We start from the raw sequence: 115,343 nt of genomic DNA, 5'->3' as shown, positions 1-115,343 counted from the left end.
TATCAGCAGTCTTTTGGCCAACCAGCTTCTAAGCCCGCCTTGCTCAGCAAACCCACCAAAACCGCTCAAAATAACCCCGGGGTGAATAGCATAGCTCTTGAGAGCCGGATAGCGTATCGCGAGCTCCCGCATCTGCCACAAATTGCCCAGTTTGCTCCCGCCATAAACCCGGTTGCTTGAGTAGTTCAACGGATTCACATCACAGGTTTGAGCCATGACATAGGCATCTCCCGATGTCATCACAATGCGTGCATCCTCCGCAAATTTGCCTTGCTCTATCAAGAGTCGATACAACAGATGATGGCCTAAAACATTGACAGCAAAGGTCATTTCAACCTCGTCAGAAGCCATTTCATGGTCGTGCAGCAAAACACCTGAGTTACAGATCAATATATCAATTTTCTGATCACCCACTTTGCCAACCGCATCCGCCACAGACTGCAAGCAAGATAGATCGCATTTAACTTGCCGGAGATCAGCAATCCCTCCCTTACCCTGAGAAATGCCGCGGGACAGAGACACAACCTTGGCCCCCCGCGCAATCAATCCTCGGGAAACATACTCGCCCACACCCGCTGATCCGCCTGTTATCAGAACAGTTTTTCCGTCAAGTCGTGGTCCGGGAGGACAAATACGGGTTCTCGCCCCCTGACGAAACATACACCGTAAAAGGCGCAAAATACTGGATTTTGGAGGTTTAGATGGGGTGAGGCCTATGGACACTTTTTTATCCTTGTTTACAGTCGGTCAAGATCGATCGACCATAATACTTGACTAGATTACTAATCCAGTCAAGTATTGTTTGTAACACCTCGGATATGTGATGACTCAGTTTAATTTCGCCCCAGAGTCCCAAAAGGCAACCATTCAGACAGCGCATCTGCTGTTACTGCAAGCCGCTCGCCTTAGGCAGAAGCTACAAGCGGCAGTGACAGAGGCATGTGATCTGACCTTGTCAGAAAAAGAGCTTCTTGGACGCGTCCAGCAGTCAGGAGGTGAAGTGCGAATGAGTGATATTTCCAGTGCCCTGATGTTCACCGAAGGTGGCGCAACGAAGATCATTGGCCGACTGGAGAAACAGGGCCTCGTCACGCGTCATAGATCAGAAACGGATAAACGGGTTATCCTGATCAACATTACGCAGGAAGGTGAAAGCAAGCTCACGACCGCTCTTAACGCCATGGCAAATGTCGCCTATCCGCTTCTGACCAAAGTGTATTCTGAGGACGAATGCGCCGAGATGACACGTTTACTCAAGAAACTTGATGAGCATATTGACGAGGCTTGAACTCATTGAATGCACCACCACCCAAATACACAAATGCCGCAGACTCCTATGCACAGTCTGCGGAACCAAAGCATTTTCAGGCTCTAAAAGTCCATCACGATCCGGCCTTCAATCTTGCCATTGCGCATACGGTCAAAGATGTCATTCACATTATCGAGCGGCTCTGTGGTGTAATGCGCAGCGACCTGGCCTTCACCAGCAAACTCCAAGGACTCTCGCAGATCATTTCGCGTGCCCACAATGGAACCGCGTAAGGTTTTGCGGTTGAGCACCATATCAAAGATGTTGAGTGGGAAATCCTCAGGAGGCAAACCAACAAGGCTCATAGTGCCGCCGCGTGCCAACATACCAACACCTTGCTGGAAGCTCTTGCCAGCCACTGCCGTGACCAACACGCCCTCAGCACCGCCGCCAGCTTGCACTTCAGCCACTGGATCGCACTTGAATGCATTGAGCGTCATATCCGCGCCAAGTGATTTTGCAAGCTCCAGTTTGTCCTCTGCAATATCAACCGCAATCACATGTAAGCCCATGGCCTTGGCGTATTGAACAGCCAGATGCCCCAAACCGCCAATACCGGAAATCACAACCGTTTGCCCCGGTTTTGTCTCAGTTTCCTTCAGTCCCTTATATACAGTCACGCCCGCGCACAGGATTGGTGCTGCTGGTGCAAATTCAAGTTCTTTCGGCAAATGAGCGACAAAATTCGGGTCTGCCAAAGCGTATTCTGCAAAGCTGCCATTGACGCTGTAACCAGTGTTTTGCTGGCTTTCACATAAAGTTTCCCAGCCATCAACACAGTGACGACAGCAGCGGCAAGCGGTGTGAAGCCAGGGAATTCCAACACGATCCCCCTCTTTCACCGAAGTGACATTCCGGCCTTTCTCAACCACAATTCCCACGCCTTCATGGCCCGGAATAAAGGCTGGCGTCGGCTTGACTGGCCAGTCACCTTCAACAGCGTGAAGGTCAGTGTGACACACGCCAGTGGCCTCAATTTTCACCAGAACACTGTCATCATTTACTGTAGGCTTTTCAACTTCACACACGTCCAACGGTGCACCAAACTCGCGCACAACGGCCGCTCTCATCATAGACATGACGGGCTCCTTGACCTGTTCGGGCCGTAGTGGCCCAGATGCATACAGGGAAAGCTAAATTTTGCAAATGCAGGTATGCAGCACCAGCATTCAACCCGAGCCTAACAAACCTCCTGCTAAGTATAAAAGAGATGATATTTCAAGGATGCCAGCGCGGTTAACAGCGTTACTCACCAGTCATTCAAAGTTAAAAAGGCTTGTTCTTTAATACAAAACCCGAAGACTAAAATCAGGTGTATTCAAGGACATACATTTCCGCAAAGTGAAACATATTCATCAACTTAGGCTTACTACGTAGCATTTCAGCACATTCACCTGAGATCATTTCACTCTCGTGAGTCTAGCGAAGACCTGCCACTCCCCCCTACTCCTTACACTGCACAGAATGATTGATCTCACACAGTAATAACAAGTAAAAATCAAACTTATGCATAAGGTAGATTATGGAATTACTTATCATTATCACATTATAGCATAAACCATATAAGTATTCAATTATATAAATACTTACGGATGATCATCACCATCACTCAGACCAAGCAAACGTCTCGCGCGTAGGATCACAGGAGCATCGACCATCTTGCCATCAACAACAAAAGCGCCTTGTCCTGCCGTATCCTTTTGCTTTTCAAGCACATTCAAGGCCCACTGAACTTCCTCATCACTGGGTTCAAAGCACGAATTGACAACGCTGACTTGAGAAGGATGAATGGCAAACTTGCCGTTATATCCCATATCTCGCGCATTGCGGGCTTCATCCTCAAGTCCTTCAGGATCATTGAAATCCAGAAACACACCATCAATGGCCCAAAGATGGTTCTGCACGGCTGCATTCAGCAGCTGTCCACGTGGCCATACAAGACTGTTCCAGCCCATAGTACCGCCCGTCTCTGCCGTATAGTCCGCATACCCAAAAGCCAGTGCATGAAGCGGTGCATGGGTTGAGGCAATCGCTTCAGCATTGGACAGTCCGGCTGGCGTTTCCAACAATGCGCAAATCCGTACCATCTCTTTGCCAGGATGTGCGCGAAGGAGATGATCCAGTTGCTCCAGGTCTCGCGGGCTCTCACATTTGGGTAGAAAAATCCAGTCTGGCAAATGCGCCAGTTCCAACAGACACAGCACATCCTCCAACCCGCTTGGCGTGCTCAAAGATGAGATGCGAACACCAATTTCACAAGTCTCATGTTCACGCAACTCATCTTGCAGACCACGCAACAAATCACGCGCTGCAGACTTTTGCTTTTCACAAACACCGTCTTCAAGATCAAGCACCACACACCCTGCTCCCGATGCCGTCGCCTTCGGGAAAAGATGTGCTTTATCTGCAGGTAAGAATAACAGGCTCTTCACACCGGAACTCCAACTTAATCCATTGATGCCGCTCAGGCAGAATGTAGATCAGTAACAATTAATTTCCTGAAAATGGATAGGGTCAACCTTACCCCTTTGTCGATGAACTCCGGAAATCGCATGCCTGCAGAAAACTACGATCAGCTGTATAAGCAGAAACTAACGAGCGCTGATGAGGCCATCAAAACGCTTGCAAGAGATACAAAGCTGATCACCTTCGGGTGTTATTGCGGAACCCCTCCTCGCCTTACGCGTGCCTTCTGCGAAGCCGCTGCTGCCGGATACTTCCGTGACACACCAGATGTTTACCTGCTCCGCTCACGTAAAGAGATTGTCGATCAGTTTTCAAATGTCGATGTGCTCAAGCAAATCAAACTGCTCTGCCCTTTCTTAGGCGGAAGTTTTCGTCATCTTGCGGATCGCGCTAAGGAGTTGAGGCAGAGCCATCCGGATCTGATCATTCCGCACTATTTGCCAGAGCATTTTAGTCTGTATGCAAGAGGTGTTTTCGCCCGCCATGGCAAGCCCAATGTACACCTGTTTCAGGTCTCTCCCATGGACGAGCACGGCTATTTCAGCTTTGGCGTGGATGGCAGCATGTCTATCCCCCTCGCATTTGAAGCCGGTCAGATCATCATTGAAGCCAATCAACATATGCCGCGCACTTTTGGGTCTGGGCTGGTACACATCTCTCAGGTCTCAGCCCTCATTGAGCACAACAGTGACCTTATGGTCTTGCCGAAAAAAGTGCCAAGTCCTGAAGATCATAAGATCGCAGAGTTTGTGGCTGAGCTGGTGCCAGACCACGCCTGCATTCAACTGGGCATTGGCGGCGTCCCAAATGAAGTTGGCAAGCGTCTGAAAACAAAGTCTGACCTTGGCATTCACACTGAAATGCTGGGAGATACGCTGTTCGAGTTGATACAGGCCGGTAACGTATCCAACCGGTATAAACAGCTCAATGTCGGGCACACAGTTTTTAACATCGCGCTGTTCTCCAATCACGACTACTACGCATTTCTCGACAACAACCCCACCATGGCGTGCCATCCAGCCCACTACGTCAACAACCCACACATCATCGCCCAAAATGATCGCATGGTCTCTGTGAACTCCTTCGTGGAGATTGATCTCTTCGGACAAGTGGCCTCAGAATCCATCAACTGGCGCCAGATTTCCGGCAGCGGTGGGCAGCTGGACTTCGTCCGCGGCGCGTTCCGCTCCAAAGAAGGCATTGCCGTGCTGGCAGCCCATTCCACCGCGAAGAATGGCAGCATTTCCAAGATAGTCCCACGCCTGCAAAACATCGTCACAACCCCGCGCAATGACGTCAGCTATGTGGCCACAGAGTACGGCTGCGCCAATCTGTTTGGCATGTCCACCTCAGAACGCGCCCACGCCCTCATTGAACTCGCCGCCCCACAATTTCGAGATGAGCTGCGCGAAGAAGCAAAGAAACTGACCATCTACTAGGCTGAGAGGAGCCCACCATGTATTCAGCCTACGCCCAAATCTCGGAAAATCGGTTTTTGGAGATCTATGGCCTTAACTTTGAAGAATTTTCCGTTGGCCAAGTCTTCCACCATCGTCCCGGCATGACGGTTTCTCAGCAGGAAAATGCAGAGGAAGCGTTGGACACCTTCAATGCGGCAATGCTGCATTACGACGCTCACTATGCAGCCCAGACAGAATTCAAAAAACCTCTGATGGTTTCCACACTGACGCTGCAAAAGATCTTCGGCATGAGCTGGAAGACCTTTGCCAGAAAAGACCGTATCACAGCGTTCGAAAACATCTCCATGACTGCGCCCATCTTCGGCGGCGACACGCTCTACTGCAGCAGTCAGATCATCGCAGTAGAAGAAACTGAAGACAAAACCGGCCACGTCACCGTAAAAGCCTGCTGCACCAATCAGGAAGGCGTTGAAGTTGCCAACCTCACATACACACTCAGCATCTTCAAAAAAGGCAAACACCCGGTCTGGGGCGATCTCCCCAATACCTGTAGTAATCCTTGGTTTCTGGCCTATCATCAACGTGAGAATGGGTCCCTGCAGGAAGAAACAGGCATCTACTTTGAAGGCTTCGGCAAAGGTCAGATCTTCGAGCACAGTCCGGACATCACACTCCACTCCTCCTCCATGCTCCGCCACGCCGTCCAGAGCATGCAATGGCACCCACTCTACCGTGATCATGAGTTTGCCCGCGAAGTCTACGGCAGAGACCGTCTGCCAGCATCAGAACTGCACGTGCTCTCACTGGTCACCGCCGCCACCACAACCACCTTTGGCCGTGTGGTTGCCAATCTGGGGTGGACCGATACAAAATTGTCTCGTCATTTCTATGCGGATGATCGCTTCAAAGTGCAAAGCGAAGTCCTGTCAAAGCGAGAAAGCCGTTCCAGACCAGACCAAGGCATTTTGACCGTAAAAACCGTCGCGCACGATCAAACCGGCGCCGAAGCCCTCTCTTACACCCGCACCCTCCTCGTCTATCGTCAGGGCGGCGGTCCATATGCAGCCGCTGGCTATTGATTGGAGAGCAAAAGAAAAACCCCGCTCATACGAAGCGGGATTCATCACTATTCTTATTGAAGGCTCTAGAGGAACCTTCAATAGCAACCAATTCACTTAGACAAACGTGAAGTCGTCCTGATGCAAATCAGTGACATTTACGCCCCTCAAGGTGATCGAAGTATCTTCGTCAATCGTGATGACTACGTTGGAACCGCTGTCTTCAACAGAAGCCATAACAGCATCAAAATCAGCAAAGACTGAGCTTTCAAACTCGATCACATCAAAAGACCCTGCTCCTGCCTCAAAGTCGGTGATCACATCATGCCCACTTTCACCTGTAGCGAACTTGAAGGTGTCATTTCCTGCTCCACCTGAGAGTTGATCGTCACCAGATCCACCAGAAATAACATCATCCCCGTCATGCCCATTGATGGTATCCGCATCCACCCCACCTTTCAGCACCTCAGCATTCTCACTGCCGTTGATTGTAAGTGGAGTACTATCAAAGATCTCGATCACTGGTGCTGTATCGGATGGCTCATAAACGGTGCCATCAGGTCCGACATAGTTACCGTCTTCATTAGGTACGAAGACGTAGACGGAACCAGAGTCTTGTCCTTTGTCATCGTCGTGACTTGCACTTACTGTAACAACACCGTCTTCATTGATAGAAATGTCGTTTCCGAATGCGTCAAAAGGATCCCCAGCACCGCTGTCATTTGCACGTAATATAATTTGCAAATAGTTTCCAAAGCCGTCTGGAACATACACAACTGCAGCATCCTCAGAGTAGTTGGACGCGATAACCCCGCTACTATTGGTCGCTACTTGTGTGCTGTTACGATCCGAGTTCAGTTTTGTTACAGTGTAATTTCCCTGACCATTTGGTTCATAAATCCACACAGCTCGCAGCCCTGTGGTAACAATCGCGCCATCATCTCTAACTACACCACGATATCCAAAAAGATTGTCCGTTTCTGGAGGCGTAAGTTGCATTTCCGTATATCCTCCAGATCCATCTGGAGTGAATACGCGTGCTAAATCATTTGGCCATCCAGTAAACACCACACCATCGTCATTAAACGACATCTCTGCACCAAAGCCATCTGGTGAGGTTAACTTTGCTTCAACGTAGCCTCCAGATCCATCTGGCGTGAATATGTAAATAACATCTGTGTGTCCATAGTAGTTAGCTGCTGCGATCACTCCGTTATCGTTAATATGGAGGCCATGAACTCCCAATATACCTTTTTGAGAAATTGAAATTTTGCTTTCTGTATATCCACCATCTTCATCAGGGGTGTACACATAGACCAAGCCTGAGCCATGAACGTTGGAACCAGGTACTGCGGCGCCGACAGCAATGACACCAGAGTTGTTTATCGCCACATTTTCACCAAATGCCCCAGTTCGCCCACCGTCAGACGCCATCAATTTGGTTTCGACAAAAGTACCGTCTTCATTTGGCCTATAGACATACACTGATCCAGAATTACGACCATTGTCATCGTCTCCATGTGAACCGACAACAATTACACCTTGATCATTCACTTGCGCATGTCGACCAAAATTGTCCTCTGCTGCCCCATCCGAAGCTAAGAGTTTTGCTGGACTAACCGCAAAGTCACTCTCTCCATTCACAGTTACCGTTACCGTCTCAGTCGAACTCCCACCTAAACTGTCAGTCACCGTATAACTGAATGTATCAGTAGCAACTTCTCCATTGTTTAGGTTGTTGAACTGCCCATTCGGATCATACGTGAACGTGCCATCATCGTTGATGGTGACTGTTCCTGACGTGCTGCTGGTATCAACGGTGAAACTATGAGTGTCATTGGTATCTGGATCAACGAACACAGGAGATACAACAACAGAATTGCTTTCTGTGGTACTGACGTTTACCGCAGAAGCAACGGGCGCATCATTCTCACCGATGATTGTCAATGTCACGGTTGAAGTATGACTACCGCCATGATTATCAGTTACGGTGTAAGTGAACGTATCAGTACCAGTTTCTCCGTTAGACAGGTAATCAAATACAGGGTTTGGAGTATACTCGAAGACGCCGTCACCGGTTTTCGACAGCATACCGTCCAGTTCATTTGTATTTACAGAGTAAGTGTGTGTGTCTCCAAGATCGGGATCTTGGAAGATAATACGAAAAACAATCCGGCCATCTTCATGGGAAGTCAATTCAACCGGGTATGTTATAGGCGGAGTATTCTGACCTTGGCCCTTACCATGCACCGTTATCGTGACTGTTTCGGTTGAACTCTCACCTGCTGCATCAGTCACCATATAAGTAAATGTATCGGTCGCTGTTTCACCAACATCAAGATTATCGAACTTCCCATTAGGGTCATAAGAGAAAGTCCCATCCTCGTTGATTGTAACAGCACCTAACGTACCAGATGTATCAACCGAGTAGGTGTGGTTATCCGTACTATCTGAATCTGAAAATTCGGGAGCAATTTCTATTGCTGTGGTTTCATCTGTCTGCTTCGCAATTGCGATAGCCACCGGCCCGTCATTTTGTCCAGTAAGTGTAATCGAGACAGTCGATGTAGAGCTCTCTCCCGCCGCATCCGTAATTGCATAGGAAAATGTATCTGTAGCTGTTTCGCCCGCGGCAAGATAATCGAACTCTGTTCCAGGATCATAGTGGAATGTATCTTCACTAACAACTGTTCCAGTACCGATCATTTCATCGGTTTTAAGAACAAGGCTATGAGTGTCTGAAAGATCTAAATCCTGAAAAAATACGCGAACCGCAATAACACCGTTCTCGGATGACGTAATCTGAACGGGATAAGAAAATGGTGCAGTGTTAGGCATTGAACTCACTCCAATATATTACACATGCACATTACGAGTATTTTCCTTGCGTGAAACTTATAATTGCATAGCAATACTCGACACACCTACTATTTGTGAATGCTACGCTCTATTTTCAACGCCCAGCCTACTGATCCCACACCCCATTCTCCTATGATGCAAACTCGTACAGGAGATCAGTAACACGTGGGCCTAACTCTCATCGACAAGACCACTTGGCAATTAGAAGCAGCCAATAACAATGCGAACCTTTATCGGCATATGCTTGAGGCCCATGGCATTCCTTATGAGTGCTCCGATGAGCTGTTTCACACCACTGTGCTGCCCCTTCCGTTTTACTCCAGCATCGTGACGCGCCTTCCGGCAACAAAACCTGAGCTGATCAATGACCTCACACGCACTGCAACCTTTGATCTTTATGTCAAAGACAGCTTTGCAGATTTGTCTCTGAAACAATTTGGCTTCAATAAGCTATTCGATGCCTGCTGGTTTCACCTCACTGAAACGGTCATAGAAGACACGTCAGGCTGGGAGCAGGTAAAAACGGCTCAACAATTGGAGCATTGGGAGACAGCATGGAAGGCAAGCGGCAACCTGACAGACCGGCAAATGTTTCCACCTGCTCTTCTCACCAATCCGAACATGACCTTCTGGGGCTTTAGGAAGGCGGGACAGTACACCAAGGGCTTCATCGGAAACAGTTCTGACAACTCAACTGGCCTCTCCAACACCTTTGCAGGTGCACTGTCCCCTCAAGAGTTCAGACAAATGGCGGGCCTGTTGCAAGCATGGCAACCATCAAAATCCATAGTCGGGTATGCACGCGATGAAACGCTCCACTGTGCCACGCAGGCAGGCTTTGAAAGCTCCGGAAACCTGACAGTCTGGGTCAAACCATTCTCATCAAGTTGAGCTCTCGTGCGAGCAACAACACCCAATCGCTCAAACTTTCATCGAACACCATTGCCTCTTGCAATAAAATGTGAGGCGTAAACAATTGTTTCCATTGTCGTATTTCATCATCACACCCGCAGAAATTTGGTCACAATTCGCGTCTACTTCTCCTGTGCAACATATCGTTTCAGGAGAAAAGCCATGGCCATCGAGGTTTGGCTGACTTACGTCCTCGCCTGCACCATCTTACTCATCATTCCCGGACCAACGGTCCTTATGGTCTCCAGTTATGGCATCAGCCAGGGCCTGAGGGCCGTTGTCGCCTCAGCTCTTGGTGTGAGTTTGGGAAGTATCTTGCTGATCTCGGTCGCATTGGCCGGGCTCGGCGCAGTCATATCAACCTCCGCACTGCTCTATGACATTCTGCAATATGCGGGAGCGACATACCTCATTTATCTGGGCGTCAGCATGTGGCGCAGGAAATCTGTCCTCAAAGACCAGATGGAGATTGTGGCAACGACCCGCCTGCAAATTTTCAGAGATACGTTTCTGGTCTCAGCCTTCAACCCCAAAGACATGCTGTTCTTCGTCGCCTTTCTCCCGCAATTTGTAGAGGACACGATTCCAGTCATTCCGCAGTTTATATTGCTGGGAACAACCTTCGTGGTCCTCGGTGGCATCAACACCATGTTCTGGACCTCCATGGCAGGCAGTTGCAGTGCCATGCTCACCGGAGGCAAATGCGCAAAACGTCTCAACAGGATCGGAGGCACCGGTCTGCTGAGTGCCGGGCTATTCATCGCACTGTCAGGAAAGTTTCCATAAAACTCATAGACAGGGGCAAGAACTCAAAGTCTCACCAGTATTTCTCAAAGGCCGACCTCTACCCAAACAGCATCTACATGGGTAAGCTTCTCATTTGCTGCACACTTTGAGATATCAGCTCAAAGCCTTTCAACTCATCACCTGTTCATGATCGATCAGGCCTTTCCGGAGAACACCATGGCATTTGAAACATGGATCGCGTTTGCCGCGGCAAGTATCCTACTGTTGATCATACCTGGCCCAACCGTCCTGATGGTCGTCAGTTACAGCCTTAGTCAGGGCAAACGCGCTGCAGTTGCCTCCGTTACTGGGGTGATGTTGGGGGACCTGTTTGCAATTACAGCAGCTCTTGCAGGTCTTGGTGCTGTTTTGGCGGCCTCCGCCATGCTCTTCCAGATCATGAAATACATTGGTGCAGCTTATCTGATCTATATCGGCATTAAGATGTGGCGCAGCAATTCCGGCCCATCTACACAAGTTGATATGCCACAGGTTCCGGCTTTCCAGATCTTTAGAGACACCCTGCTGGTCACCACCTTCAACCCAAAGGGCATGCTGTTCTTCGTGGCGTTCCTGCCTCAGTTTGTTGACCAAACCCAGCCTGTGTTGACCCAGTTTTTCATTCTCGGCCTCACCTTCGTAACGCTTGGCGGTGTGAACACAGTGTTCTGGGTGACCATGGCAGGCGGATTGCGCAAAGTTGTCAACGGACCAAACACACTCAAACGCCTCAATAAGGTTGGCGGAACAGGCCTTCTGGGTGCAGGCATTTTCACAGCCCTATCTGGTCGGGTGGGCTAATAAAAAAGCCCGGAAATTCCGGACTTTTCTCACATTATCGAAGAAGTGTTTTCAAGGCGTCTGCGACAATAATCGTAGCCGCCTTTAAGTCCGACAGCTGCAAATGCTCATCCGCCCCATGAGCATTGGCTTCCAGAATGGAACGCGGTCCTGCACCATAAAGCACTGTTGGAATACCAGCCTCAGCATAATGGCGGGCATCAGTGTAAAGCGGAGCACCTGTGCTTTTCAGCTCAATGCCCAAAACCTCTTTGGCAGGCCATTTCAACGCTTCCACCAGTTTTTTGGCTCCTGGCAATTCGCGCAGCGGCTCAGCAATCATAATGCGTCGACACTCAACCTCAACACCGCAATCATCCGGCACCAAAGCTTCAATCAACGCAATCAACTGCTCTTCTACCTGTTCGCCGTTCTCTTCAGGGATCAAACGCCGGTCAACGCGAAGCGAGACACGCTCTGGCACCACATTGGTATTGATACCACCAGATATGAGCCCCACGGTGATCTGAGGCGATCCGATACCGTCCTGATCACTCTGAATAGACTTGAGGCGATCACGTTCCTCATAAAGCGCAGCGAGAACAGGCGTTGCTGCTTGCAAGGCATCTGCACCACTCTCTGGCATCGCAGCATGCGCCTGACGTCCACGGAAGATCACTTCCATGTGCAAACAGCCGTTGTGAGCCGTTGTCGCAGCATAGGAAAACCCTGCTGAGATCGCATAATCCGGCTTGGTCAGCTCCTGCTCCAACAGCCACTTCGGCCCAACAAACCCACCAGCTTCTTCGTCATAGGTCAGGTGCAGCTCAACGGAACCTTCCAGCTCATCCGCATACTCACGAAGAGCCAGCAACGCAAAAGCGTAGGTGGCAAAATCTCCTTTGGAAACCGCAGCCCCGCGCCCGTAAAGAGCACCATCATCAATCTCGGCGCCATAAGGGTCTTTGGACCAACCTTCCCCCGGAGGCACCACATCACCGTGAGCATTAAGAGCAATCACCGGACCAAACCCATCGCCAAACGTTTCACGAATGATCAGGTTGGTCACGGAAACCATGCCGTTCTGGCGCACAAATGGTTCTGGAACAGGGTGTTTTTCAACGGTAAAGCCAAGGCCTTCAAGCAGCTCAGCAGTCCGCAACGCATGGTGCTCCGTATCCCCTGGCGGGTTGTCGCTTGGCACCTTGACCAATTCGCGCAGGAACTCGACCTGCTCCGCAAACCGGTTTTCAATCGCGGCCTTCATGAATGCTCCCCTTGAATTTTACAGTAGCAGTAATCCAATAGATAACGGTGATGGTTGCAAGCATCTTATAGCGCAGCCCCCCATGTTCCAGTGGATTATTGCCCATTACGTAACTGTAGCAAGCACTTTCCGGCAAGGGTCAGGGACTGCAAGCACTCTGTTCATCTGCCACCAGATCCTCCAGCCGAAAGCTGAAGATCCGGCAGATCTGACGCAAAGCCTCCGCAAACTCATCCTTTGCAGAATTCTGCAAACGAAGCTGGAAAGCCTCCAGAATCTGATGCTTGGTCGCACCCTTCACCGCAAAGATGAAAGGGAAGCCATAATTGGATTTGTAGGTGCCGTTAAGCTGGGTGAACTGCTCATATTCCGCATCACTCAGTTGATCCAATCCAGCACCCGACTGCTCATTCGCCGAAGCATCGGCCATTTTACCCGCCCGCGCTGCTTTGCCAGCAAGGTCAGGATGCGCGCGGATTAACGCCAGCTGCGCCTCTTCATCCGCATCATGAAGCGCCTTCGTGAAAGCGTCGATCAAAGCCTTACGAGTAGCGAACGGCGCTTCTCGCTGGGCAACCGCTGCAACCCAGGGAGTATGCTCTGCAACACCGCCAAACACCTCGACAAAGGTGTCCAGCGATAACCGGTTCACCTCATCCAGAGAATAAGTCACCATCGCTTCAGTGCCCCTGCAACCAGGCGCCAAGGATCTCGCGCTCTTCTTTGGTCATCCCTGTCTCATTGCCAAGTGGCATGGCAGAGGACCGCACCGCCTGCGCCATGATCAGGCTGTCATAGCGCTGCAGATCAGCAATGCTGTCCAGCTCAATGTTTTTAGGCGCTTCTGTAAATGCCTCATTGGTTGGCGTTGCACTATGGCAGGCCGCACAATGGGTCTGCGCAATTTCCAGCACGTCACTGTCTGGGATCGGACCGTGTCCACCACCAATCTTGGCTGGCTGTGTCACAATGAGAGCCACAAACAGACTGACAGCTGCCGTAGGCAAGGCCCACCAGAAATTGGCAAAGTTGTCATGTGCATCATGACGATTGATGAAATGGCGCACCATGCCGCCCATCACGAGGATCAGCGCAACAACCAGCACAGGCTGGCTATGCCCCGTCAGCAACGGATAATGGTTGGACACCATCATCAAAAGAACCGGCAATGTCAGGTAGTTGTTATGAACCGAGCGCTGCTTGCCAATCAGGCCAAGCGCTGCATCAGGTTTACGTCCTGCCAGCAAATCTGCGGTAATTTTCTTCTGGTTCGGAATAATCACCATAAACACATTGAAGGCCATGAACGTGCCGATCAATGCACCAACGTGAATGAGAACCCCACGGCCTGAAAAGACCTGAGAATAACCATAGGTCGCACCCAGAATGATCACCAGAAGGCACACGGCCAGCAAAGGTGTATTCTTGCCAATCGCCGAACGGCACAGGCGATCATAAATGATCCAGCCAAGCCCAAGAGAGGCGATGGAAATTGCGACAGCCTCAACAGGCAAAAGCTTCATGACCTCAGGGTCAATGAGATAAACTGTTGCGTTGAAGTAGTACTGAACGCTCAAAAGAGCAAAACCTGAAACCCAGGTGAGATAAGCATCCCACTTGTACCACATCAGGTCTTTCGGCAGCTCTTTCGGTGCCACCATGAACTTCTCAACATGGTAGAAACCGCCGCCATGGACTTCCCAGGCGCTGCCAAAAATGCCCTCTGCCTGCCCTTCCCGTTTGCGCAAGGAAAGGTCAAGAGCGATGAAATAAAAAGAGGTCCCAATCCAGCCCACGCCCACAATCAAGTGAAACCAGCGGAAAAGCAGATTGAGCCATTCACTAAGGAAGGTGGCTGTCATTGTCTTGTTCTTTTAAGTTCAATTGAAATAAGTGGACAGCGGGAGAAAGCCCCCACTGCAGAAATCGGCGGAGAGCACCCTGAAAAAATGTGGCGCTCTCCGAAAATAAGCGAAAAGCTTATTTAGGCAGCTGGTCGTCGATGCCTTTTACGTAGAAGTTCATGGAAAGCAGAGCTCCATCATCAGCGCTCTCACCAGCTTTCAGGAACTCAGAGCCATCCTGCTTGGTGATTGGGCCGGTAAATGGCTTCAGCTCACCAGATTTGATCGCAGCAAGTGTTTTTGCAGCTTCATCTGCAACATCCTGCGGGATGTTGGTGAACGGCGCCATGTGAACCATGTCAACGTCCAGACCACCCCAGGTATCCTGGCCCTTCCAGTTGCCGTCCATCACAGCCTGCACGCGGGCAATGTAGTAAGCGGACCAATCATCGATGATCGCAGTTGCCTGTGCCTTAGGCGCAAACTTGATCATGTCAGATGCCTGACCAAAGCCCATGATGCCACGCTCTTCAGCAACCTGCAGAGGCGCTGGGGAGTCAGTGTGCTGAACCATGATGTCAACGCCCTGATCGATCAGCGCTTTTGCAGCATCAGCTTCACGGCCCGGATCGTACCAGGAATTCACCCAGATGGTTTTGATCTTGAAGTCCGGGTTCACAGACTGCGCACCCAGCATGAAGGAGTTGATGCCACGCACAACTTCAGGAATCGGGAAAGAACCGATGTAACCAGCGGTGCCGGACTTGGAGATCTTAGCAGCGATCTGACCAAGAACATAACGACCTTCATAGAAGCGAGCGCCGTAAGAAGAAACGTTCTTCGCCTGCTTGTAGCCAGTTGCATGCTCAAACTTCACTTTCGGAAACTTGCGCGCAACCTTCAAGGTTGGGTTCATGTAACCAAAGGAGGTTGTGAAGATCAGCTCGTGACCGGAGCGGGCCAGACGCTCAATCGCGCGCTCGGCATCCGCACCTTCTGGCACGCTTTCAATGTAAGTGGTTTCAACTTTGTCGCCAAAGTGCTTTTCAATCGCCTGACGGCCCTGATCGTGCTGGTAAGACCAGCCATGGTCAGAAACCGGACCAACATAGATGAAACCCACTTTCAGTGGATCAGCAGCATTTGAAGCCCCTGCGGAAAGACCAAGTGCAACTGCAGCAGTTGCTGCCAGCTTGAAGATAGTGCGCATTGTGCGCTCCCCTTTATAGGTTAGAGCGTATCCCCGAAAAATGGTTCCGGTTTTCGGATAAGGACACGCATAAGCCTAAGCCTGCACTCCAGCCGCGCAACACCCTAACAAGCGCAGCGGAGTACACCAATGAGAACCAGATGAACGAAAGCTCCAAACAAATGCGATAGGAACAGCCCCGAAAGATCTGTTCTGCGCATCTGTGCGCTCTCAAGTTGTTTCCTGCTTTGTTGTATCTCGCATGTATATGCGATCTTTTATTCGCGTGCGGGCAGGTTTCCGCGATCTGTGCAACGGTGAACCGTGTTATTTGCACTCAGAGATCAAGGTCTCTGTTATCTTCGTTCTCTCGCCTCCATGTATACGAAGGTCGAAATATTGGCAATTTGACCAATGTCTACTATGAGCGCATTGGCCAAATCAGGTTCTTCTTAGCGATCAGGCACAAAAGGCTTACCAAGACACGCAGGTGTATTCACCTTGGCAAGCGTCTTATTGCGCGAGATCATGATCAGCACAATGATGGTTGCCAGATATGGCAGCGCAGACATCAACTGCGTCGGCAAACCAATGCCTGCGGCCTGCGCGTGGAACTGCAAAATCGAAACAGCGCCAAACAGATAAGCCCCAATCAGCACACGTGCTGGACGCCAACTTGCAAACACCACCAGAGCCAGCGCAATCCAGCCGCGGCCCGCTGTCATGCCCTCAACCCACTGCGGGGTGTAAATAAGCGACAGGTAAGCACCAGCGAGACCAGAACACGCTCCGCCAAACATCACAGCCAGATAACGCACCTGAATAACGGAGTATCCAAGCGAATGTGCTGAGCCGTGGTTGTCACCAACAGCACGGATGATGAGGCCGGTACGGGATCTGAACAGCACAAAGTAAACCGCAATCACAAGACCATAAGAAGCATAGACCAGAATGTCCTGATTGAAGAGCAGCGGACCAACAAAAGGAATGGCGGACAACACTGGAAGAGCAATAGGTTTCAGGCTGATGCCCGGCTGCCCGATGAACGCTTCTCCAATCATTCCGGAAAGCCCAAGCCCCAGAATAGTCAGCGCAAGACCTGTCGCCACCTGATTGGCCATCAGATTAAGCGTAAGGAAGCCGAACAGCAGGCTCATGGCAACGCCGGAGATCATGGCCGCCACAATCCCTATGTAAGGAGAACCGGTCGCCTGTGTCGCAGCAAAACCCATCACGGCGCCAACAATCATCATGCCCTCAACACCAAGGTTGAGCACACCGGACCGCTCCACCACAAGCTCACCGATCGCGGCAAGCAACAGTGGCGTAGACGCGGTGATGATGGTCAGAAGAACAGCTTCGATCATGGAAAGATCAGACATTGCCAGCCTCCTTCATGCTTTTCGCGCTGGAAGCAAACTTGAACCTGTAAAGAATGAGCGTGTCGCAGGCGAGCACAAAGAACAGCAGCATGCCCTGGAACACACGGGTCACCTTGTCAGTCAAACCAAGGCTGACCTGAGCAGATTCACCACCGATATAAGAAAGCCCAAGCAACAACCCGGCAAACAAAATACCGATCGGGTTCAAGCGACCAAGGAACGCCACGATAATTGCGGTAAACCCATACCCTGGAGAAATAACGGGTGTCAGCTGCTCAATAGAACCGGAAACTTCCGCCATACCTGCCAGACCAGCCAAACCGCCAGAAACGAGGAAACCGAACCAGACAACACCATTGCTGGAAAAACCCGCAAAGCGACCGGCACGTGGGGTCTCACCCATCACCTTGATCTCAAAACCTTTGAGCGTGCGAGACAGCATCCACCAAACCACCAGAACGGCCAGCACAGCGAAGATCATGCCAATATGCAAACGCCCTTCACCGATTTTCGGCAGCACGTGTGCCGCATCAAAAATCCGGCTCTCTGGGAAGTTGAAACCATCCGGATCACGCCATGGGCCACGGACAAGAAAGTCGAGAATGTACTGTGCGATGTAAACCAACATCAGACTGGTCAGGATCTCATTGGTCCCAAACCGCACCTTCAAAAACGCCGGAATAGATGCCCATGCCATACCGCCTAAAATGCCCATCAAGATCATCAAGGGCAGCGCCAGTGGGCTGGTAAAGTCGTAAAACAGGACCGGAATGATGGATCCAGCCAGCGCGCCCATAGTGAACTGACCTTCTGCACCAATATTCCACGAGTTGGAGAGGAAACAGACAGACAGTCCAACCGCGATCAAAACCAGCGGACCAGCTTTCACCAGCAACTCTTCGATGGACCAGCTGGTTGTCAGAGGCTCAATGAAATAGGCATAAAGCGCGTCAATCGGATTGTAGCCCATGCTGACAAACAAAATAGAGCCACACACAAGGGTGAGACCAATCGCAATCAGCGGTGAAACAACGGTCATCAGCTGAGAGTGCTCAGCGCGTTTTTCAAGTTCAATGCGCATGGGTCTCTCCCGCTTTTACTGCAGGGGAAGCAGACTTGCCCTCACCCATACCCGCCATCAGAAGACCAATCTTCTCACGCGTCATTTCAGAAGCCGGTTCGGCTACAGAAAGCTCACCACGAGAGATCACGGCAATCCGGTCAGAAATCTCATAGATCTCATCAAGATCCTGCGAAATCACCAGAACAGCTGAACCGCCTCGGGCCAGATCAATGATCGCCTGACGGATCAAAGCCGCAGCGCCTGCATCAACGCCCCAGGTCGGCTGATTGATCACCAGTACTTTCGGCACACGGTCCAGCTCACGACCAACCACAAACTTCTGCAGGTTACCACCGGAAAGAGAACGAGCCTCAGGATTGTCATGAGACATGCGCACATCGTAAGAAACGGTGATGCGCTTTTCCATTTCAGCTGCAAGCTTCTGGTTCAGCATGCCGTGTTTGATCAGTGAAGGCTCAGTTTTATAGCGCGTCAGTAAAATATTGTCCGAAAGCACAAAGCCCGGCACCGCGCCATGACCTAAACGCTCTTCCGGCACAAAGGCGGAGCCAAGCAAACGCCGGTCATTGATCTTGCGCTTGCCAACCGGCACACCGCAAATCTCAACCGCATAAGCATCTTTGACCTGCGTCTCACCAGAGATCGCATCAAACAACTCGCTCTGGCCGTTCGCAGCAATCCCGGCAACGGCAACAATCTCACCACCGCGCAAGTCCAGATTGACGTCCTTAAGCTCAATGCCAAATGCGCCATCCGATGGAATGGACAGATTACGCAGCTTGAGCATCACATCGCCCGGCTGTGCTTCAGTCGCACCAGCGGAAATATCATGAACATCACCACCCACCATCATACGGGCAAGGCTGGCTGGTGTTTCCTCAGCAGGATCACACCCACCCACCACACGGCCATGACGCATGATCGTGGCGTTGTGGCAGATCTTCTTCACCTCTTCCAAACGATGAGAGATGTAAAGGATCGCACAGCCTTCAGAGGCAAGGCGCTGTAAGGTGACAAAAAGCTGATCCGCTTCTTGCGGGGTCAGTACAGACGTAGGCTCATCCATGATGATGAGACTGGGGTTCTGCAAAAGGCAACGCACGATTTCGATACGCTGACGGATGCCAACCGGCAGATCCGCAACCAGTGCTGCAGGATCCAGAGGCAGGCCATACTTTTGGGAAACCTCAGTAATACGTTTGGAAAGAGCCTCGATTTTCTCGCCTTTAGGTAAGGCCAGCGCGATGTTTTCAACCACACTCAGTGCTTCAAACAAGGAAAAGTGCTGGAACACCATGCCAACGCCCAGTTTGCGGGCAGCCGCAGGATTCGAGATTGAAACCCGTTTCCCCTTCCAGAGGATCTCTCCCGCACCCGGTTCAAGAGCGCCGTAGAGAATTTTCACGAGCGTGGATTTACCCGCTCCGTTTTCGCCCAGCAAAGCATGAATTTCACCTTGCTTAATGACGAGATCGACATTGTCGTTCGCTAGAATGTCACCAAATCTCTTGGTAATACCCTTGGCTTCTATGAGATCTACGCCCTCTGCCACCGGGCCAGACCTCTGTTCGTTTTCCATCGTGTTATCCGTTCCCCCAAGCAAAATTAGATCGAGATGTTCTCCCTGAACCTAAGAAGCAAAACGAAAACCTCCCTGAGCATTGCTCATTTGCTTTTCCTTTACCACTAGAAGTTGAGCAGCAATGGAAATTGCAATATCAGACGGTTTTTTGCTTTTAATCTCAGTAATTCCGACCGGACAAACAAGCTGTTTGCTCTGCGCCTCCGATACCCCGGAGTCTTTGAACCGTTTTAGTGTTCGCGCGCGCTTTGTTGCACTGCCTATCAATCCAATAAATGCCAGATCGGTTCTACGAACAGCGGCATCTACTATAGCATGATCACGCTTGTGATCATGGGTCATTACGATGACATAGTTTCCCGGCTCAAGGTTCTTTACGACGACTTGAGGCTCATTTAGATGAATGCAGCGAATATTGGAAGGTACATATTTAGGAAAAATTTCGCGCCGTTCATCAATCCAGCTGATCTGAAAGCCCAATGGGGCCATTGCAAGCATCAAAGCCTTGCCAACATGCCCTGCACCGAACAGATACAGATGAGGTCTATCCTCCCCGAACCTCTCCGTCAATTTGCCTTGATTTAAAACAATTTCAGCAGAATCAGCCCTGCACATTGCAGGGGGTAATACGTGCCTTTCAAGTAGCCCGGAACTGCAAGTATTTGCAGTCGTTGAAAAAATTCCCACCTCTTCTTGTGTGGAAAAATCTTGTGCACGACCACGATAATTGAGATCAAATTGCTCAAATGCGATTTCAACCCGCCCGCCGCAGCATTGTCCAAGGTCAGGACCAAGCGCGTATGAGCGTGTTTGGAAGGCGGCACCGCCCTCTTTCATCAATGAAACAGCTTCATGCAAAACATCGTATTCCAGACGCCCACCACCGATGGTTCCTTTAAACGACATATCGGGGCGTACGACCATCCGTGTGCCGGTCTCACGAGGAGAGGATCCGGCAACATCCAGTATACTCACCAGCACACAGCGGCCAGCAGCATCCAGAGCAGACAGAACTTCACCCCAAACCCGCATCAGCTCACCTCTCCCGCCTTGATCGCTTTAACAGCTTTCAAGATCGCTTCAGGCGTTGCTGGTGCATCCAGTTTCGGCAAAACACCCTTGTTCAGGCTCGCAACCGCATCGTTGATCGCGCAAAAAACAGAGATTGGCAGCATCAAAGGCGGCTCTCCAACAGCCTTAGAACGATAGATCGTTGGCTCAGGGTTCCCGTCACTCTCATAAAGCGTCACATTAAAAATCTCAGGAACATCCGTGGCCGTCGGTATCTTGTAGGTAGACGGAGCATGTGTCCGCAGTCGGCCAGCATCATCAAACCACAACTCTTCCGTGGTCAACCAGCCCATACCCTGCACAAAGCCACCTTCAATCTGGCCAATATCCAGTGCCGGATTGAGCGATTTGCCAACATCATGAAGCACATCAACCCGTTCAACTTTCATTTCACCGGTCAACGTATCAATCACCACCTCAGAACAGGAGGCACCATAAGAGAAGTACAGGAAAGGCCGTCCCTTCACCCGTTCCCGATCCCAGATAATCTTCGGTGTTTTGTAAAACCCGGAGGAGGAAAGATGTATGCGATGCTCATAAGCAAGTTGAGCCAGTTCTTTGATAGAAAGCCTCAGCGTCCCATCAATCAGCATCTGATCGTCACAAAGCTCAATATCCCCCTCAGAAACCTCAAAATGTTGAGCGCCGAAGGCTTTCAGGCGCCCGACAATCTCACGGCACGCAATCGCGGCAGCCATACCATTCAAGTCAGTACCGGATGAGGCTGCAGTTGGAGATGTGTTTGCAACCTTGGAGGTATTGGTCGCGGTGATCTTCACTTTCCCAAGGCTAACACCCATCTCAGTCGCTGCGATCTGGGCAACTTTTTGATAGAGACCCTGCCCCATCTCTGTGCCGCCATGGTTCAGGTGTACGGACCCGTCCCGGTAAAGATGTACCAGCGCTCCCGCCTGATTGAGATGTGTAAGCGTAAACGAGATGCCAAATTTCACTGGAGTAAGAGCAATCCCTCTCTTCAGGATCGTATTCTCAGCATTAAACACTTCAACGGCTTTTCGGCGTGCACGATAGTCGGAACTTTGCTCCAATTCATCCACCAGCGCGGCCAGCACGTCGTGTTCATCAACCGACTGCCCATAAGGCGTGGTGTTCTCACCCTCGCGATAGAAGTTCGCCTTACGCACATCAAGTGGATCCTGCCCCATCTTGATTGCAATCGCATCCATCAGCCGTTCCGCAGCAAACATCCCTTGAGGCCCACCAAAACCACGGAATGCCGTATTGGAAACTGTATTTGTTTTCAGCCTCTTGGAACGGATGAGAACGTCTGGATAGAAATAGCTGTTATCCGCATGGAACATGGCACGGTCATTGATCCCAAGCGATAAATCCGCAGAGTGACCACAACGCGAGTTCAAATCAATCTGAACCGCTTCAATCTTGCCCGATGCATCACACCCTGCAGCCACATCAACCAGGAAGTCGTGACGCTTTCCAGTCAGGATCATATCGTCATCACGATCCAATCGGCATTTACATGGACGCCCCGTTGCATATGCAGCCAAAGCCGCCAGCGCCGCCCATTGGTTCGCCTGAGATTCCTTACCACCAAACGCACCGCCCATACGGCGCACTTCAACGGTCACTGCCGCCTCATCAACACCTAGCACTTTCGCAATGGTGTGCTGAACCTCCGTTGGATGCTGGGTGGAGGAATGTACAGTCATGTCCCCATCTTCACCGGGAATAGCAAAAGCCATCTGTCCTTCAAGATAGAAGTGCTCCTGTCCGCCAAGCGCAAAACTGCTCGTTACCGTGTGTGCTGAACGTCCCAAAGTGTCTTCAGGTGTCCCCCGGCGAAACTCATAGTCTGGCAGCACGGTCTGCTCAGCTTTGAGAGCATCAGCAACGCTCACCAGAGGCGTTTCTGCTTCAACCTCAATCTGTGCCAGTTTAACAGCCTTGCGCGCCTGTAAACGGCTCTCAGCCACTACAAGAAACACCAGTTGTCCATGAAATGCGATGCGATCCGAAACAAGCACCGGATCATCTCCCATAGCGGGAGAGCAATCATTCACACCTGGAATATCCGCAGCTTCCAACACCGCAACGACACCGGCAGCTGCTCTAACAGCGCTCAGATCGACTGTCACCAGACGGCCACACGCTTCATGTGACGCATACCCCGGCGCCACATGAAGCGTGCCGTACGGCTCGATCATGTCATCAATGTACGTCGCAGTGCCAGCTACGTGTTTTTCTGCACTGTCATGTTTGTAGGATTTTCCAACAACCTGAGAGGCCGAGGTGCGTTCCTCTGTCTTTTCAAGAAGATCAGTTGACATGAGCGCCTCCCTCAACCAGTTCACGTTGCCCAAAGACACGCGTTTTTTGCGAGGATGCAGCAGAGATTTCCAGCAGGGCTTTCTCTAAAAGCCCTCGCACAATATCACACCGATAAGTGCTAGAGGCCCGCATGTCAGTCAAAGGAACGAATTCACCCTCGATAATATCCAACGCACTCTGCCAACTGTCAGGGTCTTCCAAGGATGCCCCAACCAGAGCTGCTTCGGCCTCATTTGCACGTTTTGGGATGCCCGCAACACCACCAAATGCCATGCGAGCACTCTTCACCACACCGTCTTGAACTCTCAGACAGAACGCAGCCATTACCGCAGAGATATCCTGATCAAAACGCTTGGTAATCTTGTAGGCCCGGAACTGCTCATCTGCACTCAAACGCGGCACATTGATCGACGTCAGCACTTCGTTCTCAGCGATGTCCTGCTTGCCATAGTCAATGAAGAAATTCTCCAGCAGCAACGTGCGACGCCCACGATTGCTTTGCAACTCGATCTCGGCCCCCAACGCAATCAGCATCGGTGGCATATCCCCGATGGGCGACCCATTGGCAATGTTTCCGCCAACAGTACCCGATGCCCGAACCTGCTTGGAGCCAATCCGGCTGATCACCACATCCAAATCAGGATCAATGGTTTTCAGGAACTGCTCGGCAACAGCATAAGATGCACTCGCACCAAGCCGAATGCCCTGTTCATCCTGATAACAAGTGCTCAGACCATTCACACGGCCAAGATAAATGACCTTGGGCAGATCACGCAGATGCTTAGTGACCCAAAGCCCAACGTCTGTCGAGCCGGAAACAAGGGTAGCCTCTGGATGTTCTCCATAGGTCTCCAGCAAACGCTGAAAGCTGCTGGGGGCAAAGAAGAACCGTTCACTATCACCCACATGAACATCCTGCGCATCCTGAAGAGCTGCAAGTGTGCTCTCTGTTTCTGCTGCACGGGCCGCAAATGCATCATTCAAACCACCGCGACACGCCTCCAAAGCAGCATCAACAATAGGTCTGTAACCTGTACACCTACACAAGTTCCCAGCAATCCACGTGTTCACATCCTGCCGTGTCAGACCCGGCGTATTGGCGTGATAAAGCGTGAAGAGGCTCATCACAAAACCGGGCGTACAGAACCCACACTGTGAACCGTGCAGGTCAACAAGTGCCTGTTGGACCGGGTGTAATCCGTCAGGTCCTTCCAGATCTTCTACCGTAACAAGCTCACAGCCATCAATCTGGCCAAGCAGTAAGATACAGCTGTTAACGGGCTCATATACGAGTTTGCCATCATGCAAACGCCCAAGCGCAATGGTGCAGGCACCACAATCCCCTTCGCCACATCCTTCTTTGGTGCCCGTTGAGCGCTCACTCAGGCGCAGATAATCAAGCAAAGTTGCCGTTGGTTCAAAATTGTCCAACTCGACGACCTGACCTTTTCGAAGGAAACGGATTGCTGTGCGCATCAACTCAGCTCCCCCTGTAGGTGGTGTAACCAAAGGGAGAAAGCAGCAGTGGTACATGATAGTGGCTGCTTACATCCGCAATACCAAAGCGGATCGGAACAACATCAAGAAACGCAGGCTCTGGGAGAGCAAGACCTTCGCTTCGCAAGTAGTCACCTGCATGAAACTGCAGTTCATAGGTGCCCACAGTCAGGCTATCACCTTCCAGCAACGGCCCATCCACACGCCCATCATTGTTGGTCGAAAATACACCGATTTTGGAAAAGCTGTCCCCATCGATGCGAACCAGCTCAACCAGCAGCCCTGCCGCTGGTTTCCCCTGAGCACTGTCCAAAACGTGGGTGGTCAATCGCCCCATAGTTGCCTCGTCTTTCAAATGGCAACTGCAATAGATGCCAGAATCTAAGTGAAACTACAGAGTGCACGACTATTTATGATAACAAAAGAACAAAAAAGTGTCATGCGTGATGCCATTTAGGCATCAATTTTAGGCAAAATCTTCTCCAATCTTGCCTCTGCTTGCTCAAGAAAAATCGCTGGAGCCAGCGCAAGCCCACGTAATGATGAGGTAATGACGCAAAAATGGCCGCGTGTCAGCTGCTCATCAATAAGCGGCTTGAAAAGCAGCCGCTTGCTCGCCAACTCCTCCTCCAACCCAATGACCGTCTGAAACGCCACCATTTCACCTGAGCGCACCAAGTGCTTCATAAACCGCAGAGAGTTTGCTTCCACACTACTTTGCCCACCAATGGAACTGTGAGAGAGCGCCACGTCCAGTCGCGCACGAATAGAGATCCCTGGCGCAGGCATGGCAACCGGATACTCAAAGCACTGTGCCAGACTAAGTTGTTTTTCACCTGCCAGCGGATGCGTCGGAGCCATGATCGCCCCAATCTCCAACGCCTTCTTGTAGGTGATGTTGAGCGCATCGGTATCTGGTGGTTCAAAGGTGAAACCCACATCCACTTCCGCTTTCTCAACGGCCTGCGCAACTCGCTCAGCCCCCATCACCTGCACATCCACATGAATACCGCTATAGTCCTTGTGAAACTGCGCAATCACCTCAGGCAACAGCGCCTCAGTCACACTTTCAACCGTTGCAATGGAAACCACACCGCGACGAAGACCTTTAAGCGCATCCAGCTCCGCACCGGTCGCCTCCAGATCGGATAGCGTCCGCCGAATATGGGCCAGCAGAATTTCCCCTGCAGAGGATAGACGGATCGTGCGGCCAACTCGCTCAAACAGCTCCATTCCCAACTGCTTTTCCAGTGTGAGAATTTGCCGGTTCACCGCAGAAGACGCCACATTGAGCTTGCGTGCTGCCGCCCGAATGGAGTTCTCTTCCGCAGCCGCTGCAAAATAGCGAAGCGCTGGGCCGTAAAGATACCGCGACCGATCCATCAATCCTCCCAATCCCTCAACCGTGTTTAAGGAATAATTACTGTTGCACCGGTGGTTTTACGCCCCTCCAGATCGCAGTGCGCCTGTGCAATGTCCTTCAGGCTGTAGCGTTGGTTGATCTGAATATTGATTGTTCCGTCAGCCACAGCGGCAAACAGGTCCCCAGCGGTCTCTTCCAGCTCCCAACGCTCCGCAATGTAGTTGAACAGCGTCGGACGCGTCGCAAACAGTGAACCTTTTTGAGAAAGAATGGCCATGTTGAACTCAGGCAGTGGCCCGGATGACTGCCCAAAGGAGCACCAAAGCCCACGCGGTCGGAGACAATCCAGCGACGCTGGAAATGTATCCTTGCCCACACTGTCATAAACCACATCACAGCCACGCCCATCGGTGATCTGGCGCACCCGCGACACCCAGTCCTCGCTCTTGTAATTGATCACATACTCATAACCATTGTCCTGAGCGAGCCGCGCTTTTTCTTCCGAACTAACCGTCCCAATCACCTTCGCCCCAAGCGCAGAGGCCCACTGGCCAACAATCAGCCCGACACCGCCAGCTGCAGCATGGTAAAGCAAGGTCGTATCCGCTCCCACATTGTAGGTCTCCCGCAGCAGATAACGCCCAGTCATCCCCTTTAACATCAAAGCCGCTGCTTGCTCATCACTCACACCTTCAGGGATTTTTACAAGCACACTTGCGGGAATATTACGCTCTTCACTGTAAGCCCCCAGCGGCCCTGCATATGCCACACGGTCCCCAAGAGCGAGCCCTGTCACACCTTCCCCAAGCGCAACAACAATCCCCGCGCCTTCATTACCCGGAACAAATGGTACCCCATTTGGTGCCGGATAAAGCCCGGAGCGGAAATAGGTATCAATAAAGTTGAGCCCGATCGCAGTGTGCCGAATCCGAACTTCACCATGCCCCGGGTCTGGCAGGTCAACATCCACGTGTGTCAGAACGGATGGATCACCAGTTTTTTCAACGCGAACAGCAAAGACCATATGGATTATCCCTTATAAAAAGCTGGAGACGGAGTTTGGACAGATTGCAGTTAAGTTGCAAGCACCTTTGGGGAAACTTGCGTGCACGAGGGGAAATGCGAAGGCCAAATAAAAAAGCCCGACCAATCGGCCGGGCTTTAAGAAACTCATTTATCGAGAATCACACCTTGCGGAACAGCTGGTGAACAGCTCCGACGCAAAACAGGTAGAGGCTCGTTGCTGTAATCAGAGCAAACAACCAGTTTTCAATGACGAAATCCTGATAAAGCGCAACCGCAAGAGCGGCACTCCATACGATGAGAATGCCTAGAGTTAGTGGACGCCATTTGACGGTACGCACCGGATGCACAAATTCAACAGGAGCAAACGTCAATACAGAACACAACACCACCATTCCGATGATGATCCAGGGCGGAGACTGCAGTGCAACCAGCACAACAATCACCATATTCCAGACACCAGGGAATCCAAGAAAGCCGCCGCTTTCGGTCTTCATGTTACCGTCAGCGAAATAGATCGCGCCGGTAAACACAATGACGGCACCAGACAAAAGGCCCCAGAATTCTGAGAGCAGGCCACTTTGATAAAGCGCGAAAGCAGGCAGGAAAACGTAGGTCGCGTAATCAATCACCAGATCCAGAATAACGCCGCTCCAACGCGGCAGCCGATTCTGAATGTCATATTTACGTGCTAAAGGACCATCCAGCCCGTCGACAACAAGTGCCACCCAGAGCCAGAAAAACATCATAGGCAGATTGCCGTTCGCTCCAGCGACAAGCGCAAGCAACGCAATGGGAGCCCCCAATGCGGTGAGAATATGAATGAGGAACAGCCGGGAGTTGGTCTGACCGGTCAACTTTGGGTCCTTTGTTATTCTTTAAGTGCAGGTACCACTTAGAACAATCTATCGCCCAAAGCTTCAATAAGAGGTAAGTCCACCCGAGCGAAATAGATGTTTGCACCGCCCCATAGCAGAAGTGCGATACCTATTCCATAGCTTGTAAACGGTGTTTTGCTCTTTTTTTCAAGTGTCATTATGAGACCAAGCAGCGCGATCCAAATAATATTCATGATTCCCACTGCAAACATAAGCACCATGAGTGCCCAACAGCACCCCAAACAGTACAAACCTTGCTCAATTCCAAACTGGAAGGCACTCTGTTTTTGCTCACCAGAATGCAGAGCCAATGCAACATTGGGTGTCCGGCACCGGTCAAGACAGGCCTGCTTGGCAGGCGTAAACTGATAGATCGCAGCTGCAATGACTGTTGTGATTGTCAGTGTAGAAAAGACCGGCAACATCATCGGGCTCATCACGCCCAGCTCATGCAGCACACCTTGGGCAACGGTCGCAATAACGGAAAACGCAATCCAGACTGCCAGATAGCCGCCAGCCACCACGTAAATAGCTTTACCGCCACGCGCTTCATGATAGGTCTGCAGCATGGGCATGGCAGTCGGCAACATCATGGCAAGCACCATCATGAACCACATCACAAACAGCAGAAAATAGTCATAAAAGCCCATATTCAGCAGCGCTGGCATGCCAAACGCTTCCTGAGCCAGAGGCAAACACAGTGAAGCCAGCTGAACACGTACATGCTCAGGCAGGCCCTGGAACATGTTGAACTGATTGAACAGCTCCATGCCCGGCCCCATCTCGCCCATATCCATACGAGAGATCATGTCGATGACCATGGCCGCCAGATAAACCCAGCCTAAAACCACAGCACCACCCAAAACAATGTACGGGAGCCGATAGGACAACTGTAAATCCGTTTTCGGACTGGTAACTGACATAACCAACCTCAAAATCAATCAGGACAGCCGAAACTCTGCGGTTCCGGAACCGGCGCAACTTATGCAGCATCTCTAATAGACCAGTAATAGTCCCAATGCGACATTGATTTAGTTCAAATCTAAACTGGAGCCTGCGACATGATGAAGCTGGCGCAACGAGACCTCTCCGCTTTCATTAGGGGACTATCCGCGTGCGACACCTTGAAACCGATAGGTTTTATCCCCTAGATACTTGGGTAATAGAACGCAAACAAAATGCGGAACGAAAAAATGGCAGCCAATCTTGCAACAGACAGCACCAAAGGCAAAAGCAACGACCTCACGCCGTCGCAGGAAAAGAGCTACGATTGCGCTGTAATCGGCACAGGCCCGGCTGGTATGATCGCCGCCCTTGCGCTCGCCAGCAATGGACTGGAAACTGTGCTTGTCGGCCCGCCAGTCAACCTCAACGACGCCCGCACCACCGCGCTGATGGACGCTTCCCGCCAGTTTCTGGATAACATTGGCATTTGGAAAGACTTGCGTTCAGCGTTTACACCGCTGGAAAAGATGCGTCTGATCGACGGCACCGATCGCCTGTTACGTGCGCCGGAAACTACATTCTCTGCCTCAGAACTGGACCTGCCTGCCTTCGGCTACAACATCCTCAACAAGGATCTGAACCGAGTATTGTTTGATCTTGTGAACAACAACGAGCTCATTGAACTTGTCGAAGACACAATCAAAAACGTCAACAGCAATGATCATAAAGCCACCATTGAACTGAGCAGTACGCCAGACATCAGCTGTTATGTTGTCATCGGCGCAGATGGACGGAATTCTGTGGTGCGCCGCGCCGCTGGCATTGAGACTAAGAACTGGAAGTACCCGCAAGCGGCACTCGTTCTCAATCTCAAGCACGACCTGCCACACTACAACATTTCAACCGAGTTCCATCGCAACACCGGTCCATTCACCATGGTCCCACTTCCGGGCAAGACGTCTTCCCTTGTTTATGTGGAAACGCCAGAGCGCGCCGAAGAGCTGAACAATTACAAGGACGAAGCACTCGAAGCCGAGCTGGAAAAACTCAGTAAGTTCATTTTGGGTTCGTTGAAACTGGCAAGCCCGCGGCAGGTTTATCCGCTGTCTGGCCTGACAGCTGTTCACATGAGCGGTAATCGCTCACTGCTTATGGGAGAAGCTGCCCACGCCTTCCCGCCAATTGGGGCCCAGGGTCTCAACCTGTCTCTGCGAGACATCGCAGTTGCAACTGAACTGCTGGCAAACGCCAAACACACCAAGGCAGATATGGGATCAGCTGAGCTGCTGCAAAAATACGATCGCAGCCGCAAAGCAGACGTCATCAGCCGCACAACTGCCGTAGATCTGCTCAACAGGTCATTGCTGACGGATGCCTTACCTGTTCAAATGCTACGCAGTCTGGGACTCTATACAGCCTCCAGAATCCCACTCGTCCGCCGCCTGCTGATGCGCGAAGGCATTGCCCCATCATGGAGCTTGCCGACACTTATGCGCGCGCAGGACAATTAAGGCACCAGTATTCCTGATTGAATGAGATAAATGAGCGTTGGCAACGTAACAACGGATGCCAACGTTCCGTACAGTACGGCTGTAGAGGCGCGCTCCACATAGCTCGAATAATGCTGTGCCAGCACATAAACATTCGCAGCTGGTGGCAAAGCAGCCATTAAAACAGCGGTTGAGATCCACAGACTATCAAAGCCCCCAATCCACTCCAACAACACAAACACAAGGATTGGATGCACCACCAGCTTGATAAGCAGCAGGATCGGCAGCTCCTTCGCCGTTCTCCGGCTAGGCTGCAAGGCAATCGTCACACCCATGGCAAACAATGCACAAGGTGCTGCTGCTTGTCGCAAAAACGAGATGGTCTGATCGAGCGCAACAGGTGGCTTGAACTCAATCGCAGCAGCTAAAATGCCTGCAAACACCGCAAGAATAAACGGGTGTGTGATGATCTTCTTGAAAATCTCAAAGGCCAGAGGCCCAAACTTGATGTTTCGAGCGCCACCAATCGACATCATCATGGGAACGAGAATGAACAGCAGGATTGTATCAAAACACAAGATCAAAGCCGTCGGCACCGCCGCCCCTGCCCCAAGAACAGCAAGAGTAACGCCAGGCCCCATATAACCAATATTGGAATAAGAACCGACCAGGGCCTGCACAGTCGCTTCACCAATGCTACCGCGCAATATGAAGCGTGCAAAAGCATAAGCCAGCACAAACATGGCAAAGGTGGAAAATGTAGTCGCAGCGACAAAATCAAACGTTGCAAGCTCTTCCAGCGGCGTTTCGGAAAGCAACTGAAAGAACAACGCAGGCAACGCCAGATAAATCACGAAAAAGTTCATCCATGCCAAACCCTCGCGTGAGAGTTTCGCACCGCGACCAGAAACAAACCCCAGGAAGATGAGCAGGAAAAATGGCATTGCCAAATTAACAACATTGAGCATCTAAACCATTTCCCCATGCAATTTTTTAGTGTTCTCCGCATCCAACTGGAGAATGAGTTGCTTTTGAAATGCTGATTGGCTAATCACCATGTCCGAGTTGAGCGTATATAGCCATTCTACAGAGGTTGGCATACCGGCAACTACGACACTATAGTATGCGAGTAAACGGAACTGGAAAGCTCCATCCGCCCAAAGGCCAATATGAAAGCTAAAAAATCCCGTCGCCCACTGACACGTCGCGAGAAGCTCAGCTTTCGTGCTGAATGGCTGGCTCTAAGATTTATCGGCGGAATTCTGCGCTCTATGCCGCTGGATTGGTCCTCCGCTTTTATGGGAAACATGTGGCGCTTGATCGCCCCGATGACCCATAGGCATGCCCGAGCTAAAGCGCACATCATGGCCGCCTATCCGGAAATGACGCTCAATGAAGCAGATAAAATTGTCCGGGATATGTGGGAAAACCTTGGTCGGGTCTCTGCTGAAACCGTTTTACTCTCCAAAATCCACAAGGATCCGAGCCGCGTCACCTATGTAAACCCAGAGGTCTTTGAACCCTCAGTTGGTGAAGGCGCCGTACTTGTAACCATGCACTCCGGTAACTGGGAAGTTGTTTCCGACAAAGCAGAGGAACTTGGTCTCCCGCTCGCAGGGGTCTATCAAAAACTGAAGAACCCTTATTCTGAAGAATATTTGGTCGGGAAAAGAAACTTTCTCTATAAACTTGGCTTGTTTTGCAAAGGCCACGACACCGGCACAAAGATCATTTCAATCCTGCGTAAAAAGGGCTCGGTTGCCTTCGTCGCAGACGTACGCGATCACCGCGGCGTCAAAATTGAGTTTTTCAAACAACCTTCAGCAGCAACACACATTCCGGCTGCGCTTGCGCGTACTATGAACAAGCGCCTTATTGCTGTGGTTGCGCGCCGTAAAAAAGGCTCCCGCTTCGACATCATTGCCAAGGAAATACCGGTCGCACGCACCAAAGACCGTGTACAGGATGCAATCACCACAACGCAGGCAGTACACGACCAGTTTGAAGAATGGATCCGCGAAGAACCATCACAGTGGATGTGGATCATGAAGAAGTGGATTTAGCCAGTTCACTCACTGTGTACCGTCGCTAAACGAAAACTGGTGGCACACATAAGCAAAAACTGAAGCCCTATAATCAATTCTGACAAAAGACAAACGGCTTCAGGACTTAGCCCAAAGAGCTGATTTTGCACCGCACAATATTCTGTATACTCCCCTCTGAATTTCCATTTCGGCTCGGGAGGGAGCTAGCCAGATGAAAACTTATCGTTCCTTTTATAAACCTCTGGCCATTGGTGCCCCAACACCGTTTGCTGAGCCACCTGTCGCGCTGGAACGCATGATCCACTTCGTGCCCCCGCATATCAAAAAGATGCGTGCGAAGATCCCGCAGATGATTTCGCAGGTGGATGTAATTCTCGGCAACCTGGAAGACGCGATTCCAGCCGATGAAAAACTCAATGCCCGTGAGGGCTTCATCCAGATGGCCAATGACAATGACTTTGGCTCTACAAAGCTCTGGACGCGCATCAATTCACTGGAAAGCCCGTGGATACTGGACGACATCACTGAAATCGTAACCCGCTGCGGCAACAAGCTTGATGTGATCATGCTGCCAAAAGTGAACGGCCCATGGGACATTCACTATTTGGATCAATTACTCGCTCAACTGGAAGCCAAGGCAGGCGTGAAAAAGCCAATCCAGATCCACGCTATTCTGGAAACAGCTGAAGGCGTCAACAACGTAGAAGCCATTGCCACAGCCAGTCCGCGCATGCACGGCATGAGCCTCGGTCCAGCAGATCTTGCGGCCTCCCGTGGTATGAAAACAACTCGCGTTGGCGGTGGTCATCCTGACTATCAGGTACTGGCTGATTCCGACGGTGATGCACCACGCACACGCTACCAGCAGGATCTATGGCACTACACCGTCGCCAAAATGGTAGATGCATGCTTGGCCGCAGGCATCAAGCCATTCTATGGACCTTTCGGAGACTTCAGCGATCCTGCCGCATGTGAGGCTCAGTTCCGCAACTCATTCCTCATGGGCTGCCTTGGAACCTGGACCCTGCACCCAAGCCAGATTGGCATCGCAAAATCAGTCTTCTCCCCAGAGCCAGATGAAGTGAAATTTGCCCGCAGAATTCTGGAGGCAATGCCAGACGGAACGGGTGCAGTCATGCTGGATGGAAAAATGCAGGATGATGCGACCTGGAAACAGGCAAAAGTTATCTGTGATCTGGCTGATCTGGTCATCTCAAAAGACCCGGATTTGGCAGAAACTTTCCAATAATCAATCCTGAAGAGTGGTCGGCGCCACTCTTCAACCCTGCAGATGTGCATATCAATGAAATGTGAGGAGCTATTCATCCCCAAACGTCACATTTTGATCGGTTTGTGCTGCCTCTCGCCTCTTTGCTGCGCTATATAGCTTGACAATACGCGCATGACATGACCTTTAAGGCGCCCTGACAAGATACAGTATCTTCGAAAGCTTGGTGGATTATGGAGACAATTAGAACCGCGAAATTCAGAATTGGACAGGTCGTACGTCACCGCCTGTACCCGTTCCGTGGCATAGTCTTCGACGTTGATCCCACATTCGACAATACAGAAGAGTGGTGGGAGTCAATTCCCGAAGAAGCACGCCCAAGCAAGGACCAGCCTTTTTATCACCTTCTCGCTGAAAACGCTGAGAGTGAATACATTGCTTATGTCTCGGAGCAGAATCTGGAAAAAGACGACAGTGGCGAACCTGTGCGACATCCGCAGGTCGATGAGTTTTTTGATGAGACCACCGATGGAGACTACATCGTCAAGGATGTAGAAATTCATTAAAGCCGGTTCCTGAATTCTCTTCATGGAAACCGCATTTCTTCAAGATCATCAGATCAATAAAAAACCCGAAGGAAAATTCCTTCGGGTTTTTTAATTCTTAACGCGAAAACCAAATTACTGGTTTGCTTGACGCTGCTGCTCAATCAGCTTCTGACGAGCGGCCTCGGCACGCTTCTGAAGCTCAGACTGCAGGCGCTCCTGCTTTGCCTGGAGTTCTTCAGGCTTGATAGCTTCACCATCATAAATACGGGTGAACCCTTTCAAAGTAAGGTCGAATGGACGTGCCTTACCCTGCTGGTTCAACGTAGTAATGATCAGCTTGCCACCTTTTTTCAGGCCACCGATGAAGGTGTCATCAATAACCATCTCGGCAATACAAGCGTTTGGAAAACAAATTGTATATTTAGCTTCAGACTGTTTGCCACCATCAACCTGTACACGAAGACCAGGCTGAATCAGCATTCCTGGAGGAACAGCAAGGTGCAGCAACTTGCGGCTTTCACCGGTCACTTCACGCACGACAGCTTGAGCTAGGAACTGGCCTGTGTCCGTGCGCAGTTCTTGTGTGATAAGGCAAAATTCTTTCTTGGATTTAGGATCAGTGTTACAAACTTTCACCCAAGCATCGTCTGCCTGTGCATTCTGTGCAACACTGGTGCCTGCAAAGCCAACTGCGGCCATTGCTGCAATAATCCCACCAGTCAGAACGCCCTTAAAATTAACGGCCATCCCAAATTTCCTCAAAGTTTGATCCGGTGCAAAACGATGCCTCCGGCAATTACGCAGCAACCATTTTTTAAGTTCAACAGTGTTTTGACTGCTTGTTCGGCGCCAAGCATACTCAGAACAGAGCTGAAAAAAAGGCAACGCTTCTGTTAAATGCTACTTATGTACTCTTTAAACGCCTCGGAACCATTTTTCCACCTATAGATTGGGGTGGTTACTGTCCTTTTCCAAAGCCTCGTAGGCTGAAATTTCCTCAGAATCGTATTATTGCTAGTTTCTGCGGACGCCCTAGGAGAAATTCGAATGACCAAATTCCGATCCTATGTGAATGGAATAAACAATTTTACGAAAGGGCTTGTTGTCATTTCCGGTATGGCAACATTAGCTTGTTCAACTGCACTGGCTCAGGATACTGTTCCTTGGAGCCATGCTATTGCAATGCATGGGAAACCTGCGTTACCAGCAGATTACACCCACCTGCCCTATGCAAACCCGGAAGCTCCTAAAGGCGGTCGCCTTTCTCTCGGCGTTCAAGGTACCTTTGATAGTCTCAATTCCTTTGCTCTCAAAGGAGCATGGACATCCGCACGCGGCATGAAAGAGCGTCAGATGGGCTCTTTCATCCTGGAGAGCCTCCTTCTTCGCACCAATGACGAAGCATTCACATTGTATGCACACCTTGCTGAAGCTGTGCGGATGCCAGAAGAGCGGAACTGGATCGAATTTCGTCTGAATCCTGCAGCAAAGTTTTCCAACGGTGACCCGTTAACCGTTGACGATATTATCTTTTCTCTTGAAACCATCCGCGATCATGGCCGCCCGCCTTATGCACGCTGGTATGGTAAAGTCGTCAAGTTCGAAAAAACGGGGGCACATTCCGTAAAGCTGCATTTTAAAGATGGCAGCGACCGTGAGCTTCCACTGCTCATTGCTCTGGCCCCTATTTTCAACAGCCGCACAACTGATCCTGAAACGTTCGGCAACACCACGCTAACACCGCCAATCGGAACTGGTCCTTACACTTTCTCTGAAATTGATCCCGGTAGACGCACCACCTACACTCGCCGGGACGATTATTGGGCAAAAGACCTGCCTCAAAAAATCGGCTTTGATAACTTCAATGAAGTGACCGTTGATTATTTCAGGGATTACAACGCATTGCAGGAAGCGTTCCGCAAAGGGGACACAGAGGCACTCATCTATGGCAACCCAAGCCTATGGAAAAATGCAGGTGACTTTCCTGCGTTTGAAGAAGGCAAGGTTGTCAAAGACGTTTTTGAGCGCGGCACGCCACCAAGCATGACCGGCATTGCGTTCAATACCCGTCGCCCCCAGTTCTCTGACAAACGTGTCCGTCAAGCTCTTGGCATGCTGTTGGACTTTCAATGGATCAACAGAACCCTCTTCAATGGACTGTACAAACGCACAGACGGATATTGGGACAACTCTGACCTCTCCTCCATTGGCCGTCCGGCGAACGAGTTGGAAAAGAAGCTTCTTGAACCATACCCGAATGCGGTCACAGACGAGGTTCTGGCAGGAACATGGCGCCCATCCGAGGCAGATGGATCAGGACGTGACCGCAAGGTACTACGTGACGCACTAAGCCTCTTCAAACAGGCAGGCTACAATCTTGATCAAGGCAAACTGGTCAACGCAAAGTCCGGCGAGCAACTCAGCTTTGAAATTCTTGTTCGCGTTCAGGATGAAGAGAAAGTCGCGCTTGCATTGCAGCGCACGGCCAAACTTCTGGGCATCGAAATCTCAGTGAGAACGGTCGACGCCGCCCAGTTCGAAGAGCGTCGCGCATCTTTTGGGTTTGACGCACTCTTCAACACTTGGTTTGCGTCCCTTTCTCCTGGCGGTGAGCAATATGCGCGCTGGTCATCTCAGGCAGCAGACACCAAAAGCTCCAGAAACATTGTCGGCGCAAAAGAACCTGCAATCGATGCATTGATTGACGCCATGGTAGCGGCCCGCACCCGTGAGGAGTTTGTAGCCGCAGTCCGCGCATTCGACCGTGTTCTGATCTCTGGCTTTTATGCAATTCCGCTCTATCACGCCCCTGCTGAGTGGGTTGCACGATGGACAACCGTTGAGCACCCAGCCAAATCACCGCTGTACGGCATGCAGTTCGATAACTGGTGGGATGCACCTAAAGAGTAGATAAACACATAAAAAGTAGGCTGCGTTCTTGATGAAGGCAGCCTACTCAACAAAAGTGTCTATTAACCAAATTATCGAATCTCTAATTTCTCAGTCGCTTAGCGGACTTACCTTAAATGATACTGTCAAATACCGATGCCATTGCAAACCACAGCACAACTGGAGTTTGGGGCAATATCACTCTTGATATGTTGTTCCGCCGTGCTGCGCAAAAACATCCAAACCGCTTGGCATTGGTCGATGCACCCGACAGAGAAACATGGACCGGCGGCAAACCACGCCATCTGACCTATGCCGAGGCAGAACAGGAAATCAGCAGAATTGCTGGCTTCTTCGCAGCTGTAGGGATGGAGCCTGACCACATTTTGGGCCTGCAATCTCCCAATACAGTCGATAATGTTCTTTGCATCCTTGGCGCATTACGCGCTGGCCTGATTGTTTCCCCCTTCCCGCTGCACTGGCGCCACTCTGAGATTCTGCGCGCACTCAGCACAGTAGATGCCAAAGCATTGATCACAGCGGACCGTGTTGAAACCCGTATGCTCGGTGAAGAAGCGCGCGACGCCGCCGCTGACTTTTTCTCTTTGCGTTTCGTTTTTGGTCTCGGCAGCGACATTCCCGACGGCCTCATCGATATGGCACCTATGCTGGCTGAGAGCGGAGATTCCTTCCCGGAGCCGGTGGTAGATCGGGATGGCGCACCTGCCAATCATGTAGCCACACTCACTTGGGTTCACTCTGGCTCTGAAATCAGCCCAATCCCGCGCAGCCATAACCACTGGGTCTCCACAGGCCTTATGCCGTTTCTCGAAACAAGGCTGGAGCCGGGCGCGCGGATTTTGCTACCGTATATTTTGTGCGGAATTACAGGAATTGGCGCCGGTTTGGTCCCGTGGCTGCTGAGCGAAGGGACGCTGCACCTCCACCATCCACATGCTTTATCCACATTGACCGATCATGCACGCTCCATTGAGGCAAATTATATTTTGACCCCTGGACCGCTTGCTTCTCACATCGATGGAGCCTTGGAAGGCTGGAAAACAAACACAGTTGCCACATGGGCGATCACCTCTCCAAAGCCTGCCAAATACAAGGCTAAAGGAGTGGTGACAGACCTTCATGTGTTGGATGAATATGCACTGGTCGCACATTTGCGAGGAACCTCTGAAGAGCCTGTCCCGCTCATTCCAGGCAACCAGTTTGCACCAAGCACATCCACGCACGGCCCGTGTCTTATTAATATTGATCCCGTTGAAATAAATGAGGAAATTTCACAAGAATTTTCAACAACCGCGCCCGGATACCACCTCAAACTCAAGGGTGCAATGGTCCCGGATGCAGATTGGCCGACCAGCCAATCTCACCTGACATTCTTCAGCAATGAGCAAAATGAACACGGGCTCATTACTCAAATCCCTGTTGGCGTGCATGAGGTTACCGGAGCGATCCATGGCTTCGGAACGCCCGGTCAAAAAGCACCCGGATTGCTCGAACTGGAACGTCTCGACGAAATATACAGTGAATTCTCGGGGGTAAAAGAAGCGGCTGCTTTTCTGGTAGAAGATGAATTAATGGGTGCACGCCTTATGGTCGCGGTGGTACCGTCAGAAGGTCTTCTCGTTGATGTAGAAGCCTTTTACGCCTACCTCGACGCATCACGCGTCAGCCTGACAATGATGCCACATAGAATTCTGTCCCTGCGCGCCTTGCCATTGACAGATGATGGCACTGTAGACCGACAAAAATTGACCAGACGCTCCCAGCCCAAACCGGTGGAAGCGGTTGCCTGAGAGGATGAATGGCCGATCATAGCCAACCATTAGAGACTGAAACGCACGATTCCAGTTGGGGCAAAATCCTGCTGATCGCACCGGTGCACAATCATGTCTTTGATATGTTGGAGCCTTTGACCGTTCTGTCTGATCGACTTGTCGCAGTGCGAACAAGCGCACAGCTTATGGAAGAGCTTCAGGGCGCAAGCGTCCTTCCCATCTGCATTCTTTTGCCATGGCAGGAAGATAACCCTCCTGAGCTTGATGAACTCACGCAAACCATTAGGGAATTTCGAAAAGGCCCGGGAGTTGAAGTTCCACTTCTGATTATTACAACTGGCAGTGCGCCCGTCCCGCTGGATTTAAAGCCAAGCGCGACCGTGAGTGATGCGATACCACCAGATGTACTGTTGCCACGCATTGCTGGTTTGAGACGCCTGGCCAATAGAGCAGAAGAAGCACGCCTGCGCCGCGGCCTGTTTGGCCCATTACCGGAGTATAAGATCGAGTTCGGCCCGCTAAAGTCCGCAGGTCTGCTGGTCGCTGGCTATGGAAAGCACTTTGGACGTACACAGGCTCTGCTGGATATGCCTGTAGAGATCGTGAGCGGGTTCTCCTCCGATATGACGGAGGATTATCTGACGGCACGCCGATTTGAAGCTGTTCTGATCGACATGCCTGCATGGCAGGCTTGTGAAGAGATTGAGCGGCTGCGAGCTGACCCGCGCTACTTCAACCTGCCCATACTTGCGCATAGCGTTGACGAGGAATCTGCACACCTTCTCTATTCAGCAGGTGCAACTGATGTCCTGCTCGGCGACGTTAGCGACAAAGCCCTCACAGGCCATATCATCAGCGCCTTGCGCGCAGGCAGACGCCAACGTCTGACCGATGCAATCCTGACTGTTTCCAGCCAATGGCTTGCACGTCAGGATAATGATGACTTTCTATCCGAGCAAAAATATCTCAACTACCTGAAGCTTCTGGAAGAATCTACGAAACGGCGCGGAGAGTCCATCTATGAACTCAATCTTCTTGAGCTCATAGAACGTTTCACTGGCAGCAATCCTCAGGCATTTGCACAGCATCAAATGTATTGGAGCGGAACCGTTCTCTCCATAGCCATGGCCGTTTGCCGTGATGAAGACTTCGTCGCTAACATTGAAGGTCGTGGCCCGGTTGCTGTTCTACGCAGCAAAAAAGGCATGGAACAGCTCTCCAACCGCGTACTTGTCATGGTACGTACCACAGGCTTGGGCAACGGATAAGCTCTTCCACCTCCTCACGAAACTGTGAGAGTTTTCATGGAAAACTATCGGACTTTCCTGTTAGATTGTAGAGCTAACGCGACAAACCCATAACTGAGAATACAGATGTCTACTACTGCCCCGATTGTCATTGATGTTATCTCCGATGTCATGTGCCCATGGTGCTTCATCGGTAAACGCCGACTGGAAAAAGCACTGATGTTGCTGCCGGACAGCACCGTAAAAGTTCAGTGGCACCCCTACCAACTTGACGCGACGCTTCCTAAAGAAGGCAAGGATCGCAAAAAGTATCTGGAAGACAAGTTTGGCGGAGCTGAACGGGCAAAAGAGATATACACTCAGGTAAGCAATGCCGGTGCAGCAGAAGAAATTGACTTCAAGTTTGAGGCAATTACCAAATCCCCAAACACAATCGACAGTCACCGATTGATCCGCTGGGCGCGCTCTGAAGGCATGCAGGACGCGATGGTCGAAGAATTGTTCAAGCTCTACTTCACAGAAGGTGCTGACTTAACCGATAAGCAAGTGCTTATCAACGCCGCCGAACGCGCAGGGCTTAACAGTAAGCTCGTTTCTGATCTACTGAATACAGATCAGGACGTTAAAGAAGTTGAAGCAGATGTGGTCCGCGCTCATGAAATTGGCGTATCAGGCGTGCCCTTCTTCATCATCGATGGCCGCTTTGCGGTGGCTGGAGCAGAAAATCCAGAAACACTGGCAGCAGCAATCCGCCACGCCGAGGAAACAAAAACTGGCGAATAATTGCAGGCTCAGTGTTGTAACAATACTAAACGAACCGGAGATTGGTGTGTAAAGGCATGAATGTGGTATAATCCAGCTTTCAACTGATGGATTTCAATAGTGGCTCAACTCAACTTTCAAGGATATACTTGCAAGTATGGGCCTCAAAACATTCATTGCCTTAATGCTCGCGCCAATCGGAATCTGGATTACCAGTATCGCTGGCTTGTTGGTCATCAGCCAAACTACAGATTGCTCATTCTCAGAAGCCCGTGTCAATGAATGCATTATAGCAGGCGTTGACCTAAGTCATTCGTTCTATGATCTTGGTATGATGGCTGCTTGGGGTGTTTTGGCTGTGCCATATATGTGGGGTTATCTGTTTGCAGGCTGGCTAATATTCAAGATTGTTTCGTTTTTGTATAGTGTCTTCATTCGGATGTAGCACAACAAAAAAGCCGGCCCAATGGACCGGCTTTTCTAATTATCAAGCAACACTGAAGGTCTTATCCGCGCAGGATAGAACGACCAGCGAATACGCCCTGAAGACCCAGTTCTTCTTCGATACGGATAAGCTGGTTGTACTTAGCCATACGGTCAGAACGGGACAGAGAACCAGTTTTGATCTGGCCACAGTTGAATGCAACTGCCAGGTCAGCAATGGTGTTGTCTTCAGTTTCGCCGGAACGGTGAGACATAACAGAAGTGTAGCTTGCACGGTGCGCCATATCGACAGCTTCCATGGTCTCAGTCAGAGAACCAATCTGGTTCACTTTCACGAGGATGGAGTTTGCAGTGTCGTTTTTGATACCGCGAGCAAGGCGCTCGGAGTTGGTTACGAACAGATCGTCACCAACCAGCTGGCACTTGTTGCCGATCGCCTGGGTCAAAGACTTCCAGCCATCCCAATCTTCTTCAGCCATACCGTCTTCGATGGAGAATACTGGGTACTTGCTCACCAGATCTTCAAGGTAGCGAACCATTTCATCGGAACCAAGGATCTTGCCTTCGCCCTTCAGGTTGTACTTGCCATCCTTGTAGAACTCGGTGGAAGCTGCATCAAATGCAAGCATCACGTCGTCACCAGGGGTGTAACCAGCTTTCTCGATAGCGTTCAGAACAAAACCGATCGCTTCATCAGTAGAACCGATACCAGGAGCAAAGCCGCCTTCATCACCAACATTGGTGTTGTGGCCTGCTGCGGAAAGACCCTTTTTAAGGGTATGGAAGATTTCACAACCCATACGAACAGATTCACGCAGAGAGCTTGCACCCACTGGCATAATCATGAATTCCTGAAAATCGATTGGGTTGTCAGCATGCTCACCACCGTTGATGATGTTCATCATCGGAACTGGCAGCGTACGCGCACCGAAACCACCGACATAGCGGTAAAGTGGCATCGCAGCAGCTTCAGCAGCAGCTTTTGCAACAGCAAGGGAAACGCCCAAAATAGCGTTTGCACCAAGACGGCCTTTGTTTTCGGTGCCGTCAAGTTCGATCATAGCACGGTCAATTTTGATCTGATCTTCAGCGTCCATACCGCCGACAGCGTCAAAGATCTCACCGTTTACAGCTTCTACAGCGTCCTCAACACCTTTGCCAAGGTAACGCTCACCGCCATCGCGGCGTTCAACAGCTTCAAATGCGCCAGTAGAGGCGCCGGACGGAACTGCAGCCCGACCGAAGGAGCCGTCTTCCAAAAGCACATCAACTTCAACAGTTGGGTTGCCGCGGCTGTCAAGGATTTCGCGACCAATAATGTCGATGATAGCAGTCATCTAAGAGTACTCCAATGTACTTGTAGAGTGTGGAATTTTGGCTCTAAGAGCTTTTACCCGAGGTACTGCCCCCAAGGAAGAGAAGAGACCGTACTCCTCTGTAAATCCTTGGGAATAAACGAATGTATTTTGTCGCACCTCTACGTAAAAACGCAGTATTTCGTCACTTTCCTTAGGTGCCGTGAAATATCTAAAGCGTAAAACTTCCGTTTTTCGCGATCCGGTCAAACTCTTGCAGCCATAGCAGCAAGTCTTTGAGTCGGTTCAATGGGATCATATTCGGACCATCAGATGACGTAGTGTTGTCAGGATCGTCGTGTGTCTCCACAAACAGGCCTGCAATTCCAACGGCAACAGCAGCCCGTGCCAGTGTTGCAACAAACTCGCGCTGCCCACCAGATGTGCCACCAAGGCCCCCTGGCTGCTGCACAGAATGGGTCGCATCAAACACTACAGGTGCACCCATATCCGCCATGATCGGCAACGCGCGCATGTCTGATACAAGCGTGTTGTAGCCAAATGTTGCGCCACGCTCGCACAACATCACATTGGAGTTGCCACTCTCAACCACTTTGGTCATGACATTTTTCATGTCCCAGGGTGCGAGAAACTGCCCCTTCTTCACATTTAGCGCTCTGCCGGTTTTCGCAGCAGCAACAAGAAGGTCAGTTTGGCGGCACAGGTAAGCTGGAATCTGCAACACATCGCAGACTTCACTAACTGGCGCACAATGGTTTGGCTCATGTACATCGGTAATCACCGGCAGGCCGTAGGTTTCTTTAATCTCTGCAAAAACCTCCAGACCTTTGGCCATGCCCATACCACGGCTGGCAGACAGACTAGTCCGATTTGCCTTGTCGTAGCTCGCTTTAAAAACCAAACCTATGTTCAGCTCTTCTGCAATTTCTTTGACAGCCTGAGCCATTTCCATGGCATGCGTGCGGCTCTCCATCTGGCATGGACCAGCAATAAGAGAGAACGGCTTATCATTTGAAAAGACAGCGTTTCCGACTGAAACTTCTGAATTTGGTTGAGACACGAAGAGATCTCCTTAAAGGCGTGAATATAATCCAAAAGTTGATTAGGCGCTTTGGCTCAAAATTACAAGTGCGTGAACGCCCTGTTGTGCCTTTGATGAAGGTTTTACGAGGCGCACACCTTCGGAAACCCGCAGGTTACACCAGCGTCAAACAAGTTCACATCCTTCCCTTCATCTGCGTTGATTAAGAAGCTTCTGTTTGGATGCGAGCGCTTTCAAGGATCTCTCCTGACCGGGAAATGGATCAGTGCTTTTATAGCTCCTTTTCCTGCGGACCTTTACATTGAAAGGAACGACTTCGTATATACGCCCGCCGATGCGGACAACGAGGCGATCATCTGTTCTTGTAACGCAGACCTGCGCATTCTCTGAAGTCCTTGCCTTCTGTTTTCTGAGGCGTTTCTTCCTTTGGCTAAACTCTTGTTTTTGGCCTTTCAGTCTCTGCAGTTTTTCATCGAGCAAATCGTACTTTCTGGCAGTTACCTCATACTCATTCTGCAAAGCTTGATATCTGGCAGACCCTGCACCTCTGGTCTGCTTCTCCAACCGCATCAGCTTCTTAGAAAGGTGGCGGCACACATCTTCAGCAGCAGCAAGCTCATCATCAATCTCTGCGAGTTCCACCTCTCCTTGCTCCATAAGCTCCTCAAGGTCGTAGTCACCGCCCTGAAAGTGCGCCCACCGTCTCATCATGTCTCGATCTGCAAGCATTGCCTTGTACTGGGCAAGAGCCTCTTTGCTCAGATCCCAATCTCTAACACCTCTCACCCCGTGCTTCAGGAAGTGATCAATGCTCTTGTAATGTCGTGTAACTGTGATCATGGCCGGGCCCTAACACAAGAGAAACATCACAAACGTAGAGGCGCAACCACAAGCCAGATTCGCTTCCACTGGAACGTTTGGCAGATAAAGAGGCATTCCCGATCTCTGCATCGCATCAATTGCTTTACCCGATGATCATCGAATACTCAGCGCTTTTACCCATGAGCACGATCAGGCTTTTTGCATCGGTGGTCAGAGTGACCCCATAACTCTTTGCAATTTTGTCTTTCTCTTTGTCGTAGACGTCCAGAAGCTGCTCAAATTGCTTTTGAAGAGCTGCTCTTTGCGCAATCTTTTTTTCCGCAGCGGCATAACTATTGTTCGCAGCATCCAAATGTTGACGAAGCTGCTGGTACTTATCGTTCCCTTGGAGCTGCTTTTTGTCTCCGCTGACAGAAGCCTCTAGTTTTTTCATACCTGTGCTAATTTTATCGACCGCATCATGCGCCTTGATGTACTCATCCTGAGCTTTTGAAAGGCCTTTAACTGCTTTTTCTGCTCTTTCAATATCACCAGAGATTTTCCGCAGCTTGGGCTCATCCTCAACAAGCGACAAATACTTCTTCTCGATAGCGTTTTTATCGCTCGTTAGCTTCCCGTATTGAACGATGTCCTTGGCTGGAAGCTTATGCTTCTTCTCCATTTCTTTTTTGAAGGCAGGCACGCCGCTCAGGAATTCTTTGACATTCTTGTACTTTTTTAGTGCTTTAGGCATCAGACCCTCCCGGGAGTCTTTTACAGAGAGCAGTTGGAACTCAGCGATAACTAGCGGAGTTTTGTCCTTCAAAAAATTGCTTGGCATGTGTTTGGTAAAGAAATCATCTCCGAGAAAAACAGGATTTTTCGCGTTTTCAAAGCAAGCCGATACAAAAAAGCCGGGAACAGAAGTCCCCGGCTTTGACATCATTTCGATTTATCGTGGCTTAAATGACCCAAGTGTTATCCGACCCAATATAGCCATCTTTAAGCAGACGATCGACGATCTCATCAGCCAGAGCCTCAACAGTGCGCCCTGCCGTTTTCAGATGCAATTCTGGAGCCTCAGGTGCTTCATACGCGCTATCTATCCCGGTAAAGTTAGAAATCTCACCTTTCCGAGCCTTGGCATAAAGACCTTTAGGATCACGTGCTTCACATTCTTCGAGCGTCGTATCGACAAAGATCTCGAAGAATTCATCTGTATCCAACAAATCACGAGCGAGCTGACGTTCGGCCTTGAACGGGGAAATAAAGGAAACCAGTGTGATTAACCCTGCATCCACAAAAAGTCTGGATGTTTCAGCAACACGCCGGATATTCTCAACGCGATCAGCATCAGTAAATCCAAGATCCTTATTCAGACCATGGCGCACATTATCACCATCAAGCAGATAGGTATGCCGTCCAAGGCTCAGTAGCTTCTGTTCAACCGCATTCGCAATGGTAGATTTCCCGGAGCCGGAAAGGCCTGTGAACCACAGAACGGCAGGCTTTTGTCCTTTAAGGCCACCACGCGCTTTCTTATTCACATCCAAAGCTTGACGATGGACGTTAGTCGCCCGTCGCAAACCAAACCAAATCAGACCAGCAGCAACAGTCTCATTCGTCATTCTATCGATGAGAATAAAGCTGCCAGTATCCCGGTTTGCTTCATATGGGTCGAACGCAATAGCTTCAGAAAGTGCCAGATTACAGAACGCGATTTCATTCAGAGCAAGCTGCTTTGCCGCGTGATGATCGAACGTGTTCACATCTACCTTGTGCTTGATCTCAGTAACACTTGCCCCAATCGTTTTAGTACCACACTTCAAAAGGTATGGACGCCCGGGCAACATTGCATTTTCAGACATCCAGATCAGATGGGCGGCAAACTGGTCACTTACATCAGGACGTGAATGCGCCGGAGCCAGAACATCACCACGAGAAATGTCGATCTCATCAGTCAATGTCAGAGTGACCGACTGACCGTCATCAGCTCGCACCTGATCGCCGTCCATGGTCACAATCTTCTCAACACGGCTGGTTTTACCGGATTGAGCAACAACAACTTCATCACCAACATTGACAGACCCGCCGCGAACGGTGCCGCTATACCCGCGAAAATCCAGATTTGGGCGGTTTACCCACTGAACTGGAAAACGAAACGCTGCTTCACTGTGCTCTTCTCCAAGCTCAACATTTTCAAGATGTTCAAGCAAGGTCGGTCCATTAAACCAACTAAGTTTCTCACTACTGGTGGTGACGTTGTCACCAAAACGCGCAGAAAGCGGAATGACTTCACTAGTGTTAAAATCAAAGCCAGATGAGAAGCTCTCAAACTCCGCCTTGATCTCTTCAAACCGCTTTTGGTCATAGTCAACAAGGTCAATCTTGTTGACTGCCAGAACCACATGACGCACACCCAGCAAAGATGCAATAAACGCATGGCGACGTGTCTGCGTCAGCAATCCATTGCGCGCATCAACCAGCAAAATTGCAAGATCTGCTGTCGACGCACCGGTCGCCATGTTCCGTGTATACTGTTCATGCCCAGGCGTATCAGCAACAATAAACTTCCGTTTTTCAGTCGAGAAAAAGCGGTAAGCAACATCAATAGTAATCCCCTGCTCCCGTTCAGCCTCTAAGCCATCCACGAGCAAAGCAAGATCAATTTCATCCGCAACGGTTCCGTGCTTACGACTGTCTTTTTCAAGCGCGGCAAGCTGATCTTCAAAAATCAGTTTGGTATCGTAGAGCAAACGACCAATCAGCGTGGATTTTCCATCATCAACACTGCCGCAGGTCAAAAACCGCAGGAAACTTTTAGACTCTTGTGAGTTGATATAGGTGGACAGATCAAAAGCTTCTGCCACTGGCGCGATCTTGTTCATTTAGAAATACCCCTCACGCTTCTTCTTTTCCATAGAGCCGGAGCTGTCATGGTCAATCAGGCGACCACTACGCTCAGAAGTCCGTGCAATGAGCATCTCACTCACAATGTCCTCAAGAGTGTCAGCTGTGGATTCCACAGCTCCAGTCAGCGGGTAACAGCCAAGAGTTCTGAAACGAACATCACGCTGCTCAACTTTCTCACCCGGCTCCAGACGAAAACGATCGTCATCCAACATCAACAAAGTACCATCCCGCTCAACCACAGGGCGTTTGGCAGAGAAGTAGAGCGGCACAATTTCAATGCCTTCAGCCAGAATGTACTGCCAGATATCCAGCTCAGTCCAATTGGAGAGCGGGAATGCGCGAATAGACTCACCCTTGGCGATCCGACCATTATAAAGTGACCACAGTTCCGGGCGCTGGTTCTTAGGATCCCAACCATGGCTCGCAGAACGGAACGAAAAAACGCGTTCTTTTGCGCGAGATTTTTCTTCATCACGCCGCGCCCCACCGAAGGCTGCATCAAACTTGTATTGCGTGAGTGCTTCTTTCAGCGCTTCCGTTTTCATGATGTGCGTATAATTGGAGCTGCCATGATCAAATGGATTGATGTTGTTTTTAACACCTTCTTCGTTCGTGTGAACGATCAGGTCGAGCCCATACTTATCTACCGTGTAGTCACGAAAGGTAATCATCTCCTGAAACTTCCACGTGGTATCCACGTGCAAAAGAGGAAATGGAGGTTTGGAAGGATAAAAGGCTTTAAGAGCAAGGTGCAGCATCACCGCGCTGTCTTTACCAATAGAGTAAAGCATCACAGGGTTGTCAAACTCTGCTGCTACCTCGCGAATAATATGAATGCTCTCGTTTTCTAGTCGTCGCAAGTGCGACTGGCTATCAATGCCCATCACGGTCTCCAAAGGACGTGTCGTTAAGTCTTGGACCAGAGTTTAACGGTTGAGCATTGATGCGCCGAAGCTTACCAACCCGACCTTAAGCCATAATGGGAAATAATTTTTTCGTCCGCGACTGCTAAAAAGCACGGATTTGCGAAAGGCTTGCCCTGAAGGGTTTTGAGCTTGCCGTATGCAAGTGGCGCTCCACCCTCGACAATGACGGCTCCTCCAGCTGCACAAAGGATCGCCTGCCCGGCTGCGGTATCCCACTCCATCGTCGGCTCCATACGCGGATAAAAATCGGCTTTACCTTCTGCTAACCGGCAAAATTTCAAAGACGACCCAGCAGCAACAATCGACGAGTTCTCCAATTTCTCTAACAGAGCATTGGTCCGTTCACTGCGATGCGATCGGCTAGCAAGAACCCGCAGCTCTTCAGCAAAGGCAGAACAGCTCATTTCAACAGCCTCCCCCAACTCAAGCCCTTTGACTTCCGCACGGTAGGCACCTTGTCCAACGTGCCCCCAAAACAGCTCACCGGTCACAGGGGCAAAGATAACGCCTTTGGTGGGCATTCCATTCTCAATTAAAGCGATATTGACTGTGAACTCGCCATTCCGGCTAATGAATTCTCGCGTGCCATCCAGAGGGTCTACAAGAATAAACCGGGACCCGATTTCTGGCATAATTCCGGCAGCCATTGCCTCTTCGGCAATCACAGGTACATCTGGACAGAGAGTAGACAGGTGATTGAGGATAATTTCTTCGGCTTGCTGGTCTGCAATTGTGACCGGAGAACCGTCTCCTTTTGTCTCTGACTGAAAGCCTTCCTCATAAATCCCCAGAATTCGTTGTCCGGCTTCCAGCGCCGCAAGCTTAAAACCTTCAATCACAATTACACCCTTGATAGCTTTCTGTTCATCTTGGAGTAACTTTTAAAACAGCATGTTCTGGAGAAACAAGAGAGCTTCACAATTTCGCGATAATTGACTGCGAATGAACATCTCTAAAGAATGAGTAATTCAAATTTCGGGCAATCGAAGCATTATGTCCTAGGACAATTTCATTTGGTACCATTGACGAGCCTAATTTGCTGCAGATAAGTGCTAAGAAAATAATTGTTTCGATCTCCTTGACCTAAGGAATTCAAATATATGACACGTGCGATACGAAAAGCTGTTCTCCCGGTTGCTGGTCTGGGCACTCGCTTCCTTCCTGCAACAAAAGCCGTTCCAAAAGAAATGCTGACCATTCTGGATCGGCCTATCATCCAATACGTGGTTGATGAAGCTCGCGCTGCCGGGATTGAGCATATCGTATTTGTAACAGGCAGAAATAAGCAGGTGATCGAAGATCACTTCGACATTGCTTACGAGCTGGAAGAAACTCTGCGCCGCAGAAACAAAGACCATGCGCTGGAGCTTCTGGAAAAGATCCGCCCATCCGCAGGCACAACCAGTTTCACACGTCAACAGGAACCTCTCGGTTTGGGGCATGCGATCTGGTGCGCGCGCGACATCATCGGCAATGAACCTTTCGCAATTTTGCTGCCAGATATGCTCATGAAGGCACCGAAAGGCTGTCTCTCGCAAATGGTAGAGGCCTATGAGAACCATGGTGGCAACATCATCTCAGTGGAAGAAGTGCCGTGGGACCAGACACACAAATACGGTATTGTCGAGCGTGATACTCCACGCAATGACGACACCTTCTCCATCACCGGCATGGTTGAAAAGCCAGCAGAGGGAACTGCGCCGTCGAATCTTTACATCAATGGCCGCTATATCTTGCAGCCAGAAATTTTCGGTCTCCTGGAAAACCAGAGCACAGGTGCCGGCGGTGAAATCCAACTTACCGATGCCATGCTCACATTGATGGGCCAGCAGGACTTCCACGGCGTCGAATTCCGTGGAGAAACTTATGACTGTGGTTCTCGCTCAGGGTTCTTATCGGCAAATGTCGCTTACGCATTGGATGATTCGGAGCTGGCTGCGCAGCTGCGCCCAATGTTGGACAAGCTTCTTGTAAAAACCAGCTGAGTATCGGGATACGTGAAATGGAAAAAGTACTTGTAACAGGCACTGCCGGCTTTATCGGCAACGCTGTAGCCCTCCGTCTGTTACAAGATGGCTATCATGTCATCGGCCTGGACTGTGTCACAGATTACTATGACGTGACACTGAAGGAAGAGCGACTGAAGCGCCTCACATCCTCAAACCATTTCACAGAGGAACGGATCAGACTTGAAGATGCAGAAGCTGTTATGCGCATCTTCAAGCAACATGCTCCGTCAAAGGTCATTCATTTGGCAGCTCAGGCAGGCGTGCGCTATTCGCTTGAAAGCCCGCAATCTTATGTCGATGCAAACGTCACTGGCTTTTTATCCATGCTGGAAGGCGCGCGCGCTCATGGTGTAAAGCATCTGGTCTATGCTTCCACCAGTTCTGTCTACGGGCTGGATGAGACGATGCCATTATCAACGCACCGTGGCGGCAATCATCCGGTTTCATTCTATGCGGCTACCAAAAAAGCCAACGAGGCCATGGCCCATTCCTATGCCCACCTCTTTGACATCCCTTGCACAGGCCTACGTTTCTTTACCGTGTACGGTCCTTGGGGACGCCCAGATATGGCTCTGTTCAAGTTCACCAAAGCCATATTAGAGGGTAAACCTGTCCCTCTGTTCAACCACGGCAATATGATCCGCGATTTCACATACGTGGATGATATTGTGGAAGGTATTGTGCGGGTTGCGAACCTTCCGCCAAAACGTACGGATGATTGGGATGGCAAAGCAGCTGATCCAGCGACCTCCAGCGCCCCTTATCAACTCTTCAACATCGGCAACAGCGATCCAGTACAGTTAATGGATTACCTTGCCGCTATCGAAGACGCGCTGGGCATGACTGCAAAGAAAGAATTCCTGCCATTCCAGCCAGGAGACGTTGCAGCTACCTTTGCTGATGTGACGGATCTGATTGAAACAACCGGCTTCAAACCGCAAACCTCTGTAAAGGCAGGGGTTGCAAACTTCGTCAAATGGTACCGGGATTACTACAATGTGTAGGACATCCCAAGGTGCCATTTTATGGAAGAAATCGTCTCAGTTGTCGGGCTTGGTTATGTAGGCTTACCCGTTGCTTGTGCGCTGGCGCATGCCGGTATCAAAACCATTGGTTACGATATAGATCGTCATCGTGTTCAAGAACTTCTCGAGGGAAATGATAGAACTGCATCTGTCAGCAAGACGGCTCTTTCTTCCAAAAATCTGACGCTCACGTATTCCGCGCCTGATATCAGACAGGCGCGGATCCACATTGTTGCAGTCCCTACCCCAATAAATATCTCCAAGCGCCCTGATCTCGGCCCGATCAAGAAGGCCTCAAAAGTCGTTGGTGCCTTTATGAAGCCCAACGACATCGTTGTTTTCGAGTCCACAGTTTATCCCGGTGCAACCGAAGAGATTGCGATCCCTTTGCTACAACGAGAATCCGGCCTGCGGTTTCAAAAAGATTTCCAGATCGGATACTCACCCGAGCGGATCAATCCCGGCGACAAAAAACACACACTTTCCAACCTGCTCAAAATCGTTTCAGCCAGTTCAGAGGATGCACTTGAAACACTGGCGGAGCTTTATGGAAAGATCGTCAAAGCTGGTGTTTACAAAGCCTCATCCATCAAAGTCGCAGAGGCGGCCAAGGTCATTGAGAACACACAGCGTGATTTGAACATAGCTCTCATGAATGAGCTCTCCATGCTATTTCACGCAATGGACATCGATACACGCGATGTTCTGGAAGGCGCCTCAACCAAATGGAACTTCCTGCCATTTCATCCCGGTTTAGTCGGCGGTCACTGCATCGGCGTTGACCCTTACTACCTGACAGATAAAGCACATCAGCTTGGCTTCTCCCCTCAGGTTATCCTTGCAGGGCGAGGCACCAATGAAAGCATGAGCCGGTTCATTGCAACAGAAGTCATTCAGGGTTGCGTAAAACTTGCACGCCCCATGCCGCCTCGTATTGCCATATTGGGCATCACATACAAGGCAGATGTGCCTGATACTCGAAACTCCAAAGTAATCGACCTGATCCGAGAATTGGAGCGCTTCGGAGCCCACATCTTCGCAGTTGATCCTTTAGCCGATCCGGAACACACGAAGGAGCACTTTGGCGTTGAGCTCTACCAGGAAACTCCGCCAGGTGACTGTGATGCGGTTATTCTGGCAGTCCCCCATCATGCTTTCTTCGAGAACGAAGAACCTTGGCATGTGATGGAACGGTACTTAAGTGCAGAAAAAGTCTTTGTGGCGGATCTTCACGGTCTTTTAGAAAGGGAGAAGACACCAGAACATGTGCTTCTATGGCGCCTATAGAAAAGGCTTAGGCATTCTCACACCCAAGCCTTCATAGTTTCATGTTCGCTGAAGCTTATGACCAAACATAAGGCTCAATATCGCCACGCGCCCAGTCTTCTTTGGTCTGCTGGCGGAATTCCTCAAACCGACCTTCATCAATCGCATCACGGATGCCCTGCATCAGATACTGGTAGTAAGCAAGGTTATTCCAGGTCAACAGCATTGCCGCCAGACCTTCATTCACGCGCACCAGATGATGCAGATAAGCGCGGGAGTATTTGGAGGTTGCTTCACAATTGGATTGCTCATCCAATGGGCGCGGGTCTTCAGAATGACGGGCATTCTTCAGGTTCACCTTACCAAAACGCGTATAGGCCAAGCCATGGCGGCCAGCACGGGTTGGCATCACACAGTCAAACTGATCAATACCACGCGCGACACTTTCCAGAATATCTTCTGGTGTACCAACACCCATCAGGTATCGTGGCTTATCCTTTGGCATCGCTGGTGTTGTAATTTCCAACATCTTCAGCATAACGGCTTGAGGCTCACCCACGGCCAGACCACCAACGGAATAACCTTCCATCGGAAGCTCACCGAGACGCTGAGCAGATTCAACACGTAGATCAGGTACATCACCGCCCTGAACGATACCGTAAAGACCTTGCCCCTTTTCTGGTCCACCCATTTTCTCAAACTGAGCACGGGAACGTTCAGCCCAACGCAGAGACAATTGCATCGCACGTTCAACTTCGGCTCTCTCAGCAGGAAGCGCAATACACTCATCAAGCTGCATCTGGATATCAGAACCAAGCAGGCCCTGAATTTCAACAGAACGCTCCGGGCTCATGAAGTGCTTAGACCCATCATGGTGAGACGAGAAGGTTACGCCTTCTTCAGTCATCTTGCGAAGACCAGACAGAGACATCACCTGAAATCCGCCGGAATCGGTCAAAATGGTATGGTCCCATCCCATAAACTTGTGCAGGCCGCCAAGCTTGGCAATCCGTTCAGCAGTTGGACGCAACATCAGGTGGTACGTATTACCAAGAACAACATCCGCACCCAGATCACGCACCTGCTGCGGATACATAGCCTTAACAGTCGCCTGAGTACCAACTGGCATAAATGCAGGCGTACGAACCTTACCATGCGGTGTTGTGATTTCACCGCGGCGCGCCATGCCATCTGTTTTCAGCAGTTTAAAGGAGAACGGTTTGGTGTCCTGCTGTGTTTCACGAGATGTTTCGGTCATTTTGAAGCCTTCTTGAACAGCAGCGAGCTGTCTCCATAACTGTAAAAACGGTAGCCAGTGCTGATCGCATGCTCATAAGCAGCGCGCATTTCGTCCATGCCACTCAATGCGCTCACAAGCATGAACAACGTAGAGCGCGGCAAATGGAAGTTGGTCATCAGCGCATCAATGGCTTTGAACTGATAGCCCGGCGTAATAAAAATGTCGGTGCTCTGAGAAATCGGGGTGATCACGCCATCCTCAGATACTGAACTTTCCAGTATGCGCAGTGAAGTTGTGCCAACAGAAACAATCTTGTTGCCACGAGCACGTACAGCATTGAGTGCTGCAGCTGTCTCACCGCTGATCTCGCCATACTCAAAGTGCATCTTATGGTCTTCAGTCTTGTCGGCTTTGACTGGCAAAAACGTTCCAGCGCCCACATGAAGCGTCACAAAGTGTTTCTCAATACCCCGCTCTTCAAGGGCAGCAAACAACTGATTTGTAAAATGCAAGCCAGCAGTGGGCGCAGCAACAGCACCCTCATACTTTGCATAGATGGTTTGATAATCTTTGCGGTCTTGATCGTCTTCAGCACGCTTGGCTGCAATATAAGGCGGCAGTGGAATGTGGCCCACCTGCGCAATCGCAGCATCCAGCTCACCGGCAGAGCGGTCAAACTCGAACAGAATATCGCCAGCCTCGGACTTCTCAGTCACAACAGCAGAAAGCTCTGCGGTATCCTTGCTCTCCTCGTCAAAAGCAAAACGAACAGTATCGCCAACTTTCAGTTTTTTAGCAGGGCGAACAAATGCACGCCATTCCTTGGCACTGGCCCGCTGGTGCAATGTCACACCAACTTTTGCCGTCACGCCATCACGTGAGCGGAAGCCAAGCAGCTGTGCCGGAATAACTTTTGTATCATTAAAGACGAGTGCGTCACCCGGCTCTAAAAGATCAGGCAGAGACAGCACCTGATCATCTATCAGCAGTTGCTCACCATCGGGGCGCACCACCAACAACCGTGAACTATCACGCGGAACTGCCGGGCGGAGCGCAATGTTTTCCGGCGGCAGATCAAAATCAAAATCATCAACCAGCATAGGGTATCCAGCTTTACAAAACAGCAACTCAGCGCCGCACAGTATGTGGTCGCCATCTCCGTGCTGTCTTATTGGAATTATTGCCAAATCCGTTTGTTCTCTGCAGGCCTTGCTGTCACCTGTCCCGCAGTCAAACGATTGAAGCCAGAGGGAGATACCCCCTGACGCGATTTAGGTCAACCTGTTTAGAATAGCGCTGCTTCCATTTGCATGGCCCTAACAAAAAGGCCCGGCAAAATGCCGAGCCTTTTATAATTCGCAGTGCGTTCGCTATTAAGCGTCTGCAGCAACCTTCAAAGATACGATCTTATCTGGGTTGGAAACAGGTTCACCACGTTTGATCTTGTCAACGTTGTCCATACCTTCGACAACCTGACCCCAAGCGGTGTACTGGCCGTCGAGCCAGGAAGCATCGCCGAAGCAGATGAAGAACTGGCTGTCACCGGAGTTTGGATCCATAGAGCGAGCCATGGAGCAAGTGCCGCGAACGTGTTTCGCATCGTTGAATTCAGCTTTCAGCTTCTTGCCAGAGCCACCAGTGCCTGTACCTTGTGGGCAGCCGGTCTGAGCCATGAAACCGTCAATCACACGGTGGAACACGATGCCGTCGTAAAAGCCTTCACGTGCCAGCTCTTTAATACGAGCAACGTGGTTAGGTGCCAGGTCAGGACGCAGTTCAATAACAACGTTACCCTGAGTGGTTTCCAGCAGCAGTGTGTTTTCTGGATCTTTGATATCAGCCACGGGACTGTCCTTTATCTTAGAATAAGTCTGAGTGCAGACATAGCCTCTACTTGGCGTCTGCCGCAACCTGCATTTTGATGATCTTATCAGGGTTACGAACAGGTTCGCCGCGTTTGATCTTGTCTACAGCGTCCATTCCGGAAACCACGTCACCAAATACGGTATACTGACCATCAAGCCAGGACCCATCATTGAACATGATAAAGAACTGAGAGTTCGCACTGTTCGGGCTGCGGGAACGCGCCATGCCAAGAGTACCGCGCTTAAACGGAGCCTTGGAGAACTCAGCTTTCAGGTCAGGCATTTCAGAACCACCCATGCCAGTGCCGGTTGGGTCACCAGTCTGCGCCATGAAGCCGTCAATCACACGATGGAATACGATGCCATCATAAAAACCTTCACGCGTAAGCTGTTTAATACGCTTCACATGCTCAGGAGCAAGATCAGGACGCAGCGCAATTTCAACGCGCCCGTCTTTCAGGTCCAGATAAATCGTGTTTTCAAGATCTTTGGCGCTGGCGGTAAAAGGCATCATAAATGCGCCCAGAACCATCGCACATGCTGTCAGGATACGTAGCAAGATTTCTGTCCTTGTCTTAGTCAAGGCGTACCTCCCAAACTCCCAATTGGCTTTCGAAAAGAGATACGCATTCAAAACAAAATTTAGCGGGTGTTACGTGATTGCACATAAACGCGACGCGCTAAAAAAGTCTAACCCTATCAAATAGGCAGTCTTTTCTGTTGCGTTGTTTTTAAGCAATCTCAAAGCGCTTTTTGAGCGCAGCCTCAACACACTTGGGGACAAACGAACTGTAATCTCCCCCCATCTTTGCAATCTGGCGCACCAGTGTAGCCGTAATGGGGCGCATCACAGGTGAGCTTGGAAAAAATACGGTCTTGATGTCAGGAGCCATCGCCCCGTTCATTCCAGCCATTTGCATTTCATAGTTGAGATCGGTTGAATCTCGAAGTCCGCGCACCAGAATGTTGGAGCCATGCTCCCGCGCGGCGTCCACGACAAGCCTCGTAAAGGAGACAGTGCGAATACGAGCAGCATTCTCTGCTCCAAACTGTTCTTCACACGCAAGGCGGATCAACTCCACGCGTTCTTCAAAGGAAAACAACGGGGCCTTGGAAGCCTGAATACCAATGGCTACAATCACCTCATCAGCTAGAACCAATGATTGTTCCAGAATGTCCAGATGGCCATGTGTCATAGGATCAAAAGACCCCGGATAAAGTGCAATGCGCTTCATATAATCTCTCGCGTCACAAATGCCTCTCCCCATAAGCATCATAAATGACACTTACCTCTCGGGCGTTGGCGCGATTGAACCCATTTTCCCCATGCGTTTCAAGCTATTTCTGACAATGAGACCATAGCATTTAGGGCTGTTCCTGCAGAATTTGACCTATAGTTGAGACAAACTGCGGTGCCCTACTCATGGAACGAAGGACCAGAAACAAAAAAGGCGGAGCACATGCCCCGCCTTTTTCTAAAATCTACAGCAATTACTCAGCGCTTGGCGTTTCACCGCCGTCACCCTCAGATGCCGGAGCCTCTCCAGTGTCGCCACCAGCCTCAACGACGTCGTCAGCTTCAGCATTCTCGTCATCATCAGCTTCGCTAATGCGTTCCACCGCAACAACTTGCTCTTCAGCAGAGGTATTGAACACAGTCACACCCTGCGTCGAGCGACCAGCAATGCGGATGCCATTGACCGGACAACGGATCAGCTGACCACCATTGGTCACCAGCATAATCTCGTCACTGTCTTCACTGCGGAAAGACGCAACCAAGCGACCATTACGATCGTTCACCGTCATCGCTGCGATGCCTTTACCACCGCGACCGGTGGTACGGTACTCGTAGGAGCTCGTGCGTTTGCCATAACCCTTTTCAGAAACAGTAAGAATGACCTCTTCACTCTCATTCATCTCTTCAAAGCGTTCTTTAGACATGCCAGCATCTTCGAACGACACATTACCTTCTGCTTCCTCGCCGCGCATGGCACGGGAAAGCTTCAGATAAGCCGTACGCTCTTCTGAATCACACTCGAAGTGACCCAGAATCGTCATGGAGATGACGTGATCGCTTTCAGCAAGGTTGATCCCGCGAACACCAACAGAGTTACGACCAGAGAACACACGAACATCCGTTGCCGGGAAGCGAATACACATACCCGAAGAAGTCGTCAGCAGAACATCATCATCTTCCGTTGAAGTCATCACGTTGACGATGCCATCGCCCTCTTCCAACTTCATGGCGATCTTGCCGTTCTTGTTGATCTGAGCGAAATCGGAGAGCTTGTTCCGACGGATCGTGCCGCGCTTGGTCGCGAACATAACATCCAACTCAGCCCAAGTTTCCTCGTTCTCAGGAAGCGGCAAAATGGATGTGATGCGTTCACCCTGCTCCAGAGGAAGCATATTGACCAGCGCATTACCACGCGCCTGAGGACTAGCCAAAGGCAAGCGCCAGACTTTCATCTTGTAGGCAATACCGCGAGACGAGAAGAACAGAACCGGCGTATGCGTATTTGCAACGAACAGGCGGGTTACAAAGTCTTCGTCCTTCGTCCGCATGCCAGAACGCCCCTTACCGCCGCGGCGCTGCGCACGATAAGTGTCCAAAGGAACGCGTTTGATGTAGCCGGTATGAGACACGGTCACGACCATATCTTCACGCTGGATCAGATCTTCATCATCCAGATCTCCGCCGCCATCAGTAATTTCAGTCCGGCGAGGTGTCGCAAACTCATCACGCACTTCTTCAAGCTCGGTACGAACGATCTGAAGAATACGCTCACGGCTACGCAGAATATCAAGATAGTCCTTGATCTCTGTCGCCAGCTTATCGAGTTCATCGCCAATTTCATCGCGGCCCAGAGCAGTCAGACGTTGCAAGCGCAAGTCCAGAATGGCGCGAGCCTGATCTTCAGAAAGCTTGAACGTGCCATCTTCCTGAATAGCGTAGCGCGGATCATCAATCAGCTGGATAAGCGGTTCAATGTCTTTCGCTGGCCAATTGCGCTCCATCAGCTGACGGCGCGCTGTCGCAGGATCCGGTGCAGTGCGGATCAGATGAATAACATCATCGATATTGGCTGTTGCTACAGCCAAACCAACGAGAACATGAGCACGATCACGCGCTTTGTTCAGAAGGAAACGGGTCCGGCGGCCAATAACTTCTTCACGGAAAGCAATGAATGCTTTCAACATATCCTGCAGCGCAAGCTGTTCAGGACGCCCACCATTCAGAGCGACAACGTTACAACCAAAGCTCTGCTGAAGCTGAGAGTAACGATAAAGCTGGTTCAGGATAACATCCGGAACCGCATCACGCTTCAGCTCAATAACAACGCGCATGCCCCGGCGATCAGATTCGTCGCGAATGTCAGAGATGCCCTCAATCCGCTTCTCACGAACAAGCTCTGCGATCTTCTCGATCATAGAGGATTTGTTCACCTGATAAGGGATTTCAGTGACAATCAAAGCCATACGGCCTGAGCGGATTTCTTCCGTCTCAACCCGGCTGCGCATAAGAACGGAACCACGTCCAGTCTCATAGGCTGATTTGATGCCAGCACGGCCAAGAATAATACCACCGGTCGGGAAGTCCGGACCCGGGATGATCTCCATCAGCTCCGGCAGAGTGATTTCAGGGCGCTCGATCATTGCGATCGTGCCATCAATCACTTCACCCATGTTATGTGGTGGAATGTTGGTCGCCATACCAACAGCAATACCACCAGCACCGTTTACCAGTAGGTTCGGGTAGCGTGCTGGGAGAACTTCAGGTTCCGTCTCGGAACCATCGTAGTTCTCGTTGAAGTTCACGGTATCTTTGTCGATATCGGAAAGCTGTGTCTGAGCAACTTTTTCGAGGCGGCACTCTGTGTAACGCATCGCCGCAGCACGGTCACCATCAACCGAGCCAAAGTTACCCTGCCCATTAATGAGTGGCAGGCGCATGGAAAAATCCTGCGCCATACGAACAAGAGCATCATAAATCGCACTATCACCATGTGGGTGATATTTACCCATAACGTCGCCAACGACGCGGGCGGATTTACGGTAGGGCTTGTTCCACTCATATCCGTTTTCATGCATAGAATACAGAATACGGCGGTGAACCGGCTTCAAACCATCACGAACATCGGGAAGCGCACGGCTCACAATCACGCTCATTGCGTAATCGAGATAGCTGCGCTTCATTTCATCTGTGATAGAGACGGGCCGAATGTCGCTAGGTAGGCCACCTGGTGGTGTACTTAAGTCCTGATCTGCCAAGGATTATTCTCATCAATTTTAAGTCAGAATTCCCAGTCTTTATACCCGATTCAACCCGCAGAACCAAACGCCTTAAGCCCTGAAAAGGCACCTAATAACAACTACCTTACCCCACGGCCTCACCAACAACTGGTTACTAGGCCTTTCTACGCAGTTTCGTTACTCAAAAGCACCGCCCTTCCTCATAAAAATACTAAGTCAGACTCAGGGAGTGTAAAATCCTATCAAACTCTTGCCAAATACAACTTTGTCTGGTAGCGCCCTCTCAAGAACCGCAGAAATGCGGGTTAAAACGCCCGAAAGACGGGCCAACACAACATACAAGGTAAAGCGCAATGCTCATTGAGTTCCTCATCAATGCATTTGCCATGCTGTTTGTCACCATCGACCCGATTGGTCTGGCACCGATTTTTCTGGCCGTGACCGCCGGGGCAAGCAGTGTTGAGCGCCGACAGATCGCTATTAAAGCTGTGATCATTTCTGGCATCACGCTCCTGGCATTTTTCTTTGCCGGACGCCAGCTTCTGGAAGTTCTCGGCATCTCTCAAGCTGCATTTAAAGTTGCAGGCGGCCTACTGCTCTTCATCATTGCAACTGAGATGGTGTTCGAACATCGCCAGAAGCGTAAAGCTGAAAGTGCGGAAAAGGTTGTCGAACAGGAAGACTTGTCCCAGACAGCAGTGTTCCCACTGGCGATTCCGCTCATTGCAGGCCCGGCAACAATCTCTGCAATCATCCTGCTCGCCGGTCAGGCACCGGGCTTCTCAGGCCAGATGAGCCTGATCGCAGTCCTTCTCTCTGTGCTTGCACTCAGCTTCTTTGTGTTTTTGCTGGCAGCGCGCATCGATAAACTGCTCGGCTCAACAGTTCAGCTCATCATCACCCGTCTGTTCGGTGTGATCCTCGCAGCGCTGTCCGTTCAGTTCGTCGCAGACGGCATCTTCTCTTTAATCGAGATGCATTCATAATTCAGGCGAGCGCCCATACCTCTTGTGGGCGCTCTTCTCTCTAAATGAGATAGAGCTTGCAGTCCCAAATCCCCTTCGTAAAGTCACCCTTGTATTTTACGGAGGATTCGAATGGCTGCCCACGGCTCAAAAAAAGTGATTTTCGCCGCCCTTGCTGGCAACACACTCATTTCAATCACCAAATTTGCTGCCGCAGCCTATACCGGGTCTGCCGCAATGCTGTCCGAAGGCATTCACTCGCTCGTTGACACGGGAAATCAGGGCCTGCTGCTGCTTGGCATGAAGCGCGCTGAAAAACCTGCAGATGAAAAACACCCATTCGGATACGGCTCAGAAATTTACTTCTGGGCATTTGTCGTCGCCATCATGATTTTCGCTGTCGGCGCAGGCATTTCGCTCTACGAAGGCATTCAGAAAATTCTCAATCCTCACCCGATTGAATCTGCTCTGATCGCTTATATCGTTCTTGGGCTCGCAATCATTTTTGAAGGCTGGGCCTGGATGGTCGCCTATAAAGAGTTCAAAAAAACCAAAGGCAAGCGCCCTTTCCTTGCAGCTGTACGCGACAGCAAAGACCCGACAGTTTTCACAGTACTTTTTGAAGATACAGCCGCAATGCTCGGCCTGCTCGTAGCCCTTGTCGGCATCTACGGCGCTCAAGCTTTGGGCATCGCATGGCTTGATGGCGCAGCATCAGTCGTAATTGGCCTAATCCTCGCAGGCACGGCCTTTGTTCTGGCACTGGAGACCAAAGGCCTCCTCATCGGCGAAAGTGCTTCAGACGAGCTTGTCGCATCCGTGAGAGAAATCCTGCAAGCACCTGCAGCAGTAAAGGGTGTGAATGAAATCCGCACGCTGCATCTGGGTCCGAATGATGTCCTCCTCGCAGCCTCTCTGGATTTCGAAGATGCCCTGACAGCAGGCGCAGTTGAAGAAGTCATTTTCTCACTGGAAGATACGATCAAAAGGGCACAACCGCTGATCGGACGCGTGTTCCTCGAAGTTCAAGCTGCCCGCGATCACCAGATTCTTGAGGGCGAATAATCAAGGCTAATTCTTTTGCATAGAGATCAGCTCATAAGCGCTCTATGAAACACACCTATTTTGAAAGTCTTGGAGCAGACAATGACCATACTTGTAACAGGCGGCTGCGGATATATTGGAAGCCACATGACGTGGTGCCTTCACGACGCTGGAGAGGATTTTGTCGTCATAGACAACCTGTCCACGGGCTTCGATTGGGCCATACCGCAGAGCACTAAGCTTTACGAAGGCGAAATCACAGACCTTGATCTGCTCCAGACAATCTTCCGCAACCACGACATCTCTGCGGTCATTCACTTCGCCGGCTCAATTATCGTCCCAGAATCTGTCTCTAACCCATTGAAATATTATGAGAATAACACAGCAGCCTCACGTACATTGATTGAAGCTTGCGTAAAAAATGACATCAAGCATTTCATTTTCTCATCAACCGCAGCTGTTTATGGTGATCCAGAAGTTATCCCAGTTTCTGAAGATACACCCCTAACCCCCTTAAGCCCTTACGGCACCTCAAAGCTTATGACAGAACTTATGCTGCGCGACACCGCCGCTGCGCACGAGTTTAAATACACGGCTCTACGCTATTTCAATGTGGCAGGCGCAGACCCCGAAGGTCGCACTGGCCAATCCACCAAGAATGCGACACATCTGATCAAAGTGGCCTGCGAAGCTGCCCTCGGCAAACGCACCCATCTCGGCATTTTTGGCGATGATTTCGACACACCAGATGGGACCGGAGTGCGCGATTACATCCACGTTTCCGACCTTGCAAGCGCACATTACCTTGCCCTAAAACGCCTGCGCGATGGCGGGGATAGCATTATCATGAACGCAGGCTACGGTGACGGCTATTCAGTCCTTCAGGTCATCGATGCTGTGAAAGCCGTATCCGATGTTGATTTTGAGGTGAAAAAAGAACCCCGCCGTGCTGGCGACTCTCCAAAGGTTGTCGCAGACAACTCCAGAATCATGAGCAATCTGGAATGGAAGCCCCGCTTTGATGACCTGCCAACAATCGTAAAGCACGCGCTGGATTGGGAGAAAAAGCTCCAATTCAAAAACAGCCTTTAAACGCCATTGTGCCGGCTGAACTCCTCAGTCGGCACACTTTCCTGCGAACCACTCAACACTTCATCTATGGGATACGAATAACGCGATCTCCGGGCTGTATGCCCAATTCAGCCGCGCGCCCAGCCACCACTTCTAAAACATATTGAGCAGGCAAACCGGAAGGAATAATCTCTTCCGAGTACGGCACTGTGTTTGCAGCAATACTTTTCACTTTGTAATCAGACCCGATGAAGATGATATCAAGCGAAGTCGGCGTATTTTTCATCCAGAAATACTGAAGACCCGACTGCGGGAAAATGAACAGCATCCCTTGATCAGCCGTCAGATCCGTTCGGCCCATCAAACCTTGAGCCCTGTCATCAGGCGTTTCAGCAACTTCAACCTGAAACTCATGCGTTCCATTGGCACTACGCACCTCAAGCATCTCAGTTCTCATACCCGCAGCAACCGCTGATGTTATACCCAGCACAACAAAAATGAATGCAATTCGAAGAACCGTCATATAGCCTTAAACCTCGTTTTCTTTAGCATTGAGCCAAAGAAAAACCCTTGGCAAGTCGCCAAGGGCTTAAAATCAGCAAATCTCAGGAATGTGATCTGAAAATCGTCAGACTCTCATCAGTGGGATGCCGGAATGTGAGTACCGCTCCCAACAGGCCGAACTTCCGCAGCCATCTTGCCTTTCGGCCCATCACCAAAGCGCACCTGCACCTTTTGGCCGGGCCGCAACTCCGTAATACCGAAACGGCGCAATGTTTCCATATGAATAAAGATATCTTCCGTTCCCTCGCCGCGCGTTAGGAAACCAAAGCCCTTAACCCGGTTAAACCACTTCACTTCCGCGTCGATAAAGCTACCCTCTGGCGTCACCTGCACGTGCGTCCGAGAAGGTGGTAGCTGAGAAGGATGAACCGCATAACTCTCATCCATGGAAAGAATGCGCATCGCCTGCAATCCGCGCGGACGATTAAGTACCTCGCAAACAACACGCGCACCTTCATACGCTGTCTGATAACCGTCTCGGCGCAAGCATGTAACATGCAACAAGACGTCAGGCAGATCGTCTTCTGGCTCTACAAAACCATAGCCTTTGCCAATATCAAACCACTTGATTGTTCCTGCCACTTGAAGAACATCTAAGGCTGTATCGTCAACCAGGTCCTCGACAGAGCCTACCTGAGGCGCCGTTTTTACCACCATGATGAATGCCCCGAAATTTGCCGCATCTGAAATGTAACGCTCGATCAAAACCGAACACCACTTGATTCCACAAAAAGAATATCATTACGCCCGACGGCAAAAAGGTAAAAAATTAACAAAGAGCTAAATGATCCCCCATTGATTTGGTTAGTGTTGTCCTATCAACACCATTTACCTGAAGTTTGGAGGGGGTATAGCTAACACTACTGAAGATTTTATCCCATGAATCCCCGCGTTACTTTCAAAGTCTCCGCTTGTCATCAGATACACACTATTGCGGAGCATACCTTGCATATTCTGAATTCAGAAATACTGGACGCCCTTCCCTCTCAGCATTTTTCACGCTAGCTTCGCCCAACTTCAACCTCTGCTGGTTCTCACTTCACAGAGCCAATCCCATAAAAGAAAGAGTTCGACATGCGTTATCTACACACTATGGTCCGCGTCAAAGACCTTGATGAATCCCTGAACTTTTATTGCAGTATCTTTGGGCTGGAAGAAGTACGCCGCCACGAAAGCGAAGCTGGCCGGTTCACGCTGGTCTTCCTGGCCGCATCTGAAGATAAAGAGAACTTCAATGCATCCTCCGCCCCAGCCCTTGAGTTGACCTATAACTGGGATCCGGAAGAATACGCCGGAGGGCGCAACTTCGGTCACCTCGCTTATGAAGTCGACAATATCTATGAGACCTGCGAGAAGCTGCAGGCAGCAGGTATCACCATCAACCGACCACCCCGTGATGGTCGCATGGCATTCATTGTTTCTCCAGATGGGATTTCCATTGAGCTTTTGCAAAAAAGTGGAAGCCTTGAGCCAGCTGAGCCATGGCTCTCTATGAGCAACACCGGCAGCTGGTAATTCCAGCACAAGCTTTCAGCGTCTCAACTTCAATTGAGGCGCTGAAAACTAACAATAATAGAGAAAAGAATAGACCAAATCCATATTTGTGGATTGTTTGAATTATAAAATTTTAAGCACTAGACAATATCCTACTGAAAACTTATAAGCCTCCTCACACAGCGCGCCACATGCGCAAATGCTGTAGAGTGCGCCCATCGTCTAGCGGTTAGGACGCCGCCCTTTCACGGCGGAAACAGGGGTTCGATTCCCCTTGGGCGTACCAATTCTTTCCCTTTAATTTATTTCGTTTGCTGGCATTGCGTTTCTGCGCGTGCTGCTGCTCTTTTATTTTACAGCGCATCGCCGAAAAGTGGGAACCGGTTTTCGGATAAAGATACGCAAAAACAAAGGCTAAAGCAGTTCAGATGCTTCAACATAAATGCGAACTGCTTTAAGAGCACGCCCCCAAGCAGACATTTCACCACACCTCAAGCCAGCACCTCTAGTCGCGCCCTCCCTTTAACAAGACTTCGCACCAGAGCACAAAAAAGCCCGGTAGTGAAACAATGCTCACTCCGGGCCATCTTGAATTGTCTGCTTGGCTTAGAACGGAATTTCGTCGTCCATTCCACCGCCGAAACCGCCAGATGGTGCTTGACCACCTCCGCCGCCACCGCCGAAGCCGCCGCCCTGATTGCTGGAGCCACCACCGCCAAAGCCACCGCCCTGGTCGTATCCGCCGCCACCGCCGCCGCCGCCGCCGAAGCCACCGGACTGACCACCTTGGCTGCCTGCACCACCGCCTTCGCCGCGACCATCAAGCATAGTCAGCGTCGAGTTGAAGCCTTGCAGAACGATCTCGGTGGAGTATTTATCCTGGCCGCTCTGGTCCTGCCATTTGCGGGTTTGCAACTGACCTTCGATGTAAACCTTGGAGCCTTTGCGCAGGAATTGCTCGGCAACCTTCGCAAGGCCTTCATTAAACACAACAACACGGTGCCATTCGGTCCGCTCACGGCGCTCGCCGCTGTTACGGTCACGCCAGCTCTCCGAAGTAGCGATACGCAAGTTGACGATTGGACGACCGTCCTGCGTACGGCGAATTTCCGGATCTGCGCCCAAATTTCCAACCAAAATGACTTTATTGACGCTACCGGCCATTGAATTACTCCTAAGTCTGAACTCGCCCAAAGTTTAAGCGAGTTAAGTTGGCAAGTAACCTATGCTCCGCGCTCTACAATTCAAACAGACTTTCTCAAAGCCGCCGTGGTTGTCCACATTTCCTAGGCTTTCAGTCGGAATATCAGACGCCCGCAAGCAAGGCTCTCCACTCGTTCTATATTTGTTCCAGCACAATGCCTTGCAAAACTGCCAAGTTCAACTCTCAATTTTTCTAAAAGACAATTTTGCGCGAGCAAACTCAAAAAGGCTTGCTCCTTAAAATTGTTCCGTTTATGTTCCACCTGCTTTCTAGCGCACATTCTCCTGCATTTTGAGGATCGCGCCCAGACCTGTTTTGCTTTTTATATGCGAACTCGGCATCCGTGATAAAGGACAGTTCCATGGCGAAGTCGCCAACACATGACACACACAACACTCCCGCGCGCGCAGATCTTACGAAGCAGATTACTGTACGTGGCGCTCGCGAACATAACTTGAAAAATGTGGATCTGGATCTTCCACGCGATAGCCTCATTGTTATGACTGGCCTGTCCGGCTCAGGCAAATCTTCGCTTGCCTTCGATACCATTTATGCCGAGGGGCAGCGCCGCTACGTTGAAAGCCTAAGCGCTTACGCCCGCCAGTTCCTTGAAATGATGCAGAAACCGGATGTGGATCAGATTGACGGCCTGTCACCTGCCATCTCCATTGAGCAGAAAACCACATCAAAAAACCCCCGCTCCACAGTCGGCACAGTCACCGAAATCTATGACTATATGCGCCTTCTGTTCGCGCGCGTGGGCATCCCATATTCCCCGGCAACAGGCCTTCCAATTGAAAGTCAGACCGTTTCCCAGATGGTCGACCGCATTTTGATGCTGGAAGAAGGAACTCGCCTGTACTTGCTGGCCCCCATCGTGCGTGGCCGCAAAGGGGAATATAGAAAAGAACTCGCCGAGCTGATGAAGAAGGGCTTCCAACGCGTAAAAGTTGACGGCGAATATTATGAAATCGCCGATGCACCTACTCTGGATAAGAAGTTCAAGCACGATATTGACGTGGTCGTTGACCGCGTCGTCGTGCGTGAAGACATGGCAGGCCGCCTCGCAGATTCTCTGGAAACAGCACTAGAGCTGGCAGAAGGTCTGGCAACAATCGAGTTTGCAGATCAGCAAGACGAAAAGGGCAAAGCCAAACAGATCGTCTTCTCTGAAAAATTCGCCTGCCCGGTTTCCGGCTTCACAATCCCGGAAATCGAGCCACGCCTGTTCTCATTCAACAACCCGTTTGGCGCCTGCCCAACCTGTGATGGCCTCGGCACCAAGCTTGCTTTTGAAGCCGAACTTGTCGTTCCGGACCAGACCCTCTCCCTCCGCGGTGGCGCGATTCTGCCATGGTCCAAGACCGGCTCTACTTCTCCTTATTATACCCAGACACTGGAAGCGTTGGCGAAGCACTACAAACAGCCAATGACCAAAGCCTGGAAAGACCTGCCGGAAGATTTTCGCAATGCAGTGCTGTTTGGAACCGGCAACACAAAAGTACAGTTCGTTTACGACGATGGTACCCGCTCTTACAAAACCGAAAAGCCATTTGAAGGCGTTGTCGGCAACATTGAGCGTCGCTGGCGTGAAACAGATTCTCAAATGGTGCGCGACGAGCTTTCACGCTACCAGTCCGACCATGCCTGCGATGCCTGTAACGGCTATCGCCTAAAACCTGAAGCCCTGTGCGTCAAGATTGCAGACCGCCATATCGGTGAGATCACCGCCCTTTCCATCAAGACTGCACATGACTGGTTCTCCAGCATTGATGAGAAGCTCTCCGACAAGCAAAACGAAATCGCCTATCGCATCCTCAAGGAAATCCGCGAGCGCCTGAAATTCCTCAATGACGTTGGTCTTGAGTACCTTTCCATGGACCGTTCATCAGGCACTCTGTCTGGCGGCGAAAGTCAGCGTATCCGCCTCGCCTCCCAGATTGGCTCTGGCCTCACCGGCGTTCTTTATGTTCTGGACGAACCTTCCATCGGCTTGCACCAGCGCGACAATGCTCGCCTGCTGGAAACGCTGAAGCACCTGCGTAATCTGGGCAATACAGTTATCGTAGTTGAGCATGACGAAGACGCCGTCCTGACCGCAGATTATGTGGTGGACGTAGGTCCAGGCGCAGGTATCCATGGCGGTCAGGTGGTTGCACAAGGTACACCGGAAGAAGTGATGGCCAACCCATCTTCCCTGACCGGCAAGTACCTCTCCGGCAAAATGAGCATTCCGCAGCCGGATGAACCACGCAAGATCGACAAGAACCGTCAGATCAAGGTGTTCGGCGCACGCGGCAACAACCTTAAAGATGTCAATGCAACGATCCCGCTTGGAACCTTCACATGCGTGACAGGTGTGTCTGGCGGTGGTAAATCCACCTTCCTGATCGACACCGTCTATAAGGCAACAGCTCGCCGCCTCAATGGCGCACGCGACAACCCTGCCCCGCATGACCGCATTGAAGGTCTGGAGCGCCTCGACAAAGTCATCGACATTGATCAGTCCCCAATCGGCAGAACCCCGCGCTCCAACCCGGCCACATACACCGGCGCCTTCACTCCAATCCGTGAATGGTTCGCAGGCATGCCGGAAGCAAAAGCACGTGGCTACGCCCCAGGTCGCTTTTCTTTCAACGTGAAAGGCGGACGCTGTGAAGCCTGTCAGGGGGATGGCGTCATCAAGATCGAGATGCACTTCCTGCCCGATGTGTATGTCACCTGTGATGTCTGTAAGGGCAAGCGCTACAATCGCGAGACATTGGAAGTTCAGTTCAAGGGAAAATCCATTGCAGATGTGCTGGACATGACCGTTGAAGAAGCAGCAAGCTTCTTCTCTGCCGTGCCATCCATCCGCGATAAAATGGAAACCCTTGCCCGCGTGGGCCTTGGCTACATCAAGGTGGGCCAGCAGGCGACCACATTGTCGGGCGGCGAAGCACAACGTGTGAAGCTAGCAAAAGAGCTTTCCAAACGCTCAACCGGTCGCACGCTCTACATTCTGGACGAACCAACAACCGGCCTCCATTTCCACGATGTCGCAAAGTTGCTTGACGTTCTTCATGAGCTGGTCGATCAAGGCAACACAGTTCTCGTGATTGAGCACAATCTGGAAGTGATCAGAACCGCAGACTGGATCCTTGACCTTGGACCTGAAGGCGGAGACGGCGGCGGAACCATCGTCGCAACAGGCCGCCCGCAGGACGTGGCGGAGGTACCGGAGAGCTATACAGGGCACTTCCTCAAGGAATTGTTTGAAAGGCGAAGCGCCAACAAGCTGGATGCAGCAGAGTAAAAACCAAATGGCCGGGCACTGTCCCGGTCATTTTTTTTTGCAAAGACCACACTCCACAGCAGGCTCTTTCCATGCAAACAACACAAAATTCCAATTGCTGTCGCCCCACCACAAAACCTGCCCAAAATGGCCGACACATTGAAATATGATTAAGTTTTGAGCGCCAACTGCCTAAAAATAGCGTTCTCAGCCCCTCAGGTATGCAGATTTGTGCCCCAAATCACAAAACTACCGCACCGCACAATCGTTAATTTTGGCATTTATGTCGTTTTAAAGAGTGGTAGCGCCATCATTCGCCATAATGCCATGCATTTTTTGCATATCGGACATGCGAAATGATGTGATGCACAATTGGAAAGTCTTTTGTATAAACCAACTCAAGGCCGCTGAGGAACTCCTCCCAATTAAACCTCGGCAGCCTAACATACAATCCTCAGGCAGCACCTCCTCCCAAGCTGTTTGATGGTTCCTAAACAGAGATTTCCTCCCAGTTCTCTGTTTACTAGCTTCGCCCGTCGTTCCTCCCATCGACGGGCGTTAGCTGTTTTAGGGCCCCATTTTTTCTAAACGGCAGGCCTTTCCCCTCAAAAGCAAATGTACAAAAGAAAAGCGCACCAGCCTCGCTGATACGCTATCCAAATCATCATTGCTTTATGCGCATCACCGCGCAGCTCTTCGTCACCAGCTCATCCGCCTGACGGATTTTCCAGATCAGCACTGGTCATGGTCAGCCACTTAGTCATATGCAGAATATCCGGCGGCTTGCCATTACTCAGGCGCCAGCTGTCCACCACCCAAGGAATCTCAGTCGTCGTATCCACCACAACAGCTGAAGCATGCGGATATTTGCCATCAAGGAAGTACCCGCGAGAGGCAGGACGCGCCGCACGGTGGTATTTGAGCCAGCCTTGAGAATTCGCATAAATCAACAGGCTGGTCGTGTTGGTCGCCTCGTCAATGCAATCCATCTGCCCTTTGACATTGCCATTTCCCATATCCAGTCCGCCAATATCGTTAGACGACCCGACGACAGGGCCAACACGCCTCTCCTGCCATTGTACTGCTTTGGAAATTGCAGCACGTTCAGCTTCAGGGCTACGCTGACCTCGCTTCAAAATCGCGCGCAACCGCTGTTTGTCTTTTTCGCTAAACGTCACTGCTGTGCGATATTCGCAGCCGAAACCGTGGCAGATGTAAAGCGTATTACCTTTATTTTCGATACCGCCCATCTGAGTATACCAGGTGCTTGGCTTTCTATTAATTTGGCTCATGCACGCAGTTAGCCCGATTGCGCCAATTGCAATCACGAGAGCTCTAGAAATTGTCTTCAGTTTCTTATTTGAAAAATACATGTGTTTTTGTGAATCACTTTGCACAACCATGGAAGATTGATGGCCTAAATGATTGAACTGAGCAAGTTCAGAGGCTAAGCAATTCGCAAGCGATAAACACTTAGGCTTCATCAGACGCATTAGCGCAACAGAAGCCCAGTCGATTGGATAGGAAATGACGAAGCAGCCCATACACGTGGTTGGCGGCGGCCTGGCAGGCTCCGAAGCAGCATGGCAGATTGCGGAAAAGGGCCTGAAGGTCGTTCTGCACGAAATGCGCCCAACACGCGAGACCGATGCACACAAAACAGATGGCCTTGCAGAACTGGTGTGCTCCAACTCATTTCGTTCTGACGATGCTGAAAACAACGCTGTCGGCCTGCTTCATGCTGAGCTGCGTGCCGCCGGCTCCTTGATCATGAGATGCGCGGATGCCAACAAGGTCCCTGCTGGCGGTGCGCTGGCCGTGGATCGCGATGGCTTTTCCGAAGCTGTGCAAGCCGCGCTGGAAGGTCACGAGAACGTAGAGATCCTCCGTGAAGAAGTGACTGAAATTCCATCCGCGGAAAGCGGTCAGGTCATTCTGGCAACTGGCCCGCTCACATCTCCAGCTCTTTCCGAGCAGATCTTGCAGGCAACCGGCGAAGATTCCCTCGCCTTTTTTGATGCCATCGCGCCAATCATCCATACCGAATCCATCAATATGGACAAGGCATGGTACCAGTCCCGTTATGACAAAGTCGGCCCGGGAGGTACAGGTAAAGACTACATCAACTGCCCGATGGACAAAGAGCAGTACGAAGCCTTTATCGATGCACTGATCGGCGGCGAAAAGACCTCATTCAAAGAATGGGAAGAAAACACGCCCTACTTTGATGGCTGCCTTCCAATTGAAGTGATGGCGGAACGTGGCCGCGAAACCTTGCGCCACGGCCCGATGAAACCAATGGGCCTGACCAACGCCCATCAGCCGGACATCAAGGCCTACGCTGTGGTACAGCTGCGTCAGGACAATGCCCTTGGCACGCTTTACAACATGGTTGGTTTTCAGACCAAACTGAAGTACGGCGCGCAGGCAGAAATTCTCCGTATGATCCCGGGTCTGGAAGAAGCGCAGTTTGCACGCCTCGGCGGCCTGCACCGCAACACCTTCCTCAACTCGCCACGTCTTCTGGATGATCAGATGCGCCTCAAAGCTCTGCCTCACGTGCGCTTTGCAGGTCAGATCACCGGCTGTGAAGGGTATGTGGAATCCACCGCCGTTGGGTGTTTGACTGGCCTGTTCGCAGCTCATCAGGCGCTCGGAACAGACATAGCACCTCCACCAGTAACAACCGCGTGCGGCGCTATCGTCAACCACATCACAGGTGGTCACATTGATCGTGAAGATGGCTCTGGCCCGCGTTCATTCCAGCCAATGAACATCAACTTCGGCCTGCTGCCACCTCTGGACGAAATGCCAAAGCATCCGGAAGGAAAGCGCCTGCGCGGGAAAGAAAAGACCCGCCTTAAAAAGCAGGTTATGGCCAAGCGGGGTCTGGACGATTTCAAGGCATGGGTAGCAAACGTTTAACTCGCTTACACCATGCCATCAGATACAGGAAAGGCCGGACTTTCCGGCCTTTTTCTATTTCCGTGAGAGTTTGCTAAGTCGGCGAGACGTGCGCCACATGTGCCAAACACGGCGCATATGCGGCGCTCCACCGCAAACTTGCAGCGGCTCAAAACTGTCTTTGTCTGCCTCGTTGAAGAACAACTCCACCTGAAACACAGGCAAGAACGCTGGCAGCACTGACGGATCAATCCCTTCCAACGCATTCTCACAATCATCGAGGTGCTTTTTACTCAGCTCTATCATCTCTTCAAAAGCCGCCCAGAGCGCATCATTTGAGCGGTTTCCCTGCAAGGTGTTGGCCTCCACACCATGTCGTTCCATCACATCTTTTGGAAGGAACTGCTGATGCCGCGATGCCTGCCACGCCAGTGTCTGCATAAGGCCAGACATCGCATACGCCACACCACCATGCCCACATGCGTCAGAAACCTGACGATCTGCTGGTTTCCCACTCAGGATCATCGAGGCAAGCAGAACGACTGTAGAGTTAGTCTCCCCGCAATACCCTTCCAGATCATTGATGGTCGGCATCGGATCAGAATAAAGATCAAACCGGCGCGCAGAAATCAGGTTGAGGAACGGCTCTCTTGGCAGTTTATGATGTTCAATCGTCTCAATGATCGCCTGCGCAACCGGGTTGTGCATCACATCACCGTGGTCAGTGCCACTCAGCGCATCATGCCACCACTGCAAACGAATTTCTCCGGGCATCGGCTCATTCACCAGCTCTCGGATACGCGCAATCTCGCAGGCAAAGGCGTAAAGGGCAATCAAACTCGGACGCGCAATGATCGGAGCATACAATGTACTCAGGTAACGCTCGTAGGAGAAGCGTTTTACGAAATCATTACAGTGGTCATAGGCCTGGCTCATAGCTGGGTTCCACGCTTCTTTTAAACGTCTTCAACTGCAATAAACACGGCTGCTACAGCACGGTCTTCACCAAGAAGCACATTGTATGTGCGCACGGCAGCGCCAGTGGACATGCTATCGACCATGATGCCCTTCTCACGAAACGGCCCCTTACGAGACTCTGGAAATGGCTTCAGCTCGTCACCAGCACCGATTAGCAACACTTCAATATCATCAGATTCTGCAAGGATTTGCGCCAGTGCTTCATCCGTAACCTCGTCAAAGCTGGTAGGTGCCCAACCATAAACACCAGACGGCACACACATCAGCGATCCACGATGAGACATATCCGCAAATCGAAACCCGCCGTTTCCGTAGGCATCGATCTGAACCATGCTTGGATAATGCGCATCCCGCACCTCCAAAGGCTCTCCACGTTTTCCCATAGTGTCCTCCAATGGCTGTTTTCACCCAGTGTACGCGCAAATTGATAGCCTCTGTTTAATTACACGCGAAAGAATGTCCAATAGAAAATGGGGCTGACCACAACTGTGGTCAGCCCCATCTAAAATCTAAGCAGTTTCTGCTGGTTAAGCAGATTTTGCAGGAGATGTTTCGTCGTCTTTCTTGTCAAACACGCTGGTGCGAAGCTTCATGAGCATCAGCAGCGGAGAGGCAAGGAAGATAGAAGAGTAAGTTCCGATCACGATACCGAAGATCATTGCCAGTACGAATGACTGGATCACTTCACCGCCCAGGAAGTACAACGCAAACAGCGCCAGCAAAGTGGTCACCGATGTCATTGTTGTACGGGACAGTGTCTCGTTGATGGACTTATCAAGCAGCTCTTCCAGAGAAAGACGCTTGTAACGACGCAGGTTCTCACGAATACGGTCATAAACAACCACCGTATCGTTAAGTGAGTAACCGATAATCGTCAGCACCGCCGCAATACTGGACAGCGTAAAGTCCAGCTGCAACACCGCAAACAATCCAACTGTCAGCAGGATATCATTGAAGGTGGTGATAATCGCGCCAACTGCGAACTGCCATTCAAAGCGGAACCAGATGTAAAACATGATCATCAGCAAGGCAGACCCGACCGCCAGCGTTCCTGCATAAGCAAGCTCGCCGGAAACACGAGGTCCAACCACTTCAGTTCTGCGGAATTCGTATCCATCGGTAAAGGCACCACGGACACTCTCAACCACATCCTGCTGCGCACTCTCACCTTCGCCCTGAGATTCAATGCGGATCAGAACTTCGGTAGGACTACCGAATTCCTGTACCTGCACATCACCCAGATCAAGACCACCAAGGGTCCGGCGAATTTCAGAAAGGTTTGCAGGACCGCTTGTGGACTGCAGTTCGATCAGCGTTCCGCCCTTAAAATCGATGCCGTAGTTCAGGCCGATTGTCAGGAACAGCACAACAGAAAGAACTGCCGTAATTCCAGAAAACGGAAAACTCAAAACCCGCCAATGCATAAAGCGGAAATTGGTCTGCTCCGGAACAAGTCTAAGAAGTTTCATAGGATCATGCTCCGAGTTAGATTGGCAGTTTGGATGGACGCTTACGCTTCACCCATACTGAGATGAGGAAACGAGAGATGGTAAACGCAGAGAACACTGTGGTGAAGATACCGATCATCAGCGTAACCGCGAACCCTTTAACAGGACCGGAACCGATGAAGAACAGGATCACAGCCACAATCAGCGTTGTGATGTTTGCATCCAAAATGGTGCCAAGTGCACGCTTAAAGCCCGCATCAATCGAACCAATAGCAGAACGACCTGCGCGTGCCTCTTCACGAATGCGCTCATAAATCAGCACGTTGGCATCAACCGCCATACCAATTGTCAAAACGACACCCGCAATACCCGGCAGGGTCAGCGTTGCCTGAAGCGTGGTGAGCACACCAAAGATCAGGAAAACGTTGGAAGCAAGGGCAAGGTTCGCGATGATACCAAACTGGCCATAAGCCGCCAGCATGAAGATCACAACCGCCGCTGCTGCAACGATGGAAGCAACCTTACCGCTATCAATGGAATCCTGACCAAGGCCCGGACCAACAGAACGCTCTTCAACCACATCCAGACGCGCAGGAAGCGCACCAGCACGCAGCAGAACAGCAAGATCATTCGCACCATCAACAGTGAAGCTGCCGGAGATCTGACCGGAACCGCCTGTGATTGGCTGACGGATAACCGGAGCGGTGATCACTTCGTCATCCAGCACAATCGCGAACGGACGACCAACATTTGCGCGGGTCACATCTGCAAAGACGCGGGCACCGGCAGTGTTGAAGCGGAAGTTCACAACAGGCTCGTTTGTCTGCTGGTCAAACGCAACAGAAGCGTCCTGCAGCTCTTCACCCGTCAGCAACGGGTTTTCATCCAGCAGGTATGGCTGGCCATCAGAACCCTCAACAACCATCGTGCCTGCTGGCGGACGGCCTTGAAGTGCCTGTGACGCGCTCATTTCCTGACTGACAAGATGGAACGTCAGCTGCGCAGTCGCACCAATAATGTCCTTCAGGCGCTGAGGGTTGGATTCACCCGGCGCTTCAACAAGGATACGGTCAGTGCCCTGACGCTGAATGGAAGGCTCAGTCGTGCCAAGTTCATCAACACGGCGACGGATAACCTCAATGGACTGCCTCACAACGGAAGCAAGGCGCATGTCCAGACCTTCCTCAGAGAAAGCCATGCGGAACAGGCCGTCACCTTGAGGTTCAAGAACAAATTCGTTGACCGCTGCACCACCGAAAACGCCGGAGTTAAGCGGCTTTACCAGTTCAGCAAGACGCTGTTCAGCCTCATCGAAGCGTGCATTATCACGAATGCGAACCTGAACGCCGTCTCCCTGAATACCCAGGCCGGTGTAACCGATACGTGGGTTCTCGCGCAGGGCCCGGCGGATATTTCCAACCAGCTGACGGAACTGTTTTTCTTTGTAATCTTCCTTATCAACCTCATAGAGCAGATAAGCACCGCCCTGAAGGTCAAGACCGAGAACAATCTGGCGCTTAGGCATAAAATCCGGCCAGGATTGAACGGTACTTGCCGGGAAGAAGTTCGGCAATGTTGTAAAGATACCGCCCAGCACCACGACGATAATCAGGGCGATTTTCCAACGCGCGAAATGAAGCATGAGTATATGCCCGGTCCTAGAATAGGCAGACCGCTCTCACTGTGGCAAAGGCCGAAACAGGAAAGCGGTCTGAAACTACAGGTATCAAGGCGCGATTATTCGCCATCCTTAACAGGTTCACCTTTGGAGCGAACTTCCTGGATCATGGCACGAGCAATACGCACACGCGTACCTTCAGCAATGTCCACCTGCAGTTCAGCATCATCAACGATCTTAGCAACTTTACCAATCAGACCGCCAGAGGTCACAACGGTGTCGCCACGACGCAGATTGTTCACCATTTCCTGATGAGTTTTCATGCGCTGACGCTGAGGGCGAATGATCAGGAACCACATGATCACGAAGATCAGGACGAACGGCACAATAGACATTACAACGTCTGGCACGCCGCCTGCGGCCTGTGCATAGGCAGGGGTAATAAACATTAGTTTCTCCTTACCACAAATTCCCGAGGAACCTGGTGGCGTTCATTAAACAATTGGCGAGGTAAACCCCTCCAAAATTGACCTTGGCCCGAAAGAACAAGGATTTTGCGCTGGACTATACAGTCCACTCCAGTGTTTTCAAGGCATTGACATGCTAACTGGGACTTTCCCCAAGAGTATTGGACATGATACAGCTGTAAATAGGGATACTTGGCCGCAGATCAAATAGCAGAACCGCCGCTGAGACAATTTTTCACCTAGTGCATTATGCGTAAAGCCTATGCCAGCGCACCTGAGTTAATCACGTAGATACACATGACCACTAAAGAAAATACCTCTGAAGTCGCCCTTCTTACATCCAAGCTGGACGAGATTGTCGCCCTGTTGGCCAGCTCCCTTCCAAAGCCTCCGGTTACTGTTAATTTCGACGAAGCCGATGCCTTTGTATTCCACCCTTCCCCGTTTGAGCTTGCACCTGTACCCAAAGTCAATCGGGTTGATATTAGCCTGCTCAAAGGCGTCGATCACTCCAAGAAAATGCTGATGGAGAACACGAGTAGGTTCGCAGAAGGTTTTCCCGCCAACAACGTGCTTTTGTGGGGCGCCAGAGGCATGGGTAAGTCATCTTTGGTGAAATCTGCTCATGCAGCGATCAACGCAGCACACACGAACTCCGAAGGCGTCCGTAAGCTCGTCCTCATCGAGATTCACCGCGAAGACATCGAAGCGCTCCCTGCGCTGATGAACGAGCTGCGCGGCAAGCCTTACAATTTCATCATCTTTTGCGATGACCTGTCTTTTGATGGCGACGACACCAGCTACAAGAGCCTGAAAGCCGCTCTGGACGGCGGTATTGAAGGTCGACCAATGAATGTCCTCTTTTACGCCACATCCAACCGCAGGCACCTTCTGCCGCGCGACATGATGGAGAATGAGCGTTCAACCGCAATCCACGCAAGCGAAGCCGTGGAAGAAAAGGTCTCACTTTCTGATCGATTCGGCCTTTGGATTGGCTTCCACAAATGCTCTCAGGATGAGTATCTGGATATGATCTACGGCTACACAGAGCACTTCGGCTTAAAGCTCAAACAGGAACAGCTACGCGCGCAGGCTCTGGAATGGTCCACCACACGCGGCGCCCGCTCTGGCCGTGTCGCATGGCAGTTTATTCAGGACCTGGCAGGCCGCCTCAGTCAGACACTGTCCTGACAAATCAGATACACCCTCCAAAAAAGAAAAAAGCCCGCCACGTGAAGGTCATTAACGCGGCGGGCTTTACCTATGAAAAGAGTTCCAAGAAGAACCCTCCCCCTTTTATTAGGAGCGCGGTAGATGGTTCATGGGATCTACCGGCTTATTATCTTTGCGCAGCTCAAAGTGGAGCTGTGGCTGTGTCACAGATCCGGTCGCGCCAGCCATAGCAATGGTCTGACCACGACGCACGGCATCACCTCGGCGCACCTTCAGCTCTTTGTTGTGCGCATAAGCTGAGACCCAGCCATTGTCGTGACGGATCAGCACCAGATTTCCAAAGCCTTTCAGCTCATTACCGGCGTAAACAATGGTTCCGTCTTCTGCAGCTTTAATGTCTGTACCCGATGGAACAGCCAGATTAATGCCGTCGTTTTTAGACCCACCCGGCTTCACACCAAAGTCAGAAATAATCCGCCCACGCACTGGCCAGCGGAATGTCGCCTCATCGGCAACAGCAACCTTTGGAGCCTTCGCCGTCGCAACAGGCTGCACAGGGGCTGGCTTGGAAACCTCGGTCGGCTGCAAACGAACAACATCCGACTCAGCTTCAGAGATAACCGGAACAATCGGCTTTTGCGGCTTCTCTACACTCGCAGTGTGAACTGGTGCAGGTGCAAGAGAGTTTGCCAGCGTTCGCTGTGTCGCGACAGGAGCAGCCACTCGTTGTGGACTTAGGCCCGCCAAAGCAATTCTCTTTGGCTTCGGTACTGCATTTGAGGTTGTCACGCTGGCAACCGATGCCGGACGCTGTGCAACAGAAGCCCTAGGTTTACTCTTTGGCACAGCTGAAACTCGCAGAGGAGCAACGCTGCGAGCCGCCTGTCCCGTAACAGGCACACCATAAGATGGCTGCGCAGTCGCAGGCTGCGGAGCCACAATCGGCGTCAAAGACTGACTGCGATATGTCGTCGGCTGCTGCTGTGCACGATAGACCTGCGACGATGCAGGCTGCTGAATTGGCTGAAGCGAAGACGCAGGCACAGCTGCTGCTGGTGCACGCCTTTGCACCGGATAAGCTGCTGGAGGCGCATCACTGTAAACAGGGCGCGATCGCTCTCCCACATTACCCGGAGGAAGCAACGCAGCCGCAATCTTGGTCGCAAACACATCACGAGACTGCCTGGAAGCAGAGCCATTTGCATTCAAAGGCGCAACATACTGCGAAGGAATAGAGGCCGTCGTCTGAGGCTGCTGATTACTGGACGGCAACACACGAGCACTGGCTTTCGGCAAACGGTTCGACTTGCGAACCATCTTCACCGGAATAACAACAGAATCACCGGGCTGCAGCGCAGAGCTCACTGTTACGCGATTGGCATGAAGAATCTCGTTCGCCGGAACACGGTATTGCCACGCAAGACTATCAACACTCTCATTGGCTTTCAGCGTGACAACACGGCCACCAACCGCAGTCCAGCCAAGCGTGCCATCATTAGGCGCTTTAGCAAGTGCAGCAGGAACCAGAGCACTCGCGCGCGTGCGCTGGCTCACCGGAACAGGCTGTTTGGAAAATGTTGGCTGCCATGTTTGCGCCGGATACCCGCGCGATTGCGCAGACCCAGTCACAATAGGAGCATCGCTTGATGTTGGCGCAGGCAGCAAAACGCCCCGCTGAACAACAGACTTTGTGCTTGATGATGGAAGTCCGGGCGTCACCACAACGGCAGTTCGAGCCGGAGACGTTGGTTCATCAACATATTCAGATTTGCCAAACCGGTCCACATTGCCACTACAACCAGCAAGACCTGCTGACAGCAAAAACAAGGCTACACCGCGCCGCAATCTGGCTTTCTCACGGGAATGAAACTGCATATCCGCCCTACCCAATACAAATAAAAGGCTAACTGGCGTAAGTTTACTGACAACAGAGTTGATAAAGACTTAATTAAAGCCTCATTCCCCTATAGTTTCGCAGCTATTCCCGGAGTGAGAGAAAGATAGCGGAAGCCACCAAGGTCGGTTTCATCAAGACCGCGGCCACCTTTGTCATACTGGATCAGGCGGCAAATACCGCTTTCGTGCTTAATTGGCGCCAACAAACGCCCTCCTGGCGCAAGACGGTCGAACAAGAAGCCCGGCACACGGTCCAGCGCACCATTCAAAATGATACGGTCAAACGGGCCACCATCATCTTCTTCATCAACAGGTGCCACAAGACCATCTGCATGAATAACGTCGACATTATTGATCTTACAAGACCGAAGCCGCTCACGCGCCAGATCAGCCAGCGTCCGGTAGCGCTCCAGCGAAACAATGCGATCACAGATTTTGGAAAGAACCGCGCACTGGTACCCGGACCCACTGCCAATCTCCAGCAAGGAATGATCCGGTTTCATCTGCAGGAAATCAGCAACCTTCCCAATTAAGGATGGCTGCGTGCTCATCTGCCCGCAATCAATTGGAAATGCACGATCTTCGAAGGCCAGAAATTGCTGGCTGGCTGACAAGAATATTTTACGTGGAATAGCTTCAAGTGCACCCAGAACCTCAAGGTTCCGCACGCCCTCAGATCGCAGCTTCATCACCCATGCCGCTTGCTTGGCAAGGTTCTCATCAAAGCGACCATCTTCATCAGCAAACAGACTGTCTTCCATTTTAAAACACTCCGTCTATCTGCAGTGCAAAGCCTGATGGCAAACCAGCAAACTCAAAAGAACGCACCTTCAAAGGTCCACCTCGGCCCTTTGAAGAATACGCACATATAACCTCAGAACCTGACGCGAACCCGAAGGACCTCAGCAGGTTCTCATCATATCAGGACTTTTCGAGCGTCTTTTCCAACTGCCCCATCAACTCATCAGCTGTCAGGTTCAAATGCAAAGGCGTGACCGAAATATAGCCCTCTTTCAAAGCGCTGATATCAGTCCCTTCACGCGCATTGGGCACGCGATTTTGGAAAGCAAGCCAGTGATATGGATTACCACGGCCATCCTTGCGGCTTTCAATGTAGAGCGAGCCCGCATCGCGCTTGCCCTGACGCACAACCTTAACACCTTTAACCATGTCAGGCGCGTCTTTAGGGAAGTTCACGTTCAGCAGCGTGTCAGATGGCAGATTAAACTCCAGCAAGCTACGGATCACACCAACAGCATGCGCTTCAGCGGTGTCGTAGCTTGGGCCAAACTCAGAACCAAATGCATAGGCCTGAGAAAGCGCTATGGAACGAACGCCCATCAAAGTGCCTTCCATAGCCGCAGCAATGGTGCCGGAATAAGTCACATCATCTGCAATGTTCGCACCCCGGTTGATACCGGAAAGAACCAGATCAGGCGGTGTATCCATGATGGAACGAACCGCCATGATCACACAATCCGTTGGTGTACCGCGAACTGCAAAGTGACGGCTGTCAATTTCACGAACGCGCAAAGGATCATTCAAAGACAGGGAGTGCGCCACACCGCTCTGGTCGGTTTCTGGCGCAACAACCCAAACATCATCTGAAATCTGCCGCGCAATGCGCTCCAAAACCTCAAGACCCTCAGCGTGGATCCCGTCATCGTTGGTTAGTAAGATACGCATATCGCAGCAATTCCTCATATAAGTCGCGCAGTACAGCAGAAGAACGCAACCGCCCTTCTGCTGAAAATACGCTTACATCAATTATTAAGCGCCAATGACTTCAAGGCCATTCATGTACGGGCGAAGAACCTCAGGAACTGTAATTGTTCCGTCTGCATTCTGATAGTTTTCCATCACAGCAATCAGACAACGCCCAACAGCAAGACCAGAACCGTTCAGAGTATGAACGAACTTCAGAGCCTTCTCGCCCTCCACGCGGTAGCGTGCATTCATGCGGCGGCCCTGGAAGTCACCACAAACAGAACAGGAAGAAATCTCGCGGTAAGCATCCTGACCTGGCAACCAAACTTCAATATCGTAGGTTTTACGAGCACCAAAGCCCATATCACCAACACACAGTGTGACAACACGGTAGTGCAAGCCAAGCAGCTTCAGAACCTTTTCAGCAGACTCACGCATCCGCTCCAGCTCTTCCAGAGAGCTGTTCTCATCCGTGATAGAAACAAGCTCACACTTCTGGAACTGATGCTGACGCAGCATACCAGCCGTATCACGACCAGCAGACCCGGCCTCAGACCGGAAGCAATAGGTCAGAGCAGTCATACGCAGCGGCAGGTCCGCCTCAGCAAGCGTCTCACCGGCAACCACATTCGTCAGCGGAACTTCTGCTGTTGGAATAAGCCAGTGATCATTTGTCGTACGGAACAGGTCTTCAGCAAACTTCGGCAGCTGGCTGGTGCCGTAAAGCGCGTTATCACGCACCAACAGCGGAGGAGAAACTTCGGTGTAGCCGTTTTCCTGCGTGTGCAGGTCAATCATGAACTGACCGATCGCACGCTCCAGTCGCGCAATCTGACCTTTCAGCAACACAAAACGGGAGCCAGACATTTTAGCAGCGGTTTCAAAGTCCATGCCGCCAAGTTGTTCACCCAGCTCGTAATGTTCTTTCTGCTCAAAATTGTTACGCGGCTTTTCGCCATGCGTGTGAAGCAAAACGTTGTCAGCCTCATCCGCACCAAGCGGAACATCCTCATGCGGAATATTGGGGATAACAGCCAGAGCATCCTCGAGCGCCGCGTTCAGCTTGCGCTGTTCCTCTTCGCCGTTCTGAATAAAGCTTTTGATTTCGGCAACTTCAGCCTTCAGGGCCTCTGCTTTTTCCTTGTCGCCCTGGCCCATGGCCATGCCGATTTCTTTGGATGCGGAGTTACGGCGCTGCTGCGCCTCCTGAAGCTTGGTGGTGTGGGAACGGCGCGCATCGTCCAGTTCAACGAGCAGCGCAGCGCGTGGCTCTTGGCCGCGTTTAGCGAGAGCTGTATCAAAGCTCTCCTGATTTTCACGAATCCACTTGATATCAAGCATAACTTAGTAACCCCGGCAGGTTTGCCTTCAAATAACCCGCCGGGAAACTCATAAATCAGGATGGAAGTGAGACTAGGCCTCTTCTTCCGCTTCCTTCTCTTTACGTTTCTTCTCGACGAGCCTTACACAATAGATGGAGACTTCGTAGAGAAGCAGAGTAGGAAGTGCAAGACCGATCTGCGAAATCGGATCAGGAGGTGTTAAAATTGCCGCAGCTGCAAACGCAGCAACAACGGCATATTTCCGCTTACCCTTCAAAGACTCAGAGGTCACAAGACCCGCGCGTCCCATAAGCGTCAAAACAACCGGAAGCTGAAAAACCAGACCGAACGCGAAGATCAGAACCATCACAAAGCTCAGGTACTCACTCACACGCGGAAGCATCTCAATGGACGCTTGCCCGTCCATACCCATCTGCTGCATGGCCAGGAAGAAGCCCATCGCCATTGGCAGCACGAGGTAATACACCAGCGATCCACCAATCACGAACAAAACAGGTGTCGCGATCAGATACGGAATAAACGCACTGCGCTCATGCTTATAAAGCCCGGGCGCCATAAACATGTAGATCTGACTGGCAAGAACCGGAAACGCAATAAACAGCGCTCCAAACAAAGCCAGCTTCATCTGCGTGAAGAACCATTCATGCGGAGCGGTGTAGATCAGCTTGACTTCAATGCTTGCCCCAGCCGCTTCAGAAAACGGCTCGATCAGGAAGTTGAAGATGTCATTTGAAAAGTAAAAGCAAACCGCAAAGGCAATGGCGATCGCAATCACCGACTTCATCAGGCGGGAACGCAATTCGATCAGGTGCTCAATCAGCGGCGCACGCGAATCTTCAATTTCGTTATCACTCATAAAATAGCCGCCCTAGCTTTCATCTTTGCTGGAAGGAGTGCTTGCGGCACTTTCTTTTGCTTTTTGCGTGGAAGCCAGCTCAGCTGAAGAAACAACTTTCTGCGTCGGAACCTCTGCTTTCACAGGCGCAGCTTCTGGCGCACTGTCCGGCTTGCTCTCCGTAGAGCCCTCACCGTTCAGCGAGCTTTTCACGTCGCTTTCCGCAGTTTTCATGCTGTCCTCAAGCTTCTTCTTCTCGTCCGCTAATGTCTTTTTCAAGTCATCAAGTGGATTGAAGTTCTGTGCAGCATCAGCCTGCTTCCGCATTTCATCAATGCCGGTCTGCTTCTCCGCTTCTTTGACAGCGTCATTCAAACTAGACTGAAACTCGCCAGCCATACGCCGCACGCTGCCGATTGTGCGCCCGATTGTGCGCAACATGCCCGGCAGTTCTTTGGGGCCAACCACCAAAATGGCAACCACAGCAACAAGCAGCAGCTCTGTCCATGCGATATCGAACATAAAGAAGCCGTTTCGTTAGTGTCTCAATGACAGCCCGTTGCCAGGCTCTCATCATAGACATGTCGTGCCGCAAACGGCACATTCACTAGGGAAAGGCGTAGATCACAAACTCTAAGCCAGAAAACGCCGACTTTCCCTAGGTAAATTACACAGACTACCTTAAAGGAGACTTAGTCCTTTTTCGCGGTGTCTTCAGTTTTTTCCTGCGCATTCACGGTATCACCCGGCGCATGGTCGATCACTTTAGGATCTTCTTCTTTTTCTTTTGCTTCCGCAGCATCATCATTCAGCCCCTTTTTGAAGCTGTTGATGCCCTTTGCAACATCGCCCATCAGCTCGGAAATCTTTCCGCGACCAAACAGCAGAACTACGACAACCGCGATGATGACAATTTGCCAAATACCAATTGAGCCCATCAACCAAACTCCTTAAGAACCCTGAACTGTGTTTCGAGAGACACTACATCCCCCAGATACTAATAGGTAGTATCCAGAAGAATTACCCACTATGATTTACTGACGTCTCTCGCCCAAAAACCAAAACATTCTCTGCATTTATACACAAGTCTATGACATTTTCTGGGTAGAATTGTAATACATCCCTCGTACGAATACGTAGAAGACGCTCAATTCCATCAACTTGTACGTCCAGAAGATCTGTCTCACCTGCCATTGCGCGAGAAATTACTCTGCCTTTGAACTGTCCCTCACCATGGCATACCTTTAAGTGATGTGGTCTTACACATAAGGTCGCATGAGCCCCTTCTTCAAGGCCATTAGAGGAAAAATTCCCGATAGGCGTGACCACGCGGCCACCAACAACTTTTCCGGGTATCTCATTGAGATCGGAAAAGAATTTAGCAGCAAACAAACTATTCGGGCGGAAGTAGATATCCTCTGGCGTCGCCAGTTGCACCACCTCCCCGTTACGCATCAGCGCAATTCGGTCACCCACACGCAAGGCTTCTTCAGGATCATGAGTCACCACAACCGCTGTCGCACCTTGCATTTTAATCATATCCAGCGTCTGCGTGCGCACATCATCACGCAAGCGACTGTCCAGTCCTGAAAATGGCTCATCCATCAAAAGTGTATGAGGTCGCGGTGCCATTGCACGCGCCAGCGCAGCACGTTGCTGCTCACCTCCAGACAATCCATGCGGATAATCATCCAGATACTGACCGAGACCAACCATGTGCAGCGCATCACGCGCACGGCGCTCGGCCACTTCAGAAGAAAGGTCAGAAAGGCCAAACTTCACATTTTCAAGAATCGTTAGATGCGGAAACAGCGCATAGTCCTGGAACATAAGCCCCACACCGCGCTTTTCTGGCGGCAGAAAAGTCCGCTCATCAGCAACTACAGAACCATTGATCCGGACGCTTCCCTGCTGCTGACGCACGACACCGGCGGCAATACGCAGCACCGTTGTCTTTCCGCAACCAGAATGCCCCAGCAAACACAGCACTTCTCCGCTTTTCAAAGAAAGCGAAACACCGCGAACCGCAGGTAAGTCCCCATAATGATGGTAGATATTGTCAAACACCAGCCGTTCTGATGCTGCAACCTTCCCTGGCTCCATTCGTCCCTCATAAAACTTGCAAGGCGGCCGAACACAACATCGCGCCCCTTGCATGTGTTTATTTTTCTCCGGCGTCTTCTTCAAGTGCGCCAGTTGCAAACATTTCACTTTCTTCCAGAGGATCTTCATCTTCTGTCAGATCAATACTGTCATCCGGTGCAGGCACATGGAAGCTGGCGGGGATCGCACTATCAAGCAACCCTGCCCCTTTCAGCTCTTCCAGTCCCGGCAAATCCTTGATGTTCTCAAGACCAAAATGATCAAGAAAATCAAAGCTCGTTCCATAGGTTACAGGACGCCCCGGCGTTCTACGGCGACCTCGCATACGTACCCAGCCCGTTTCCAGCAGCACATCAAGCGTGCCCTTAGATGTAGAAACGCCGCGAATATCTTCAATCTCTGCCCGGGTCACAGGTTGGTGAAAGGCAATAATAGCTAAGGTTTCCAGCGCAGCCCGCGATAAGCGCCGCTGCTCAACCGCTTCCCGGTGCAAAATAAACGACAGATCTTCAGCAGTGCGAAACGACCAGCGATCCTCCGTAGACCGCAACTGCACGCCGCGCTTGCGATAAAACGCGCGCAGGCGGTTAAGCGCGCCGCGAATATCCCGGTTTCCCGGAATACGCTTTGTCAGCTCTGTAAAACTCAAAGGCTCCGCACTGGCAAAGATCAAAGCTTCAACCATGCGCTCTGTTTCCAGAAGTTCCCCGGCATCTGCAACTTCAATGGCCTCATCTTGTGCGACTGTGTCGAGCAGGTCTGGCGTTTTACTCATGACAACTCAACCTCTTTTTCCTGAAGCTCTTCAGCAGGCTCACCCGCACCAATCTCTTCCGGCGTCCGCTGTGAGGCACGCACGTAGATCGTCTCAAATGGCCCGGACTGCTGAATATCGATCACACCTTCACGCACCAACTCCAGACTGGCCGAGAACGCAGAAGCCATTGCCGTCGCCCGTTCCTGCGGATCTTCCAGATAAGCCGTCAAAAACCGCTCAATCGGCGTCCACACAGCGACCTGCCCCACAAGACGGGTCAGAATATCGCGCGCATCCTGAAGCGACCAAACCTCACGCCGCTTCACATGCACGGACGTCACCGAGTGGCGCTGACGCTGAGACGCATAAGCCATCAGCAAATCATAGAGCGTGGCAGTCCAAACACTGCGGCGTTCCACCGACACAGTTTCAGGAGCACCACGCGCAAACAAATCCCGTCCAAGACGCGACCGGTTCATCAACTTAGCAGACGCATCCCGCATAGCTTCTAATCGCTGCAGACGAAACGCCAGCGCTGCCGCCAACTCTTCCCCCGTTGGTTCGTCACTGTCTTTTTGCTGCGGTATGAGCAAACGGGATTTCAGATAAGCCAGCCATGCTGCCATCACCAGATAGTCCGCGGCCAGCTCCAGCCGCAAACGGCGCGCTTCCTTTACAAACTCAAGATACTGCTCTGTCAGCGCCAGAATGGAGATCTTGGTGATATCAACCTTCTGGCTGCGGGCCAGTGTGAGCAGGACATCAAGCGGGCCTTCAAACCCGTCCACATCAACAAGCAGGTTCGGGTCGCCAGTCGCGGGCTGTTCCACAGCTGCCGCACCTGCCAACGCCTCCTCTATCTGCTCTGTGGTCTCAACGTCGCTCAAGCATCAATCCCTTTAAAGCGCACACCTGAATAGAACGTCTTACAGCCTGGCTAGAAGACGCCGCCTTACACGACCGCACACAGCTCATCAAACTCCGCACGCAGTGCCGTTTCATCCCCATCAAACACTTGGGTATTTCGCTGCATAGCCGCTTCGATACGCTCAGCGCGCTTGCCATCTATCTCCGGCACGGCAGAAGCAACCACCTTCATCTCATCCAGTTCACCATTGCAATGCAGAACAAGATCACATCCCGCCGCAACAATTTTCTCAACCCTGCCCTTCAAATCACCGCCAAGCGCTTTCATGGAGATGTCATCACTGATCAAGACACCGTCAAAACCAATCGCTTCCCGGATAACCTTCTGAATAGCATAGGAAGATTGCGTAACAGGATGATCTCCGTCAATCTCTTTAAAGACGATGTGAGCTGTCATCCCCATCGGGCAATCCCGCAAGGATTTGAACGGTAAAAAGTCCCGCTCTTCAAGCTCCTCAAGTGGGCTTGTCACTTCAGGCAAGGATAAGTGACTATCAACCAGTGCTCGGCCATGGCCCGGCATATGCTTCATAACCGGCATCACACCAGCCGCAAGGCAGCCATCCATCGCAGCACGGCCCAAATCACTCACAAGCGCAGCATCAGACCCGTAGGCCCGCAGACCAATAATGTTACTCGCACCTTCAATCGGCATATCAAGACACGGAATACAGTTGGCGCTCAGCCCAAGATCACGCAGATCCAGCCCAATCAGCAAGGCATGCAGATAAGCAGCTCGTTTCGCCACGTCAACATCCTGCGCATAAAGGCGCCCAATCGTCCCTGCCGCTGGATAAATCGGCACATGCGGCGCCCCAAAGCGCTGTACACGTCCACCTTCCTGATCAATAAAAACAGGCGCATCCGCACGGCCAACAGCCTCGCGAAAATCAGCAGAAAGTCGGCGGATCTGCTCCGGCGTTTCCATGTTTCGGGCAAATAGGATCAGACCAAACGGCTGCTGGTCACGAAAAAAAGCTTTGTCCTCAGCGCTGAGCTCAGGTCCAAGGCATCCGGAAATGAACGATTTTAAAAACATGAGTAAAGCTGGTAGCTTGACGCTGGTACGGCGTCAAGCTCCAAAGCGTAGTCCCCGAAAAGGGAAAGCGTATTTAGTTGCGGCGAACGTAACAGTCGCCACCAGCAGATTTAAACTCACCGCAGAAGGTGTTCGCACTGGTCGGACCGTCAAACGGCACCTGAATACGGTAGTAAATGCCTTTGTCGCCAAGATCAGCACGCGTAATCACCGGCGTCACCAAAGCCATCAGGTTTGGATAGCGGCTGTTGTAGCGGCGGATCTGACCACGAGCATCCTCAACAGTGCGCACAGAAGCCACCTGCACGATGTAAGTACCACCAGGAATCTCACCCACAACACCTTCACTCGGTGTCGGAGTTGGAGCAATCGCCTGCGGATTTACAGCAGCTGTCTGCGTGTTCTGATTACCAGTCAGGTTCAGTGGCGCGTTGCTGGCACGAGACGTCTGCTGTGGTTGCAGCGGCGTCAGTGTGTTGGAGCGAACAGTACCACTGCCTGTATTGGCAGAGGCCACAACAAACGGCTTGGACTGTGGCACAACACTCACACCCAGAAGCGTGTTGCGCGTCTCGGTCCGTGTTGCCACCGGAGCGTTCGCAAACGCATCCTGCAAGCTTGTGGTTGTTGGCACAGCAGCAGTTTGCTGGTTAGCACTCTGGGTTTCACCCGGAAGTGGATCCCACTGCCCAGACGTTGCCGCTGGTGTGGTGCTACCCGTATTCTGTGGATTGCTGTTGCGCACAGTGCTGCTTGTAACAACACGTGGCTGCGCAGACGTATTAGCCTCTGCACCACCAGCCCGTTGAACGATGGTTCCGTCAGGACGAACAATAACGGTTCGCACCTTCTTCGTCGGGTTCACATCAAACACGCTGGACTTGGCAGTATCCGTTTCGCTGGACGCAGGCGGCAGTGGAGTAACAGCTGCATCTTCACGCTGAATCATCTTCTCACCAGTAACTGGCTGAGACGCTTCCTGCGGAGAAAAGACTTTTGCAGTGTCATTTTTAGGCTGCGCAGAAGGAGATGGAACCTCCTTCATTGGAGAGGCATCAGCGCGAATGACCGGTGGCGGTGTCGCATCTCCGCCTGCTCCGCCAAAGTCGAACAGGAACAAGCCGGCACCGCCAACCACAACAATCGCAACAATGGATGCAGCAGCCATCAGGCCTTTCCGCATACCGCCGCCACTGCGGCTCTCGTCTGCTTCAATCGGAACATCAACAGAAACGCGCGGTACAGCCTGCGGAAGAACACCGCCATCAAGGCTCGGGTCTTCTTTGCGCATGGCCTGCGCCACAGCATCAAGATCATATCCGCCAGGAGGAGGAGACTGCTCTTCACCCTGCTTTTTCGCAGCACTCATTGCCTCTTGATGAGCAGCTTCCGTCTGCGCCAGCTTCTCAGCAGCTGCAGGCCAGGACATTTCATCCAAAGACGTGTCGCTTGCAACGCTTTCGTCCAGCTGCCAGGCGTCATCGCCCTCATTGGCAAATGGGTCGATTTCCTGAGCAACCTGTTCAAAACCGGCGCTCATGCGTTCAAATTCATTCAGCTCTGCAGCCACTTCAGGACCGATTTCAACTTCCGGCTCTGGTTCTGGCTGCGGCTCCTGCGCAATTTCATCTGCGAAGATGTCATCAACGCTCGCTTCAATGTCTTGCGCAACATTGCGCGCAGGCTGAGGCGCAACAGGTTCAGCAACAACGCTCGGCTGCGCTTCACCTTCAAGACTGAACTCAGCCATCAAGGCTTCTTCAAGGTGCTTGGCAGGAATAACAGTTTCCTGTGCAGACACTTCAGGAGCAGTGATGTGCTCACCTTCAAGCTCAGCACCGGTGTCCATCGCAAACGCGGTCATATCCGGTTCAAATGAAACAGATTCAGCTGCAGCCGCCACATCATCATGCGTGCCACGCAATTGAGGCGCGGCAGGAGCTTCTTCAACCGCAGGCGCTGGTGCCGGAGCAGGCTGAACAGGTTTAGCAGCGGCAGCTGCGGTTGCACGCTCTGCAGCGCGCTCGGCGCGCCAGCTATCATAATCACTTTGGGAAAGCTCATCCAGAGCTCTCGGCGCAGCAGATGCCGCACTCTGCACAGGAGCAGCAGGCTCAGCCGCACGCGGTGTTTCAACTGCACGCGGAGCATCCGCAGTGCGGCGTTCCAAACGCTCACGCAAAGTCTGCTCAGGACGAACATCCCGTGCACCAACAGCATCCAGCGTCGGTGTCGCACGGCTCACGGACCGTTGAGGACGAGACGTCTGCTCACGCTCCACCTGAGACTGATTCAGAGAAGCAACAAGGCTCTCTTCAAGGTCGCGGGAAAGAATATCATCCATTTCCGGCTCTGCAGTCACGTCAGCGGCAGTCACAGACTGGCGCACAGGTGCAGGCGCAGGAACTGGCTTAGCTTCAGGCACAGCCACCGCTTTTGGAACAGGAGGAAGGTCGCTGACGTAATCAACAGCCTCACTTGGTGCACCAGCGGACAACGCAGCAGCACTTAAATCCGCAAATGGATCAGCATGTGCAGGTGACGCGGAAGTCTTTGGAGATGCAAACACAGCATCCAGAGCCGCAAATGAATCTTGAGTTGATGCAGGCTCATTTGCTTCAGCTGCACCCACTGAATAATCATCGGCCAACGTGGCATCCTGAGAGCCATGCTGTGGAGCATGATCGGCAGCAACGCTGCGCTCATCAGTTTTTGGAAACAGCGGACGGTCAGAGACTTCGCTTTCGACGCGAGAACTAGGACGGTACTGAGCAGCGCTCTCCCCGACAATTCTGGCAAGTTCTACGAGCGGATCTTGATCGCCTGCCCACTGTTGCGGTTCATCGCCTGCCGATTGCCTAGCAGAAACCTCACCCGGTCCCGGATACTTGGAGCGATTGGTCATTGCAGCGGTGTTTTCCCTTAAATAAGAGGCTCGCAATCCCCACCGCGAACCTCCAGTACTCTATCAACTATGCTCAGGCACTAGCGCATTTCATTTGGTGCTGTGACACCCAAAACATTGAGGCCAGAAGCAATTACCTGTGAAACTGCGTAAACTAACGCGAGTCGAGCTTTGGTTAATTCTGGCGTTTTATCATTAATAAAGCGTAATTGCGGCTTTTCCTTGCCTCTGGACCAGTGTCCATGCAGGGCGCTTGCAAGCTCATACAGATAGAACGCGATGCGGTGCGGCTCGTGATTTTCTGAGGCTCCGTCTACAATTCGAGGCCACTGAGCCATCTTCGCGACCAGTGCAAGTTCACCCTCATCTTCAAGTTGTGCAAAATCTGCAGACTGCAACTCTTCAGGGGTATTGGAGAACCAATCCAGCTCTCCAGCAGCCTGACGCAGCACAGAATGACACCGAGCGTGACCGTACTGAACATAAAACACTGGATTGTCTTTTGACTGCTCTTTCACCTTGTCAAAATCGAAGTCCAGCTGCGCATCGTTCTTACGATAGAGCATCATAAAGCGTACCGCATCTACGCCCACTTCATCAACCACATCGCGAAGGGTGATGAAATTACCAGAGCGCTTGGACATTTTGAACTCGGCGCCGCCCTTGAAAAGCTTCACGAGCTGACACAGACGCACAATCACATCCACATCACCGCCGGAGATCGCATTGCCGATCGCTTCCAGACGCTTCACATAGCCGCCATGGTCCGCACCAAGCACAAAGATGATCTCTTTGAACCCGCGCTCGATCTTGTCGCGCATATAAGCAACGTCAGCCGCAAAGTAGGTGTAGCTGCCATCAGATTTCACCAGCGCACGGTCACTGTCATCACCGTAGTTGGAAGAACGGAACAGAGTCTGTTCACGGTCTTCCCAGTCATCCGGCACTTCGCCTTTTGGTGGTGGCAGAGTGCCAGTGTAAACCAGATCGCGCTGACGCAGAGCATCGAGCGTCAGATCAATGGCATTCCCCTGACCATGCATGGTTTTTTCTGAGAAGAACACGTCGTGCTTAACGTTCAGAGCACTAAGGTCTTCACGGATCAAATCCATCATCTTGTCAACGGCATAGCTCTTGAGCATAGCATGACGTTCGCCCTCACTCATATCCTTCAGGCTCTCACCAAACTCCTCTGCCAGCGCTTTGCCGACGGGAATGAGGTATTCGCCCGGATAATAGCCCTCAGGGATCTGACCAATGTCTTCACCCAGCGCTTCGCGGTAGCGCAAGAAGGCGGACTTCGCCAGAGTATCGATCTGGGAGCCAGCATCGTTGATCACGTATTCGCGGGTCACATCGTAACCGGCAAACTGCAACAGGCTCGCCAGCGCATCGCCCACAACAGCGCCGCGTGTATGGCCCACATGCATCGGGCCGGTCGGGTTCGCGGAAACATACTCCACGTTCACCTTCAGACCAGCACCACGGCTGCCACTGCCAAACGCATTGCCCTTGGCAACAACATCTGCCAGCACACGCTCCCACAGAACCTTGTTCACGCGGATGTTGATGAAGCCAGGTCCGGCAACATCAACAGCATCAACTTCACTGTCCGCGCGCAGGCCTTCTGCAATCTTTTCGGCAAGATCACGCGGCTTCATCTTCAGCTGTTTAGCCAGCACCATGGCAGCGTTGGTCGCCAGATCGCCATGAGCAGCATCCCGAGGAGGTTCAACAGTCACACGTCGGAGATCCAGCTCCGGCGCGTCAGCAGCAAGGTCGAGACCCTTGACTACACTGTTTACCCTTTCGGCGAAGTCTGCAAAGATGTTCATTTTTAATAGCCTAGTTTTGACAGCTCACAGGGTTTTGCAAAGCCATAGCCCCACATAAACTCCATGAATTAATAGTGTTTGAATTGGCGCATTACCCCAGTTCTGGGGTATCGTCAAATAATCGTCGATGTTCGTCTATGGCATAACGGTCTGTCATGCCTGCAATGAAGTCACAGACCCTGCGGGCCTTCACATCATCACCCTCACCTTTCAGCCCTGTACACCAAGGTTCTGGCATTCTTTCCGGTGCCTTAAAGTAGGCATGGAATAAATCCCGCACCACTTTGGCAACCTTCCTGCGAACCGCCAGAACACTTTCGTGCCGGTACAGATTGGCAAATAAAAACTCTTTCAACTCGCGCTCTTCTCGCGCCATTTCAGTTGAAAAGGCAATAACAGGACCATTTGCATCACGAATATCCCCGCATTTCTTGGGAGAAACCTGATTAATTCGGGAAATACTCTCCGCAATCACGTCCTCTACCATGCCGGTAATACATCTGCGCCCAATCTCGTGAATACGCCGTGCATCCTCAAGACCGGGATATTTCCCGTCCACCTCATCCAGAATACGCTTCAGATACGGCACGTCTTTCATAGCCTCAAAACTGAGCAGCCCTGCCCGCAATCCGTCATCCAGATCATGCGCGTCATATGCAATATCATCTGCTATCGCCGCCACCTGCGCTTCAGCACTCGGCCACGACCAGAGCAGCAAATCCTGATGCTTGGCGTACTCACTCACAGCAAACGGCAAATGCTTGCCTTCAAGCTTGCCACACGGCGCGCCGGATCGATCCGTCAGCGGCCCATTGTGCTTCACAAGCCCTTCCAGCGTCTCCCACGCCAGATTGAGCCCATCAAACTCCGCATACCGGCGTTCCAGATCCGTCACGATGCGCAGAGACTGGGCGTTGTGATCAAACCCGCCATAGTCCGCCATGCATTCATGCATCACGTCCTCACCCTCATGCCCAAACGGAGTGTGTCCAAGATCATGCGCCAGCGCCAGACACTCCGCCAGATCCTCATCCAACCGCAGCGCACGCGCCAGCGAGCGCGCAATCTGGGAGACCTCAATGGTGTGTGTCAGACGTGTGCGGAAGTGGTCACCCTCATGATACACAAACACCTGAGTCTTATGCTTAAGGCGGCGGAAAGCAGCACTATGAATAATACGATCACGGTCACGCTGAAACGGCGTGCGTGTCGGGCTCTCCGGTTCTGGAAAAAGTCGGCCACGGCTGACTTCCGGATCAACAGCATACTCCGCCCGTGGCTGAGCCCCGTATCCTAACGTCTTGACCATTCTTTATCCCCCACCCCTTACAATCAGAAAATGCCCAGGTCATTCCCTGCGATTTTCGTATCACAGCAATGACATAACAGATGTAAAGGCCCTGTAAACAACCGCTTTCCCAAGCCAAATGTAATTTAGCAATAAAATACTATGGAAATTACCATGGAGACCACCTAAATTATAAGGCAAAGCGCATTCCCGAAAAGTGGCTACCGGTTTTCGGATAAGAATACGCAGATAAATAATCTTTAAAGCTGTTTAAGCAGCCCAAACCAAAAGCAAACAGCTTTAAAGAAAGTACGCAAGCCGAAACAAGACTGAGCTTATGACCCAGACCCCTGAAAACACTGTCGGCTTGACCGACAAGGCCGCAAAACGCGTTGCCCAGATACTGGAAACAGAAACCAATGGCAGTATGCTTCGCATTTCTGTCGAAGGTGGCGGCTGTTCCGGTTTTCAATACAAGTATGACATTGTAAAAGAACAGGAAGACGACGACCTCGTCCTCGCCAAACTCGGCGCGACGGTTCTCATCGACAGCATCTCCCTGCAATACATGGCAGGCTCCGAAATTGACTTCGTGACAGATCTCATGGGCCAGTCCTTCCAGATCTCAAATCCTCAAGCCGCCGCCGGCTGCGGATGCGGCACAAGCTTCTCCATCTAAGATAAGCCAGTCGCACATCAGGGGGATAAGTCAGACAACGGGCGTGAATGCATCCCAAAGCAACCACGCCCTACCAGCCTCAAAGCCCCACCACACAAAAACGCAGCTTTCCCGCTTTCCTCTCAAACCAACGCACATTTCAACGCAAAACAGTTATCCGCGCACTGCGTAGAACTTGTTCCCTCCCACGCAACACCCTCAGAGAGGCCTCATGCTGTCCTTTCAAAACGCACACAAGCTGGTTGTTTACGCGCTCCTGAGTATTGGCGTACTGCAGATCGTCACGTCGCTCATAGCGAACTGGCATTTCGGCGTCTTCGCTTACACTGCCGATCAGTTTGTGACCCAGGCATCTGTCCTTGTGAGTTCATTTGCAATCGGTGGGCAACTCATCGCACTGGCCTTCATCCTTGAATACCTCAAAAGGCTTTTAGATCAGAAAACCAAGTAAAGCCGCCCCAAGATTGCCCGACGCCATACGACAAGCCCTCATCCACACACAGTTGTGCTGCTCACCTTGCCCTCCTCTGGCACCGTGCTAGAACAAATCAAGACACATATAGACCAAGCAGCCAGAGCAACTGCTGCAAATGCATTGATGCGCAGAGCTCTGACCTCGCTGCTTCTCGAAGGGAAACCCGATGAAAATCGCAAGCTGGAACATTAATGGCGTCAAAGCGCGATTAGAAACGGTTCTCAAATGGCTCGAAGAAGAACAGCCAGACGTCGCCTGTTTTCAGGAAATTAAATCGGTTGATGAGAACTTCCCGCGCGCTCTGTTTGAGGAGCTGGGTTACAATCTGGAAACCCACGGCCAGAAAGGCTTCAACGGTGTAGCAATCCTGTCCAAGCGCCCGTTTGAAGAGGTCAACCGCCGCCTGCCAGGTGACGATGAAGACGAACAAGCCCGTTACATTGAGGCCGTCATAGCAGGCGACAACGAACCAATCCGTGTAGGTTGCCTCTACCTGCCAAACGGCAATCCGGTAGAGACAGAAAAATTCCCTTATAAACTGCGCTGGATGGACCGCCTTCACAAGCATGCCGTTAAGCAACTGGAAAAGGAAGAAGCCTTCCTGCTGGTTGGCGATTACAACGTCATTCCTGAGCCGGAAGACGCAAAGAAGCCAGAGGCTTGGGTCGGTGATGCCCTCTTCCGCCCGGAAAGCCGCCAGCGTTTCCGCGCCCTGCTCAACCTCGGTTTCACCGAAGCCGTCCGCGCCACCAATGGTACCGCCGGAACCTACACGTTCTGGGATTATCAGGCAGGTGCATGGCAACGTGACAACGGTATCCGCATCGACCACCTGCTGCTCTCACCGGAAGCCGCCCGCATCATGCAGGGCGTCGGCATCGACAAACACGTCCGCGGCTGGGAAAAACCATCAGACCACGTCCCGGTCTGGGTTGAACTCTCCGCTTAAAAACCGCGCTCGTTTTGAGCGTACCCTTCAAAAAATCTGGTGGCAACCGCGCCACCAGCCCTCCTTATTTTCCATCCAAAACAAATAAACAGAAGTCTGGGAGGACATCTGATGGCTTGGCAACCAGCTGAAAATCGCTACGACACCATGAAGTACAACCGTTGCGGGAAGAGTGGCCTCAAGCTACCTGCCATCTCCCTCGGTCTCTGGCACAACTTCGGTGAAACCACCCCACACCAGACCAAACGTGAGATGTGCCGCACCGCGTTTGATCTGGGTATCACCCACTTTGACCTTGCCAACAACTACGGCCCACCTCCAGGCAGTGCAGAAACCGCCTTTGGTGAGATCCTGCGCACCGACCTTGCCGGATACCGCGACGAACTCGTCATCTCTTCCAAAGCGGGATATGACATGTGGCCGGGACCATATGGCGAATGGGGCAGCCGCAAGTACCTTATGGCCAGCTGCGATCAGTCCTTGAAGCGCATGGGACTGGACTACGTCGACATCTTTTATTCCCACCGTTTTGATCCGGACACACCACTGGAAGAGACCATGATGGCCCTCGACCAGATCGTCCGTCAGGGTAAAGCGCTCTATGTTGGCATTTCCTCTTACAACTCCAAGCGCACCAAGGAAGCAGCGAAGATCTTGAAGGAACTGGGCACCCCATGCCTCATCCATCAGCCAAGCTATTCCATGCTCAACCGATGGGTGGAAGAAGACGGCCTGCTTGACACGCTGGAAGAAGAAGGCATCGGATCGATCGTCTTTTCCCCGCTTGCACAGGGCATGCTGACCAACAAATACCTGGGTGGCGTTCCGCAGGACAGCCGCGCGGGCAAACACGTCGGCTCCTTCCAGGAAAGCTTCCTCAACGAAACCACCCTAAACCACATTCGCTCGCTCAACGAGATTGCTGAGAACCGTGGGCAGACACTCGCCCAGATGGCTCTGGCATGGGTTCTGCGCAAAGGCCGGGTCACCTCAGCACTGATCGGCGCAAGCCGTAAGGAGCAAGTGATCGACTGTGCAGCCACCATCAACAATCTGGAGTTCACAGAGGAAGAGCTGACCGCCATCGATCAGTACGCCACAGAAGCCAACATCAACCTTTGGGCCCAATCCTCCGAACGCGAAGGCCCATCCCGCCCCGCGAAGAAGAAGTAAGGATTAAGCGCGCGGAGCATCGCTCCGCGCGACCTCAAGATATCTGATCAGCAAGTAGCTGCTCGGCGCAGTTTAAACTTCTTAGGCGCTTTGCATTTTTGCAAAATATACGGCGCCTTTTTGGAACGACTAAGTCCATAAGGATCCCCCTTCAATGAGGCGACGACACCTTTGGCGGAGAACTCCCGAGGTGTACAACTCCACTTGCCGCCACGCTTATCAGTGACCGGATTGTAAGTGTTTGAGCCATACTGGTAGCAAACCAATTTCCCGTCCACTTTCCATCTGCCGGGAAGAACCACTTTGTTTCCAGGGTACCAAAGGAAATTCGATTTATTCGATCCGAAATACTCTACCTGGAAACCATGTAACCGATTGAAGCTCAGATAAGTCCGACCAGCTTTCGGGTATTCAGGAAAAAGGTTCTCCTGATACATGATGCGGGAAAATTCCTTTTGAGAGGAAACCCCGGAATTACAACCCGCCAAAATCGCCAGCACGCCAACCATGAGCGCGCGTCGCAGCAACACCTTCATACTCAATCTCCATATATGCACATTTCACACAATTGGAGTAACAGCAGGAAATCAAACTTAGAAGTGCGCGCAAGCAAAATACAACTCATATCAAGAACAATCTAACAAGCTATATCATTGATATTTAAGTTAAAATATTATTTTAATAAAGGTATATAGAGGTTAGCTCATCACCCACTTCCATATCCAGACACTCTATCAAGACCGCGGATCCAGCCCCTTTTCTTCAAAGTACGCGATTGCTGTGTTCAGGCCATTCAGGGCGGCGGGCACGCCTGCATAGACCGCCATTTGCCAGATGATCTCAAGAATCTCGGAGGGCCGCGCACCTGAGTTTAGTGTGTGCTCAATGTTCATGGCCAATTGCGGCCCTGTATGGCCGCCCATCGCTGTCAAAGCTGCAATACTGCACAACTGCCGGGTCTTCAGGTCAACCCCTTCCCGGCCATAATGCTTGTCGTAGGCCCAGTCCACCACACTCTCAGACATACCGGGCACCGCAGCATCATATTTATCAGCAAGCTTCTTCTTCAGTTCAGGATTTAAAATACTCAGGACTTTCTCCGCATTCATTAGCCAGTCTCCTCAAGCCATAAACAATCGCCGATCAGACCTGCCTATCTGCCTCCTCTTGATAATCAGTGTGTTAATCATCGAGAAGTTGAGGAGATTGCGGCAAACACTCATCCCGCTCGCCCATCAGAGCAGCACGTCTTGTAAGTTCATAAGATCCCTTAAGAGACTGAAATAGTGAGAAAATGTAGCTCTCTTATAAAACCGGAGCATACGACTGTTTATTCCTTCTCAGATCTGCTAGGCATTTTTACGAGGAACAATCTGGATTGCGGAGCCACTCAATGCTTGAAGACCTTCAAACCCCTTGCCTTTTGCTCGATGAAGCTGCAATGCGCCGAAACATCAAAGGCATGGCGGACAGGTTCAAACAGATCGACGTTCCGCTGCGCCCGCACCTCAAAACAGCTAAGTCCATTGATGTCGCCCGCATTCTGCAAGAGCATGGCGCAGACCGCTGGACCGTTTCCACATTGAAGGAAGCAGAATACTTTTCCTCCTTTGGCCTCAAAGATATCCTCTATGCCGTCTCCATCATCCCGCAAAAGATGGAACGCATCATGCGCCTCAACCGCGCCGGCGCCCAAATGTCCATCTGTCTGGACAGTACCGAAATGGCAACGCACCTATCTACCATGACATTGGATGGCCCAAAGCCGCGCGTCTATCTGGAGGTCGATGTGGACGGTCACCGCACTGGCGTAAAGGCAGATCAACAGCGCGCCGTAGATGTCGCCAGAATACTTGCAAACGCATCTAACATGGAATTCGCCGGCGTTATGGCCCATGGTGGCGGCGTGAGCTATGCAGCAAACGGCAAGCAGGAGCTGGAAGCCGCTGCGGAACAGGAGCGCACAGCAACGCTTGCCGTTAAAGACGCCATTCTGGAAGCAGGCCTACGTTGCCCGCAAGTCAGCATCGGCTCCACACCAACAGCCCTCTTCGGAACATCATTTGACGGAGTTTCTGACGTTCGCGCAGGCGTTTACGTCTTTCAGGATGTGTTTCAGGCAAACCTTGGCATGTGCGCAATGGAAGATGTGGCTGCCACCGTACTCACCAGCATCATCAGCCACGCCCCACACCTCAACCGCATTGTCATCGATGCTGGCGGACTAGCACTCTCCAAGGACCGTTCCTGCGCAAGCCAAAGCAATGACTGTGGCTTCGGCCTTCTAAGCGATGCAGACGGCCACTTGGATCCACTGCTTTATGTGCAAGGTGTCAGCCAGGAGCATGGCTACATCACCACCAGAGACGGAAGCCCTCTTCCCTTCGAATTGTACCCTCTGGGATCACAGCTCCGTGTTCTGCCCAACCATTCTTGCATGACTGTCGCCGCCTATGAGGGCTACCATCTGATTGACGGAGACCATGAAGGAGAGTGGTGGCCACGCTGCAACAGATGGTAGGTCAACCCGTTCCATCAATTATATCGGTCACATCTCATTGAGCCCTACAGATTGTCGCACTAGGAAATTGATTGGCAAAAGTTTTTTCCAATTGCGGCACTCTGAATCTCTCGTGGATATCACCGTTTACCAATCAAGATTTGTGGTGAAATTGAGTCTTTTTGGCCACCTCCAGGTGCTGCCCAGAACCCTAAAAGTCGATTTTCCACCCCCGCCACTAATATTTCAAACTTCGCATATCAGCTATGCAAAATTGACCTACCTACATTATACTTACTATAATGTACTTAGACCGCACCTAAGTGAAAATGCGGGCGCCCTGTTACACTGTTTCGCAAACGCACAAAATCCGCACCTCCTAACACGTAATTTCATAAGCAAATTCATAGGACTAGAACCATTCCAGACCTCCTTGCAACGCACACAACTTGAGCGAGTTATATCACCACCCACAATTGGTCGCCCAATATCCAAAATGTATGCATTTGTATAATGTTGCCTTGCATTTTTTGCAGGTCTGCCAGCCATTTCGGAATTGACATAAATCAAGATGCGGCCCCACTTGAGGCGTACAGTCAATGTCAACAAGCACTGGACGCAAGGAAGCGTAACTCACTGCAAGCCTTTGGAATTTACTTGTAGCACCACGCTAAATTGCTCAAATGATGAAGGACCTAAAAATGGGCGTTCACCAGAACATCGATAAAGCTACCTCCGACACTCTTCCATTTCTGAAAGACGACGGACCCAAGGCTTACGCAGGTTTCAAAAAGGGTGACTGGAACAAAGAAATTGACGTGCGCAATTTCATTCAGCTCAACTACACCCCTTATGAAGGTGCTGACGACTTCCTTGCTGGCCCAACCGCTGCAACAACCAAACTCTGGGACAACGTTCTTGAGTTGATGAAAGAAGAAAACAAGAAAGGCGTTCTCGACGCTGACACTGAAGTTGTTTCTTCTATCGTTTCTCACGCACCAGGCTACATCAACAAAGATCTCGAAAAGATCGTTGGTTTGCAGACCGATGCCCCATTGAAGCGCGCTTTGATGCCTTACGGCGGCCTGAAAATGGCAGCAGCCGCTCTGGAGAGCAACGGTTACAAACTCTCAGAAAAAACCGCTGAGGTTTTCTCTAAGCACCGCAAAACACACAACGACGGTGTGTTCGATCTTTACACTCCGGAAATTCGCCGCGCTCGTTCCGCTGGCATCGTAACCGGCCTTCCAGATGCTTATGGCCGCGGCCGCATCATCGGCGATTACCGCCGCGTTGCGCTGTACGGCATCGACAAGCTGATGGAAGACAAGAAAGCACAGCATGCTTCTTTGGACGGCAACGTCCTGAACGAAGAAACATTGCGCCTTCGTGAAGAAATCTCTGAACAGTACCGTTCCCTCGTTGAATTGAAGGAAATGGGCGCTGCACACGGCTGCGACATCAGCCGCCCTGCAGAAAACGCTCGCGAAGCCATTCAGTGGCTTTACCTTGGCTACCTTGCTGCGATCAAAGAGCAGAACGGTGCAGCCATGTCTCTGGGCCGCACAACCACCTTCCTCGACGTGTACATCCAGCGCGATCTGGACAAAGGCGTCATCACGGAAGATGAAGCACAGGAACTGATGGATCACTTCGTCATGAAGCTCCGTATGGTTCGCTTCATGCGTACTCCAGACTACAACGCGCTGTTCTCTGGCGATCCGGTATGGGTAACTGAATCCATCGGCGGCATGGGCATCGATGGCCGGACACTGGTCACCAAAAGCTCCTTCCGTGTTCTGCAGACCCTTGTGAACCTCGGCCCTGCACCAGAACCAAACCTGACCGTTCTGTGGTCCGAGCATATGCCTAAGGGCTTCAAAGACTACTGCTCAAAGATCTCCATCGAGACATCTTCTGTTCAGTACGAAAATGACGACCTGATGCGTCGTTACTGGGGTGATGACTACGGTATCGCTTGCTGTGTATCTGCAATGCGCATTGGCAAGCAGATGCAGTTCTTTGGTGCACGTGCCAACCTTGCAAAAGCAATGCTTTACGCAATCAACGGCGGCATTGACGAAAAAACTGGCAAACAGGTTGGGCCAAAAGCGCACCCAATCACCGGCGACGTGCTGGAATGGGATGAGCTGGAACCACTTTACGACCAGATGCTCGACTGGATTGCAAAAGTCTACGTTCAGGCGCTGAACTGCATCCACTTCAGCCACGACAAGTACAACTACGAGCGCGTTGAAATGGCGCTGCATGACCGCGACATCCTGCGCACCATGGCATGTGGTATTGCTGGTCTGTCTGTTGTTGCTGACAGTATCTCCGCGATCAAAAACGCGAAGGTCAAGATCATCCGTAACGACGAAGGTCTCGCAGTTGATTACGAAATTGAGGGCGACTTCCCTTGCTTCGGTAACAACGACGACAGCGTTGATGTGATTGCAGAAGACATCATGAAGAAATTCATGGGCAAAATCCGCAATCAGCCAATGTACCGCAATGCGACACCTACACAGTCTGTCCTGACCATCACATCCAACGTGGTGTACGGTAAAAAGACTGGCTCTACTCCGGATGGACGTAAAGCAGGCGAACCATTTGCACCGGGCGCAAACCCAATGCATGGCCGTGACCAGAAGGGCGCAGTGGCTTCCATGAAGTCCCTCTGCAAACTTCCTTACGAAGACAGCCAGGACGGTATCTCTTACACCTTCTCCATCATCCCGGGCGCACTGGGCAAGGACGAAGCTGAACGGATCGACAACCTGTCCCACCTGCTCGACGGTTACATGCATGACATGGGTCACCACATCAACGTGAACGTGTTCGATCGCAAGACCCTGGAAGACGCAATGGAACATCCTGAACTGTACCCACAGCTCACCGTTCGTGTCTCCGGTTACGCTGTGAACTTCATCAAGCTGACCCGTGAGCAGCAGATGGATGTGATCAACCGTACATTCCACGGTCAGCGCTAATAGCACTTGGTCAACGGTCAGCGTTAACAGCGCTGACCTCTCAAATTCCAAAACAAGGCGCGGGGCTCAGTCCCGCGCCTTGTTTATTGCGACAAAAGAGCCAATCTCATGCGACAGGAGCGCACATGCACCGAAAATGAATGGCTGAGTTGCACAATTTCATCTTTAAAAACAAGGTCAAAGGCCTTACTTTTAAAGCATTATAAAAAGCAGAAGCGGCCCGAGGAAAAATCCTCACTCCCTATCCAAAACAGGCCGCTCGCAAACAATGATAAAGGACGCCAGCCATGCAAGACACCATGGGCTATGTTCACTCAGTAGAAACAGGCGGAACGGTAGACGGTCCGGGCCTGCGCTACATTGTGTTCACCTCTGGCTGTCCGCTGCGCTGCCTTTATTGCCACAACCCGGACACTCTAAAGCTGAAAGCCGGGAAACAATCCTCCGCCTATGAGCTTTTGAAGGACATCTCCACCTACCGCACCTATTTTGAAACTGGTGGCGGCGGCCTGACCGTGAGTGGCGGTGAACCTATGGCGCAAAAAGAGTTCCTGAAAACACTCCTTTGGGGCTGCAACCAGATGGGCGTTCACACCACCGTGGACACCTCCGGCTATCTGCACGCCAACCTCGATGACGAAACCATCGACATGGCAGACCTCTACCTGCTCGACATCAAATCCTGGGTACCAGAAACCTACAAGAAGGTCACCGGCGTTGAAGTTGGTCCAACTCTTGAGTTCGCAAAGCGTCTGGAAAAGATGGAAAAAGACGTCTGGATCCGCTTCGTACTCGTACCGGGTCTCACCGATGCACTCGAGAACGTTGAAGGTGTCGCGAAGTTCGTCTCCGAGCTTGGCAATGTAAAGCGCGTTGATGTGCTGCCCTTCCACAAAATGGGCGAACACAAGTGGCAATCCATGGGCAAAGCCTATCAGCTCAAAGACACCCGCGAGCCATCAGCCGAAGAAACTGAAGCTGCCAAAGAAACCTTCCGCAAGTACGGATTGGACGTGCACTGAGTAACTGCCACGCTTAGGCCACAGGCGCCCCAAAGATACCTGTCGATTACATGGGTTCTCCTGAATTTCAGGAAAAAGTCGCCACAATACCTTCCCAGACTTGCCCTCGAAAACATGGGGGCTTTTTCATGAGTAAACGAGTTATCCTCGGTGGGCTGGCTATGCTCACCGCAAGCGCATCAGTTGCAGATGCAGGCTTTAATCAAAGCAGAGCAGAAAAATTCGCTAAGAAAAACGAAGAGCACATCATCTGCTACTACCTCTACGGCGTGAGTAACCAGAGCAACAAGCAGGACATCGCCAGAGGCGTCATCACAGCCATGGCCTATGCCAAAGGCATGAAAAAACAGGAAGCCATCTACGCACTTGGCTACGGCTCCGGCAAGATCTCCGCCATTCTGGAAGCCGACCCAGACCACCGCGAAGATCTGATCAAAGAATACAGCAAAGACTGCAAATAGAAAAAAGGCTGCTATCGCATAGATAGCAGCCTTTTGAATTCTCAGTCTCGAAATCCCACTTTACTGTGGTTTTCCAAGCACCTTCAGCACATCATCCTTGGAAACGGCGCCTTCATAACCCATTTCACTGCGGATATGAGAGACCACCTGAATACGCTCTGCGTTGTCCTTGGCAAGCTTGCCAGTGCCATGCCACAAGCTGTTCTCAAAGCCGATCCGCGCATGTCCACCATGACCAAAGGCCAGCGCACCACATGCCGTTTCAGCCCGCCCAAAGGCGCAAAGCATGAACGGGTTATTCTGAGCGATATGAGCTGCCGCATCGCGAGCGCTAAGGAAACCAAGCAAGTCACGTGGATCGCTCTCCTGATCCTTAGCATAACGCCCCAGCACATAAAGCTGGCTGCCATACCCGGCCGGAACAACGCCCTCACCCATCAACAGATCGAGACGAGCCACATCTTCCGGAGCATACAGGATATGCTGAACCGCACGGCCCACCTCCTTCGCTTCATGATAGAACCGGCGCGCCAGATCCATATCACCGCCCTCTGGCGCCATTTCACGCATGGCAACAGAAACAGCCTCAGGCTCCACAGCAGCAACAACATCATACTGTTCCTGCGCGCTGTACCGACCAACAGCTTCGGTGGTGATCTGAACAGCAAGTTCAGGGCACTTGGCCGTCACTTCAAGGATCAGCTCCTTGTAAAGACCAGCATCCAGAACATGCTGCCCTTCCGCACCGCGCACATGGGCATGGAGGGCATCCGCGCCCTCCGCTTCCACGTTCACTGCGCAAGCAACGACATCTTCAATCGTCACCGGCAGCTGCGGATGATCCGCTTTGCCACGACGCGCACCATTCGGCGCGCTCATGATGAGCCGTTTTGTCATTAGACAGAAACTCCGACCTGCGTGAAACTCTCTTTCATTGCAAGGCTTAGCTTCTCAACGATCTCGCCGATATGACTGTCATCAATGATGAACGGAGGCGCGAGCAGAATGTGGTCGCCGATTTTTCCGTCAACCGTACCGCCCATCGGATAACACATCAGTCCAGCCTTCATGGCATTCTGCTTCACTTTTGCATGAAGCTTGAAGGACGGATCCAAAGGCTCTTTCGTGTCGCGATCCTTAACCAGCTCCAGCGCACGGAACAGACCACGCCCGCGAATATCGCCAACATGCGGATGCTGACCAAACTCGTCATGCAGCGCAGCGGAAAGCTTCTCACCCATGGCCCGCACATGCTCCATACGGCCCGGGGCAGTCAACTGGTCCATAACAGCAGCACCAGCGGCAGCAGCCAGCGAATGCCCCATGTAGGTATGACCATGCTGGAAGAAGCCAGAACCCGTCGCGATGGTGTCATAGATCTCTTTAGAACAGAGCATTGCACCAAGTGGCTGATAACCAGCACCAATCCCCTTCGCAACGGCGACGATGTCCGGACGAACCTCATCTTCGTTACACGCGAAGATATGACCGGTGCGACCCATGCCACACATCACTTCATCCAACACAAGCAGGATGCCGTACTTGTCACAGATCTCGCGGATACGTTTCAGATAGCCTTTAACAGCCGGAACCGCGCCCATGGTTGCACCAACAACCGGCTCAGCAAAGAACGCAGCGACCTTTTCCGATCCAACACGCAAAATCTCTTCTTCAAGAAGATTAGCAGAACGCTGGCCGTATTCTTCGAGCGTTTCACTCTCTTCTTTGTAGCGATAGGCGTAACAAGGATCGATATGAGACATTTCGATCAGCAATGGACCGAACATTTCACGGCGCCACTTGTTGCCACCAGCAGAAAGCGCTCCCAGCGTATTTCCGTGATAGCTCTGCCAACGCGCAATCATATGCGAGCGTTGGTTTTCTCCCTTTTCAACAAAGTACTGCCGTACCAATTTAACAGCAGACTCCATTGCCTCCGATCCACCTGAAACCAGATAGACACGGTCAATGCCTTCAGGAGCTTGGGCCACCAATTTATCAGCAAGCTCTTCCGCCGGCTCACTGCCAAAAAAGCCAGTGTGAGCGAACGAAAACTTATCCAGCTGGTCCTTAATCGCGTCGATCACTTGTTCATTAGAGTGACCAAGACAGGAAACCGCGGCGCCCCCACAGGCGTCAAGGTATCTCTTACCAGTGGAATCAATGAGGTAGCACCCGTCGCCTTTAGCAGCTGTTGGTAGTGTTACACGGGTATTTCTAGGAAAGATGTGGCTCATTTTACAGCCTCCGGGCTGTAGCTCTGTTGTTCGATTGACCGTCAATAGACACGCAAAACTACGCGTGACATTTTGCACAGGCACCACATTGCCTACGTCAAAGTACTTGTCCATAAAAAACTATGAAATATCTCCAGATTGTGATCGTAGGCACGCGCGCAAAAGACACTCGAGATATTTTACTACAAATTCCGGCAACAAAATTAAACGGGGTCTTGCTTGAGTAAGCAAAACCCCGTGCACCTAACGTGTAAGTTACTTAGTCACCGAAAGACTCACTCAGTAAAATTTGAATGGCCTAGAGCACGCCAGAGGCGGTGCGCCGCGTCTGACGAAGTATCCAGTGTGGCTTTTTCTGCGAGAACATCAAAAGCGTCATGACCAACGTCAGCGCCTCAGCCACAGGCAGGGCGTAAAACACGCTCATCGGCCCAATCACAAACCACAGGACGACAATCAGCAAAAGCGGCATAACCAGAGACCGGGACACCGCAATCAGTGCCGACTGGGTCGCGCAATGCATACCTGTAAAATAGCCGGAGAACGCGATGTTGACCCCGTTGAACAGGAAAACAGGCCAGATCACACCAATGATCTCGATCGTCAGCTTCACCGTCGCCTGATCTGCATCTCCAACAAAGGCGCTTGCCAGCAACATGGGCTGAAAAATCAATAGACAGGCCAGCAGCAAGCCAACAACGAAGTTGGTCCCAACACCAAGTGACAAAAACTGATAAATTCGGCGCGGTTTCCGAGCCCCAAAATTGACACTCACCAGAGGCCCGAGCCCCTCACCCACGCCATAAAACACCATGATGCCGCTGAAAAACAAGTAGTTCACGATAGTGAACGCAGCCACACCTTGGGCACCGATTTCGGTAATCAGGATCCAGTTAAACAGGAACACAACGATACCGCCAGAGCTTTCGTTGATGAACTCAGACAGACCATTATAGGCAGCCGTGTACATCACCCGCCAAGACCCAAAAGGCCGCAAAAACCGCAACTTTGCGCTTTTATTGGCAAAATGCAAAAGCAGAAACAACATGCCAGCCTGACTGGCCAGCCCCGTTGCCAACGCAGCACCCCAAACGCCCCACCCCAGATACCCGATCATCCAGGCATCCAGCACAATGTTGACCACGGTGATCATCACCATCCCTGCAAGGGAAAAGTTGGGACGTCCGTCAACGCGGACAAAGTGAGACAGTGCGACCGCAAGGCTCAAACCGGGAAAGAACCAGGCAACGGTAAAGATATACGTCTCCACCATCTCAGCAGTCTCCGTGTTTGCACCAAGCATCCGTGCAGCTGTTGGCGTAAAGATAAGCAGCAATGCCGCAAACACCACGGAAAAGGCCAAGACGCTGATCAGCGCCTTCATAAAGATGTTGGAGGCATCTCTTTCCCGTTTCTCACCGATGAACTTGCCAGCCATCACGGCAGCACCAACGGTCAGCATCACCACTACGCCAAAGTAGAGTGCAAACATAGGCGTGATCAGGCTAATCGCAGCCAAAGCCGTCGCGCCAACAAAGTTTCCGACAAAGATGCCATCAACAATACTGGCAGACGCAATGGAAATCATGCCAAGCACAGCAGGAACCGCAAACCGGAAAAACTCTTTCGCCGGATGTCCCCTGGTCATCTGCTCGTTTGCCATTGTCACTGACATGCTTTCCCCTTTGCCTTCGAGAGCGCCCTCCCGCATTTCCGATCAAAATTGAGAAGAATTTGAACTTGAACGATTGATCAACTTGGACATACGCTCAATTTCATGCTATGTCAAGATTGACCAATTTAAAGAGATAATCTGGAACGCTATATGGCCTATCTGGCGAAGGAAGAACGCCGCAAAGCAATCATTCTGGCAACACTGGATGTTGTGAAGGAAAATGGATTTGCTGGCATCACCACCCGTGCAGTTGCCAAGCAACTTGGAGCCGCAACCGGCATTCTTCACCACCACTTTAAATCACTCACAGATTTAAAGTGCGAAGCCCTGCGCTACCTGTCTCAAAAAAACGGCGACAACTGCATCTCGGTCTCCAAAGATCTTCCTCCAACACAAGCCCTGCTCCGTCTCATCAGCTTCAATGCAACTCCTCAGGAAAAAGCGGAGACCAGCATATGGATCAGCGCGGCAGATGAAGCCAACAGAGATCCGGAGTTTGCGCGTGTCTACGCTGAAGAAACCAACAAAAGCCATGAATGGATCTGCAACAACCTCAAGGAAGGTGTCCGGTCTGGCGAGTATACCCTCACCCTGCCCGCTGAACTTGTTGCATGGAAACTCATGTCATTGGCTTTCAATCTTTATGACGTGTCCAATCTGCCCGACACAGATCTGACACCAGACATGGCCGTCCAGATCCTTAAGGACGAACTGAAGTCAACACTCGGCCTCGACAGCAAAGACCTTGCGTCTCAGCTGCTTTCGAGCCATTAAGGTGAGACTTGATCACCGCACAACTTCAGAGAGCTTTCATGAAGAAGATCCTCATCCTCAACGGACCGAACCTGAACCTGCTTGGAATGCGCCAGCCAGAAGTTTATGGCTCCACCACGCTTGCAGAGATTGAAGATCAGTGCCGCGCCCACGCAAAACAGCTGGGTGTAGACCTGGAATGCAAGCAGTCCAACCACGAAGGCGAGCTGATCGACTGGATCCACCAGACCCGTCAGACACGGACCGCAATCGTGCTCAATGCCGGCGCTTACACCCACACGTCAATTGCTATCATGGATGCAATAGCCAGCGTGGAACGTCCTGTGATCGAACTCCATCTCTCAAACATCCATCAGCGAGAAGAGTTCCGCCACACCTCCTACATCTCCAAGGTCGCAAAAGGCATGATCTGTGGCCTGGGCGCTCACGGCTACACATTGGCCATAGACGCCGCCCTACGCGTTCTGGAAGAGGAAGACTAGGCAATGTAGAAAGTTGGCGTATGAGCTTATCAAACGCCTGCAGCAGACCAGCGTAGCTGAGCGGCTTTATCGGGCAAACTCAGAAATCTCAAGCGCTCGCTGAGTTCACTTGCCGTTATACTGCGCAACAACAACAAGCCCCAGAACGGGGTTTCCATCCTCATAGCGCGGCGTGATTTCATCAAGTTCAATCAGCGTAAACCCATTGTCCGCCAGCACTTTGCGTAGATACTCAGCTGAATGGGCAAACCTTCCGCGATTGCTCATCACATATGGTTTTTCTGAAAAAACCTCATCTGTGGCTGTTTCTGTTGTGAAGATTACCTTGCCATTAAGCTCTAAATTCTTCGCAAGGCCAGCAACAGCTTCCTCCAGTGCCCCAAGATAAATAAACGTATCGCCTGAGATGATTAAGTCCCAGTGGTCTTCCCAGTCGTTCTGCAGGAACTCAGTTAAGTCATTCAGGTAAAGATCATCATAAAGCTCTTTCTGATCAGCCTTATCAAGCATACCTTCAGAGAGGTCCACTCCAGTCTTATGCAGCGCAAGATCGCCGATTGCCTCAGCACATAATCCAGTACCGCAACCCAAATCCAAAAGGCGCTTAAATCTGCCCTCTGTGAACTTGCTAACCATTTCCTGAATAATCTGAGGAACCGCATAGTTGAGCTGTTTAGTCAGGTGCTGATCAAAGTTGTCTGCATAATTGTCAAAAGTCTTACTCACGCACTGCTCAGGCACTGTTTCGGGTGTGTAATTCTCATCATTTGATCCAGATGCCAACTGCTCTTGCTCGATAGCACTTAAATCCTGCTCTACATTTTTTAAAGCAAGCTGCTCGGCTTCTTCGGTCTTGCCTGCCTCTTTAAGATCCTGCACTTGGCAGTCGATCAAGAACTTTTTGAGCGCAGCATGTATTGGATTGTCTTCATCGTCTGAATTGAAGTTAATATTCATCATCGTGACATGCCTCCACCTAAAGCAAACAAGTTGTTTTGCTTAAAAGTTCTAAATCAAAAAGCATGATGAAGACTTACAGTGCTTGATAAATATCGCTTTGTATTTTTGTCAGGCAGTTTGGAGGCGCAGTTATCTTGATTGAATCCTATAAGAAATGACAGGTACAGCTTCGCGCTCCTAGGCCCTTGAATGTTTGGCCTTATTGAAAGAGCAAACTCTCCAAATCAGTCATAGTTCTTGGAGCTTCGCAGCTTCTTGATGTTGCCGCGCTGTTTCTTACCTTCCATCCGCCGGCGCTTAGAAGCGAGTGTTGGCCGCGTTGCCTTGCGCGTCTTGGGCACATAAGCCGCCTTGCGAATAAGTTCCAGCAATCGCTCCAACGCATCTTCCCTGTTGCGCTCTTGCGTCCGGAAGCGATCAGCCGTCAAGACGACCTCTCCCTTCAGTGTCAAACGTGAGCCTGCAATCTTGCGCAAACGACTCTTTAAGTCGTCAGGGAGAGTCGCATTTCCATCCAGATTGAATCGCAATTGCACGGCAGAAGACACTTTATTCACGTTTTGACCGCCCGGCCCGGACGCTCTAATGAAGTCTTCTTTGATGTCGCGTTCCTCAATTGAGTAGCGCTCGTTCACCTTTATTTTTTTACGCTCACTCATCTGACCCGCCCGTAACACCACGCATGCATAGCATTGATTGAAATAGGAAATTTTACTCTTTGGTCAAAAAACAACCCTTAAAGCAACACTGCACGCTATAATACCAGCCCTTCATATTTGCAAAGTTTTACGCAACAAAACCGCGCTCCACCGCAGGTATAGGCGAACGTATAATGCACGTATATGTTTGATATCGCTTGATTTAGTCAGGTCTTCTACCTAGTCTCAAATCCATATCCTACCAGAGGGTTAAATAATTACGGCGCTCAGCCGAACAAACAATATTCGTCTCAAGCGTTACTGGAGGGGAAATGACAGAGGCTAATATATTGGCGCGGGACGAGATCCAAGAGATCACCGGCCTGACCACAAACAACCTTGATGCCTACTGGATGCCATTTACGGCAAACCGGCAGTTCAAGAAAGATCCACGCCTTCTCGTGAAGGCCAAGGACATGCATTACACCGCCGCCGATGGCCGCCAGATTCTCGACGGCACAGCGGGCTTGTGGTGTTGTAATGCTGGCCATGGACGCCAAAAGATCGTCGAAGCTGTGCAGAAGCAGGTCGCCGAGCTGGATTATGCACCAGCCTTCCAGATGGCACACCCCAAGTCCTTCGAGCTCGCTGCCCGTCTTGCAGCGCTCATGCCGGACCCGTTGAACCACGTGTTCTACACCAACTCCGGCTCCGAGAGTGTTGAAACTGCCCTCAAGATGGCACTGGCCTACCACAAGGCCAAGGGAGAAGGCTCACGAACCCGCCTGATCGGGCGCGAGCGCGGCTATCACGGCGTCAACTTTGGCGGCATCTCCGTCGGTGGCATGGTGGCCAACCGCAAGCAGTTTGGCGCGATGCTCGCTGGTGTAGACCATATGCGTCACACCCACGGCATCGCGGGCAATGAGTTCAGTAAAGGTGTGCCGAAAAACGGCATTGAGTACGCTGAAGATCTCATGCGTCTCATCCAGCTCCACGACCCATCCACCATCGCAGCTGTGATTGTGGAACCAGTCGCTGGCTCTGCTGGCGTGATCCTTCCACCAGAAGGCTATCTGAAGCGTCTGCGCGACATCTGTGACGAACATGGCATCCTGTTGATCTTCGACGAAGTCATCACTGGCTTTGGTCGTCTGGGCACTCCGTTCGGTGTCGATTACTTCGATGTCATCCCAGACCTCGTCACCACGGCTAAAGGCCTCACCAGCGGCGTTGTGCCAATGGGGGCAGTGTTTGCTAGCTCCAAGGTCTATGATGCATTCATGACGGGCCCAGAGCATCTGATCGAACTGTTCCACGGATACACCTACTCAGCTCATCCACTCGCCTGTGCAGCTGCTCTGGCAACGCTGGATGTCTACGCTGAAGAGGAGCTGCTTACACGCGGCGCCAAGATGGCACAGTACTGGCAGGACGCACTTCACTCCCTGCGTGATTGTCCGAATGTGATCGACATCCGTAACATCGGCCTGATTGGCGCGATCGAGCTGGAGCCGATTGCAGGTGAGCCGACCAAGCGCGCCTTCACAGCCTTCCTGAAAGCTTATGAGAAGAACATTCTCATCCGCACCACAGGCGATACAATCGCAATGTCCCCACCACTCGTTATCTCTGAAAGTGAGATCGATGTATTGGTTGGCACGCTGCGCGATGTGCTCAAAAGTCTGGACTAACAGTTCAAAACACAAATCAGAAAGGGCGCCATCAGCGCCCTTTTTTATTGCAAAAACAAACCATTAAAAAAGAAACATGAATCATTGCATGATGCACTTCACTCATAACTGCACGCAGAGTGAGCGTCAGCCTTAAGCAGATCTGCGAAGCAGCTTAGAGCTCCCCGCCAACAAAGCCGTCACCAGAAGCGCAATCGTCACCGGCAACCCGAGTTGACGCTCCACGTCTGAAGATGTGGCAGCATTCCCAACCACGCTGAGCGTGCAAATAACAATCACAAGCCAATAGCTCCACGTCGGCCATCTGAATGCAACCACTTCACCGCGCTTCAAGACAGAACAAGCCATGAAGACAGCAATAAAGGCCTGAAGCAGAGAGAATGCCCTCATAGGCAACGGAAGACTACCTTCAACGAAACCTCCCATCGTCAAAGCCCCCCAAGGCATCCCCAAAACCAGAGCCATATGAAAGAGCACCAAATAGACCGCGATGCAGGAAAACAACACGGCTGAAACCTTCGCAATCATCTCAGATCACCCATCCAAATATAGAAAAAATCCGCCATCCTTCGTAGATCCCTGAAGCATAGTAAAGCAAAAAGCCCCCAAAAGGCAACGTAACCACTCAACACTAAAATCATAATTATCAATATGTTACATACACTTATTGAAGTTAATAATCATTAACCTTAACCAGCACCTCAACCCAGAAAAATACAAGTGAGAACAGTCACGCAAAACCCCTCGCCATCCTCTCGCCACCCTGATAATGTGCCGCCAATTTCAGGCATTACTCATCAGGACTCCCATGCTACCTTCCCGCGACATTTCCCGCCTCATCGAAATCATGAAAGCCCTCAGAACTCCTGAGACCGGCTGCCCGTGGGATCTGGAGCAGAACTTCAAGACTATCTCTCCCTACACAATTGAGGAGGCCTATGAGGTTGCCGATGCAATTGAACGCGAGGATCTGAGCGACCTGAAAGAGGAGCTTGGAGACCTGCTCCTTCAAGTCATCTACCACTCCCGCATGGCCGAAGAAGAAGACGCCTTCGCCTTTGGCGACGTGGTTGAAGCCATCACCAAGAAGATGATCCGCCGTCACCCGCACGTATTCGGAGATGATGAGCAAAAAGCTGCCGGCTTTCCAAAAGGCACGTGGGACCGCATCAAGGAAGAAGAAAAGCAGGAGCGCAAACAGCAACGCGCTGAGATGGGCCTCATTGATCAGATGCCACGCTTTCTGGATGAAGTTCCATCCGCATTTCCAGCTCTGACAGAAGCCGAAAAACTCCAACACCGTGCCTCAAAAGTCGGATTTGACTGGGGCGCAGCAGAGCCCGTCCTCGACAAGATCAAAGAGGAAGTGGAGGAGCTCACCGTTGAAGTCACAGCAAGCACGCCAGACCGCAGAAAAATTGAGGATGAACTCGGCGATGTCCTGTTCGCAATCGCCAACCTCGCCCGTCATCTGGAAATCCAGCCAGAAGCCGCCCTCAAACGCACAAACGCCAAATTCCGCCGCCGCTTCGCCCACATAGAAGACGCAGCAACAGCCGAACAACGCCCACTAAAAGACCTCTCCCTCGACGAGATGGAAGCCCACTGGCAAGCAGCCAAGAAGTTTGATCCGGCAAGCTGAAGAATATCATCGGGCGAGCAGACA

General features: G+C 51.3%; 102 protein-coding genes and 1 tRNA gene (1 of these 103 only partly in view). 38 read left to right on the top strand and 65 right to left on the bottom strand.

Going from position 1 to position 115,343, the window contains the following annotated elements; translation table 11 throughout:
- Positions 1 to 660: the 5' portion of an SDR family NAD(P)-dependent oxidoreductase gene (locus BM231_RS18910; protein WP_093521786.1), read on the bottom strand. The gene continues 180 nt to the left of window position 1, outside the view; only the first 660 of its 840 coding nucleotides appear in the window; the start codon lies at positions 658 to 660; the stop codon falls past the left edge of the window.
- A gap of 163 nt (positions 661 to 823) precedes the next feature.
- Here BM231_RS18910 and BM231_RS18905 point away from each other — a divergent pair, with 163 nt between their 5' ends.
- A complete protein-coding gene (locus BM231_RS18905) occupies positions 824 to 1,288 on the top strand; it encodes a MarR family winged helix-turn-helix transcriptional regulator (RefSeq protein WP_093521784.1) in 465 nt (154 codons plus the stop codon).
- A gap of 83 nt (positions 1,289 to 1,371) precedes the next feature.
- On the opposite strand, the gene adhP is transcribed toward BM231_RS18905, so the two are convergent.
- Positions 1,372 to 2,388 carry an alcohol dehydrogenase AdhP gene (gene adhP / locus BM231_RS18900; RefSeq protein WP_093521782.1) on the bottom strand — a complete coding sequence of 339 codons (1,017 nt, stop codon included), beginning with the start codon at positions 2,386 to 2,388 and terminating at the stop codon, positions 1,372 to 1,374.
- Positions 2,389 to 2,895: 507 nt separating this feature from the next.
- Positions 2,896 to 3,741 carry an HpcH/HpaI aldolase/citrate lyase family protein gene (locus BM231_RS18895; RefSeq protein ID WP_208860492.1) on the bottom strand — a complete coding sequence of 282 codons (846 nt, stop codon included), beginning with the start codon at positions 3,739 to 3,741 and terminating at the stop codon, positions 2,896 to 2,898.
- Positions 3,742 to 3,861: 120 nt separating this feature from the next.
- Between BM231_RS18895 and BM231_RS18890 the strand changes: the two genes are divergently transcribed.
- Together BM231_RS18890 and BM231_RS18885 are read left to right on the top strand one after the other, a co-directional pair.
- Entirely contained in the window at positions 3,862 to 5,214 is a 1,353-nt protein-coding gene (locus BM231_RS18890) for an acetyl-CoA hydrolase/transferase family protein (protein ID WP_093521882.1), read from the top strand.
- A 17-nt stretch (positions 5,215 to 5,231) separates the two neighbouring features.
- Positions 5,232 to 6,275, top strand: a complete 1,044-nt coding sequence (locus BM231_RS18885) for a MaoC family dehydratase (protein ID WP_093521780.1) — start codon at positions 5,232 to 5,234, stop codon at positions 6,273 to 6,275.
- Positions 6,276 to 6,371: 96 nt separating this feature from the next.
- On the opposite strand, the gene BM231_RS18880 is transcribed toward BM231_RS18885, so the two are convergent.
- Positions 6,372 to 9,092, bottom strand: coding sequence for a VCBS domain-containing protein (locus BM231_RS18880; protein ID WP_093521778.1), 2,721 nt, complete (start codon positions 9,090 to 9,092; stop codon positions 6,372 to 6,374).
- A gap of 186 nt (positions 9,093 to 9,278) precedes the next feature.
- Here BM231_RS18880 and BM231_RS18875 point away from each other — a divergent pair, with 186 nt between their 5' ends.
- From BM231_RS18875 to BM231_RS18865, 3 genes are all read left to right on the top strand, one after another.
- Positions 9,279 to 10,004 carry a hypothetical protein gene (locus BM231_RS18875; RefSeq protein ID WP_093521776.1) on the top strand — a complete coding sequence of 242 codons (726 nt, stop codon included), beginning with the start codon at positions 9,279 to 9,281 and terminating at the stop codon, positions 10,002 to 10,004.
- A 183-nt stretch (positions 10,005 to 10,187) separates the two neighbouring features.
- Entirely contained in the window at positions 10,188 to 10,811 is a 624-nt protein-coding gene (locus BM231_RS18870; protein ID WP_063303972.1) for a LysE family translocator, read from the top strand.
- 177 nt (positions 10,812 to 10,988) lie between these two features.
- Positions 10,989 to 11,612 carry a LysE family translocator gene (locus BM231_RS18865; protein WP_093521880.1) on the top strand — a complete coding sequence of 208 codons (624 nt, stop codon included), beginning with the start codon at positions 10,989 to 10,991 and terminating at the stop codon, positions 11,610 to 11,612.
- 34 nt (positions 11,613 to 11,646) lie between these two features.
- Here the strand turns inward: BM231_RS18865 and BM231_RS18860 are convergent, their stop codons facing one another.
- The 15 genes from BM231_RS18860 to BM231_RS18790 all read right to left on the bottom strand — a co-directional run bounded on the left by BM231_RS18860 (position 11,647) and on the right by BM231_RS18790 (position 29,001).
- Positions 11,647 to 12,858: an ArgE/DapE family deacylase gene (locus tag BM231_RS18860; protein WP_093521774.1), complete on the bottom strand. Its 1,212-nt coding sequence runs from the start codon at positions 12,856 to 12,858 to the stop codon at positions 11,647 to 11,649.
- A 139-nt stretch (positions 12,859 to 12,997) separates the two neighbouring features.
- Positions 12,998 to 13,534, bottom strand: coding sequence for a 2-oxo-4-hydroxy-4-carboxy-5-ureidoimidazoline decarboxylase (gene uraD / locus BM231_RS18855; RefSeq protein ID WP_093521772.1), 537 nt, complete (start codon positions 13,532 to 13,534; stop codon positions 12,998 to 13,000).
- 4 nt (positions 13,535 to 13,538) lie between these two features.
- Positions 13,539 to 14,720 carry a urate hydroxylase PuuD gene (locus BM231_RS18850; RefSeq protein ID WP_093521770.1) on the bottom strand — a complete coding sequence of 394 codons (1,182 nt, stop codon included), beginning with the start codon at positions 14,718 to 14,720 and terminating at the stop codon, positions 13,539 to 13,541.
- Between the two features lie 118 nt (positions 14,721 to 14,838).
- Positions 14,839 to 15,912, bottom strand: coding sequence for a BMP family ABC transporter substrate-binding protein (locus BM231_RS18845; protein ID WP_093521768.1), 1,074 nt, complete (start codon positions 15,910 to 15,912; stop codon positions 14,839 to 14,841).
- Between the two features lie 431 nt (positions 15,913 to 16,343).
- Positions 16,344 to 17,273 (bottom strand): ABC transporter permease, encoded by a 930-nt coding sequence (locus BM231_RS18840; protein ID WP_093521766.1) that lies wholly within the window; start codon positions 17,271 to 17,273, stop codon positions 16,344 to 16,346.
- The gene (locus tag BM231_RS18835) at positions 17,266 to 18,354 is read right to left on the bottom strand and encodes an ABC transporter permease (RefSeq protein ID WP_093521764.1); all 1,089 of its coding nucleotides are present in this window, start codon (positions 18,352 to 18,354) and stop codon (positions 17,266 to 17,268) included. Before BM231_RS18835 ends, BM231_RS18840 begins: the two co-directional genes overlap by 8 nt.
- A complete protein-coding gene (locus tag BM231_RS18830) occupies positions 18,344 to 19,936 on the bottom strand; it encodes an ABC transporter ATP-binding protein (RefSeq protein WP_181951991.1) in 1,593 nt (530 codons plus the stop codon). Before BM231_RS18830 ends, BM231_RS18835 begins: the two co-directional genes overlap by 11 nt.
- Positions 19,937 to 19,987: 51 nt before the next feature.
- On the bottom strand, positions 19,988 to 20,971 hold the full coding sequence (gene xdhC, locus BM231_RS18825) for a xanthine dehydrogenase accessory protein XdhC (protein ID WP_093521762.1): 984 nt from the start codon (positions 20,969 to 20,971) through the stop codon (positions 19,988 to 19,990).
- Positions 20,971 to 23,316 carry a xanthine dehydrogenase molybdopterin binding subunit gene (gene xdhB, locus BM231_RS18820; RefSeq protein ID WP_093521760.1) on the bottom strand — a complete coding sequence of 782 codons (2,346 nt, stop codon included), beginning with the start codon at positions 23,314 to 23,316 and terminating at the stop codon, positions 20,971 to 20,973. The genes xdhC and xdhB overlap by 1 nt, the downstream gene beginning before the upstream one ends.
- Positions 23,306 to 24,793 (bottom strand): xanthine dehydrogenase small subunit, encoded by a 1,488-nt coding sequence (xdhA, locus tag BM231_RS18815; protein ID WP_093521758.1) that lies wholly within the window; start codon positions 24,791 to 24,793, stop codon positions 23,306 to 23,308. Before xdhA ends, xdhB begins: the two co-directional genes overlap by 11 nt.
- A 4-nt stretch (positions 24,794 to 24,797) precedes the next feature.
- On the bottom strand, positions 24,798 to 25,151 hold the full coding sequence (gene uraH, locus BM231_RS18810; protein WP_093521756.1) for a hydroxyisourate hydrolase: 354 nt from the start codon (positions 25,149 to 25,151) through the stop codon (positions 24,798 to 24,800).
- A 116-nt stretch (positions 25,152 to 25,267) separates the two neighbouring features.
- The gene (locus tag BM231_RS18805) at positions 25,268 to 26,197 is read right to left on the bottom strand and encodes a LysR family transcriptional regulator (protein WP_093521754.1); all 930 of its coding nucleotides are present in this window, start codon (positions 26,195 to 26,197) and stop codon (positions 25,268 to 25,270) included.
- 26 nt (positions 26,198 to 26,223) lie between these two features.
- A complete protein-coding gene (locus tag BM231_RS18800) occupies positions 26,224 to 27,201 on the bottom strand; it encodes a quinone oxidoreductase family protein (RefSeq protein WP_093521752.1) in 978 nt (325 codons plus the stop codon).
- 160 nt (positions 27,202 to 27,361) lie between these two features.
- Positions 27,362 to 28,057, bottom strand: coding sequence for a CDP-alcohol phosphatidyltransferase family protein (locus tag BM231_RS18795; protein WP_093521750.1), 696 nt, complete (start codon positions 28,055 to 28,057; stop codon positions 27,362 to 27,364).
- Between the two features lie 38 nt (positions 28,058 to 28,095).
- A complete protein-coding gene (locus tag BM231_RS18790) occupies positions 28,096 to 29,001 on the bottom strand; it encodes a DUF2182 domain-containing protein (RefSeq protein ID WP_208860491.1) in 906 nt (301 codons plus the stop codon).
- Between the two features lie 270 nt (positions 29,002 to 29,271).
- Between BM231_RS18790 and BM231_RS18785 the strand changes: the two genes are divergently transcribed.
- Entirely contained in the window at positions 29,272 to 30,534 is a 1,263-nt protein-coding gene (locus tag BM231_RS18785; protein WP_167550316.1) for a UbiH/UbiF family hydroxylase, read from the top strand.
- On the opposite strand, the gene BM231_RS18780 is transcribed toward BM231_RS18785, so the two are convergent.
- Positions 30,531 to 31,481 (bottom strand): AEC family transporter, encoded by a 951-nt coding sequence (locus BM231_RS18780; protein WP_093521746.1) that lies wholly within the window; start codon positions 31,479 to 31,481, stop codon positions 30,531 to 30,533. The two genes, BM231_RS18785 and BM231_RS18780, sit on opposite strands and share 4 nt — an antisense overlap.
- Positions 31,482 to 31,682: 201 nt before the next feature.
- On the opposite strand from BM231_RS18780, the gene BM231_RS18775 reads away from it, so the two are divergent.
- The 3 genes from BM231_RS18775 to hspQ all read left to right on the top strand — a co-directional run bounded on the left by BM231_RS18775 (position 31,683) and on the right by hspQ (position 34,352).
- On the top strand, positions 31,683 to 32,576 hold the full coding sequence (locus tag BM231_RS18775) for a lysophospholipid acyltransferase family protein (protein ID WP_093521744.1): 894 nt from the start codon (positions 31,683 to 31,685) through the stop codon (positions 32,574 to 32,576).
- A gap of 193 nt (positions 32,577 to 32,769) precedes the next feature.
- Entirely contained in the window at positions 32,770 to 33,807 is a 1,038-nt protein-coding gene (locus BM231_RS18770) for an HpcH/HpaI aldolase/citrate lyase family protein (RefSeq protein WP_093521742.1), read from the top strand.
- Between the two features lie 212 nt (positions 33,808 to 34,019).
- A complete protein-coding gene (gene hspQ / locus BM231_RS18765; protein WP_057466287.1) occupies positions 34,020 to 34,352 on the top strand; it encodes a heat shock protein HspQ in 333 nt (110 codons plus the stop codon).
- A gap of 114 nt (positions 34,353 to 34,466) precedes the next feature.
- On the opposite strand, the gene BM231_RS18760 is transcribed toward hspQ, so the two are convergent.
- Positions 34,467 to 35,081, bottom strand: a complete 615-nt coding sequence (locus tag BM231_RS18760; protein ID WP_057466286.1) for an invasion associated locus B family protein — start codon at positions 35,079 to 35,081, stop codon at positions 34,467 to 34,469.
- Positions 35,082 to 35,381: 300 nt separating this feature from the next.
- Here BM231_RS18760 and BM231_RS18755 point away from each other — a divergent pair, with 300 nt between their 5' ends.
- The 5 genes from BM231_RS18755 (at position 35,382) to BM231_RS18735 (ending at position 41,470) form a co-directional block, all read left to right on the top strand.
- Complete coding sequence (locus BM231_RS18755; protein WP_093521740.1) at positions 35,382 to 37,244, top strand: extracellular solute-binding protein; 1,863 nt, start codon at positions 35,382 to 35,384, stop codon at positions 37,242 to 37,244.
- 116 nt (positions 37,245 to 37,360) lie between these two features.
- Positions 37,361 to 39,034: a class I adenylate-forming enzyme family protein gene (locus BM231_RS18750; RefSeq protein ID WP_093521738.1), complete on the top strand. Its 1,674-nt coding sequence runs from the start codon at positions 37,361 to 37,363 to the stop codon at positions 39,032 to 39,034.
- A gap of 8 nt (positions 39,035 to 39,042) precedes the next feature.
- Positions 39,043 to 40,284 carry a hypothetical protein gene (locus BM231_RS18745; protein WP_093521736.1) on the top strand — a complete coding sequence of 414 codons (1,242 nt, stop codon included), beginning with the start codon at positions 39,043 to 39,045 and terminating at the stop codon, positions 40,282 to 40,284.
- Positions 40,285 to 40,389: 105 nt separating this feature from the next.
- Positions 40,390 to 41,046, top strand: a complete 657-nt coding sequence (locus BM231_RS18740; RefSeq protein ID WP_093521734.1) for a DsbA family oxidoreductase — start codon at positions 40,390 to 40,392, stop codon at positions 41,044 to 41,046.
- A 136-nt stretch (positions 41,047 to 41,182) separates the two neighbouring features.
- Positions 41,183 to 41,470, top strand: coding sequence for a hypothetical protein (locus BM231_RS18735; RefSeq protein ID WP_093521732.1), 288 nt, complete (start codon positions 41,183 to 41,185; stop codon positions 41,468 to 41,470).
- Between the two features lie 61 nt (positions 41,471 to 41,531).
- Here BM231_RS18735 and eno read toward each other — a convergent pair whose 3' ends face one another.
- The 7 genes from eno to cysQ form a co-directional block, all read right to left on the bottom strand.
- On the bottom strand, positions 41,532 to 42,806 hold the full coding sequence (eno, locus tag BM231_RS18730; RefSeq protein ID WP_063296929.1) for a phosphopyruvate hydratase: 1,275 nt from the start codon (positions 42,804 to 42,806) through the stop codon (positions 41,532 to 41,534).
- 190 nt (positions 42,807 to 42,996) lie between these two features.
- On the bottom strand, positions 42,997 to 43,845 hold the full coding sequence (gene kdsA, locus BM231_RS18725) for a 3-deoxy-8-phosphooctulonate synthase (RefSeq protein WP_093521730.1): 849 nt from the start codon (positions 43,843 to 43,845) through the stop codon (positions 42,997 to 42,999).
- 171 nt (positions 43,846 to 44,016) lie between these two features.
- Positions 44,017 to 44,667: a hypothetical protein gene (locus tag BM231_RS18720; RefSeq protein ID WP_093521728.1), complete on the bottom strand. Its 651-nt coding sequence runs from the start codon at positions 44,665 to 44,667 to the stop codon at positions 44,017 to 44,019.
- A gap of 124 nt (positions 44,668 to 44,791) precedes the next feature.
- Positions 44,792 to 45,574: a molybdopterin-binding domain-containing protein gene (locus tag BM231_RS18715; protein WP_208860490.1), complete on the bottom strand. Its 783-nt coding sequence runs from the start codon at positions 45,572 to 45,574 to the stop codon at positions 44,792 to 44,794.
- A 16-nt stretch (positions 45,575 to 45,590) separates the two neighbouring features.
- Entirely contained in the window at positions 45,591 to 47,516 is a 1,926-nt protein-coding gene (gene cysN, locus BM231_RS18710) for a sulfate adenylyltransferase subunit CysN (protein ID WP_093521726.1), read from the bottom strand.
- The gene (cysD, locus tag BM231_RS18705) at positions 47,517 to 48,425 is read right to left on the bottom strand and encodes a sulfate adenylyltransferase subunit CysD (RefSeq protein WP_057466276.1); all 909 of its coding nucleotides are present in this window, start codon (positions 48,423 to 48,425) and stop codon (positions 47,517 to 47,519) included.
- 71 nt (positions 48,426 to 48,496) lie between these two features.
- The gene (gene cysQ / locus BM231_RS18700) at positions 48,497 to 49,306 is read right to left on the bottom strand and encodes a 3'(2'),5'-bisphosphate nucleotidase CysQ (RefSeq protein ID WP_093521724.1); all 810 of its coding nucleotides are present in this window, start codon (positions 49,304 to 49,306) and stop codon (positions 48,497 to 48,499) included.
- Between the two features lie 261 nt (positions 49,307 to 49,567).
- On the opposite strand from cysQ, the gene galU reads away from it, so the two are divergent.
- Genes galU through BM231_RS18685 form a run of 3 tightly spaced genes read left to right on the top strand, consistent with a single transcriptional unit; the run spans position 49,568 to position 52,788 of the window.
- Positions 49,568 to 50,452, top strand: a complete 885-nt coding sequence (galU, locus tag BM231_RS18695) for a UTP--glucose-1-phosphate uridylyltransferase GalU (RefSeq protein WP_093521722.1) — start codon at positions 49,568 to 49,570, stop codon at positions 50,450 to 50,452.
- A gap of 17 nt (positions 50,453 to 50,469) precedes the next feature.
- Positions 50,470 to 51,480: an NAD-dependent epimerase gene (locus BM231_RS18690; RefSeq protein ID WP_093521720.1), complete on the top strand. Its 1,011-nt coding sequence runs from the start codon at positions 50,470 to 50,472 to the stop codon at positions 51,478 to 51,480.
- Positions 51,481 to 51,501: 21 nt separating this feature from the next.
- Complete coding sequence (locus BM231_RS18685) at positions 51,502 to 52,788, top strand: nucleotide sugar dehydrogenase (RefSeq protein WP_093521718.1); 1,287 nt, start codon at positions 51,502 to 51,504, stop codon at positions 52,786 to 52,788.
- Between the two features lie 55 nt (positions 52,789 to 52,843).
- On the opposite strand, the gene tgt is transcribed toward BM231_RS18685, so the two are convergent.
- From tgt to gyrA, 6 genes are all read right to left on the bottom strand, one after another.
- Positions 52,844 to 54,025: a tRNA guanosine(34) transglycosylase Tgt gene (gene tgt / locus BM231_RS18680; RefSeq protein ID WP_093521716.1), complete on the bottom strand. Its 1,182-nt coding sequence runs from the start codon at positions 54,023 to 54,025 to the stop codon at positions 52,844 to 52,846.
- On the bottom strand, positions 54,022 to 55,107 hold the full coding sequence (gene queA / locus BM231_RS18675; protein WP_093521714.1) for a tRNA preQ1(34) S-adenosylmethionine ribosyltransferase-isomerase QueA: 1,086 nt from the start codon (positions 55,105 to 55,107) through the stop codon (positions 54,022 to 54,024). The genes tgt and queA overlap by 4 nt, the downstream gene beginning before the upstream one ends.
- A 273-nt stretch (positions 55,108 to 55,380) precedes the next feature.
- Positions 55,381 to 55,842 (bottom strand): peptidylprolyl isomerase, encoded by a 462-nt coding sequence (locus BM231_RS18670; RefSeq protein WP_093521872.1) that lies wholly within the window; start codon positions 55,840 to 55,842, stop codon positions 55,381 to 55,383.
- Between the two features lie 55 nt (positions 55,843 to 55,897).
- The gene (locus tag BM231_RS18665) at positions 55,898 to 56,404 is read right to left on the bottom strand and encodes a peptidylprolyl isomerase (RefSeq protein ID WP_063304002.1); all 507 of its coding nucleotides are present in this window, start codon (positions 56,402 to 56,404) and stop codon (positions 55,898 to 55,900) included.
- A 199-nt stretch (positions 56,405 to 56,603) separates the two neighbouring features.
- A complete protein-coding gene (gene coaD, locus BM231_RS18660; RefSeq protein WP_093521712.1) occupies positions 56,604 to 57,107 on the bottom strand; it encodes a pantetheine-phosphate adenylyltransferase in 504 nt (167 codons plus the stop codon).
- Positions 57,108 to 57,363: 256 nt separating this feature from the next.
- On the bottom strand, positions 57,364 to 60,144 hold the full coding sequence (gene gyrA, locus BM231_RS18655) for a DNA gyrase subunit A (RefSeq protein ID WP_093521710.1): 2,781 nt from the start codon (positions 60,142 to 60,144) through the stop codon (positions 57,364 to 57,366).
- 335 nt (positions 60,145 to 60,479) lie between these two features.
- On the opposite strand from gyrA, the gene BM231_RS18650 reads away from it, so the two are divergent.
- The 3 genes from BM231_RS18650 to galE all read left to right on the top strand — a co-directional run bounded on the left by BM231_RS18650 (position 60,480) and on the right by galE (position 63,227).
- Entirely contained in the window at positions 60,480 to 61,112 is a 633-nt protein-coding gene (locus BM231_RS18650; protein WP_093521708.1) for a MarC family protein, read from the top strand.
- A 111-nt stretch (positions 61,113 to 61,223) separates the two neighbouring features.
- Entirely contained in the window at positions 61,224 to 62,156 is a 933-nt protein-coding gene (locus BM231_RS18645; protein WP_093521706.1) for a cation diffusion facilitator family transporter, read from the top strand.
- Between the two features lie 81 nt (positions 62,157 to 62,237).
- The gene (gene galE, locus BM231_RS18640; RefSeq protein ID WP_093521704.1) at positions 62,238 to 63,227 is read left to right on the top strand and encodes a UDP-glucose 4-epimerase GalE; all 990 of its coding nucleotides are present in this window, start codon (positions 62,238 to 62,240) and stop codon (positions 63,225 to 63,227) included.
- Between the two features lie 64 nt (positions 63,228 to 63,291).
- On the opposite strand, the gene BM231_RS18635 is transcribed toward galE, so the two are convergent.
- Both BM231_RS18635 and BM231_RS18630 read right to left on the bottom strand, forming a co-directional pair.
- Positions 63,292 to 63,729, bottom strand: coding sequence for a DUF192 domain-containing protein (locus BM231_RS18635; protein WP_244527190.1), 438 nt, complete (start codon positions 63,727 to 63,729; stop codon positions 63,292 to 63,294).
- 116 nt (positions 63,730 to 63,845) lie between these two features.
- Positions 63,846 to 64,427 carry a cold-shock protein gene (locus BM231_RS18630; protein WP_063311313.1) on the bottom strand — a complete coding sequence of 194 codons (582 nt, stop codon included), beginning with the start codon at positions 64,425 to 64,427 and terminating at the stop codon, positions 63,846 to 63,848.
- Positions 64,428 to 64,844: 417 nt separating this feature from the next.
- Between BM231_RS18630 and gloA the strand changes: the two genes are divergently transcribed.
- Both gloA and BM231_RS18620 read left to right on the top strand, forming a co-directional pair.
- Positions 64,845 to 65,285 (top strand): lactoylglutathione lyase, encoded by a 441-nt coding sequence (gene gloA, locus BM231_RS18625; RefSeq protein ID WP_093521702.1) that lies wholly within the window; start codon positions 64,845 to 64,847, stop codon positions 65,283 to 65,285.
- Between the two features lie 190 nt (positions 65,286 to 65,475).
- Positions 65,476 to 65,550, top strand: a tRNA-Glu gene (locus tag BM231_RS18620).
- Positions 65,551 to 65,870: 320 nt separating this feature from the next.
- On the opposite strand, the gene BM231_RS18615 is transcribed toward BM231_RS18620, so the two are convergent.
- Positions 65,871 to 66,428 carry a single-stranded DNA-binding protein gene (locus tag BM231_RS18615; protein WP_093521700.1) on the bottom strand — a complete coding sequence of 186 codons (558 nt, stop codon included), beginning with the start codon at positions 66,426 to 66,428 and terminating at the stop codon, positions 65,871 to 65,873.
- A 401-nt stretch (positions 66,429 to 66,829) separates the two neighbouring features.
- Here BM231_RS18615 and uvrA point away from each other — a divergent pair, with 401 nt between their 5' ends.
- Positions 66,830 to 69,763 (top strand): excinuclease ABC subunit UvrA, encoded by a 2,934-nt coding sequence (gene uvrA / locus BM231_RS18605; RefSeq protein ID WP_093521696.1) that lies wholly within the window; start codon positions 66,830 to 66,832, stop codon positions 69,761 to 69,763.
- 686 nt (positions 69,764 to 70,449) lie between these two features.
- Here uvrA and BM231_RS18600 read toward each other — a convergent pair.
- Positions 70,450 to 71,034: a hypothetical protein gene (locus BM231_RS18600; RefSeq protein ID WP_208860489.1), complete on the bottom strand. Its 585-nt coding sequence runs from the start codon at positions 71,032 to 71,034 to the stop codon at positions 70,450 to 70,452.
- 235 nt (positions 71,035 to 71,269) lie between these two features.
- Here BM231_RS18600 and trmFO point away from each other — a divergent pair, with 235 nt between their 5' ends.
- A complete protein-coding gene (trmFO, locus tag BM231_RS18595; protein ID WP_093521694.1) occupies positions 71,270 to 72,667 on the top strand; it encodes a methylenetetrahydrofolate--tRNA-(uracil(54)-C(5))-methyltransferase (FADH(2)-oxidizing) TrmFO in 1,398 nt (465 codons plus the stop codon).
- A 54-nt stretch (positions 72,668 to 72,721) separates the two neighbouring features.
- On the opposite strand, the gene BM231_RS18590 is transcribed toward trmFO, so the two are convergent.
- The 5 genes from BM231_RS18590 to yajC all read right to left on the bottom strand — a co-directional run bounded on the left by BM231_RS18590 (position 72,722) and on the right by yajC (position 77,139).
- The gene (locus tag BM231_RS18590; protein ID WP_093521692.1) at positions 72,722 to 73,582 is read right to left on the bottom strand and encodes a phytoene/squalene synthase family protein; all 861 of its coding nucleotides are present in this window, start codon (positions 73,580 to 73,582) and stop codon (positions 72,722 to 72,724) included.
- Between the two features lie 20 nt (positions 73,583 to 73,602).
- Entirely contained in the window at positions 73,603 to 74,007 is a 405-nt protein-coding gene (locus tag BM231_RS18585; RefSeq protein ID WP_057466261.1) for an Mth938-like domain-containing protein, read from the bottom strand.
- Positions 74,008 to 74,151: 144 nt separating this feature from the next.
- Positions 74,152 to 75,093 (bottom strand): protein translocase subunit SecF, encoded by a 942-nt coding sequence (gene secF / locus BM231_RS27375; protein ID WP_063300595.1) that lies wholly within the window; start codon positions 75,091 to 75,093, stop codon positions 74,152 to 74,154.
- Between the two features lie 16 nt (positions 75,094 to 75,109).
- Entirely contained in the window at positions 75,110 to 76,714 is a 1,605-nt protein-coding gene (gene secD / locus BM231_RS27370; RefSeq protein WP_093521689.1) for a protein translocase subunit SecD, read from the bottom strand.
- Positions 76,715 to 76,809: 95 nt separating this feature from the next.
- Complete coding sequence (yajC, locus tag BM231_RS18570) at positions 76,810 to 77,139, bottom strand: preprotein translocase subunit YajC (RefSeq protein ID WP_093521687.1); 330 nt, start codon at positions 77,137 to 77,139, stop codon at positions 76,810 to 76,812.
- A 315-nt stretch (positions 77,140 to 77,454) separates the two neighbouring features.
- Between yajC and BM231_RS18565 the strand changes: the two genes are divergently transcribed.
- Entirely contained in the window at positions 77,455 to 78,348 is an 894-nt protein-coding gene (locus BM231_RS18565; RefSeq protein ID WP_093521685.1) for an ATP-binding protein, read from the top strand.
- A gap of 108 nt (positions 78,349 to 78,456) precedes the next feature.
- Here BM231_RS18565 and BM231_RS18560 read toward each other — a convergent pair whose 3' ends face one another.
- The 14 genes from BM231_RS18560 to BM231_RS18495 form a co-directional block, all read right to left on the bottom strand.
- Positions 78,457 to 80,205, bottom strand: a complete 1,749-nt coding sequence (locus BM231_RS18560) for a M23 family metallopeptidase (RefSeq protein WP_093521683.1) — start codon at positions 80,203 to 80,205, stop codon at positions 78,457 to 78,459.
- Positions 80,206 to 80,294: 89 nt separating this feature from the next.
- On the bottom strand, positions 80,295 to 80,987 hold the full coding sequence (locus BM231_RS18555) for a protein-L-isoaspartate O-methyltransferase family protein (RefSeq protein ID WP_063311315.1): 693 nt from the start codon (positions 80,985 to 80,987) through the stop codon (positions 80,295 to 80,297).
- A 160-nt stretch (positions 80,988 to 81,147) separates the two neighbouring features.
- Complete coding sequence (surE, locus tag BM231_RS18550; RefSeq protein ID WP_063296952.1) at positions 81,148 to 81,912, bottom strand: 5'/3'-nucleotidase SurE; 765 nt, start codon at positions 81,910 to 81,912, stop codon at positions 81,148 to 81,150.
- An 84-nt stretch (positions 81,913 to 81,996) separates the two neighbouring features.
- Positions 81,997 to 83,274, bottom strand: a complete 1,278-nt coding sequence (gene serS, locus BM231_RS18545; protein ID WP_063296953.1) for a serine--tRNA ligase — start codon at positions 83,272 to 83,274, stop codon at positions 81,997 to 81,999.
- Positions 83,275 to 83,346: 72 nt separating this feature from the next.
- Positions 83,347 to 84,132, bottom strand: a complete 786-nt coding sequence (tatC, locus tag BM231_RS18540; RefSeq protein ID WP_093521681.1) for a twin-arginine translocase subunit TatC — start codon at positions 84,130 to 84,132, stop codon at positions 83,347 to 83,349.
- A gap of 12 nt (positions 84,133 to 84,144) precedes the next feature.
- Positions 84,145 to 84,633: a Sec-independent protein translocase protein TatB gene (gene tatB, locus BM231_RS18535; RefSeq protein ID WP_093521679.1), complete on the bottom strand. Its 489-nt coding sequence runs from the start codon at positions 84,631 to 84,633 to the stop codon at positions 84,145 to 84,147.
- Between the two features lie 170 nt (positions 84,634 to 84,803).
- Complete coding sequence (locus BM231_RS18530) at positions 84,804 to 85,049, bottom strand: twin-arginine translocase TatA/TatE family subunit (protein ID WP_057466250.1); 246 nt, start codon at positions 85,047 to 85,049, stop codon at positions 84,804 to 84,806.
- 82 nt (positions 85,050 to 85,131) lie between these two features.
- On the bottom strand, positions 85,132 to 86,214 hold the full coding sequence (locus BM231_RS18525; protein ID WP_057466249.1) for an ABC transporter ATP-binding protein: 1,083 nt from the start codon (positions 86,212 to 86,214) through the stop codon (positions 85,132 to 85,134).
- Between the two features lie 58 nt (positions 86,215 to 86,272).
- A complete protein-coding gene (scpB, locus tag BM231_RS18520; RefSeq protein ID WP_093521677.1) occupies positions 86,273 to 86,989 on the bottom strand; it encodes an SMC-Scp complex subunit ScpB in 717 nt (238 codons plus the stop codon).
- On the bottom strand, positions 86,986 to 87,858 hold the full coding sequence (locus BM231_RS18515) for a segregation and condensation protein A (RefSeq protein ID WP_093521675.1): 873 nt from the start codon (positions 87,856 to 87,858) through the stop codon (positions 86,986 to 86,988). The genes scpB and BM231_RS18515 overlap by 4 nt, the downstream gene beginning before the upstream one ends.
- A gap of 65 nt (positions 87,859 to 87,923) precedes the next feature.
- Positions 87,924 to 88,937, bottom strand: a complete 1,014-nt coding sequence (nagZ, locus tag BM231_RS18510; protein ID WP_093521673.1) for a beta-N-acetylhexosaminidase — start codon at positions 88,935 to 88,937, stop codon at positions 87,924 to 87,926.
- Positions 88,938 to 89,010: 73 nt separating this feature from the next.
- Entirely contained in the window at positions 89,011 to 91,842 is a 2,832-nt protein-coding gene (locus BM231_RS18505) for an SPOR domain-containing protein (protein WP_093521671.1), read from the bottom strand.
- A gap of 80 nt (positions 91,843 to 91,922) precedes the next feature.
- Entirely contained in the window at positions 91,923 to 93,677 is a 1,755-nt protein-coding gene (gene argS, locus BM231_RS18500) for an arginine--tRNA ligase (RefSeq protein WP_093521669.1), read from the bottom strand.
- 91 nt (positions 93,678 to 93,768) lie between these two features.
- Complete coding sequence (locus BM231_RS18495) at positions 93,769 to 94,986, bottom strand: deoxyguanosinetriphosphate triphosphohydrolase (RefSeq protein ID WP_093521667.1); 1,218 nt, start codon at positions 94,984 to 94,986, stop codon at positions 93,769 to 93,771.
- Between the two features lie 316 nt (positions 94,987 to 95,302).
- Between BM231_RS18495 and erpA the strand changes: the two genes are divergently transcribed.
- From erpA to mgrA, 4 genes are all read left to right on the top strand, one after another.
- A complete protein-coding gene (gene erpA / locus BM231_RS18490; protein ID WP_057466246.1) occupies positions 95,303 to 95,644 on the top strand; it encodes an iron-sulfur cluster insertion protein ErpA in 342 nt (113 codons plus the stop codon).
- 211 nt (positions 95,645 to 95,855) lie between these two features.
- Complete coding sequence (locus tag BM231_RS18485; RefSeq protein ID WP_093521665.1) at positions 95,856 to 96,095, top strand: hypothetical protein; 240 nt, start codon at positions 95,856 to 95,858, stop codon at positions 96,093 to 96,095.
- A 190-nt stretch (positions 96,096 to 96,285) separates the two neighbouring features.
- On the top strand, positions 96,286 to 97,068 hold the full coding sequence (xth, locus tag BM231_RS18480) for an exodeoxyribonuclease III (RefSeq protein WP_093521663.1): 783 nt from the start codon (positions 96,286 to 96,288) through the stop codon (positions 97,066 to 97,068).
- A 111-nt stretch (positions 97,069 to 97,179) separates the two neighbouring features.
- Positions 97,180 to 98,241 (top strand): L-glyceraldehyde 3-phosphate reductase, encoded by a 1,062-nt coding sequence (gene mgrA, locus BM231_RS18475; RefSeq protein WP_093521661.1) that lies wholly within the window; start codon positions 97,180 to 97,182, stop codon positions 98,239 to 98,241.
- Positions 98,242 to 98,288: 47 nt separating this feature from the next.
- Here mgrA and BM231_RS18470 read toward each other — a convergent pair whose 3' ends face one another.
- Both BM231_RS18470 and BM231_RS18465 read right to left on the bottom strand, forming a co-directional pair.
- Positions 98,289 to 98,777, bottom strand: coding sequence for a hypothetical protein (locus tag BM231_RS18470; protein WP_063311256.1), 489 nt, complete (start codon positions 98,775 to 98,777; stop codon positions 98,289 to 98,291).
- Between the two features lie 198 nt (positions 98,778 to 98,975).
- Positions 98,976 to 99,350 carry a carboxymuconolactone decarboxylase family protein gene (locus BM231_RS18465; RefSeq protein ID WP_093521659.1) on the bottom strand — a complete coding sequence of 125 codons (375 nt, stop codon included), beginning with the start codon at positions 99,348 to 99,350 and terminating at the stop codon, positions 98,976 to 98,978.
- A gap of 284 nt (positions 99,351 to 99,634) precedes the next feature.
- Here BM231_RS18465 and BM231_RS18460 point away from each other — a divergent pair, with 284 nt between their 5' ends.
- The 4 genes from BM231_RS18460 (at position 99,635) to BM231_RS18445 (ending at position 105,217) form a co-directional block, all read left to right on the top strand.
- Positions 99,635 to 100,762: an alanine racemase gene (locus tag BM231_RS18460; RefSeq protein WP_093521657.1), complete on the top strand. Its 1,128-nt coding sequence runs from the start codon at positions 99,635 to 99,637 to the stop codon at positions 100,760 to 100,762.
- A gap of 680 nt (positions 100,763 to 101,442) precedes the next feature.
- Positions 101,443 to 103,734, top strand: coding sequence for a formate C-acetyltransferase (gene pflB, locus BM231_RS18455; protein WP_208860488.1), 2,292 nt, complete (start codon positions 101,443 to 101,445; stop codon positions 103,732 to 103,734).
- Between the two features lie 287 nt (positions 103,735 to 104,021).
- The gene (pflA, locus tag BM231_RS18450) at positions 104,022 to 104,756 is read left to right on the top strand and encodes a pyruvate formate-lyase-activating protein (RefSeq protein ID WP_093521653.1); all 735 of its coding nucleotides are present in this window, start codon (positions 104,022 to 104,024) and stop codon (positions 104,754 to 104,756) included.
- 128 nt (positions 104,757 to 104,884) lie between these two features.
- On the top strand, positions 104,885 to 105,217 hold the full coding sequence (locus BM231_RS18445) for a hypothetical protein (RefSeq protein ID WP_063296967.1): 333 nt from the start codon (positions 104,885 to 104,887) through the stop codon (positions 105,215 to 105,217).
- 60 nt (positions 105,218 to 105,277) lie between these two features.
- Here BM231_RS18445 and BM231_RS18440 read toward each other — a convergent pair whose 3' ends face one another.
- The 3 genes from BM231_RS18440 to BM231_RS18430 all read right to left on the bottom strand — a co-directional run bounded on the left by BM231_RS18440 (position 105,278) and on the right by BM231_RS18430 (position 109,129).
- Positions 105,278 to 106,114, bottom strand: coding sequence for a beta-keto acid cleavage family enzyme (locus BM231_RS18440; protein WP_093521651.1), 837 nt, complete (start codon positions 106,112 to 106,114; stop codon positions 105,278 to 105,280).
- Positions 106,114 to 107,454, bottom strand: coding sequence for an aspartate aminotransferase family protein (locus BM231_RS18435; protein ID WP_093521649.1), 1,341 nt, complete (start codon positions 107,452 to 107,454; stop codon positions 106,114 to 106,116). Before BM231_RS18435 ends, BM231_RS18440 begins: the two co-directional genes overlap by 1 nt.
- 298 nt (positions 107,455 to 107,752) lie before the next feature.
- Positions 107,753 to 109,129 (bottom strand): MATE family efflux transporter, encoded by a 1,377-nt coding sequence (locus tag BM231_RS18430; RefSeq protein ID WP_093521866.1) that lies wholly within the window; start codon positions 109,127 to 109,129, stop codon positions 107,753 to 107,755.
- Between the two features lie 150 nt (positions 109,130 to 109,279).
- Between BM231_RS18430 and BM231_RS18425 the strand changes: the two genes are divergently transcribed.
- Together BM231_RS18425 and aroQ are read left to right on the top strand one after the other, a co-directional pair.
- Positions 109,280 to 109,903 carry a TetR family transcriptional regulator C-terminal domain-containing protein gene (locus tag BM231_RS18425; protein WP_063301800.1) on the top strand — a complete coding sequence of 208 codons (624 nt, stop codon included), beginning with the start codon at positions 109,280 to 109,282 and terminating at the stop codon, positions 109,901 to 109,903.
- 38 nt (positions 109,904 to 109,941) lie between these two features.
- Positions 109,942 to 110,385 carry a type II 3-dehydroquinate dehydratase gene (aroQ, locus tag BM231_RS18420; protein ID WP_093521647.1) on the top strand — a complete coding sequence of 148 codons (444 nt, stop codon included), beginning with the start codon at positions 109,942 to 109,944 and terminating at the stop codon, positions 110,383 to 110,385.
- 105 nt (positions 110,386 to 110,490) lie between these two features.
- Here the strand turns inward: aroQ and BM231_RS18415 are convergent, their stop codons facing one another.
- Positions 110,491 to 111,345 (bottom strand): class I SAM-dependent DNA methyltransferase, encoded by an 855-nt coding sequence (locus BM231_RS18415; protein WP_093521645.1) that lies wholly within the window; start codon positions 111,343 to 111,345, stop codon positions 110,491 to 110,493.
- A gap of 224 nt (positions 111,346 to 111,569) precedes the next feature.
- A complete protein-coding gene (gene arfB, locus BM231_RS18410) occupies positions 111,570 to 112,004 on the bottom strand; it encodes an alternative ribosome rescue aminoacyl-tRNA hydrolase ArfB (protein WP_063296973.1) in 435 nt (144 codons plus the stop codon).
- A gap of 311 nt (positions 112,005 to 112,315) precedes the next feature.
- Between arfB and aptA the strand changes: the two genes are divergently transcribed.
- Positions 112,316 to 113,677: an omega-aminotransferase AptA gene (gene aptA, locus BM231_RS18405; RefSeq protein WP_093521643.1), complete on the top strand. Its 1,362-nt coding sequence runs from the start codon at positions 112,316 to 112,318 to the stop codon at positions 113,675 to 113,677.
- A 132-nt stretch (positions 113,678 to 113,809) separates the two neighbouring features.
- On the opposite strand, the gene BM231_RS18400 is transcribed toward aptA, so the two are convergent.
- The gene (locus BM231_RS18400; protein ID WP_093521641.1) at positions 113,810 to 114,205 is read right to left on the bottom strand and encodes a hypothetical protein; all 396 of its coding nucleotides are present in this window, start codon (positions 114,203 to 114,205) and stop codon (positions 113,810 to 113,812) included.
- 280 nt (positions 114,206 to 114,485) lie between these two features.
- Between BM231_RS18400 and mazG the strand changes: the two genes are divergently transcribed.
- Positions 114,486 to 115,319 carry a nucleoside triphosphate pyrophosphohydrolase gene (gene mazG, locus BM231_RS18395; protein ID WP_093521639.1) on the top strand — a complete coding sequence of 278 codons (834 nt, stop codon included), beginning with the start codon at positions 114,486 to 114,488 and terminating at the stop codon, positions 115,317 to 115,319.
- Positions 115,320 to 115,343 lie beyond the last annotated feature (24 nt).

It is taken from the genome of Pseudovibrio ascidiaceicola (genome assembly GCF_900114245.1).
Classification (GTDB): Bacteria; Pseudomonadota; Alphaproteobacteria; order Rhizobiales; family Stappiaceae; genus Pseudovibrio; species Pseudovibrio ascidiaceicola.
Note: the sequence above shows the minus strand (reverse complement) of the source record. Positions and strands in the feature narration are given on the sequence as shown.

What these genes read in the sequence shown, in the direction of transcription:
- secD (WP_093521689.1), bottom strand. Translation starts at nt 76,714, where the DNA reads ATGCTTCATTTCGCGCGTTGGAAAATCGCCCTGATTATCGTCGTGGTG.
- BM231_RS18590 (WP_093521692.1), bottom strand. Translation starts at nt 73,582, where the DNA reads ATGAGCCAGGCCTATGACCACTGTAATGATTTCGTAAAACGCTTCTCC.
- argS (WP_093521669.1), bottom strand. Translation starts at nt 93,677, where the DNA reads ATGAACATCTTTGCAGACTTCGCCGAAAGGGTAAACAGTGTAGTCAAG.
- BM231_RS18465 (WP_093521659.1), bottom strand. Translation starts at nt 99,350, where the DNA reads ATGAATGCGGAGAAAGTCCTGAGTATTTTAAATCCTGAACTGAAGAAG.
- uraH (WP_093521756.1), bottom strand. Translation starts at nt 25,151, where the DNA reads ATGGGGCGATTGACCACCCACGTTTTGGACAGTGCTCAGGGGAAACCA.
- yajC (WP_093521687.1), bottom strand. Translation starts at nt 77,139, where the DNA reads ATGTTTATTACCCCTGCCTATGCACAGGCCGCAGGCGGCGTGCCAGAC.
- scpB (WP_093521677.1), bottom strand. Translation starts at nt 86,989, where the DNA reads ATGAGTAAAACGCCAGACCTGCTCGACACAGTCGCACAAGATGAGGCC.
- BM231_RS18780 (WP_093521746.1), bottom strand. Translation starts at nt 31,481, where the DNA reads ATGCTCAATGTTGTTAATTTGGCAATGCCATTTTTCCTGCTCATCTTC.
- BM231_RS18870 (WP_063303972.1), top strand. Translation starts at nt 10,188, where the DNA reads ATGGCCATCGAGGTTTGGCTGACTTACGTCCTCGCCTGCACCATCTTA.
- BM231_RS18415 (WP_093521645.1), bottom strand. Translation starts at nt 111,345, where the DNA reads ATGATGAATATTAACTTCAATTCAGACGATGAAGACAATCCAATACAT.
- pflA (WP_093521653.1), top strand. Translation starts at nt 104,022, where the DNA reads ATGCAAGACACCATGGGCTATGTTCACTCAGTAGAAACAGGCGGAACG.
- BM231_RS18840 (WP_093521766.1), bottom strand. Translation starts at nt 17,273, where the DNA reads ATGTCTGATCTTTCCATGATCGAAGCTGTTCTTCTGACCATCATCACC.
- BM231_RS18890 (WP_093521882.1), top strand. Translation starts at nt 3,862, where the DNA reads ATGCCTGCAGAAAACTACGATCAGCTGTATAAGCAGAAACTAACGAGC.
- BM231_RS18860 (WP_093521774.1), bottom strand. Translation starts at nt 12,858, where the DNA reads ATGAAGGCCGCGATTGAAAACCGGTTTGCGGAGCAGGTCGAGTTCCTG.
- gloA (WP_093521702.1), top strand. Translation starts at nt 64,845, where the DNA reads ATGCGTTATCTACACACTATGGTCCGCGTCAAAGACCTTGATGAATCC.
- BM231_RS18755 (WP_093521740.1), top strand. Translation starts at nt 35,382, where the DNA reads ATGACCAAATTCCGATCCTATGTGAATGGAATAAACAATTTTACGAAA.
- queA (WP_093521714.1), bottom strand. Translation starts at nt 55,107, where the DNA reads ATGCTGGTTGATGATTTTGATTTTGATCTGCCGCCGGAAAACATTGCG.
- xth (WP_093521663.1), top strand. Translation starts at nt 96,286, where the DNA reads ATGAAAATCGCAAGCTGGAACATTAATGGCGTCAAAGCGCGATTAGAA.
- BM231_RS18735 (WP_093521732.1), top strand. Translation starts at nt 41,183, where the DNA reads ATGGGCCTCAAAACATTCATTGCCTTAATGCTCGCGCCAATCGGAATC.
- BM231_RS18615 (WP_093521700.1), bottom strand. Translation starts at nt 66,428, where the DNA reads ATGGCCGGTAGCGTCAATAAAGTCATTTTGGTTGGAAATTTGGGCGCA.
- secF (WP_063300595.1), bottom strand. Translation starts at nt 75,093, where the DNA reads ATGAAACTTCTTAGACTTGTTCCGGAGCAGACCAATTTCCGCTTTATG.
- BM231_RS18600 (WP_208860489.1), bottom strand. Translation starts at nt 71,034, where the DNA reads ATGAGCCAAATTAATAGAAAGCCAAGCACCTGGTATACTCAGATGGGC.
- coaD (WP_093521712.1), bottom strand. Translation starts at nt 57,107, where the DNA reads ATGAAGCGCATTGCACTTTATCCGGGGTCTTTTGATCCTATGACACAT.
- BM231_RS18525 (WP_057466249.1), bottom strand. Translation starts at nt 86,214, where the DNA reads ATGGAGCCAGGGAAGGTTGCAGCATCAGAACGGCTGGTGTTTGACAAT.
- uraD (WP_093521772.1), bottom strand. Translation starts at nt 13,534, where the DNA reads ATGGTGACTTATTCTCTGGATGAGGTGAACCGGTTATCGCTGGACACC.
- BM231_RS18880 (WP_093521778.1), bottom strand. Translation starts at nt 9,092, where the DNA reads ATGCCTAACACTGCACCATTTTCTTATCCCGTTCAGATTACGTCATCC.
- mazG (WP_093521639.1), top strand. Translation starts at nt 114,486, where the DNA reads ATGCTACCTTCCCGCGACATTTCCCGCCTCATCGAAATCATGAAAGCC.
- BM231_RS18740 (WP_093521734.1), top strand. Translation starts at nt 40,390, where the DNA reads ATGTCTACTACTGCCCCGATTGTCATTGATGTTATCTCCGATGTCATG.
- BM231_RS18885 (WP_093521780.1), top strand. Translation starts at nt 5,232, where the DNA reads ATGTATTCAGCCTACGCCCAAATCTCGGAAAATCGGTTTTTGGAGATC.
- BM231_RS18505 (WP_093521671.1), bottom strand. Translation starts at nt 91,842, where the DNA reads ATGACCAATCGCTCCAAGTATCCGGGACCGGGTGAGGTTTCTGCTAGG.
- BM231_RS18470 (WP_063311256.1), bottom strand. Translation starts at nt 98,777, where the DNA reads ATGAAGGTGTTGCTGCGACGCGCGCTCATGGTTGGCGTGCTGGCGATT.
- galU (WP_093521722.1), top strand. Translation starts at nt 49,568, where the DNA reads ATGACACGTGCGATACGAAAAGCTGTTCTCCCGGTTGCTGGTCTGGGC.
- BM231_RS18760 (WP_057466286.1), bottom strand. Translation starts at nt 35,081, where the DNA reads ATGGCCGTTAATTTTAAGGGCGTTCTGACTGGTGGGATTATTGCAGCA.
- BM231_RS18440 (WP_093521651.1), bottom strand. Translation starts at nt 106,114, where the DNA reads ATGACAAAACGGCTCATCATGAGCGCGCCGAATGGTGCGCGTCGTGGC.
- BM231_RS18425 (WP_063301800.1), top strand. Translation starts at nt 109,280, where the DNA reads ATGGCCTATCTGGCGAAGGAAGAACGCCGCAAAGCAATCATTCTGGCA.
- BM231_RS18720 (WP_093521728.1), bottom strand. Translation starts at nt 44,667, where the DNA reads ATGATCACAGTTACACGACATTACAAGAGCATTGATCACTTCCTGAAG.
- BM231_RS18770 (WP_093521742.1), top strand. Translation starts at nt 32,770, where the DNA reads ATGAAAACTTATCGTTCCTTTTATAAACCTCTGGCCATTGGTGCCCCA.
- erpA (WP_057466246.1), top strand. Translation starts at nt 95,303, where the DNA reads ATGACCCAGACCCCTGAAAACACTGTCGGCTTGACCGACAAGGCCGCA.
- BM231_RS18745 (WP_093521736.1), top strand. Translation starts at nt 39,043, where the DNA reads ATGGCCGATCATAGCCAACCATTAGAGACTGAAACGCACGATTCCAGT.
- eno (WP_063296929.1), bottom strand. Translation starts at nt 42,806, where the DNA reads ATGACTGCTATCATCGACATTATTGGTCGCGAAATCCTTGACAGCCGC.
- tatC (WP_093521681.1), bottom strand. Translation starts at nt 84,132, where the DNA reads ATGAGTGATAACGAAATTGAAGATTCGCGTGCGCCGCTGATTGAGCAC.
- adhP (WP_093521782.1), bottom strand. Translation starts at nt 2,388, where the DNA reads ATGTCTATGATGAGAGCGGCCGTTGTGCGCGAGTTTGGTGCACCGTTG.
- BM231_RS18400 (WP_093521641.1), bottom strand. Translation starts at nt 114,205, where the DNA reads ATGATTGCGAAGGTTTCAGCCGTGTTGTTTTCCTGCATCGCGGTCTAT.
- BM231_RS18715 (WP_208860490.1), bottom strand. Translation starts at nt 45,574, where the DNA reads ATGATGTCAAAGCCGGGGACTTCTGTTCCCGGCTTTTTTGTATCGGCT.
- BM231_RS18585 (WP_057466261.1), bottom strand. Translation starts at nt 74,007, where the DNA reads ATGGGAAAACGTGGAGAGCCTTTGGAGGTGCGGGATGCGCATTATCCA.
- BM231_RS18845 (WP_093521768.1), bottom strand. Translation starts at nt 15,912, where the DNA reads ATGCGCACTATCTTCAAGCTGGCAGCAACTGCTGCAGTTGCACTTGGT.
- BM231_RS18565 (WP_093521685.1), top strand. Translation starts at nt 77,455, where the DNA reads ATGACCACTAAAGAAAATACCTCTGAAGTCGCCCTTCTTACATCCAAG.
- BM231_RS18690 (WP_093521720.1), top strand. Translation starts at nt 50,470, where the DNA reads ATGGAAAAAGTACTTGTAACAGGCACTGCCGGCTTTATCGGCAACGCT.
- BM231_RS18630 (WP_063311313.1), bottom strand. Translation starts at nt 64,427, where the DNA reads ATGGTGGTAAAAACGGCGCCTCAGGTAGGCTCTGTCGAGGACCTGGTT.
- BM231_RS18560 (WP_093521683.1), bottom strand. Translation starts at nt 80,205, where the DNA reads ATGCAGTTTCATTCCCGTGAGAAAGCCAGATTGCGGCGCGGTGTAGCC.
- BM231_RS18790 (WP_208860491.1), bottom strand. Translation starts at nt 29,001, where the DNA reads ATGTCAGTTACCAGTCCGAAAACGGATTTACAGTTGTCCTATCGGCTC.
- BM231_RS18635 (WP_244527190.1), bottom strand. Translation starts at nt 63,729, where the DNA reads ATGACGGTTCTTCGAATTGCATTCATTTTTGTTGTGCTGGGTATAACA.
- BM231_RS18835 (WP_093521764.1), bottom strand. Translation starts at nt 18,354, where the DNA reads ATGCGCATTGAACTTGAAAAACGCGCTGAGCACTCTCAGCTGATGACC.
- BM231_RS18460 (WP_093521657.1), top strand. Translation starts at nt 99,635, where the DNA reads ATGCTTGAAGACCTTCAAACCCCTTGCCTTTTGCTCGATGAAGCTGCA.
- xdhA (WP_093521758.1), bottom strand. Translation starts at nt 24,793, where the DNA reads ATGCGCACAGCAATCCGTTTCCTTCGAAAAGGTCAGGTCGTCGAGTTG.
- BM231_RS18665 (WP_063304002.1), bottom strand. Translation starts at nt 56,404, where the DNA reads ATGGTTCTGGGCGCATTTATGATGCCTTTTACCGCCAGCGCCAAAGAT.
- galE (WP_093521704.1), top strand. Translation starts at nt 62,238, where the DNA reads ATGACCATACTTGTAACAGGCGGCTGCGGATATATTGGAAGCCACATG.
- hspQ (WP_057466287.1), top strand. Translation starts at nt 34,020, where the DNA reads ATGGAGACAATTAGAACCGCGAAATTCAGAATTGGACAGGTCGTACGT.
- xdhC (WP_093521762.1), bottom strand. Translation starts at nt 20,971, where the DNA reads ATGCGGGTTTGGGGTGAAGTTCTGTCTGCTCTGGATGCTGCTGGCCGC.
- tgt (WP_093521716.1), bottom strand. Translation starts at nt 54,025, where the DNA reads ATGACCGAAACATCTCGTGAAACACAGCAGGACACCAAACCGTTCTCC.
- BM231_RS18750 (WP_093521738.1), top strand. Translation starts at nt 37,361, where the DNA reads ATGATACTGTCAAATACCGATGCCATTGCAAACCACAGCACAACTGGA.
- BM231_RS18645 (WP_093521706.1), top strand. Translation starts at nt 61,224, where the DNA reads ATGGCTGCCCACGGCTCAAAAAAAGTGATTTTCGCCGCCCTTGCTGGC.
- BM231_RS18785 (WP_167550316.1), top strand. Translation starts at nt 29,272, where the DNA reads ATGGCAGCCAATCTTGCAACAGACAGCACCAAAGGCAAAAGCAACGAC.
- trmFO (WP_093521694.1), top strand. Translation starts at nt 71,270, where the DNA reads ATGACGAAGCAGCCCATACACGTGGTTGGCGGCGGCCTGGCAGGCTCC.
- xdhB (WP_093521760.1), bottom strand. Translation starts at nt 23,316, where the DNA reads ATGTCAACTGATCTTCTTGAAAAGACAGAGGAACGCACCTCGGCCTCT.
- BM231_RS18775 (WP_093521744.1), top strand. Translation starts at nt 31,683, where the DNA reads ATGAAAGCTAAAAAATCCCGTCGCCCACTGACACGTCGCGAGAAGCTC.
- cysD (WP_057466276.1), bottom strand. Translation starts at nt 48,425, where the DNA reads ATGGGCATTGATAGCCAGTCGCACTTGCGACGACTAGAAAACGAGAGC.
- mgrA (WP_093521661.1), top strand. Translation starts at nt 97,180, where the DNA reads ATGGCTTGGCAACCAGCTGAAAATCGCTACGACACCATGAAGTACAAC.
- BM231_RS18905 (WP_093521784.1), top strand. Translation starts at nt 824, where the DNA reads ATGACTCAGTTTAATTTCGCCCCAGAGTCCCAAAAGGCAACCATTCAG.
- BM231_RS18495 (WP_093521667.1), bottom strand. Translation starts at nt 94,986, where the DNA reads ATGGTCAAGACGTTAGGATACGGGGCTCAGCCACGGGCGGAGTATGCT.
- aroQ (WP_093521647.1), top strand. Translation starts at nt 109,942, where the DNA reads ATGAAGAAGATCCTCATCCTCAACGGACCGAACCTGAACCTGCTTGGA.
- BM231_RS18435 (WP_093521649.1), bottom strand. Translation starts at nt 107,454, where the DNA reads ATGAGCCACATCTTTCCTAGAAATACCCGTGTAACACTACCAACAGCT.
- serS (WP_063296953.1), bottom strand. Translation starts at nt 83,274, where the DNA reads ATGCTTGATATCAAGTGGATTCGTGAAAATCAGGAGAGCTTTGATACA.
- arfB (WP_063296973.1), bottom strand. Translation starts at nt 112,004, where the DNA reads ATGAGTGAGCGTAAAAAAATAAAGGTGAACGAGCGCTACTCAATTGAG.
- BM231_RS18850 (WP_093521770.1), bottom strand. Translation starts at nt 14,720, where the DNA reads ATGACAGCCACCTTCCTTAGTGAATGGCTCAATCTGCTTTTCCGCTGG.
- BM231_RS18805 (WP_093521754.1), bottom strand. Translation starts at nt 26,197, where the DNA reads ATGGATCGGTCGCGGTATCTTTACGGCCCAGCGCTTCGCTATTTTGCA.
- cysN (WP_093521726.1), bottom strand. Translation starts at nt 47,516, where the DNA reads ATGAACAAGATCGCGCCAGTGGCAGAAGCTTTTGATCTGTCCACCTAT.
- BM231_RS18445 (WP_063296967.1), top strand. Translation starts at nt 104,885, where the DNA reads ATGAGTAAACGAGTTATCCTCGGTGGGCTGGCTATGCTCACCGCAAGC.
- BM231_RS18530 (WP_057466250.1), bottom strand. Translation starts at nt 85,049, where the DNA reads ATGGGCTCAATTGGTATTTGGCAAATTGTCATCATCGCGGTTGTCGTA.
- uvrA (WP_093521696.1), top strand. Translation starts at nt 66,830, where the DNA reads ATGGCGAAGTCGCCAACACATGACACACACAACACTCCCGCGCGCGCA.
- BM231_RS18485 (WP_093521665.1), top strand. Translation starts at nt 95,856, where the DNA reads ATGCTGTCCTTTCAAAACGCACACAAGCTGGTTGTTTACGCGCTCCTG.
- surE (WP_063296952.1), bottom strand. Translation starts at nt 81,912, where the DNA reads ATGCGTATCTTACTAACCAACGATGACGGGATCCACGCTGAGGGTCTT.
- BM231_RS18800 (WP_093521752.1), bottom strand. Translation starts at nt 27,201, where the DNA reads ATGGTCTTTGCTGTTCGCGTTGAAAAAACTGGTGATCCATCCGTTCTG.
- BM231_RS18555 (WP_063311315.1), bottom strand. Translation starts at nt 80,987, where the DNA reads ATGGAAGACAGTCTGTTTGCTGATGAAGATGGTCGCTTTGATGAGAAC.
- BM231_RS18865 (WP_093521880.1), top strand. Translation starts at nt 10,989, where the DNA reads ATGGCATTTGAAACATGGATCGCGTTTGCCGCGGCAAGTATCCTACTG.
- tatB (WP_093521679.1), bottom strand. Translation starts at nt 84,633, where the DNA reads ATGTTCGATATCGCATGGACAGAGCTGCTGCTTGTTGCTGTGGTTGCC.
- aptA (WP_093521643.1), top strand. Translation starts at nt 112,316, where the DNA reads ATGACAGAGGCTAATATATTGGCGCGGGACGAGATCCAAGAGATCACC.
- BM231_RS18650 (WP_093521708.1), top strand. Translation starts at nt 60,480, where the DNA reads ATGCTCATTGAGTTCCTCATCAATGCATTTGCCATGCTGTTTGTCACC.
- nagZ (WP_093521673.1), bottom strand. Translation starts at nt 88,937, where the DNA reads ATGTTTTTAAAATCGTTCATTTCCGGATGCCTTGGACCTGAGCTCAGC.
- BM231_RS18430 (WP_093521866.1), bottom strand. Translation starts at nt 109,129, where the DNA reads ATGTCAGTGACAATGGCAAACGAGCAGATGACCAGGGGACATCCGGCG.
- BM231_RS18685 (WP_093521718.1), top strand. Translation starts at nt 51,502, where the DNA reads ATGGAAGAAATCGTCTCAGTTGTCGGGCTTGGTTATGTAGGCTTACCC.
- BM231_RS18830 (WP_181951991.1), bottom strand. Translation starts at nt 19,936, where the DNA reads ATGGAAAACGAACAGAGGTCTGGCCCGGTGGCAGAGGGCGTAGATCTC.
- pflB (WP_208860488.1), top strand. Translation starts at nt 101,443, where the DNA reads ATGGGCGTTCACCAGAACATCGATAAAGCTACCTCCGACACTCTTCCA.